The 111,954-nt window shown below is 65.5% G+C and carries 106 protein-coding genes (2 of these 106 running past the window's edge); 69 read left to right on the top strand and 37 right to left on the bottom strand.

Annotated features, from left to right (window positions below; genetic code table 11):
* Positions 1-1,098: the 3' portion of an acetate--CoA ligase gene (gene acs / locus EWH21_RS17550; RefSeq protein WP_047592968.1), read on the top strand. 864 nt of this gene lie to the left of the window's left edge; 1,098 of the gene's 1,962 nt are visible here — the last part of the coding sequence; its start codon lies off the left edge, out of view; it ends in the stop codon at positions 1,096-1,098.
* 61 nt (positions 1,099-1,159) lie between these two features.
* On the opposite strand, the gene EWH21_RS17545 is transcribed toward acs, so the two are convergent.
* The gene (locus tag EWH21_RS17545; RefSeq protein ID WP_152489252.1) at positions 1,160-1,777 is read right to left on the bottom strand and encodes a LysE family translocator; all 618 of its coding nucleotides are present in this window, start codon (positions 1,775-1,777) and stop codon (positions 1,160-1,162) included.
* Between the two features lie 66 nt (positions 1,778-1,843).
* On the opposite strand from EWH21_RS17545, the gene EWH21_RS17540 reads away from it, so the two are divergent.
* Complete coding sequence (locus tag EWH21_RS17540; protein ID WP_277698941.1) at positions 1,844-2,758, top strand: LysR family transcriptional regulator; 915 nt, start codon at positions 1,844-1,846, stop codon at positions 2,756-2,758.
* A gap of 46 nt (positions 2,759-2,804) precedes the next feature.
* Here the strand turns inward: EWH21_RS17540 and EWH21_RS17535 are convergent, their stop codons facing one another.
* A complete protein-coding gene (locus EWH21_RS17535) occupies positions 2,805-3,482 on the bottom strand; it encodes a DUF4197 domain-containing protein (protein WP_037057390.1) in 678 nt (225 codons plus the stop codon).
* Positions 3,483-3,599: 117 nt separating this feature from the next.
* On the opposite strand from EWH21_RS17535, the gene EWH21_RS17530 reads away from it, so the two are divergent.
* Positions 3,600-4,001, top strand: a complete 402-nt coding sequence (locus EWH21_RS17530) for a hypothetical protein (protein ID WP_277698940.1) — start codon at positions 3,600-3,602, stop codon at positions 3,999-4,001.
* Between the two features lie 6 nt (positions 4,002-4,007).
* Here the strand turns inward: EWH21_RS17530 and EWH21_RS17525 are convergent, their stop codons facing one another.
* The 5 genes from EWH21_RS17525 to EWH21_RS17505 form a co-directional block, all read right to left on the bottom strand.
* Positions 4,008-4,715: an SDR family NAD(P)-dependent oxidoreductase gene (locus tag EWH21_RS17525; protein ID WP_277698939.1), complete on the bottom strand. Its 708-nt coding sequence runs from the start codon at positions 4,713-4,715 to the stop codon at positions 4,008-4,010.
* Positions 4,712-5,245, bottom strand: a complete 534-nt coding sequence (locus EWH21_RS17520) for a DUF3833 domain-containing protein (protein ID WP_277698938.1) — start codon at positions 5,243-5,245, stop codon at positions 4,712-4,714. The genes EWH21_RS17525 and EWH21_RS17520 overlap by 4 nt, the downstream gene beginning before the upstream one ends.
* An 8-nt stretch (positions 5,246-5,253) precedes the next feature.
* Complete coding sequence (locus EWH21_RS17515; RefSeq protein WP_134677438.1) at positions 5,254-5,799, bottom strand: chalcone isomerase family protein; 546 nt, start codon at positions 5,797-5,799, stop codon at positions 5,254-5,256.
* Positions 5,800-6,119: 320 nt separating this feature from the next.
* Positions 6,120-6,812, bottom strand: coding sequence for an SDR family oxidoreductase (locus EWH21_RS17510; RefSeq protein ID WP_277698937.1), 693 nt, complete (start codon positions 6,810-6,812; stop codon positions 6,120-6,122).
* Positions 6,809-7,672 (bottom strand): MBL fold metallo-hydrolase, encoded by an 864-nt coding sequence (locus tag EWH21_RS17505; RefSeq protein ID WP_037057380.1) that lies wholly within the window; start codon positions 7,670-7,672, stop codon positions 6,809-6,811. The genes EWH21_RS17510 and EWH21_RS17505 overlap by 4 nt, the downstream gene beginning before the upstream one ends.
* 98 nt (positions 7,673-7,770) lie before the next feature.
* Between EWH21_RS17505 and EWH21_RS17500 the strand changes: the two genes are divergently transcribed.
* From EWH21_RS17500 to EWH21_RS17490, 3 genes are all read left to right on the top strand, one after another.
* Positions 7,771-8,670 (top strand): LysR family transcriptional regulator, encoded by a 900-nt coding sequence (locus tag EWH21_RS17500; protein ID WP_175254147.1) that lies wholly within the window; start codon positions 7,771-7,773, stop codon positions 8,668-8,670.
* 68 nt (positions 8,671-8,738) lie between these two features.
* On the top strand, positions 8,739-10,100 hold the full coding sequence (locus EWH21_RS17495) for an EAL domain-containing protein (protein WP_277698936.1): 1,362 nt from the start codon (positions 8,739-8,741) through the stop codon (positions 10,098-10,100).
* A 229-nt stretch (positions 10,101-10,329) separates the two neighbouring features.
* Entirely contained in the window at positions 10,330-10,998 is a 669-nt protein-coding gene (locus tag EWH21_RS17490) for a TIGR04211 family SH3 domain-containing protein (RefSeq protein WP_277698935.1), read from the top strand.
* A gap of 4 nt (positions 10,999-11,002) precedes the next feature.
* Here the strand turns inward: EWH21_RS17490 and EWH21_RS17485 are convergent, their stop codons facing one another.
* The 3 genes from EWH21_RS17485 to ubiM all read right to left on the bottom strand — a co-directional run bounded on the left by EWH21_RS17485 (position 11,003) and on the right by ubiM (position 13,989).
* On the bottom strand, positions 11,003-11,236 hold the full coding sequence (locus EWH21_RS17485) for a cytochrome Cbb oxidase CcoQ (protein WP_037057372.1): 234 nt from the start codon (positions 11,234-11,236) through the stop codon (positions 11,003-11,005).
* Positions 11,226-12,659 carry a cytochrome-c oxidase, cbb3-type subunit I gene (gene ccoN, locus EWH21_RS17480; protein ID WP_134677442.1) on the bottom strand — a complete coding sequence of 478 codons (1,434 nt, stop codon included), beginning with the start codon at positions 12,657-12,659 and terminating at the stop codon, positions 11,226-11,228. Before ccoN ends, EWH21_RS17485 begins: the two co-directional genes overlap by 11 nt.
* 157 nt (positions 12,660-12,816) lie before the next feature.
* Positions 12,817-13,989, bottom strand: coding sequence for a 5-demethoxyubiquinol-8 5-hydroxylase UbiM (ubiM, locus tag EWH21_RS17475; RefSeq protein WP_277698934.1), 1,173 nt, complete (start codon positions 13,987-13,989; stop codon positions 12,817-12,819).
* A gap of 353 nt (positions 13,990-14,342) precedes the next feature.
* Here ubiM and EWH21_RS17470 point away from each other — a divergent pair, with 353 nt between their 5' ends.
* The 9 genes from EWH21_RS17470 to EWH21_RS17430 all read left to right on the top strand — a co-directional run bounded on the left by EWH21_RS17470 (position 14,343) and on the right by EWH21_RS17430 (position 24,874).
* On the top strand, positions 14,343-15,305 hold the full coding sequence (locus tag EWH21_RS17470) for a glucokinase (protein WP_152489244.1): 963 nt from the start codon (positions 14,343-14,345) through the stop codon (positions 15,303-15,305).
* Positions 15,306-15,346: 41 nt separating this feature from the next.
* Positions 15,347-16,081, top strand: coding sequence for a response regulator transcription factor (locus EWH21_RS17465; RefSeq protein WP_037053646.1), 735 nt, complete (start codon positions 15,347-15,349; stop codon positions 16,079-16,081).
* Positions 16,071-17,528: an ATP-binding protein gene (locus tag EWH21_RS17460; protein WP_047589021.1), complete on the top strand. Its 1,458-nt coding sequence runs from the start codon at positions 16,071-16,073 to the stop codon at positions 17,526-17,528. Before EWH21_RS17465 ends, EWH21_RS17460 begins: the two co-directional genes overlap by 11 nt.
* Before the next feature lie 255 nt (positions 17,529-17,783).
* The gene (locus EWH21_RS17455) at positions 17,784-19,028 is read left to right on the top strand and encodes an AGE family epimerase/isomerase (protein WP_277698933.1); all 1,245 of its coding nucleotides are present in this window, start codon (positions 17,784-17,786) and stop codon (positions 19,026-19,028) included.
* Positions 19,029-19,132: 104 nt separating this feature from the next.
* Positions 19,133-20,401, top strand: coding sequence for an ABC transporter substrate-binding protein (locus tag EWH21_RS17450; protein WP_277698932.1), 1,269 nt, complete (start codon positions 19,133-19,135; stop codon positions 20,399-20,401).
* 116 nt (positions 20,402-20,517) lie between these two features.
* Positions 20,518-21,426 (top strand): sugar ABC transporter permease, encoded by a 909-nt coding sequence (locus tag EWH21_RS17445; RefSeq protein ID WP_277698931.1) that lies wholly within the window; start codon positions 20,518-20,520, stop codon positions 21,424-21,426.
* Positions 21,419-22,309: a carbohydrate ABC transporter permease gene (locus tag EWH21_RS17440; protein ID WP_277698930.1), complete on the top strand. Its 891-nt coding sequence runs from the start codon at positions 21,419-21,421 to the stop codon at positions 22,307-22,309. The genes EWH21_RS17445 and EWH21_RS17440 overlap by 8 nt, the downstream gene beginning before the upstream one ends.
* 24 nt (positions 22,310-22,333) lie before the next feature.
* Positions 22,334-23,500 carry an ABC transporter ATP-binding protein gene (locus EWH21_RS17435; protein ID WP_134677448.1) on the top strand — a complete coding sequence of 389 codons (1,167 nt, stop codon included), beginning with the start codon at positions 22,334-22,336 and terminating at the stop codon, positions 23,498-23,500.
* A gap of 135 nt (positions 23,501-23,635) precedes the next feature.
* Positions 23,636-24,874: a carbohydrate porin gene (locus tag EWH21_RS17430; protein ID WP_150605866.1), complete on the top strand. Its 1,239-nt coding sequence runs from the start codon at positions 23,636-23,638 to the stop codon at positions 24,872-24,874.
* A 413-nt stretch (positions 24,875-25,287) separates the two neighbouring features.
* Here EWH21_RS17430 and mapR read toward each other — a convergent pair whose 3' ends face one another.
* Both mapR and ccoG read right to left on the bottom strand, forming a co-directional pair.
* On the bottom strand, positions 25,288-26,700 hold the full coding sequence (gene mapR, locus EWH21_RS17425; RefSeq protein ID WP_037053662.1) for a GntR family transcriptional regulator MpaR: 1,413 nt from the start codon (positions 26,698-26,700) through the stop codon (positions 25,288-25,290).
* A 213-nt stretch (positions 26,701-26,913) separates the two neighbouring features.
* Positions 26,914-28,317 carry a cytochrome c oxidase accessory protein CcoG gene (ccoG, locus tag EWH21_RS17420; RefSeq protein ID WP_150605864.1) on the bottom strand — a complete coding sequence of 468 codons (1,404 nt, stop codon included), beginning with the start codon at positions 28,315-28,317 and terminating at the stop codon, positions 26,914-26,916.
* Positions 28,318-28,658: 341 nt separating this feature from the next.
* On the opposite strand from ccoG, the gene EWH21_RS17415 reads away from it, so the two are divergent.
* Genes EWH21_RS17415 through EWH21_RS17400 form a run of 4 tightly spaced genes read left to right on the top strand, consistent with a single transcriptional unit; the run spans position 28,659 to position 31,880 of the window.
* Positions 28,659-30,326: a nitrite/sulfite reductase gene (locus EWH21_RS17415; protein WP_277698929.1), complete on the top strand. Its 1,668-nt coding sequence runs from the start codon at positions 28,659-28,661 to the stop codon at positions 30,324-30,326.
* Positions 30,323-30,850 (top strand): DUF934 domain-containing protein, encoded by a 528-nt coding sequence (locus tag EWH21_RS17410; protein WP_152489238.1) that lies wholly within the window; start codon positions 30,323-30,325, stop codon positions 30,848-30,850. The genes EWH21_RS17415 and EWH21_RS17410 overlap by 4 nt, the downstream gene beginning before the upstream one ends.
* The gene (locus EWH21_RS17405) at positions 30,847-31,200 is read left to right on the top strand and encodes a CidA/LrgA family protein (RefSeq protein ID WP_277698928.1); all 354 of its coding nucleotides are present in this window, start codon (positions 30,847-30,849) and stop codon (positions 31,198-31,200) included. The genes EWH21_RS17410 and EWH21_RS17405 overlap by 4 nt, the downstream gene beginning before the upstream one ends.
* Positions 31,197-31,880 (top strand): LrgB family protein, encoded by a 684-nt coding sequence (locus tag EWH21_RS17400; protein ID WP_037053672.1) that lies wholly within the window; start codon positions 31,197-31,199, stop codon positions 31,878-31,880. The genes EWH21_RS17405 and EWH21_RS17400 overlap by 4 nt, the downstream gene beginning before the upstream one ends.
* A 201-nt stretch (positions 31,881-32,081) precedes the next feature.
* On the opposite strand, the gene EWH21_RS17395 is transcribed toward EWH21_RS17400, so the two are convergent.
* The 3 genes from EWH21_RS17395 to EWH21_RS17385 all read right to left on the bottom strand — a co-directional run bounded on the left by EWH21_RS17395 (position 32,082) and on the right by EWH21_RS17385 (position 36,598).
* The gene (locus EWH21_RS17395; RefSeq protein ID WP_037053673.1) at positions 32,082-32,807 is read right to left on the bottom strand and encodes a serine protease; all 726 of its coding nucleotides are present in this window, start codon (positions 32,805-32,807) and stop codon (positions 32,082-32,084) included.
* A gap of 135 nt (positions 32,808-32,942) precedes the next feature.
* Positions 32,943-35,426 (bottom strand): glycerol-3-phosphate 1-O-acyltransferase PlsB, encoded by a 2,484-nt coding sequence (gene plsB / locus EWH21_RS17390; RefSeq protein WP_277698927.1) that lies wholly within the window; start codon positions 35,424-35,426, stop codon positions 32,943-32,945.
* A 329-nt stretch (positions 35,427-35,755) separates the two neighbouring features.
* Positions 35,756-36,598, bottom strand: coding sequence for an EamA family transporter (locus EWH21_RS17385; protein WP_037053675.1), 843 nt, complete (start codon positions 36,596-36,598; stop codon positions 35,756-35,758).
* Positions 36,599-36,861: 263 nt separating this feature from the next.
* On the opposite strand from EWH21_RS17385, the gene EWH21_RS17380 reads away from it, so the two are divergent.
* Positions 36,862-38,766: a diguanylate cyclase gene (locus EWH21_RS17380; RefSeq protein ID WP_277698926.1), complete on the top strand. Its 1,905-nt coding sequence runs from the start codon at positions 36,862-36,864 to the stop codon at positions 38,764-38,766.
* A gap of 33 nt (positions 38,767-38,799) precedes the next feature.
* Here the strand turns inward: EWH21_RS17380 and EWH21_RS17375 are convergent, their stop codons facing one another.
* From EWH21_RS17375 to EWH21_RS17355, 5 genes are all read right to left on the bottom strand, one after another.
* Positions 38,800-39,432 (bottom strand): LysE family translocator, encoded by a 633-nt coding sequence (locus tag EWH21_RS17375; RefSeq protein ID WP_037053676.1) that lies wholly within the window; start codon positions 39,430-39,432, stop codon positions 38,800-38,802.
* An 89-nt stretch (positions 39,433-39,521) separates the two neighbouring features.
* The gene (locus EWH21_RS17370; protein WP_175254549.1) at positions 39,522-39,875 is read right to left on the bottom strand and encodes a hypothetical protein; all 354 of its coding nucleotides are present in this window, start codon (positions 39,873-39,875) and stop codon (positions 39,522-39,524) included.
* Between the two features lie 37 nt (positions 39,876-39,912).
* Entirely contained in the window at positions 39,913-40,263 is a 351-nt protein-coding gene (locus EWH21_RS17365; RefSeq protein WP_277698925.1) for a VOC family protein, read from the bottom strand.
* Positions 40,264-40,345: 82 nt separating this feature from the next.
* Positions 40,346-40,600: a 30S ribosomal protein S21 gene (rpsU, locus tag EWH21_RS17360; RefSeq protein ID WP_277698924.1), complete on the bottom strand. Its 255-nt coding sequence runs from the start codon at positions 40,598-40,600 to the stop codon at positions 40,346-40,348.
* Positions 40,601-40,712: 112 nt separating this feature from the next.
* Positions 40,713-40,988: a hypothetical protein gene (locus EWH21_RS17355; protein ID WP_277698923.1), complete on the bottom strand. Its 276-nt coding sequence runs from the start codon at positions 40,986-40,988 to the stop codon at positions 40,713-40,715.
* 345 nt (positions 40,989-41,333) lie between these two features.
* Between EWH21_RS17355 and EWH21_RS17350 the strand changes: the two genes are divergently transcribed.
* The 5 genes from EWH21_RS17350 (at position 41,334) to EWH21_RS17330 (ending at position 46,967) form a co-directional block, all read left to right on the top strand.
* On the top strand, positions 41,334-42,257 hold the full coding sequence (locus EWH21_RS17350) for an ABC transporter ATP-binding protein (RefSeq protein ID WP_047590538.1): 924 nt from the start codon (positions 41,334-41,336) through the stop codon (positions 42,255-42,257).
* Entirely contained in the window at positions 42,254-42,985 is a 732-nt protein-coding gene (locus EWH21_RS17345) for an ABC transporter permease subunit (protein ID WP_037053684.1), read from the top strand. The genes EWH21_RS17350 and EWH21_RS17345 overlap by 4 nt, the downstream gene beginning before the upstream one ends.
* A 9-nt stretch (positions 42,986-42,994) precedes the next feature.
* Complete coding sequence (locus tag EWH21_RS17340) at positions 42,995-44,827, top strand: Gldg family protein (RefSeq protein WP_277698922.1); 1,833 nt, start codon at positions 42,995-42,997, stop codon at positions 44,825-44,827.
* 706 nt (positions 44,828-45,533) lie between these two features.
* Positions 45,534-46,523, top strand: coding sequence for a DUF4340 domain-containing protein (locus EWH21_RS17335; protein WP_277698921.1), 990 nt, complete (start codon positions 45,534-45,536; stop codon positions 46,521-46,523).
* A gap of 234 nt (positions 46,524-46,757) precedes the next feature.
* Positions 46,758-46,967 (top strand): cold-shock protein, encoded by a 210-nt coding sequence (locus tag EWH21_RS17330; protein ID WP_024308925.1) that lies wholly within the window; start codon positions 46,758-46,760, stop codon positions 46,965-46,967.
* Between the two features lie 238 nt (positions 46,968-47,205).
* On the opposite strand, the gene EWH21_RS17325 is transcribed toward EWH21_RS17330, so the two are convergent.
* From EWH21_RS17325 to dapE, 3 genes are read right to left on the bottom strand one after another with little or no spacing between them, the layout of a single operon-like run.
* The gene (locus tag EWH21_RS17325; protein ID WP_047592131.1) at positions 47,206-47,577 is read right to left on the bottom strand and encodes a hypothetical protein; all 372 of its coding nucleotides are present in this window, start codon (positions 47,575-47,577) and stop codon (positions 47,206-47,208) included.
* Positions 47,578-47,582: 5 nt separating this feature from the next.
* On the bottom strand, positions 47,583-48,407 hold the full coding sequence (locus EWH21_RS17320; protein ID WP_037053699.1) for a putative RNA methyltransferase: 825 nt from the start codon (positions 48,405-48,407) through the stop codon (positions 47,583-47,585).
* A complete protein-coding gene (gene dapE, locus EWH21_RS17315; RefSeq protein ID WP_277698920.1) occupies positions 48,401-49,546 on the bottom strand; it encodes a succinyl-diaminopimelate desuccinylase in 1,146 nt (381 codons plus the stop codon). Before dapE ends, EWH21_RS17320 begins: the two co-directional genes overlap by 7 nt.
* 195 nt (positions 49,547-49,741) lie before the next feature.
* On the opposite strand from dapE, the gene tcdA reads away from it, so the two are divergent.
* The 3 genes from tcdA (at position 49,742) to EWH21_RS17300 (ending at position 51,997) form a co-directional block, all read left to right on the top strand.
* A complete protein-coding gene (gene tcdA, locus EWH21_RS17310) occupies positions 49,742-50,551 on the top strand; it encodes a tRNA cyclic N6-threonylcarbamoyladenosine(37) synthase TcdA (protein WP_152489226.1) in 810 nt (269 codons plus the stop codon).
* A gap of 150 nt (positions 50,552-50,701) precedes the next feature.
* The gene (locus EWH21_RS17305) at positions 50,702-51,496 is read left to right on the top strand and encodes a transporter substrate-binding domain-containing protein (protein WP_277698919.1); all 795 of its coding nucleotides are present in this window, start codon (positions 50,702-50,704) and stop codon (positions 51,494-51,496) included.
* A gap of 33 nt (positions 51,497-51,529) precedes the next feature.
* On the top strand, positions 51,530-51,997 hold the full coding sequence (locus tag EWH21_RS17300; protein ID WP_152489224.1) for a DUF1456 family protein: 468 nt from the start codon (positions 51,530-51,532) through the stop codon (positions 51,995-51,997).
* 62 nt (positions 51,998-52,059) lie between these two features.
* On the opposite strand, the gene EWH21_RS17295 is transcribed toward EWH21_RS17300, so the two are convergent.
* The 4 genes from EWH21_RS17295 to EWH21_RS17280 all read right to left on the bottom strand — a co-directional run bounded on the left by EWH21_RS17295 (position 52,060) and on the right by EWH21_RS17280 (position 55,353).
* Complete coding sequence (locus EWH21_RS17295; protein WP_277698918.1) at positions 52,060-52,464, bottom strand: SufE family protein; 405 nt, start codon at positions 52,462-52,464, stop codon at positions 52,060-52,062.
* 97 nt (positions 52,465-52,561) lie between these two features.
* Positions 52,562-53,767: a cysteine desulfurase gene (locus EWH21_RS17290; protein ID WP_277698917.1), complete on the bottom strand. Its 1,206-nt coding sequence runs from the start codon at positions 53,765-53,767 to the stop codon at positions 52,562-52,564.
* 168 nt (positions 53,768-53,935) lie between these two features.
* The gene (gene dapD / locus EWH21_RS17285; protein ID WP_037053718.1) at positions 53,936-54,970 is read right to left on the bottom strand and encodes a 2,3,4,5-tetrahydropyridine-2,6-dicarboxylate N-succinyltransferase; all 1,035 of its coding nucleotides are present in this window, start codon (positions 54,968-54,970) and stop codon (positions 53,936-53,938) included.
* 35 nt (positions 54,971-55,005) lie between these two features.
* A complete protein-coding gene (locus EWH21_RS17280; protein ID WP_152489221.1) occupies positions 55,006-55,353 on the bottom strand; it encodes an ArsC family reductase in 348 nt (115 codons plus the stop codon).
* A gap of 152 nt (positions 55,354-55,505) precedes the next feature.
* Here EWH21_RS17280 and EWH21_RS17275 point away from each other — a divergent pair, with 152 nt between their 5' ends.
* Positions 55,506-57,140, top strand: a complete 1,635-nt coding sequence (locus EWH21_RS17275; RefSeq protein WP_037053723.1) for a Na+/H+ antiporter — start codon at positions 55,506-55,508, stop codon at positions 57,138-57,140.
* 123 nt (positions 57,141-57,263) lie between these two features.
* On the opposite strand, the gene dapC is transcribed toward EWH21_RS17275, so the two are convergent.
* Positions 57,264-58,460: a succinyldiaminopimelate transaminase gene (dapC, locus tag EWH21_RS17270; RefSeq protein ID WP_134677464.1), complete on the bottom strand. Its 1,197-nt coding sequence runs from the start codon at positions 58,458-58,460 to the stop codon at positions 57,264-57,266.
* A 204-nt stretch (positions 58,461-58,664) separates the two neighbouring features.
* On the opposite strand from dapC, the gene EWH21_RS17265 reads away from it, so the two are divergent.
* The gene (locus EWH21_RS17265) at positions 58,665-60,557 is read left to right on the top strand and encodes a methyl-accepting chemotaxis protein (protein ID WP_277698916.1); all 1,893 of its coding nucleotides are present in this window, start codon (positions 58,665-58,667) and stop codon (positions 60,555-60,557) included.
* A gap of 45 nt (positions 60,558-60,602) precedes the next feature.
* On the opposite strand, the gene EWH21_RS17260 is transcribed toward EWH21_RS17265, so the two are convergent.
* Positions 60,603-63,299 carry a [protein-PII] uridylyltransferase gene (locus tag EWH21_RS17260; protein ID WP_037053731.1) on the bottom strand — a complete coding sequence of 899 codons (2,697 nt, stop codon included), beginning with the start codon at positions 63,297-63,299 and terminating at the stop codon, positions 60,603-60,605.
* A gap of 70 nt (positions 63,300-63,369) precedes the next feature.
* Positions 63,370-64,152: a type I methionyl aminopeptidase gene (gene map / locus EWH21_RS17255; protein WP_037053733.1), complete on the bottom strand. Its 783-nt coding sequence runs from the start codon at positions 64,150-64,152 to the stop codon at positions 63,370-63,372.
* A gap of 250 nt (positions 64,153-64,402) precedes the next feature.
* On the opposite strand from map, the gene rpsB reads away from it, so the two are divergent.
* From rpsB to ispD, 24 genes are all read left to right on the top strand, one after another.
* Positions 64,403-65,143: a 30S ribosomal protein S2 gene (rpsB, locus tag EWH21_RS17250; RefSeq protein ID WP_024308911.1), complete on the top strand. Its 741-nt coding sequence runs from the start codon at positions 64,403-64,405 to the stop codon at positions 65,141-65,143.
* Between the two features lie 129 nt (positions 65,144-65,272).
* A complete protein-coding gene (gene tsf, locus EWH21_RS17245; RefSeq protein WP_037053740.1) occupies positions 65,273-66,136 on the top strand; it encodes a translation elongation factor Ts in 864 nt (287 codons plus the stop codon).
* A 182-nt stretch (positions 66,137-66,318) separates the two neighbouring features.
* Complete coding sequence (pyrH, locus tag EWH21_RS17240; RefSeq protein ID WP_037053743.1) at positions 66,319-67,062, top strand: UMP kinase; 744 nt, start codon at positions 66,319-66,321, stop codon at positions 67,060-67,062.
* A complete protein-coding gene (gene frr / locus EWH21_RS17235) occupies positions 67,059-67,616 on the top strand; it encodes a ribosome recycling factor (RefSeq protein ID WP_037053747.1) in 558 nt (185 codons plus the stop codon). Before pyrH ends, frr begins: the two co-directional genes overlap by 4 nt.
* A gap of 17 nt (positions 67,617-67,633) precedes the next feature.
* Positions 67,634-68,377 carry a polyprenyl diphosphate synthase gene (gene uppS / locus EWH21_RS17230; protein WP_277698915.1) on the top strand — a complete coding sequence of 248 codons (744 nt, stop codon included), beginning with the start codon at positions 67,634-67,636 and terminating at the stop codon, positions 68,375-68,377.
* Positions 68,377-69,192 (top strand): phosphatidate cytidylyltransferase, encoded by an 816-nt coding sequence (locus tag EWH21_RS17225; RefSeq protein ID WP_277698914.1) that lies wholly within the window; start codon positions 68,377-68,379, stop codon positions 69,190-69,192. Before uppS ends, EWH21_RS17225 begins: the two co-directional genes overlap by 1 nt.
* Positions 69,189-70,373 (top strand): 1-deoxy-D-xylulose-5-phosphate reductoisomerase, encoded by a 1,185-nt coding sequence (ispC, locus tag EWH21_RS17220; RefSeq protein ID WP_277698913.1) that lies wholly within the window; start codon positions 69,189-69,191, stop codon positions 70,371-70,373. The genes EWH21_RS17225 and ispC overlap by 4 nt, the downstream gene beginning before the upstream one ends.
* A gap of 63 nt (positions 70,374-70,436) precedes the next feature.
* Positions 70,437-71,789, top strand: coding sequence for a sigma E protease regulator RseP (rseP, locus tag EWH21_RS17215; protein WP_277698912.1), 1,353 nt, complete (start codon positions 70,437-70,439; stop codon positions 71,787-71,789).
* 87 nt (positions 71,790-71,876) lie between these two features.
* Positions 71,877-74,237, top strand: a complete 2,361-nt coding sequence (gene bamA / locus EWH21_RS17210) for an outer membrane protein assembly factor BamA (protein ID WP_277698911.1) — start codon at positions 71,877-71,879, stop codon at positions 74,235-74,237.
* A gap of 43 nt (positions 74,238-74,280) precedes the next feature.
* The gene (locus tag EWH21_RS17205; RefSeq protein ID WP_037053771.1) at positions 74,281-74,784 is read left to right on the top strand and encodes an OmpH family outer membrane protein; all 504 of its coding nucleotides are present in this window, start codon (positions 74,281-74,283) and stop codon (positions 74,782-74,784) included.
* Complete coding sequence (lpxD, locus tag EWH21_RS17200) at positions 74,781-75,842, top strand: UDP-3-O-(3-hydroxymyristoyl)glucosamine N-acyltransferase (RefSeq protein WP_150605826.1); 1,062 nt, start codon at positions 74,781-74,783, stop codon at positions 75,840-75,842. The genes EWH21_RS17205 and lpxD overlap by 4 nt, the downstream gene beginning before the upstream one ends.
* 49 nt (positions 75,843-75,891) lie before the next feature.
* Complete coding sequence (fabZ, locus tag EWH21_RS17195) at positions 75,892-76,332, top strand: 3-hydroxyacyl-ACP dehydratase FabZ (RefSeq protein ID WP_017363778.1); 441 nt, start codon at positions 75,892-75,894, stop codon at positions 76,330-76,332.
* Complete coding sequence (gene lpxA, locus EWH21_RS17190) at positions 76,329-77,105, top strand: acyl-ACP--UDP-N-acetylglucosamine O-acyltransferase (protein WP_277698910.1); 777 nt, start codon at positions 76,329-76,331, stop codon at positions 77,103-77,105. Before fabZ ends, lpxA begins: the two co-directional genes overlap by 4 nt.
* A 5-nt stretch (positions 77,106-77,110) precedes the next feature.
* Entirely contained in the window at positions 77,111-78,244 is a 1,134-nt protein-coding gene (gene lpxB / locus EWH21_RS17185) for a lipid-A-disaccharide synthase (RefSeq protein WP_037053782.1), read from the top strand.
* Entirely contained in the window at positions 78,244-78,843 is a 600-nt protein-coding gene (gene rnhB, locus EWH21_RS17180) for a ribonuclease HII (RefSeq protein WP_134677473.1), read from the top strand. Before lpxB ends, rnhB begins: the two co-directional genes overlap by 1 nt.
* 120 nt (positions 78,844-78,963) lie before the next feature.
* Positions 78,964-82,494, top strand: a complete 3,531-nt coding sequence (dnaE, locus tag EWH21_RS17175; RefSeq protein ID WP_179554633.1) for a DNA polymerase III subunit alpha — start codon at positions 78,964-78,966, stop codon at positions 82,492-82,494.
* A gap of 137 nt (positions 82,495-82,631) precedes the next feature.
* Entirely contained in the window at positions 82,632-83,582 is a 951-nt protein-coding gene (locus EWH21_RS17170) for an acetyl-CoA carboxylase carboxyltransferase subunit alpha (protein ID WP_175253769.1), read from the top strand.
* A 58-nt stretch (positions 83,583-83,640) separates the two neighbouring features.
* The gene (tilS, locus tag EWH21_RS17165; RefSeq protein WP_277698909.1) at positions 83,641-84,963 is read left to right on the top strand and encodes a tRNA lysidine(34) synthetase TilS; all 1,323 of its coding nucleotides are present in this window, start codon (positions 83,641-83,643) and stop codon (positions 84,961-84,963) included.
* Between the two features lie 155 nt (positions 84,964-85,118).
* On the top strand, positions 85,119-86,750 hold the full coding sequence (locus EWH21_RS17160; RefSeq protein ID WP_037053793.1) for a CTP synthase: 1,632 nt from the start codon (positions 85,119-85,121) through the stop codon (positions 86,748-86,750).
* Positions 86,751-86,753: 3 nt separating this feature from the next.
* Entirely contained in the window at positions 86,754-87,599 is an 846-nt protein-coding gene (gene kdsA / locus EWH21_RS17155) for a 3-deoxy-8-phosphooctulonate synthase (protein WP_179554630.1), read from the top strand.
* Between the two features lie 146 nt (positions 87,600-87,745).
* Positions 87,746-89,035 carry a phosphopyruvate hydratase gene (eno, locus tag EWH21_RS17150; RefSeq protein ID WP_134677476.1) on the top strand — a complete coding sequence of 430 codons (1,290 nt, stop codon included), beginning with the start codon at positions 87,746-87,748 and terminating at the stop codon, positions 89,033-89,035.
* Between the two features lie 89 nt (positions 89,036-89,124).
* The gene (locus EWH21_RS17145; RefSeq protein ID WP_134677477.1) at positions 89,125-89,325 is read left to right on the top strand and encodes a hypothetical protein; all 201 of its coding nucleotides are present in this window, start codon (positions 89,125-89,127) and stop codon (positions 89,323-89,325) included.
* A gap of 47 nt (positions 89,326-89,372) precedes the next feature.
* Positions 89,373-89,651 (top strand): septum formation initiator family protein, encoded by a 279-nt coding sequence (locus EWH21_RS17140; protein ID WP_037053844.1) that lies wholly within the window; start codon positions 89,373-89,375, stop codon positions 89,649-89,651.
* The gene (gene ispD, locus EWH21_RS17135) at positions 89,648-90,346 is read left to right on the top strand and encodes a 2-C-methyl-D-erythritol 4-phosphate cytidylyltransferase (RefSeq protein WP_152489208.1); all 699 of its coding nucleotides are present in this window, start codon (positions 89,648-89,650) and stop codon (positions 90,344-90,346) included. The genes EWH21_RS17140 and ispD overlap by 4 nt, the downstream gene beginning before the upstream one ends.
* A gap of 3 nt (positions 90,347-90,349) precedes the next feature.
* Here ispD and EWH21_RS17130 read toward each other — a convergent pair whose 3' ends face one another.
* Positions 90,350-90,673 carry an HPF/RaiA family ribosome-associated protein gene (locus EWH21_RS17130; RefSeq protein WP_037053803.1) on the bottom strand — a complete coding sequence of 108 codons (324 nt, stop codon included), beginning with the start codon at positions 90,671-90,673 and terminating at the stop codon, positions 90,350-90,352.
* A gap of 120 nt (positions 90,674-90,793) precedes the next feature.
* Positions 90,794-91,690, bottom strand: a complete 897-nt coding sequence (locus EWH21_RS17125; protein ID WP_037053805.1) for a LysR substrate-binding domain-containing protein — start codon at positions 91,688-91,690, stop codon at positions 90,794-90,796.
* A 173-nt stretch (positions 91,691-91,863) separates the two neighbouring features.
* On the opposite strand from EWH21_RS17125, the gene EWH21_RS17120 reads away from it, so the two are divergent.
* From EWH21_RS17120 to rpoS, 9 genes are all read left to right on the top strand, one after another.
* A complete protein-coding gene (locus tag EWH21_RS17120) occupies positions 91,864-92,976 on the top strand; it encodes an S-(hydroxymethyl)glutathione dehydrogenase/class III alcohol dehydrogenase (RefSeq protein ID WP_037053808.1) in 1,113 nt (370 codons plus the stop codon).
* 71 nt (positions 92,977-93,047) lie between these two features.
* Entirely contained in the window at positions 93,048-93,890 is an 843-nt protein-coding gene (gene fghA, locus EWH21_RS17115) for an S-formylglutathione hydrolase (RefSeq protein WP_277698908.1), read from the top strand.
* Between the two features lie 76 nt (positions 93,891-93,966).
* A complete protein-coding gene (gene ispF / locus EWH21_RS17110; protein ID WP_037053815.1) occupies positions 93,967-94,440 on the top strand; it encodes a 2-C-methyl-D-erythritol 2,4-cyclodiphosphate synthase in 474 nt (157 codons plus the stop codon).
* The gene (truD, locus tag EWH21_RS17105) at positions 94,437-95,495 is read left to right on the top strand and encodes a tRNA pseudouridine(13) synthase TruD (protein ID WP_277698907.1); all 1,059 of its coding nucleotides are present in this window, start codon (positions 94,437-94,439) and stop codon (positions 95,493-95,495) included. The genes ispF and truD overlap by 4 nt, the downstream gene beginning before the upstream one ends.
* Positions 95,483-96,232, top strand: coding sequence for a 5'/3'-nucleotidase SurE (gene surE, locus EWH21_RS17100; protein WP_037053820.1), 750 nt, complete (start codon positions 95,483-95,485; stop codon positions 96,230-96,232). The genes truD and surE overlap by 13 nt, the downstream gene beginning before the upstream one ends.
* A gap of 38 nt (positions 96,233-96,270) precedes the next feature.
* The gene (locus tag EWH21_RS17095) at positions 96,271-96,906 is read left to right on the top strand and encodes a protein-L-isoaspartate(D-aspartate) O-methyltransferase (RefSeq protein ID WP_167494371.1); all 636 of its coding nucleotides are present in this window, start codon (positions 96,271-96,273) and stop codon (positions 96,904-96,906) included.
* A 25-nt stretch (positions 96,907-96,931) separates the two neighbouring features.
* A complete protein-coding gene (locus EWH21_RS17090; RefSeq protein WP_037053825.1) occupies positions 96,932-97,870 on the top strand; it encodes a DUF368 domain-containing protein in 939 nt (312 codons plus the stop codon).
* An 85-nt stretch (positions 97,871-97,955) separates the two neighbouring features.
* Positions 97,956-98,786: a peptidoglycan DD-metalloendopeptidase family protein gene (locus EWH21_RS17085; RefSeq protein ID WP_277700630.1), complete on the top strand. Its 831-nt coding sequence runs from the start codon at positions 97,956-97,958 to the stop codon at positions 98,784-98,786.
* A gap of 101 nt (positions 98,787-98,887) precedes the next feature.
* Complete coding sequence (rpoS, locus tag EWH21_RS17080) at positions 98,888-99,895, top strand: RNA polymerase sigma factor RpoS (RefSeq protein ID WP_037053828.1); 1,008 nt, start codon at positions 98,888-98,890, stop codon at positions 99,893-99,895.
* A 516-nt stretch (positions 99,896-100,411) separates the two neighbouring features.
* Here the strand turns inward: rpoS and fdxA are convergent.
* From fdxA to EWH21_RS17065, 3 genes are all read right to left on the bottom strand, one after another.
* Entirely contained in the window at positions 100,412-100,735 is a 324-nt protein-coding gene (gene fdxA, locus EWH21_RS17075) for a ferredoxin FdxA (protein WP_037053831.1), read from the bottom strand.
* 139 nt (positions 100,736-100,874) lie between these two features.
* Positions 100,875-103,442, bottom strand: coding sequence for a DNA mismatch repair protein MutS (gene mutS, locus EWH21_RS17070; protein ID WP_277698906.1), 2,568 nt, complete (start codon positions 103,440-103,442; stop codon positions 100,875-100,877).
* Positions 103,443-103,533: 91 nt separating this feature from the next.
* On the bottom strand, positions 103,534-104,838 hold the full coding sequence (locus EWH21_RS17065) for a PAS domain-containing methyl-accepting chemotaxis protein (RefSeq protein ID WP_277698905.1): 1,305 nt from the start codon (positions 104,836-104,838) through the stop codon (positions 103,534-103,536).
* 110 nt (positions 104,839-104,948) lie between these two features.
* Between EWH21_RS17065 and EWH21_RS17060 the strand changes: the two genes are divergently transcribed.
* The 3 genes from EWH21_RS17060 to recX all read left to right on the top strand — a co-directional run bounded on the left by EWH21_RS17060 (position 104,949) and on the right by recX (position 107,055).
* The gene (locus EWH21_RS17060) at positions 104,949-105,449 is read left to right on the top strand and encodes a CinA family protein (RefSeq protein ID WP_134677536.1); all 501 of its coding nucleotides are present in this window, start codon (positions 104,949-104,951) and stop codon (positions 105,447-105,449) included.
* Positions 105,450-105,534: 85 nt separating this feature from the next.
* Complete coding sequence (recA, locus tag EWH21_RS17055) at positions 105,535-106,578, top strand: recombinase RecA (protein ID WP_037053238.1); 1,044 nt, start codon at positions 105,535-105,537, stop codon at positions 106,576-106,578.
* Between the two features lie 15 nt (positions 106,579-106,593).
* A complete protein-coding gene (gene recX / locus EWH21_RS17050) occupies positions 106,594-107,055 on the top strand; it encodes a recombination regulator RecX (RefSeq protein ID WP_152489200.1) in 462 nt (153 codons plus the stop codon).
* A gap of 10 nt (positions 107,056-107,065) precedes the next feature.
* Here recX and EWH21_RS17045 read toward each other — a convergent pair whose 3' ends face one another.
* Complete coding sequence (locus tag EWH21_RS17045; RefSeq protein WP_277698904.1) at positions 107,066-107,944, bottom strand: DUF6685 family protein; 879 nt, start codon at positions 107,942-107,944, stop codon at positions 107,066-107,068.
* 144 nt (positions 107,945-108,088) lie between these two features.
* Between EWH21_RS17045 and EWH21_RS17040 the strand changes: the two genes are divergently transcribed.
* Together EWH21_RS17040 and EWH21_RS17035 are read left to right on the top strand one after the other, a co-directional pair.
* Positions 108,089-108,310: a DUF2835 domain-containing protein gene (locus EWH21_RS17040; RefSeq protein ID WP_080756997.1), complete on the top strand. Its 222-nt coding sequence runs from the start codon at positions 108,089-108,091 to the stop codon at positions 108,308-108,310.
* A gap of 87 nt (positions 108,311-108,397) precedes the next feature.
* Positions 108,398-109,420, top strand: coding sequence for a quinone-dependent dihydroorotate dehydrogenase (locus EWH21_RS17035; protein ID WP_037053235.1), 1,023 nt, complete (start codon positions 108,398-108,400; stop codon positions 109,418-109,420).
* 80 nt (positions 109,421-109,500) lie between these two features.
* Here EWH21_RS17035 and rmf read toward each other — a convergent pair whose 3' ends face one another.
* Positions 109,501-109,716, bottom strand: a complete 216-nt coding sequence (gene rmf / locus EWH21_RS17030; RefSeq protein ID WP_080756998.1) for a ribosome modulation factor — start codon at positions 109,714-109,716, stop codon at positions 109,501-109,503.
* A gap of 416 nt (positions 109,717-110,132) precedes the next feature.
* Between rmf and rlmKL the strand changes: the two genes are divergently transcribed.
* Positions 110,133-111,954, top strand: the 5' portion of a protein-coding gene (gene rlmKL, locus EWH21_RS17025) for a bifunctional 23S rRNA (guanine(2069)-N(7))-methyltransferase RlmK/23S rRNA (guanine(2445)-N(2))-methyltransferase RlmL (RefSeq protein ID WP_277698903.1). The gene runs 356 nt beyond the window's last position; only the first 1,822 of its 2,178 coding nucleotides appear in the window; its start codon is at positions 110,133-110,135; its stop codon lies off the right edge, out of view.

The raw sequence follows: 111,954 nt of genomic DNA, 5'->3' as shown, positions 1-111,954 counted from the left end.
CACGAACGCGTGTTCGACTACCGTCCGGGCGAGGTCTTCTGGTGCACCGCCGACATCGGCTGGGTCACCGGCCACAGCTACCTGGTCTACGGACCGCTGGCCAATGGCGCCACCACCGTGATGTTCGAGGGCATCCCGAACTACCCGGACGTGACCCGTGTCGCCAAGATCGTCGACAAGCACAAGGTCAACATCCTCTACACCGCGCCGACCGCCATCCGCGCCATGATGGCCGAGGGCAAGGCTGCCGTGGAAGGCGCCGACGGTTCCAGCCTGCGCCTGCTCGGTTCGGTCGGTGAGCCGATCAACCCGGAAGCCTGGCAGTGGTACTACGAGAACGTCGGCCAGAGCCGTTGCCCGATCGTCGACACCTGGTGGCAGACCGAAACCGGCGCCTGCCTGATGACGCCGCTGCCGGGCGCTCACGCCATGAAGCCAGGTTCCGCCGCGCGTCCGTTCTTCGGCGTGCAGCCGGCGCTGGTGGACAACCTGGGCAACATCATCGACGGGCCGGCCGAAGGCAACCTGGTGATCATCGACTCCTGGCCGGGCCAGGCGCGTACCCTGTTCGGTGACCACGACCGCTTCGTCGACACCTACTTCAAGACCTTCAAGGGCATGTACTTCACCGGCGACGGCGCCCGTCGCGACGAGGATGGCTACTGGTGGATCACCGGGCGTGTCGACGACGTGCTCAACGTCTCCGGCCACCGCATGGGCACCGCCGAGATCGAGAGCGCCATGGTCGCCCACAACAAGGTGGCCGAGGCTGCGGTGGTCGGCGTACCGCACGACATCAAGGGCCAGGGCATCTACGTCTACGTGACCCTGAACGCGGGCGAGGAACCGTCCGAGCAGCTGCGTCAGGAACTGAAGAACTGGGTGCGCAAGGAAATCGGCCCGATCGCCACGCCGGATGTCATCCAGTGGGCGCCAGGTCTGCCGAAGACCCGCTCGGGCAAGATCATGCGCCGTATCCTGCGCAAGATCGCTACCGCCGAATACGCTGCACTCGGCGACATCTCCACGCTGGCCGATCCTGGCGTGGTGCAGCACCTCATCGATACGCATCGCCAGATGCAAGCCGCCTGCGCCTGACCGGCAACGGCAAACGAAAGCCCCGCCCGGCCACAAGCCCGGCGGGGCTTTTTCATGGCGCTCAGCGTGGTTGCGAGGTCGTGGCCAGCCACAGGGCAAAGCCGACCAGCAAGGTGCCGAACAGTTGCTCGATACGCTGCCGCATGGCCAGCAGGCGCAGTCGCACGGCCTGCGCCGACAGGCCCAGGGCGACCAGGGCGAACCAGGCGACATGGGCGATGGCGATGAATGCGCCATAACCCAGCTGGCTGGCCAGCGAGGTCTGCGGGCTGACCACGCCCATGAACAGGCTGACGATGAACAGCGATGTCTTGGGGTTCAGTGCATTGCCGAGGAAGCCCATGCGCAGGGCGGCGAAGGCGTCGACGGCCAGCGCCGGGCTGTTCGTCTGCTGTTCCTCGGGGCGGCTACGCAGCATGCGCAGCCCCAGGTAGAGCAGGTAGCCGGCGCCTGCGAACTTGCACAGGGTGAACAGCCAGGCGGACTGCTGCAGCAGCAGGCCGAGGCCGAGCAGGGTGTAGGCCACGTGCACGAGCACGCCCAGGCCGATGCCGACAGCGGTGAACAGGCCGGCGCGCCGGGACAGCATCAGCGATTGCCGGCAGACCAGCGCGAAGTCCGGGCCGGGGCTGATGCAGGCGAGTAGGGTGATGGTGATTACAACTATCCATTCGCTCATGAGGTATGGTGTCTCTCGGTTAGTTAACGCCTATATTTTCCTCGTTTGCTGCATGGGTCTGTAACGATGATTTCTGATGCATATCGTGAGTTTGAGTCGTCATCTTCTGGCACCCGCCTGCCCTCGCTGACGGCCCTGCGCTGCTTTGCGGCAGCGGCGCGCGAGGAGCACTTCGCCCGTGCGGCCGAGGCGCTGCACGTGACCCCCGGTGCGATCAGCCGCGCCGTGCGCCTGCTCGAGGCCGAGCTGGAGGTGACGCTGTTCGAGCGGCGCCGGCAGCGTGTGTTTCTCACCGACGAGGGGCGGCAGCTGGCCCGGGCCGTGGAGGAGGGGCTGGCGGTGATGGCGCAGGCGGTCGCTGAACTGCGCGCCAGGGCCCGGCGCGGACGCCAACTGGTGATCTCCTGCGAGCCGACCCTGCTGATGCGCTGGCTGATCCCGCGCTGGAGCGAGTTCCAGGCGCGCCATCCACAGCTGCCCATGCATCTGGTGGCGGGCGGCGGTGGTTTTTCCTTCGAGCAGGGGATCGACCTGGCCATTCGCCGCGACGATTTTCCCTGCCCGGCGCACTACCACCGCGAACCGCTGTTCGAGGAGCAGGTGGCGGCGGTGTGCCGCGCGGACAGGGTTGAGCAATGGTTCACCGCCGAGGGCCAGTTGCGCCCGTCGGCGCCGCTGCTGCATACGCGCACCCGGCCCACGGCCTGGAGCGCCTGGGCGCAGGCTGCCGGACAGTCCGTCAAGGCGCAGGGCGGGCAGGTGTTCGAGCACTTCTACTTCAGCCTGCAGGCGGCGGTCGCCGGGCTGGGGGTCGCCATCGGCCCCTGGCACCTGGTGCAGGATGACATTCGCAGTGGCGTTCTGGCGGCGCCGTCGGGGTTCTTCGGCGATGGCTCGCGCTACTGCCTGTACCTGCCGGCGGCTCCGGCAGAGGATTCACTGGCGAGCGAGCTGCTCGCCTGGCTGCGCGCGGTGGGCTGAGGGCCTGCGACGTCCCGTTGCGGGGTGTCGCAGGCGCTGGCTAGGCTCAGAGTGCGCCGAAGACCTTCTTCGCCAGGCTGGTAGCGGCGGCGGCCGGGTTTTCGCGGATGCTGGCTTCCTGCTTGGCGATCATCTCGAACAGGCCATCGAGCGCCTGCTCGGTGACGTAGCCTTCCACCGTGCTGCTCTTGGCGTCGACCACGCCGAAGCTGGCGGCCTGGCCGGCAAAGGCGTTGTACTGCTGGGCCAGGCCGACCTGGTCGGTGGCCTGCTTGACGATGGGCAGGAACTTGGCGCGAATCTGCTCGCGGCTGCTCTTGTTCAGGTACTGTGTGGCCGAGTCCTGCGGGCCGCTGAGGATCGCCTTGGCGTCGGCCACGGTCATTTTCTTCACGGCATCGACCAGCAGCGCCTGGGCTTGCGGTACGGCGGCCTCGGCGGCCTTGTTCATGCTGCTTTCCAGCTGTTCGACCTGGGCACCCATGCCCATCATCTTCATGGTCTTGGCGGCTTTGCCGAGCTTGCCCGGCAGTTCGATACGCACGTCGGGATTGTTGCTGAAGCCACCGGGCGTGCCCAGTTGCTTGACCGCCACCTGGGCGCCCTGGATCAGGGCGTCCTTCAGGCCGCCGCTGGCGTCCTGCTGGCTCAGGTCGGAGAGGGACAGGGCGAAGACGTTGGCCGAGAGCAGCAGGCCAGCGGCGAACGTGGTGAAGCGCAACATGGTGTTCATCCTTGCATCGAGGGGGAATGCTGTGAGCTTAACGAAGTCTGCCACGCTGGCAAGCCGGCCGATGGGCGTGGATGGGCAGCGCGCCTGGCTATGGCTATGATCAGGGGCATGAATTCACCCCTGCCTCTGCGTAACCCCTGTCCGCCGGGTGCCTGTGACTGTCAGCGCGATGAGCTGCTGGCGTTGCCGGGCGCCGATACGCGTGTGCTGCTGCTGACCCGGCAGGAGGAGCAGCGCCTGCTCGAGCGCCTGGAGAGCCTGCAGAGTCTGGAGGACCTGCAGCGCATGCAGCAGCGCATGTACGAACAGCTGGGCATTAGCCTGCAGATCGAGCCCAGTCATGGCGAGGTGCGCAGCATGCGTGGCATCCACATGCACTTCGAGGCGCATCCGGGGCTGTGCCGCAAGACCCGGCAGAGCATCCCCGCCGCGATTCGCCGGGCCATGGAGAAGACGCCGGAAATCGCCTGGCGCCTGCTCGACTCCTTCGATCTGTTCGGTGGCTCGTAGCTCGCCCTACCAGGGCAGCGGCTGGCCGTCGTAGGCATGGAAGCTGCCGCTGTGCTCCGCTCCCAGGCTGTCGATCACCTGCAGCAGCTCCCTGGCGGCCTGCTCGGCCGGGCGAGCCGCCAGCGCGCCACGGAAGGGCTGCGACAGAGGGGAGATCACCGTGCCGGGATGCAGGCTGAGCAGGCGTGCCCTGGGTTTGCTGCGCGCCAGTTCGATGGCCGCGGTCCTGATCAGCATGTTCAGCGCCGCCTTGGACGAACGGTAGGCATACCAGCCGCCCAGGCGGTTGTCGCCGATGCTGCCGACCTTGGCCGAGAGCATGGCCATGGCGCCCTGCGCGTCGAGCAGCGGCAGAAAGTGCCGCAGCACCAGCGCGGGCCCCAAGGCGTTGACCTGGAACACCGTCTGCAACGCCTCGGCCTCGATGGCTGCCAGGCTCTTTTCCGGGGCGATGCCGGCACGATGCAGGAGCCCGGCTGCATGCACGATCAGCTGATAGGGCCCTTCATCGGCCAGCGCAGCGGCGGCCTCGGCGATGCTGGACGGGGCTTCCAGGTCCAGCGCCGGTGAGCTGCCACGGCTCAGCTCGCGCACGCTGGCGCAGTGGGCGTCGGCGCGCAGCAGCTGGCAGAAGGCCTGGCCGAGGGTGCCGCTGGCGCCTATGACCAGCGCCTTGTAGCGCGTCCCCAGGCTGCCGAGCAGTGGTGTATTCATGGTGTGGCCGCAGCGCGGCGGAAGAACAGCGTGACCTGGCCCAGCTCGATGCCGAACTTGCTCATGCTGGAACGGTTGATCAGGGTGTCGTCGTCCATCAGGTACATCCAGTCGTCGAAGTAGACGACGTAGGTGCTGCCATCCACCGGCAGGTTGAGGTGATAACGCCAGCGCAGGGCGTTGCCGGCGACTTCGCCGACGGCCTGGCCGACCACGTCGTCGGCGCTGCCGAGCCAGCGCCCGGCGCCGTCCGGGGTGAGGGTCCAGACCCGGCGCTGGCGCGTGCCGTCGCTGTACAGGAAGCGCTCGTCGAGAATCAGCCTGTCGCCGTCGCGGCGACTGTCGATGTCGACGTGAAAGCGTTTGATCACTTCGCCGGAACGATCCTGGAACATGCCCCAGGCCTGTACCGGACCGCTGAAGAAGGTGGGCAGGTCCAGTGCGGGACGTTGGTCGGCGTAGCGCTCGACGGGAACCTGGCCGCAGCTGACCAGCAGCAGGCAGGCGAGCAGGATGGCAGGCGTTCTCATGGCACTCCTCATCGGTTGAGGCCGAGCAGCGCGGCACGCAGTTTCGGGCTGCGGGTCTGCGGGTCGAGCCAGATGGCGAAGAAGGCGCGGGCGAACTCGTCATCCTCGATGACGTGCTGCAACTGGCCATTGACGTAGAAGCGACAGCCCCGGCCGGGGAGGAACACGCCGGTGATGCGCGTGCCGTCCTCGACGTCGACGAAGGCCTGCTGCATCTGCCGGACCCAGTCTGCCTGCTGCTCGCGATCGAGCGGCTCGCCGTTGAGGCGACGGATTTCGTCGAGGCTGGTGTCCACCAGGGTGTCGCGGCTGATGCGGCGCCGGTAGGTCAGCTCCAGGGCGAAGGGCTGCGAGAAGTCCACCTGCGCCACCGGGCTCCACAGCTTGGCGTTGTATACCGAGAAACCGAACCAGCTGAAGTCGCCGCTGCCGATCAGGGTCGCCTGTGGCACTTGGGCACGCCAGCTGCCCTGGGCGCAGGCCGGCGCGGTGACGCAGGCCAGCAGGAGCAGAGCCAGGAGGGCTGCTGGCAGCGGTCGAAGCGAGGTCGCCATGGGCGCTTCCTCCGGGGCTGGCGGTAGCCGCGTCCAGCCGTGCAGCGAGTGGCCCGGCGGCAACGGGCGATGAATAAAAAAATCCGGCAACCAGGAAAGGGGGGAGAAGAGGGTTGCCGGATTGCGCAGCGTGTCGAGTTCGAGCGTTCACGGGCGCCCGGTACGGCGTCCATGAGATATGTCGCTATCCAATATATGTACAAAATCTAATTTTGTAAAAGAATTGTATAGCTGTGTGCGGGGGCAGTGAGGTTATGGGGGGAGCGTCGAAGACCCTGTGCCTCGTTCGGGCGAGGCACGGGCAGGCGTGTGGCGGGGCGTCACCAGGGCAGTGACTGGCCCTGATGATCGAGGAAGGCGCACTGGCGACGCCCGAGTTGATCGAGGATCACCTGGTGCAGGTCACTGGCGCTCTGCTCCACGCTCAGTGGGGCGGCGTCACCGCCCATGTCGGTGCGCACCCAGCCGGGGTGCAGCGCCAGCAGGCTCCAGGGCAGGCGTGGCAGTTGCGCCTGCCAGCTGCGCAGCAGGCTGTTCAGCGCGGCCTTGCTGGCGCCGTACAGCGGCATGTCGGCGGCACGTGCCAGCGTCAGGCTGGCCATCTGCGAGCTCATGAAGGCGATCACGCCACCGTCGGCCACCTGCTCGGCCAGGCACTGGGCCAGGCGGATCGGGGCCACCGCGTTGGCCAGAAACAGCTGGCCGACATCGTCGAACAGGGCCTGGCGCGGGTCCTGGTGGCCCGGGCCATAGACCCCCGCATTGAACAGCGCGCAGTCGAGGCGCCGGCCATGCAGGGCGGCTTCGATGGTGCTGGCCGCGTCGAGGCGAGCGAGGTCGCAGGCGATCACCTGCAGCGCCTGTGGGTGGCGGGTGCGCAGGGCATCCAGCGGGCTGGCCGGGCGCAGTTCGCGCACCACCGCCAGCACCTCCCAGCCCGCCTCGACGAACGCGCGGACCAGGCCGAGGCCCAGTCCGCGCGAGGCGCCACAGATCAGGATGCGGCCACTCATGGCCACTGCATTTCGCCCTTGAGCACCTTGGCGCTCAGCTCCAGGCTGCTGTCATCCTGCAGCTGGGGATAACGCGCCTGCATGGCGGCGATCAGCGCCTGGCTGTCCTTGGCCTTGGGCAGTTGCTGCTCCAGCGTCAGCAGGTATTCGCGGGTGAAACGCAGGTCGTCGAGGCCCATCGCCGGCTTGCCGAGGTAGTGCCCGGGCACCAGGGTGGTCGGCTGCAGCGCTTCGAGTTCGTCCAGGGATTTCAGCCAGCGCTGGCGGGCTTCGGCGCTCTGCGCATCGGCCACCCAGAGGTGGATGTTGGCGCTGGTCAGCACGCCGCCGACCACGGCCTTGATGGCGGGAATCCACAGGCTGGTGTGCTGCGGGTCGTGACCGACCACTTCGATGCGCTGCCCTTCGAGTTCCAGCGCATTGCCTTGCAGGGGCTCCGGCACCTGGGTGCGGGCCGGGGCGCTGTCCTTCAGGATCGGGCCCCAGTAGGCCAGTTTGGGCGCGCGGGTCTTCTCGATGTAGGCGACGGTGGCCGGGGTGGCCAGTACCTTGGCGTCGGGGTAGGCGCGGGTCAGGGTATCGAGGCCGAAGTAGAAATCGGGATCGCCATGGCTGATGAAGATGGTGGTCAGGCGCTTGCCGCTGGCGCGGATGCGTTCGACCAGGGCCTGGGCCTCGGTGTTGGAGAACTGCGCGTCCACCAGGATGGCGTCCTTCTCACCGCTGATCAGGGTCGAGCTGACCGGGAACACGGCATTCTCGCGCGGGTTGTAGATGTCCAGGGTCAGTGGCTGGGCGAGGGCGCCAGCCGCCACGGCGAGCAGGCCGAGGCCGGCGAAGAAACGGGAGGTGAGGGACATGGTGGTCTCCAGGCAGGTGAGGGGCGCATCTTATGCGCTACCTGGCGAGCGAAAAGCCCCGTAAGCTGGTCATGTTTGTTGCATGAATCGAGCGAATTATGGATCGACTGACAGCGGCACGGGTTTTCGTCGAGGTACTGGAGCGCGGTAGCCAGACGGCTGCGGCCGAGGCGCTGGACATGTCGCGGGCCATGGTCTCGCGCTACCTGGCCGAGCTGGAAGGCTGGGCCGGGGTGCGCCTGTTGCACCGCAGCACGCGCAAGCTGAGCCTGACGGCGGCCGGCGAGCAGATGTTGCCGCAGTGCCGCGAGATGCTGGCGCTGGCCGAGCGCATGCAGGCCCTGGGGCAGGGCGTGGACGCCGTGCCGCGCGGCACGCTGCGCATCACCAGCAGCCAGTCCTTCGCCCAGGCCTGGCTGGTGCATGCGTTGCACGACTTCACCAGCCGCTACCCGCAGGTCAACATCGACCTGCTGATCGGCAGCGAGGCCGTCAACCTGGTCGAGGCGCGCATCGACCTGGCGCTGCGCATCACCAACCAGCTCGACCCCAACCTGATCGCCCGGCACCTGGCGGTATGTCGTTCGGTAGTGTGTGCCGCCCCGGCGTACCTGGCGCGGCAGGGCACGCCGCAGCATCCGCAGGACCTGACCCGGCACAACTGCCTGGCCTATGCCTACTTCGGCCGCAGCCTGTGGGAGTTCGCGCACCAGGGCGAGGCGACTGCGGTGTCGGTCTCCGGCAGCCTCAGCGCCAACGAGTCGATGGTGCTGCTGGAAGCGACGCTGGCCGGCGCTGGCGTCAGCCTGCAGCCGCTGTATTCGGTGGAGGCGCTGCTGCGCGAGGGCCGGCTGGTGCAGCTGCTGCCCGACTATCGCTCGCCGGAACTGGGCATCCATGCGCTCTACGGCAGTCGCCGGCAGATGCTGCCGGCCATGCGTCTGCTGCTGGATTTTCTCGCCGAGCGCCTGGCCAGCAAGGAGCACTGGCGCTACTGAAGCGGAGCCGAAACTTGCATTCGGCCCAGCAGCTTCAAGAATGAGAGTGATCGCTCAAGGACTTTCCCATGCCATCACTCTCGATCTTCGGCAAACGTGTCCGCCAGCTCTGGCATGGCGCGGACCTGGCGCTGGTCGGTCAGCGCCGCGAGCGGCGCATGCGCATGCTGGCCAGCCTGGTCATGGTCGGGATGGGTGTGCTCTGGGGGCTGTTCTTTCTCTCGCACGGCTACACGGCCATCGCCCTGATGGACCTGGCGATCATTCTCAGTGGCGTGGCGGTCTTCCTCCTGACCCTGCGCAACCGGGCGCTCAGCGCCAACCTCGTGCTGTTCGGCGCACTGCTGGTGGTCGTGGTCGCCTCGACCCTGCTGCTCGACCCGCCCACGCTCGCCGCGCCGCGTGCCACTCACCTGTACCTGCTGCCGATGGCCGTGGCGGCGCTGATGGCGTTTCGCGACGAGCCCATGGGCTTGCGCTACGGCATCTCCCTGTTCTGCCTGCTGCTGTTCGTCGCGCTGGCCGCCTCCACCTGGCGGCCGACCGACCTGCATGCGCTGCCGGACGGGGTGCGCGTGGTCGGCTCCTGGGTGCAGGCGCTGGTGGCCATGCTGATGTTCTTCTTCCTGCTGCACATCCTGCAGACCGACACCGCCGAGCGCTCCGAGCTGGACCGGGACTTGCGCGCGGCCGTGCGCGAGCGCCAGTTCGTCCTGCACTACCAGCCGCAACTGAACGGCGCCAACCGGGTGATCGGCGCCGAGGTGCTGATTCGCTGGCTGCATCCGCAGCGCGGCCTGCTGGCGCCGGGGGAGTTCATCGACCACGCCGAGCACACCGGGCTGATCATCCCCATCGGCCACTGGGTGCTGGAACAGACCGCCGAGCAGCTGCACCAGTGGCAGGACGAGCCGCTGTACCGCGACATCGACCTGGCGGTGAACATCAGCCAGAAGCAGTTCTCGCAGAACAGCTTCGTCGCCGAGATCGCCGGGCTGATCGAGCGGCATCGGATCGACGCGCAGCGCCTGGAGCTGGAGCTGACCGAGACGCTGATCGTGCACGACATGGAGGACCTCACGCGCAAGATGACGGCGCTGGTGGAGCGTGGCGTGCGCTTCTCTCTGGATGACTTCGGCACCGGCTTCTCCTCCCTCAGCCACCTCAAGCGCTTGCCGCTGAGCAAGCTGAAGATCGACCGCTCGTTCATCTGCGACGTGCTCAGCGATGCCAACAGCGAAGCCATCGTGCGCAGCGTCATCGCCCTCGGCCAGAGCATGGGCATGACGGTGATCGCCGAAGGCGTGGAAACCGAGGCGCAGCGCCACTTTCTGGCGAGCAACGGCTGCAACCAGTTCCAGGGATATCTGCTCGGGCGGCCGATGCCGCTGGCGGATTTTCGCGCCTTCGTCCAGCGCCACAACGGCTGAAGCGCTGCTGCGTCCATCGTTCATCGTCAGCGGCGAGTGAACTCGAAGCCGTCCGCCAATGTCTGTCTGCTGTCGGCCCGAACGGGGAGGGGTAGATGGCTAATTGCCGCTAGTGTGGCGTCTTCGTCGCAGATTCTGCTCGTATCGTGTTGCAGCGCGTTTGCCGTGCTCGCCGTCATCGCCCATCCCGCTCGCCGGGTCCGTCTGACTGCCACGTGAAGATCCTCCCATGCTTTTATCCCGTCATTTCTCCTGTCGCATCGCTCCGCTCCACCCCCGTGCCCTGGGCGCCTGCCTGCTGCTCGGGGGGCTGCTCGGCAGTACCCTGCTGCACGCCGAAGAGACCGCCGGCAATCAGCGCTGGGTCAGCGACAGCCTCAACACCTATGTGCGCAGTGGCCCCACCGACGGCTACCGCATCGTCGGCACGCTGACGTCCGGGGAGAAGGTGGAGCTGCTGCGTACCCAGGGCGACTACAGCCAGGTGCGCGGCGCCAGCGGCAATGCGGTGTGGATTCCCAGTCGTGACCTGCAGTCGGTGCCCGGCCAGGCCGAGCGCCTGCCGCAGCTGGAGCAGAAGGTCGCCGACCTGAGCGCCGAGCTCAAGGGCATCGACGATGCCTGGAAGGCGCGCGTGCAGGGCATGCAGGAGACCCTCGACTCGCGCAAGAAGCTCATCGAGGAACTGCAGGCCGCACGCAGCGCGCTGGATGCCGAACTGACCACCACACGCTCGCAACTGCGCGATGCCCAGGCGCAACTGGGCAACGAACAGCAGCAGGCGTTGATGCGCTACATGGCCTACGGCGGCAGCATCGCCGGTGCCGGGCTGCTGCTCGGCCTGATCCTGCCGACCATGCTGCGCGTGCGCCGCAAGCGCAACGATCAGTGGGTCTGAGGCGCTACAGCAGGCGCTCCCCGAGGTGCTCGCAACGTCCGTCGCAGGCCCCCGGGCAGGCGCAGCCGCTGGTGCTGCGCCCGGTGTCGCGTTCCACCCGGCGCGCCACTTCGGGGTCGTCGACGAAGGGCAGCATGGTCGCTTCGTCGAGCTCGCGCTGCGTCGCCCGGCCGAGGCTGATCTGCACGCCGAGGTAGAACAGCAGCAGCGCGAGTATCCCCCAGGCCTCAGCGGGCATGAGCGACCTCCGGCGCAGGCTGCGTGGCCCGTTCGCCGGCGCGCAGGGTCAGCCAGGTGTTGAAGGCCATCAGCAGCATGCCGCTGAGGAAGCACAGGCCGCCGACCAGGCGCACCACGAAGCCGGGGTGGCTGGCCTCCAGCGCTTCGACGAAGGAGTAGGTGAGGGTGCCGTCCTCGTTGACCGCGCGCCACATCAGGCCCTGGGTGATTCCGTTGACCCACATCGAGGCGATGTACAGCACGGTGCCGATGGTGGCCAGCCAGAAGTGCGCGTTGATCAGGCCGATGCTGTACATGCGCTCGCGGTCGAACACCTTCGGGATCAGGTGGTAGAGCGAGCCGAAGGTGATCATCGCCACCCAGCCGAGGGCCCCGGCGTGGACGTGGCCAATGGTCCAGTCGGTGTAGTGGGACAGGGCGTTGACGGTCTTGATGGCCATCATCGGACCTTCGAAGGTGCTCATGCCGTAGAAGGCCAGGGACACCACCAGGAAGCGCAGGATCGGGTCGGTGCGCAGCAGGTGCCAGGCGCCGGACAGCGTCATCATGCCGTTGACCATGCCGCCCCAGCTCGGCGCCAGGAGGATGATCGACATCACCATGCCCAGGCTCTGCGCCCAGTCCGGCAGGGCGGTGTAGTGCAGGTGGTGCGGGCCGGCCCAGATGTACAGGGTGATCAGCGCCCAGAAGTGGACGATGGACAGGCGGTACGAGTACACCGGCCGGTTCACCTGCTTGGGCACGAAGTAATACATCATGCCGAGGAAGCCGGTGGTGAGGAAGAAGCCCACGGCGTTGTGCCCGTACCACCACTGCACCATGGCGTCGGTGGCGCCGGAATACACCGAATAGGACTTGAACCAGCTCACCGGGATCGACAGGTGGTTGACCACGTGGAGGATGGCGATGACCAGGATGAAGGCACCGAAGAACCAGTTGCCGACATAGATGTGAGGCGTCCTGCGGCGGGTCAGGGTGGTGAAGAACACGATGCCGTAGGCGACCCAGACCACGGCCATCCACAGCGCGCCGGTGAACTCGATCTCGGCGTATTCCTTGGTGGTGGTCAGGCCCATGGGCAGCGTCACCAGCATGATCAGGATGGTCAGCTGCCAGCCCCAGAAGGTGAAGGCGGCGAGGCCGTCGGAGAACAGGCGCGTCTGGCAGGTGCGTTGCAGCGCGTAGTAGCTGGCGGCGAACTGTGCGCTACCGGCGAAGCCGAAGATCACCAGGCTGGTGTGCAGGGGGCGCAGGCGGCCGAAGCTGAGCCAGGGGGTGTCGAAGTTGAGTTCCGGCCACACCAGTTGGGCGGCGATGAGCACGCCGGTGCACATGCCCACGACACCCCAGACGATGGTCATCAGGGTGAACTGGCGGACGACCTTGTAGTTGTAGGCCGGGTGGGAAGCAGCAGATTGCATCGCGGTAACCTTCCATACAGTAATGCGCGCGCAGCCGCGCGAATGGCGAAACTGTAGGGAGGCCGGGGAAAACAAAACAGACTCAGAAAGTGCTGTCTGATGCGTATCAGATGAGCCGGTCGAGGGCGCGCCGGGTGCGCCGCGCCCGCGGGGCGGCTCAGGCGCGGGCCGTGAGATGGCGGGCGATGCCCTTCTTCAGTGGCAGCAGGCCCTGGGCCATGCGCAGGCCGGCCCCACGCAGCAGGCGGGCGGGCAGATGGTCGTTGGTGTACAGCTCCACCAGCAGGTTGGTGGCCTGGTACAGCGGCCAGGTGGCCAGGCGCAACTGGCGCTCGTAACGGCTCAGTGTGGCTGGTGCAGCGATGTCCTGGTGCCTGGCGTGGGCCGCCAGCAGGGGCTCGCTCAGCAGCTGCACGCCGATCAGGCCGAAGTTGAAGCCATGCGCGGTGACCGGGTGCATGCCCACCGCGGCATCGCCGAGCAGCGCGCAGCGCTTGCCGACCATGCGCCGTGCGTAGGCCCCCACCAGCGGGTAGGCGTGGCGGCTGCCGAGCAGCTGCATGGCGCCCAGGCGGCGGTCGAAGCGCTGCTCCATCTCGCGGGCGAAGGTGGAGTCGTCGAGCGCCAGCAGGCGTTCGATCTCGCGTGGCGGCAAGGTCAGCACCGTCGACGATTGCCGCCCGTTGAGTGGCAGCAGGGCGAGGGTCTGGCCGTAGCCGAACCACTCCCAGGCCACCTGCTGGTGCTCCAGCTCGTGCTGCATGCGGCACACCAGCATGCTCTTGCCGAAGTCCTTGAGCTGCGCACCGATGCCGAGCTGGCGCCGGGTGTCCGAGAAGCGGCTGTCGGCGGCGACCAGCAGGCGCGGCTGCAGCACCTGGCCGTCCTGCAGGACCAGCTTGATCTCGTGTTCGCCCGACTGGATGGCGCGCACCTGGGTGTCGCACAGCAGGTGCACGTCGCTGCATGCACGGACGGCCTCATAGGCGGCGCGGCGAATGGCCTGGTTGGCCACCAGGTGGCCGAGCCGCTCGGCGCCGGCCTGTTCGGCGCGGATCTTCAGAGCGAACAGCGAAGGGCCGTTGAATACCTGGGCATCGCGCAGCACGGCGACATCCTCGGCGGGCAGCCGCGACCAAATCCCCAGACGGTCGAGCAGTGCCTGCGAGCCATGGGTGAGGGCGATCTCGCGGCCGTCGAAAGCGGGGTCGGCCAGGGCTTGCTCGGCCTGACGCTCCAGCAGCATGATCGACAGACCGTGCCCGGACAGGGCCCTGGCCAGGCACAGGCCGGCTGGGCCGGCGCCGACGATGACGATATCGGGTGACATGTTGCTTCTCCGTGCGGATTACCGGAAGGGCGGCGGATCGCGCCCGCCGTGCGCCCATGGACAGTGCGAGTCTAGGGGGCGGCCATGCCGCGGATATTGTCCGGGGTCATGCCGAGGCGTGAATGCGGCGGCGCCCCGTCCGTTGCCGCAGGGGCTCGGGACGTGCGTCACGTGTTCTGTGAAATATTGTTGTTATCACTACTTTAATCCGATTGAAGGGCATGATTTTCCGGTTTACTGTGTCGTGCGTTGTCTGAACTACAAAAATAATTCCGGTTTGGAGTCGAAAGCATGCCCCCTCATGCCCCTGAGGTAGCCCTTCTGTGCAGCGCCCTGTTGCGGGAGTTGCGCCCGTGAAGCTGGCGCTGGTCGGTGATATCGGCGGCACCAACGCACGCTTCGCCCTGTGGCGTGACGAGCAACTGCAGGCGGTGCAGGTCCTGGCCACCGCCGATTTTCCCGGGCCCGAACAGGCCATTGCCGCTTACCTGCATGCCCAGGGCCTGCCCCTGGGCGCCGTGGATGCCGTATGCCTGGCCTGTGCCGGGCCGGTCAGCGGTGATCTGTTCCGCTTCACCAACAATCACTGGCGCATCGAGCGAGCCGCCTTCTGCGCGGCGCTGCAGATCGAGCACCTGCTGATGATCAACGATTTCTCCGCCATGGCCCTGGGCATGACCCGCCTGCGTGACGGCGAGCGCCTGCAGGTCTGCCCTGGCGAAGCCCAGGCCGGACGTCCGGCGCTGGTGATCGGCGCTGGCACCGGGCTTGGCGTCGGCACCCTGCTGGGGCTGGAGGACGGTCGCTGGCTGGTGTTGCCGGGGGAGGGCGGCCATGTCGACCTGCCCGTCGGCAGCCCGCGCGAGGCCGAGCTGTGGCAGGTCCTGCACCAGCAGCTGGGCCACGTGCGCGCCGAGGATGTACTCAGCGGCAACGGCCTGCTGGCGCTGTACCGGGCGATCTGCACGCTGGACGGGCAGCCGCAGGTGCATTCGACGCCTGCCGCGATCAGCGCCGCCGGCCTGGCGGGCGAGCCGCTCGCCGGCCAGGTGCTGGAGCAGTTCAGCCGCTGGCTGGGACGGGTTGCCGGCAACAACGTGCTGACCCTTGGCGCGCGTGGCGGCGTGTACATCGTCGGCGGCGTCGTGCCGCGTTTCGCCGAGCGTTTTCTCGCCAGTGGATTTGCCAAGAGTTTCAGCGACAAGGGCTGCATGAGCCATTACCTTGACGGCATTCCGGTGTGGCTGGTGACGGCCGAGTACCCGGGGCTGACCGGTGCCGGCGTGGCCTTGCAGCAGGCGTACGGCGCCGACTAGTGCGGCGCATGGCGGCATGAATACAACAAGGAGGGTGGACCATGAGCCAGCCCGGCAAGTCGATACTGCTGGTCGATGACGACCAGGAAATTCGCGAACTGCTCGAAACCTACCTGAGCCGTGTCGGCTTCGCGGTGCGCGCCGTGCCCGACGGCAGCGCATTCCGCCAGAGCCTGTGCGCGCAGCCGGCCGACCTGGTCATCTTCGACGTGATGCTGCCCGACGAGGACGGCTTCAGCCTGTGTCGCTGGGTGCGTGGCCACCAGCGCTTCGCCCAGGTGCCGATCATCATGCTGACCGCCAGCTCCGACGAGGCCGACCGCGTGATCGGCCTCGAACTGGGGGCGGACGATTACCTCGGCAAGCCGTTCAGCCCGCGCGAGCTGCTGGCGCGGATCAAGGCGCTGTTGCGCCGCGCGCAGTTCACCCAGGAGCGCAGCGGCGAGGTGCTGGCATTCGAGGACTGGCGCCTGGACATGGTCAGTCACCGGCTGTTCCACCGCGACGGCGAGGAGGTGATTCTCTCCGGTGCCGATTTCGCCCTGCTCAAGCTGTTCCTCGATCACCCGCAGCAGATTCTCGACCGCGACACCATCGGCAATGCCACCCGTGGCCGTGAGGTGATGCCGCTGGAGCGCATCGTCGACATGGCCGTCAGCCGCCTGCGTCAGCGCCTGCGCGATACCGACAAGCCGCCACGGCTGATCCGCACCGTGCGCGGCAGCGGCTATCAGCTGGCGGCGATGGTCAGCGTGCAGGCCGGCGATGGGCGCTGAGCCACGGCGCTGGTTGCCGCTGCCACGCTCGCTGCTGGGGCGCATGCTGCTGCTCACGCTGCTGGCGATACTCGCGGCGCAGACCTTGTCCAGCGTCATCTGGCTGTCGCAGTTGCGCGCCACCCAGCTCGAAGGGCTGGTCACCACGGCCCGCAGCCTGGGCCACTCGATGTCCGCCAGCGTGCGCTACTTCCGCTCGTTGCCGGTCGCCTACCGGCCACTGGTTCTCGACCAGCTGCGCAGCATGGGCGGCACGCGCTTCGTGGTCAGCCTCAACGACCGCCCCTTGCAGATGAAGCTGCTGCCGAACACGCCACGCACGCAGGCGGTGACCGAGGCGGTGACCGCGGTGCTGCACAAGTCCCTGGGTAGCAGCGCAGACATCTCGGTGACCTTCGTCAGCCCGGAGGACCTGCGCATCTTCAACGGCGGCCTCAAGCTCGACGAACTGCCGCGCTCCTGGGCGCACTACGCCCTGACCCTGGAGCCGGTCAATCCGCCGGTGCTGGTGACCCAGATCCAGCTGGCTCCGGGCGAGTGGCTGTACATCGCTTCGCTGCTGCCCGAGCCCTACACCAGCCTGGAAGAACCCATCCTGCCCGCGCAGCAGCTGTGGTTCATCCTGCTGACCAGCGTCTTCCTGCTGCTGTTCATCGGCTTGCTGGTGCACCTGCAGAGTCGCCCGCTCAAGCGTCTGGCCCGCACCGCGCGGCACATGTCGCTGGGCGCGGAGGTGGAGCCGGTGGCCGAAGGCGGTGGGCGCGAGGTGGTGGAAGTGGCCCGTGCGTTCAATGCCATGCGCGAGCGCATCAGCCGTTACCTGACCGAACGCAGCCAGCTGTTCAGCGCCATTTCCCATGACCTGCGCACGCCGATCACGCGCCTGCGCCTGCGTGTCGAGCTGCTCGACGACGAGAGCCTGCAGACCAAGTTCGGCCGCGACCTGGACGACCTGGAGCTGCTGGTCAAAGGCGCGCTGCAATGCGTGAAGGACACCGACATTCACGAGAACATCGAGCCGGTGGATCTCAACCACCTGCTGCACTGCCTGGTGGAGCCCTACCTGGCGCCGGCGGGCAACGGCAGCGTGACCCTCGATGGCCAGGCCAGCAGCGCCTATCCGGGCAAGCCTCTGGCGCTGCGGCGCTGCATCGGCAACCTGATCGACAATGCCCGCAAGTACGGCAGCAATGCCCACCTGCACATCGAGGACGACGGCGTGGCCTTCGTCCTGCATGTCGATGACGAAGGGCCGGGGGTGCCCGAGCAGCGTCTGGAGCAGGTGTTCGAACCGCACTTCCGTCTGGCCGGCCAGCAGCAGGGCTATGGCCTGGGCCTGGGTATCGCCCGCAACATCGCCCATAGCCATGGCGGCGAAGTGAGCCTGCGCAACCTGCGGGAGGGCGGCCTGCGCGTCACCCTGCGCCTGCCGCGCACGCCGGACTGAATGTCACCGCTTGGTGACAAAGGCAGGCCCGTTCGTTACCTGGCGCTGATGGGGCGCTCGTTAGAATCCGCTGCGGGGATGAGTGGCTGCTGGGCGTTTCGCAGCGCGCCTTTCGGAGGGATGGGTGAAGCGGCATCCGGCTCTTCATCCAGCCGGGGCCGCGCGGGCCGAATGCGCCGTCGTCTGTCCTGTCTCGTCGCCGTTGCCGCGCCGCTGTGCGGCGCTCGGCCCCCCCATCTGCAGGGAACCAGAACAATGAGCGGAGCCGCATTGAATCCAGACAGCTGGCTGAGTCAGCCCGCCCACCTCACCTGGCTGGCCGACGAAGGCCTGCGCCTGTTGCCGTTCGCGCGGCGGGCGCAGGTCGAGCAGGGCTTCGCCGCGCTCGATGCCGAGGGGCGCATCGCCGAGGGGGCGGTGGCCGAACTGATCCACACCACGCGCATGACCCACTGTTTCGCCCTGGCTCACATCCAGGGCCTGCCCGGTTACGCCGCGCTGGTCGACCATGGCCTCGCCGCGTTGCGCGGCGCGCTGTGGGACGAAACGCATGGCGGCTGGTTCAGCGATGCGACGCGCAGCGGCGGCAAGTCCGCGTACCTGCATGCCTTCGTCGCGCTGGCGGCCAGCTCCGCCAGGGTCGCGGGGCGTCCCGCCGCGCAGGCGCTGCTCGATGACGCCATCGGGATCATCGAACGGCACTTCTGGAGCGAAGAGGAGGGCGCACTGCGCGAAAGCTTCAGTGCTGACTGGCGTGACGAGGAGGCCTACCGCGGGGCGAACAGCAACATGCACGCCACCGAGGCCTTTCTCGCCCTGGCCGATGTCAGCGGCGATACGCGCTGGTTGCAGCGTGCGCTGCGCATCGCCGAACGCCTGATCCATCGGCACGCTGCCGCGCGCGGGCACGTGGTGCTCGAGCATTTCGATGCGCAGTGGCAGGCGCTGCCGGAGTACAACGCCGAGCGCCGCGCCGACCCGTTTCGCCCCTACGGCAGTACGCCTGGCCACGCCTTCGAGTGGGCGCGCCTGCTGCTGCATCTGCAGGCCGCGCTGACACAGGCCGGGTGCGCTGCACCGGACTGGCTGCTGGCCGACGCCCGGGGCCTGTTCGCCCGCGCCTGCGCGCAGGCCTGGCAGGCCGACGGCGCGCCGGGGCTGGTCTATAGCCTCGACTGGAGGCAGCAGCCGGTGGTTCGCGCACGCCTGCACTGGGTGCACGCCGAGGCCGTCGCGGCAGCGGCGGCGCTGTTGCAGCGCACCGGCGAGGCGCTCTACGAACAGTGGTATCGGAAGTTCTGGGCCTTCATCGACGTGCATTTCATCGACCTGCGCGGTGGCAGCTGGCATCACGAACTCGACAGCGACAACCGGCCGGCTGCCAGCATCTGGCCGGGCAAACCCGATCTCTACCACGCCTACCAGGCGCTGCTGCTGCCGCGTCTGGCGCTGGCTCCGAGCCTGGCCACGGCGCTCGCCGCCGATGTAACGAGGCAGTGACATTCATGCATCCTTTCGTTACCCGAGCCGCCGGCGACCCTGAGTACACTCCCTGACAACGCAAGCACCACGACTTGCCCGATAACAACAAGAAAGGTATTCCGATGAACGCTATTACTCGCATCGCCACTGCCGTCTCTCTCGCGTCCCTGTTCCCTTTCGCCGCCCTGGCCGCCGACTCCAAAGGTACGGTGGAAGTGGTGCACTGGTGGACGTCCGGTGGCGAGGCCGCCGCGGTGAAGGTCCTGCGTGACCTGGTCGAGAAGGATGGTTTCACCTGGAAGGACGGCGCAGTGGCCGGGGGCGCCGGCTCCGCCGCCATGACCGTGCTGAAGACCCGCGTGGTCTCCGGCAACCCGCCGGGTGCGGCGCAGATCAAGGGGCCCGACCTGCAGGAGTGGGGCGCGCTGGACCTGCTCGCGCCGCTGGACGAGGTGGCCAAGGCCAACGACTGGGATGGCCTGCTGTCGAAGACCGTTGCCAACACCATGCAGTACGACGGCCACTACGTCGCGGTGCCGGTGAACATCCACCGGGTCAACTGGCTGTGGATCAACCCGCAGGTGTTCGCCAAGGCCGGCATCGACAAGGCGCCGACCACCCTCGACGAACTCTACGCCGCCGGTGACAAGCTCAAGGCCGCCGGTTTCGTCGCCCTGGCCCACGGTGGCCAGCCCTGGCAGGACAGCACCGTGTTCGAAGGCCTGGTGCTGAGCATCATGGGCGCCGACGGTTTCCACAAGGCGTTCGTCGAGAACGACGAGGCGACCCTGACCAGCCCGCAGATGACCGAGGTGTTCACCGCGCTGAAGAAACTCGCCACCTACATGGACGAGAACCGCGCCGGACGTGACTGGAACCTGGCCACCGCCGAGGTGATCGACGGCAAGGCCGGCATGCAGATCATGGGCGACTGGGCCAAGAGCGAGTGGACCGCCGCCGGCAAGGTGGCGGGCAAGGACTACCAGTGCGTGCCGATGCCCGGCACGGCCGGCAGCTACACCTACAACATCGACTCCATGGCCATGTTCCGGCTCAAGGACGCAGGCGACATCGCCGCCCAGCACGCCCTGGCGCGCATCGCCCTGGAGCCCGAGTTCCAGTACGTGTTCAACCAGAACAAGGGCTCGATCCCGGTGCGTGCCGACCTGGACATGAGCCAGTTCGACAGCTGCGCCCAGGCCTCGATGAAGGATTTCCTCGACGCGGACAAGCACGGCAAGCTGGAGCCGAGCATGGCCCACAGCATGGCCACCAACCTCGCCGTGCAGGGCGCCATCTTCGATGTGGTGACCAACTTCATGAGCGAGAAGGACGCCGACCCGAGCAAGGCCGGCGCGCAGATCTACGCGGCGATCAAGGCCGCCCAGTAGCACCAGCGGGCCGGCACGCCCGGCCCCTCTCCTGAACCCTGCCTCGCACGACCGGGCCCTGGCCTGGTCGGGGCAGCGTTCGGCCCGAATTTCACTGCGCTGACTGGTACTGCCCGATGAGTCTCACCCCGGTAATGACCAAGGCCTCGCCTCTCGACATGCTGCAACGCTGGCTGCCCAAGCTGGTGCTGGCGCCCAGCATGCTGGTGGTGCTGGTCGGTTTCTACGGCTACATCCTCTGGACCCTGGTGTTGTCGTTCAGCAACTCCAGCTTCATGCCCAGCTACAAATGGGTCGGGCTGCAGCAGTACATGCGCCTGATGGACAACGACCGCTGGTGGGTGGCGAGCCAGAACCTGCTGGTGTTCGGTAGCCTGTTCATCGGCATCAGCCTGCTGATCGGCGTGTTCCTCGCGGTGCTGCTGGACCAGCGCATCCGCCGCGAAGGCTTCATCCGCACCATTTACCTGTATCCCATGGCGCTGTCGATGATCGTCACCGGCACCGCCTGGAAGTGGCTGCTCAACCCCGGCCTGGGCCTGGACAAGATGCTGCGTGACTGGGGCTGGGAAGGCTTTCGCCTGGACTGGCTGGTGGACCAGGACCGGGTCATCTACTGCCTGGTGATCGCCGCCGTATGGCAGGCCTCGGGCTTCGTCATGGCGCTGTTCCTGGCCGGCCTGCGCAGCGTCGATCAGTCGATCATCCGCGCTGCCCAGGTGGACGGCGCGGGATTGCCGACCATCTACCTGCGCATCGTCCTGCCGAGCCTGCGCCCGGTGTTCTTCAGCGCGGTGATGATCCTCGCGCACATCGCCATCAAGAGTTTCGATCTGGTGGCGGCGATGACCGCGGGTGGGCCGGGCTACTCCTCCGATCTGCCGGCGATGTTCATGTACTCCTTCACCTTCAGCCGCGGCCAGATGGGCATCGGTTCGGCCAGCGCGATGCTGATGCTGGCCGCGATCCTCTCGCTGCTGGTGCCCTATCTCTATTCCGAACTGCGGGGCAAACGCCATGACTGATGCGAGCGTCGCGCCGCGACCCACCGCCAATGACCACCTGGGGGCGAAGCGCCGGACACGGGCGCTCAGCCCCAGCCGTCTGGCCATCCACGCCACCCTGCTGTTCGCCGCCGCGCTTTACCTGGTGCCGCTGGTGGTGATGCTGCTGACCAGCCTCAAGACGCCCGAGGACATCCGCAGCGGCAACCTGCTGTCCTGGCCCGAGACCCTGACGTTCATCGGCTGGGTCAAGGCCTGGGGCGTGGTCGACGGTTACTTCTGGAATTCGGTGAAGATCGCCGTGCCGGGCGTGCTGATCTCCACCGCGATCGGTGCGCTGAACGGCTACGTGCTGTCGATGTGGCGCTTCCGTGGCTCGCAGCTGTTCTTCGGCCTGCTGCTGTTCGGTTGCTTCCTGCCGTTCCAGACCGTGCTGCTGCCGGCCTCGTTCACTCTCGGCAAGCTGGGCCTGGCCAATACCACCGCGGGCCTGGTGCTGGTCCACGTGGTCTACGGCATCGCCTTCACCACGCTGTTCTTCCGCAACTACTACGTCACCGTGCCCGAGGCCCTGGTGCGTGCGGCGCGGCTCGATGGCGCCGGCTTCTTCACCATCTTCGGGCGCATCCTGCTGCCCATGTCGGTGCCGATCATCATGGTCTGCATGATCTGGCAGTTCACCCAGATCTGGAACGACTTCCTCTTCGGCGTGGTGTTCGCCAGCGGTGACGCGCAGCCGATCACCGTGGCCCTCAACAACCTGGTCAACACCAGTACGGGCGCCAAGGAATACAACGTCGACATGGCCGCGGCGATGATCGCCGGGCTGCCGACGCTGCTGGTTTACATCGTGGCCGGAAAGTATTTCCTGCGCGGCCTGACGGCCGGCGCGGTGAAGGGCTGACGCCTCGGCGATTGGAGAAATGAAATGGCTACCCTCGAACTGCGCAACGTCAACAAGTCCTACGGCAGCGGTCTGCCGGACACCCTGAGGAACATCGAGCTGTCGATCGACTCCGGTGAGTTCCTGATCCTGGTCGGCCCATCCGGCTGCGGCAAATCCACCCTGATGAACTGCATCGCCGGGCTGGAGGACATCAGCGGCGGCGCGATCGAGGTCGATGGCGCCGATATCAGCGGCATGAGCCCGAAGGATCGCGACATCGCCATGGTGTTCCAGTCCTACGCGCTGTACCCGACCATGAGCGTGCGCGACAACATCGCCTTCGGCCTGAAGATGCGCAAGCTGGCGCCGGCCGCCATCGACGAGGAAGTGGCCCGGGTGGCCCGGCTGCTGCAGATCGAACATCTGCTGCAACGCAAGCCCGGCCAGCTTTCCGGCGGCCAGCAGCAGCGCGTGGCCATGGGCCGGGCGCTGGCGCGGCGGCCGAAGATCTACCTGTTCGACGAGCCGCTGTCGAACCTCGACGCCAAGCTGCGCGTGGAGATGCGCACCGAAATCAAGCTGATGCACCAGCGCCTGAAGACCACCACGGTGTACGTCACCCATGACCAGATCGAGGCCATGACCCTGGGTGACAAGGTGGCGGTGATGAAGGACGGCATCATCCAGCAGTTCGGCACGCCGCAGCAGATCTACAACGACCCGGCCAACCTGTTCGTCGCCAGCTTCATCGGCTCGCCGCCGATGAACTTCATCCCCGTGCGCCTGCAACGCCGTGATGGCCAGTGCTGGGCCGCACTCGACTCGGCGCTCGGAGTCGCCGGCCAGGCGCGCTGCGAACTGCCGCTGGGGGATCTGGCACCGGGCCTGGAGAACCGCGACCTGATCCTCGGCATTCGCCCCGAGCAGATCCAGCTGGCTGCTGACGGCGCCGCCGAGGCACCGAGCATCTGCGCCGAGGTGGAGGTGACCGAGCCCACCGGGCCGGACACCCTGGTGTTCGTCAACCTCAACCAGACCAAGGTCTGCTGCCGCCTCGCGCCGGACCAGGTGCCGCAGGTCGGCGCGAGCCTGGCGCTGCGCTTCGAGCCGAGCCGGGTGCTGCTGTTCGACGCGCAGAGCGGCGAGCGCCTGCTGGCAAAGAAGCGCCAGGCCGGTGACGGCAAGGTCGCGCACTTGAAGAGAGGTTGATCGTCCAGCCCGGACGCAATCCGGGGCTGCCCAGCCGCCCGGGAGTGCATCCGGGCCACGCTGCAGCAGGGCAACGAAACCGCCGCTGCGGCGGTAATCCGCAGCATCGCTCAATAACAACAATCAGGAGCAACGATGAAGACCACACAGCAACGCCTCACCTGTTCACTCGGCGTCCCCTGCGTGCTGGCGCTGGCCATGACCACGCCGCAGGTGCAGGCCGTCGAATTCAGCGGTTACGTGCGCAGCGGCATCGGTGGCGCGGATACCGGCGGCACCCAGCAATGTTTCCAGCTGCCGGGGGCGCAATCGAAGTACCGCCTGGGCAACGAGTGCGAGCAGTACGCCGAGCTGGACCTGCGCCAGGACCTGCTGCGACTCGATGATGGTTCGGTGATCAGCGTCGAGGGCATGGCGCAGCTCTACAACCAGTACGGGCACACGCCCAAGTTCACCGGTGACTACGGCTTCGCGCGGATGAACCAGATGTACGCGGAATGGAGCAACATGCCGGCCCTCAATGGCGGTTCGCTGTGGGCCGGGCGACGTTTCTACAAGCGTAACGACATCCACATCTCCGACTTCTACTACTGGAACCAGAGCGCCACCGGCTTCGGTATCGACGAGATGGTCATCGGTGATCTCAAGTACAGCTACGTGTTCTCGCGCAAGGACAACTACGATCAGGAGCCCTACATCAACCGCCACGACTTCAACGTCGGTGGCTTCAAGGTCAATCCGGGTGGCGAGCTGGAAGTCGGCGTCAGCTACATCGACAAGCCGGACAGCACCGACGGCCACAGCGGCTGGGCGGTGACCGCGCAGCACAAGCAGCAGGACGTCCTCGGCGGCGTCAACACCTTCGCCCTGCAGTACGGACGCGGGCCGGGCACCGGCCTGGGATACACCGGCGACCCGACCCTGGACAGCAGCAGTAGCAGCTGGCGGCTGGTGGAGTTCTTCGACTTCCAGGTGACCCCGCGTCTCGGTGGCCAGGTGCAGCTGGTGTATCAGAAGGACAAGCGCCCGGATGGCGCGGACCAGAACTGGCTGTCCGTCGGTGGCCGTACCAGCTATGCCTTCACCGAGCAGTTCAAGCTGGTGGGCGAGCTGGGCCGCGATCAGGTCGAGGCTCCCGGTGGTACGCGCAAACTGACCAAGTTCACCATCGCGCCGACCTGGTCGCCGGCCGGCCCGGGCTTCTGGCAGCGCCCGGAAATTCGCCTGTACTACACCTACGCCAGCTGGAACAAGGCGGCGCAACGAGCCGCCAACCTGCTGGCCGACGGCTCGGCACTGTCCGAGAACGGCGCCTTCGGCAGCGCCCGCAACGGCTCCAACTTCGGGGTGCAGGTGGAGTACTGGTGGAAGTAGGGCCCGCCCCTGGTTGCCTGGGTGGTGGATGACGCGCTTTACCGATCCACCGTGGTTGCCTGCTTGGTGGATGAAAAGAGCGTCATCCACCCTACGGGTACGGATGGGTGGATGGCGAGGTGTAGGGTGGATCGCGCTTCACCGATCCACCGTGGTTGCCTGCTTGGTGGATGAAAAGAGCGTCATCCACCCTACGGGGTACGGATGGGTGGATGGTGAGGCGTAGGGTGGATCGCGCTTTATCGATCCACCGTGGTTGCCTGCTCGGTGGATGAAAAGAGCGTCATCCACCCTACGGGGTACGGATGGGTGGATGGCGAGGCGTAGGGTGGATCGCGCTTCATCGATCCACCGTGGTTGCCTGCTCGGTGGATGAAAAAGGCGTCATCCACCCTACGGGCACGTGCGTGGCGTCAGAGCAGCCCCGCCACCAGGCGTCCGAGCACTTCCATGGCCTGCTCGCTGCGTGCGTTCCAGGCATGGCCGTAGTTGAGTCGTGCGCAGTGGCGGAAGCCCTGGCTGGCGGAGAAGATCGGTCCCGGCGCCAGGCTGATGCCCTGGGCCAGGGCCAGGCGCAGCAGCTGCAGTGAGTCCAGCCGTTCGGGAAACTCGAACCAGAGGAAGTAGCCACCGGCCGGGCGGGTGACTCGTGTGCTGGCGGGAAAGTGCCGGGCGGCCGAGGCGAGCATCGCGCTCTGCTGCATCTCCAGGGCATGGCGCAGCTTGCGCAGGTGGCGGTCGTAGCCGCCGTGCTGCAGGTAGTCGGCCAGCGCCGCCTGGGCTGGCACCGAGGGCGAGATGGTGGTCATCAGCTTGAGCCGGGCGATCTGTTCGGCATAGCGTCCGCCGGCGACCCAGCCGATGCGGTAACCCGGCGCCAGGCTCTTGGAGAAGGAGCTGCAGTGCATCACCAGGCCTTCGCGGTCGAAGCTCTTCACCGGCTTGGGCGGGTGGCTGCCGAAATACAGCTCGGCGTACACATCGTCCTCGATCAGCGGCACCTGATGCTTGACCAGCAGTTCGTACAGCGCCTGCTTCTTGGCTTCGCTCATGCTGGCGCCGAGCGGGTTCTGCAGGCTGCTCATGAACCAGCAGGCCTTGATCGGCAACTGCTCCAGGCTCTGTTCGAGAGCGCTCAGGTCGATGCCCTCGCGCGGGTGCACGGGAATCTCCACGGCCTTGAGCTGCAGCCGTTCCAGCACCTGCAGGCAGGCGTAGAAGGTCGGCGATTCGATGGCCACCAGATCGCCGGGCTGGGTCACGCACTGCAGGCAGAGGTTGAGCGCCTCCATGGCGCCGTTGCCGATCACCAGTTCCTCCATCGGCAGCATCACGCCGCTGACCATGTAGCGCAGGGCGATCTGCCGGCGCAGGTCGGCGTTGCCGGCGGTCATGTCGGCGATGATCTCGTGCGGCGAGAGCATGCGCAGGGCATGCGCCATGCTCTTGGCCAGGCGCGGCAGGGGGAACAGGTCGGGGCTGGGGAAGGCCGAGCCGAAGGGCACGGTGTGCGGGTCCTTCAGCGAGGCCAGCACGGAGAACACCAGCTCGCTGACGTCCACGTCGGTGGTGTGGGCCGCGTGGCTGGTCAGCTCGGGTTCGTGCAGGGGGCGCTTGGCGTGTTCGCGAACGAAGTAGCCGGAGCGCGCCCGCGCCTGGATCAGGCCGCGATCCTCCAGCAGGTAGTAGGCCTGGAACACAGTCGAGGGGCTGACCCCGTAGGTCCGGCTGGCGTGGCGCACCGAGGGTACCTTCTCGCCGGGGCCGAGCACGCCGGTGCGGATCAGTTCGGCGATCTCGTCGGCGAATTTTTCGTAGCGCTTCATCCTGTCCTGGTTCACCGCAGCAAAGGGTATGGGCGAACACTTTACGGGGTGAGCGGCAGACATGGCAGTGCCTCGTGAATCGATGAAGAGGAGTCGCGGATGTGGGCGTGCTGTCGCCACCCGGCGATGGAGCAAGGTGAGGCGTGCCTGCACCCTCTCCCCGTGGGGAGAGAGGGGCGCTCCGGTTGAGCAGACAGCACGCCGTACCAGGCCTCAACGCAGTGGCGCGAGGAAGGTGCTCTGGGTGCTGACGCGACTGTCCGGGTTGGCCTGGTCGCGGACCTCGAACTCCAGGGTGCGTGTGCTGGCAGCGTTTTCGGAGGAGGTAAGTGCCACGTTCAGCGGCAGGTCACGAATTTCCCCCGGCGCCAGGTTCAGCGTGCGCGGGCCGTGCAGTTCGAAGTCGCCGGGTTCGACCAGGGCGATGGCATAGCTGCGCGGTTGCTGGGTCTTGTTGATGATCTTCAGGCTGTAGATGTTCTCGATCTGGCCCAGGGCGTTCTCGCGGAACAGCCCCCGGTCGCGGGTCACGTCCAGGGAGATCAGCGGCCGCTCGTTCAGCGCCCAGACGAAGGCGCCGATCATCACCGCCAGCATCGCCGCGTAGCCGACCAGGCGCGGGCGCAGCCAGTGGGTCTTGCCACCGGCCAGTTCGTGTTCGGAGCTGTAGCGCACCAGGCCACGGGCATAGCCGAGCTTGTCCATCACGCTGTCGCAGGCGTCGATGCAGGCGCCGCAGCCGATGCATTCCAGCTGCAGGCCATCGCGGATGTCGATGCCGGTGGGGCAGACCTGCACGCACATCGTGCAGTCGATGCAATCGCCCAGGCCTTCGGCCTTGTAGTCGGCGTCCTTGCGGCGCGGGCCGCGGTTCTCGCCACGGGCGGCGTCGTAGGAGATGACCAGCGTATCGCTGTCGAACATCACGCTCTGGAAGCGCGAGTAGGGGCACATGTCGCGGCACACCTTCTCGCGCAGCCAGCCGGCGTTGATGTAGGTGGCGGCGGTGAAGAACAGCACCCAGAACGCGGTGGTGGCGCCGACCTGCAGCGTCGCCAGCTCCAGGGTCAGCGTGCGGATCGGCGTGAAGTAGCCGATGAAGGCCAGCGCGGTGACCAGGCTCACCGCCAGCCACAGGGCATGCTTGGCGCCACGGCGTGCCAGCTTCTGCAGCGACCAGGGCGCGGCGTCGAGCTTGATGCGCTGGCCGCGATCGCCCTCGGTGATCTGTTCCACGCGCATGAAGATCCAGGTCCACACGCTCTGCGGGCAGGCGTAGCCGCACCAGACGCGGCCGGCCAGCACGGTGATGAAGAACAGGCCGAAGGCGGCGATGATCAGGATGGCCGAGAGGAGGATGAAGTCCTGCGGCCAGAAGGTCGCGCCGAAGATGTGGAACTGGCGGTTGTCCAGGTCCCAGAGCACGGCCTGGCGGCCATTCCAGTTGATCCAGGCGGTACCGAAGAACAGCAGGAACAGCAGCCCGGCACCGAGCAGGCGCAGGTTGCGGTAGCGCCCGCTGAAACTGCGGGTGTGAATCGGGCCGCCGGCCTGGGCCGGGGTCAGGCGGATGGGTTTGGCGGTGTCGAGGTTCCGCGCGGGAATCAGGTCGGTCATGTGCGTTGCCCTCATCAGGCGTTTATCAGGCTGGCGCCATGATCCGAGCGGGGCTGTTCGCAAAACAGGCTCAGGTTTTCGTTAAAAAAGCAGATCAGATGCACCCGGTCGGCGCCCCGGAAACGCCTTCGGCTGGCTGCAGGTCGCGTCGATCAAGGCGTCCAGCGTTGCGGTCAGGCGCCCAGTGGCGCGCCCCCTGCGACATCGCGCCGCGCTGATCAGAGCCGGTTGCCGGTCGTTCCCCGGTCCGTCTGATCCGGTTTTTTTAGGCTTTTCTGGCGCTGTTTTCGGTGCACGGCCGGCAGGCATAGTCGACACCCCGTGATCAGGAGGCAGCCGGCATGTACCAATACGACGACTACGACCGCGCGCTGGTGCGCGAGCGCGTCGCCCAGTTCCGCGACCAGATTCAGCGGCGCCTGAGTGGCGAACTGAGCGAGGAGGAGTTCCTGCCGCTGCGCCTGCAGAATGGCCTGTACCTGCAGAAGCATGCCTACATGCTGCGCGTGGCGATTCCCTACGGCACCCTGTCGGCACGGCAGATGCGCGCCCTGGCGCATATCGCCCGCGAATACGACCGGGGCTACGGGCACTTCACCACGCGGCAGAACATCCAGTTCAACTGGATCGAGCTGGAGCGCGTGGCGGACATCCTCGACTGGCTGGCCGAGCACGACATGCACGCCATCCAGACCTCCGGCAACTGCGTGCGCAATATCACCACCGAGGCCTTCGCCGGGGTCGCTGCCGACGAGTACCTCGACCCGCGCCCGCTGGCCGAAATCCTGCGCCAGTGGTCGACGGTCAACCCGGAATTCCTGTTCCTGCCGCGCAAGTTCAAGATCGCCCTGTGCGCTGCCGAGGAGGATCGCGCGGCGGTGCAGGTGCATGACATCGGCCTGCAGCTCTACCGCGACGAGGCAGACGAGCTGCGCCTGCGCGTACTGGTCGGCGGTGGCCTGGGGCGTACGCCGATCATCGCCCAGGTGCTGCGCGAGGGCCTGGTCTGGCGCGATCTGCTGTCCTACGTCGAGGCCATCCTGCGCGTGTACAACCGCCATGGCCGGCGCGACAACAAGTACAAGGCGCGCATCAAGATCCTGGTCAAGGCGCTGGGCATCGAGGCGTTCGCCGCCGAGGTGGAGCGCGAATGGCAGATGATCAAGGATGGCCCGGCGCAGCTCACCGACGACGAGTACCAGCGCGTTGCGGCCTCCTTCCGCAAGCCGGCCTACGTGCCGCTGGATGCCATCGATCTCGACTTCGGCACCCACCTGGCACACGACGAGGCCTTCGCCCGCTGGGTCTCGCGCAATGTCATGGCGCATCAGGTTCCCGGCTACGTCAGCGTGCTGCTGTCGACCAAGCCTGGCATCAGCGCACCGCCCGGCGATGTCAGCGCCGAGCAGATGGAGGCGCTGGCCGACTGGAGCGAACGCTACGGTTTCGGCGAGATCCGCGTCGCCCATGAGCAGAACCTGGTGCTGCCCGACGTGCGCAAGGCCGACCTCCACGCGCTGTGGACGCAGGCCCAGGCAGCCGGCCTGGGGACCGCCAACGCCGGCCTGCTCACCGACATCATCGCCTGTCCGGGGGGCGACTTCTGCGCGCTGGCCAACGCCAAGTCGATTCCCGTTGCGCAGGCCATCCAGCAGCGCTTCTACGACCTCGACTACCTGCATGATCTGGGTGAGATCAGCCTGAACATCTCCGGCTGCATGAACGCCTGCGGTCACCACCATATCGGCAACATCGGCATTCTCGGCGTCGACAAGAACGGCAGCGAGTGGTACCAGCTCACCCTCGGCGGCAGCCAGGGCCGGCAGGCGGCGCTGGGCAAGGTGATAGGCCCGTCCTTCGCCGCCGAACAGGTGCCCGAGGTGATCGAGCGCATCGTGCGCACCTACGTGGACTACCGCGAGGTCAACGAAGGCTTTCTCGACACCTTCCAGCGCATCGGCCTGGAGCCCTTCAAGGAGCGCGTGTACAGCCGGGAGGTGGCGGCATGAACAACCTGATCCGTCTGGTCGAGGGCCAGGCCCGTATCGTCGATGACGATCCCTGGCAGCTGCACGACGGCGACGACGCCCCGTCGGCGCCGCTGATCCTGCCGCTGGCGGCCTGGCGCGCACGGCAGCCTGCGGCGGTGCTGGAGGGCAGGGCGATGAGCGCCGATGGCCTGTTGCTGCAGGTGGATGACGAGCCGGAAGCGCTGCAGCCGTTGCTCGCCAGCCTGACGCTGATCGCCATCGACTTTCCCAGCTTCCGCGATGGCCGTGGCTACAGCCAGGCCTACCTGTTGCGCACGCGCCTGGGCTGGCGTGGGGAGCTGCGGGCCGTGGGCGACGTGCTGCGCGATCAGTTGGCGCACATGCGCCAGTGTGGCTTCGATGCCTTCGCCGTGCGTGCCGACAAGTCGCTGGCCGATGCACTCAAGGGCCTCGACGGGCTCAGTGTGTTGTATGGTCGCTCGGTCATTGAACCGCGCCCGCTGTTCCGTCGCGGGCGCCATAAGGAGGAATCGAGATCATGATGGTGCGTGGCCTGTTCTGGCTGGTCCTGCTGCAACTGTTTGGCGTGGCCCTCAACCACTGGCTGTTGCCGATGCTGCCGGCGTCCATCATCGGCCTGCTGCTGCTCTCGGTCTGGTTGATGTGGCGCGGCGCCGTGCCCGAGCCCCTGCAACAGGCCGCCGGCGGCCTGCTGCCCTACCTGCCGCTGCTGCTCGCGGTACCGGCCTCGGGGATCATGACCAGCACTGACCTGCTGCTCGGCGAGCTGCCGGTGATCGCCACCGCGCTGCTGCTGTCGCTGCTGGTCACGGTGCCATTCTGCGGCTGGTTGCTGCAGACGCTGATTCGCCGCCAGGAGCGCAAGGGATGACGCTGCTGACTCACCACCCGCTGTTTGCCATCGCCCTGACGCTCGCCGCTTTCCTGATCGCTGCCTGGCTGTATCGCCGCAGTGGCTGGCTGGTGTTGCAGCCGGTACTGGTCTCGGTGACGCTGATCGTCACCACCCTGCTGCTCTGCGGGGTGGACTACGCGACCTACCGCGCCGGTGCGGAGCCGGTGGCCTGGCTGCTCGGTCCGGCCACCGTGGCGCTGGCGGTCCCCCTGCAACACAACATCAAGCGTATTCGCCAGCTGTTCTGGCCGATCATGATCACCCTGTTCGCCGGGGGCGTGCTCTCGGTCAGCCTGACCCTGGCCATCGGCTGGGCCCTGGGCGCCGACTGGAGCGTGGTGATGAGCCTGGCGCCGAAGTCGGTGACCATGCCGATCGCCATGCCGGTGGCCGAGCAGATCGGCGGGGTCGCGTCGCTGGCCGCGGTCATGGTGATGCTCACCGGGGTGATCGGCACGGCGCTGGGGCCGTTGCTGTTGCGCTGGGCCGGTGTCGATCATCCGGCGGCGCGCGGCCTGAGCTATGGCATCAACGCCCACGCCATCGGCACCGCCCATGCGTTGCAGGAGGGCGAGGAGTGCGGCGCGTTCGCCGCCCTGGGCATGAGCCTGCTGGGTATCGGCACCGCGTTGCTCCTGCCGCTGCTGCTGGCCTGAGGCCGCCGCGCTGCGGCGAAGCGCTCGCGGCTGAAGCCGCTCCTACGGCTCTGTACGAAAAGTCGTCGAGCGAAGGTCAGGCCAGGCCGATGGCGGCCCCACGAAATCGCTCGAGGAAGCGCAGTTTACGTGCTGTAAATGAGCATTCTGAGAGCGATTTCAACGCAGCATCACCGAGCCCAGGCACTTTTCGTACAAAGCCTACGGGGCGGGTGATTCGGTCAGCGTCAACAGGATATCGGCATACCAGGTGCAGTTGAGGCCCAGGGCTTCGTCCTGGTCCTCGTCGCGGTTGCCGAGCAGGCGCGTGGAGTGGATGCCGAGCAGGCGCCAGGGCAGTTCGCTGTCCAGCTCGGCGCGCTTGACCACCGGTGCGCCGCTGATGCCGCGATGGGTGCGGCCATCGGTGAGGAAGTAGCCGAGCCCCTGAAAGCGCAGGCCGAACGAGGAAGCCAGGCCGGCATGCCGGGCGACCGGCATGCGGTGCAGGCTGTCCTGGAAGCCGAGCGGGAAGCCCACCACCAGCAGCGTCGAGCCGATTTCGACATCTTCGTCAGGCTGCAGCAGGTGTTGCGGGGTGAAGGCGTGATAGGCGCCGTCATGGGGAAGGGCTGCCTGATCCAGTTCGATCACCGCCACATCGATCTCGCCGGCGCTGTCCATGCCTTGCCGCCACAGATGCTGCTCGCCGTCATACAACGGGATGGAGAAACTGACGGTGCTGGCCAGGTTGCTGGCGTCGGTATGCAGTTCGATCTGCAGGCTGTCGGGTTGATGGCCACTGGGTTCGTCGAGCACGACGTGGCGGCTGGTGACGAGAAACAGCCGCTGCTCGCGGCGGAAGAAGAAACCACTGGCGTTGGTCAGTATCTGCCCAGCCGCCAGGGTGGTGATGCGTGCAGCACTCAACATCAGGGAGTCGATCATGGCCGGGCCTCCTGCCGGTGTGTGGCTTGACGACTGACTGCCAGACGCCTGACAGGTTCGCTTTGGTTCACGCCTGGCGTATCGAGCCATGCGGGTGGATGGGGAAAACGACATCCACCCGGTGCGGCAGCGGCGTCAGACGCTGGCCGGCTCGTCCTCGTTGCGGTCCAGCGCCACCTGGCGGATCGACAGGCGAATCTCGGCCGGCAGCACGCGCTTGGCGGCGCCTTCGGCCAGTTCGCTGAGCAGCGGGTGGTGGCTGAGCTTGCCGGCTTCGTCCTGGCGCAGCACGCCCTGATCCAGCAGGCTCTGGATGAAGTGGCGGAACAGGCTCTTGTCGAAGAACTCCGGCGCATTCAGGCCGTGCAGGATCGACAGGCGCTGGGCCATCACCGTGCACAGGTCCTCCAGTTCCTCGGCGCTGATCGCGTTCTGCCCGGCATTGAGCAGCAGGGCGATGGCCATGTAGAAGCGTTGCAGGGTCTGCGCCACCGAGCGCGACAGCAGCGTCAGCAGGACGAACTGGCGGGAGCTGGGTGCCGGACGCACGTAGACGTCGCCCTCGACCTTGAGCAGGCCCTGCTCGACGAACGCGGCCAGCCATTGGTCGACCACGCCTTCCAGCTCGCTCTGCTCCCAGCGGATGAACAGTTCGGACTGCAGGTAGGGGTAGAGTGCGCCGGTGAAGCGCAGGATCTGCTCGCGGCTGATGCGTGCGCTGCTCTGGAAGAAGCTCGCCAGCAGTGCCGGCAGGGCGAAGATGTGCAGCACATTGTTGCGGTAGTAGGTCATCAGGACGGCGTTCTGCTCGTCCAGGTAGAGAATCTTGCCCAGGGCATCCTTCTGCTCGGCCAGCAGGTCCATGCCCTTGGCGTGCTCGATCAGCGCCGCGCCGTCGCCTTCCGGCAGGGTGGTGTGGGGCGAGTAGGGCACGGCACGTAGCAGCGCCAGGTACAGGTCGAGCACGCGCGCCAGGGCGCGGTCGTCCAGCGCCAGCTTGCTGGTGGAGAGCAGTGCCAGGGCGACGAGGTTGACCGGGTTGATCGCCGCCGCCTCGTTGAGGTGGCGCGCCACGTGTTCGCCCAGGCGGTTGGTGGTTTCGTTGAGCCAGCTCGGCCGGTATTGCGGGCCCAGCTCCTGCTGGCGCCAGCCGGGTTGCTGCTGGTCGAGGAATTCGCCGAGCTTGATCGGCTCGCCGAAGTTGACCGACACCTGGCCGAAACGCTGCTTGAGCGCGCCGAGCACCTTGAACAGGTCGAAGATCGATTCCTTCTTCTTGCTCGCGCCGCGCAGCTCGCCCAGGTAGGTGCGGCCTTCGAGCACGCGCTCGTAGCCGATGTACACCGGCACGAAGACGATGGGCAGGCGATGCGAACGGAGGAAGCTGCGCAGGGTGATGGCCAGCATGCCGGTCTTCGGTCGCAGCATGCGTCCGGTACGCGAACGGCCGCCCTCGACGAAGTACTCCACCGGGAAGCCCTTGCTGAACAGGGTGTGCAGGTACTCGTTGAACACTGCGGTGTACAGCGGGTTGCCCTTGAAGGTGCGGCGCATGAAGAAGGCGCCGCCACGGCGCAGCAGGCCACCGATCACCGGCATGTTGAGGTTGATGCCGGCTGCGATGTGCGGCGGCGTCAGGCCGTTGCGGAACAGCAGGTAGGAGAGCAGCAGGTAGTCGATGTGGCTGCGGTGGCAGGGCACGTAGATCACCTCGTGGCCCTGGGCGATGTCACGCACGCCCTCGATGTTGTGCACCTTGATGCCGTCGTAGATCTTGTTCCAGAACCAGGACAGCACCAGCTCGAGGAAGCGGATCACCGTATAGGTGTAGTCCGAGGCGATCTCGTTGCCGTAGCGCAGCGCCTGGGCTTCGGCCTTTTCCAGGCTGATCTTCTCGCGCTCGGCCTCGTCGACGATGGCCTGGCGCACCAGCGGGTCGTGGACCAGGCCCTTGACCAGGTTGCGCCGGTGCGACACGTCCGGGCCGATCACGGCGGCCTTCTGGTTGCGGAAGTGCACGCGCAGGATGCGGTGCACCATGCGCAGGGTGCGCTCCTGGCCCTTGTCCTGCTCGACCAGTTCGCGCAGGTGGATCGGCGTGGAGAACTGCACGCGGGTCTTGCGCCCGAGGATCAGGATGCTGACCAGGCGGCGCAGGCGGCCGGTAACGGCCCAGCTGTCGGCAAACAGCAGTTTCCAGGCGCTGGTCTCGCGATCCGGCGACTGCCCCCAGAACACGCTGACCGGGACGATCTGCGCGTCATCCACGGCATGCCGGCCGAGGGCGCTGACGACGCGATCCAGGGTGGGCGAAATCCCGCGTTTGTCCTGGCGGCCGAACCAGTCCGGTTCCGGCGTCAGGTAGAAGAACGCCGCCGGCTCGACATGTTCCCCGACGGCCACCGGCAGCACCGGGCGCGGCAGGCCGGCCTTGGTGCACTCGCGGTCGACCACGGCCAGGTCGCTCACCGAGGGCTGCTGCAGCACGTAGAACACCGGCTTGCTGCGATCGAGCTTGAGGGTGAAGGCGGACTGGTTGATGGTTTCCGAGCGTACCCAGAGGTACAGCAGGCGGCGCAGCGCGCTGAAGGCCATGCGGCGGAAGGGAGAACGGGTCATACGGACTCTTGAGCAGATAAACGAGCGGATGCTCGGGAAGGGCGCTAGTGTGCCGCAAGCCTGCCTGGCGGGCAAAAAACTTCCGGGACCAGCCGCTGGCGCCGCAGCCTGACGGGGTTGCCACGGTCGACAGGGCTGGCACCACGTGGGTGTCCGTGCAGTCAGCCTGGCCAGCATGCCGCCGGCACATGACGGAAAAACGGTCGACGTTTCGGCCCCCGTTGTTCAACAGAACCACAAAGGCGGCTTCGGGTTCCTGAGCGGAATGCCGGGTCAGCCTCTGCAGCGTGCCGCGCGAGGGGTATCGGCCATGTCGGTCCTCGAATCGGCTACGCCAGCTTCATCAGCACCACGCCGAGCGCGATCACCCCGCACGCCAGCAGCCGGATCGGTCGCATGGGTTCCTTGAGCAACAGCACCCCGAGCAGCACGGCAAACACCACGCTGGTTTCGCGCAGCGCCGACACCAGGGCCACCGGTGCCTGGGTCATGGCCCAGATGACGATGGTGTAGGCCGCCATCGACATCGCCCCGCCGGCCAGCCCGCCGCGCCAGTGCGGGCCCAGCTGGAGAAAGGCGCGCGGCCCGCGGCTGACGGCGAGCACCGCCGCCATCACCGCGCCGTTGACGCTGAACAGCCACAGCGAATAACTCAGCGCATCGCCGTTTGCGCGGGCGCCCATGGCATCGCTGAGGGTGTAGCCGGCGATGAACAGGGCCGTCATCAGGGCGCAGAACAGCATCGCCCGCTGCGGGGCCTGGTGGTGGCCGCCGCGCAGCGCCATCAACCAGATGCCGATCACCAGCACCAGCAGGCCCAGCAGCTGCTGGGTGCCGAGCCCGTCATGCAACAGCAGCAGCGAGAGCAGGGCGACCATCAGCGGCGAGCTGCCACGCGCGATGGGGTAGACCTGGCCCAGGTCGCCGTACTGGTAGGCGCGGGCCAGGAAGAAGTTGTAGCCGATGTGCAGCACGGCCGACAGCGCGATCCAGGGCCAGGCTGCGGCCTGCGGTACGGCGACCAGCGGCAGTGCGCAGAGCGCCACCAGGCCGGCGCCGACCTGGATCAGGGTGGCGGTCAGGAAGCGGTCGAGACCGATCTTGAGCAGGGCGTTCCAGCCGGCATGCAGGGCAGCGGCGGCGATGACGGCGAGAAAGACCGTGGTGTCCAAGACGGGCCTCGAGGGTAGCGATTGTCGAAGAAAATCAGCAGGATCGGCGCCGATGTCGCTCGGCTTGCCATGATGGGTCAAGCAGGGGGGGCAGTCTGCCGCATGCCGCATTATCGGGCAAAATCCGTTGCAGACTGATGGCAGCACAGTGGCGCGGCAGTGCCTATGATTCAACGCAAGGCGCTGGATCAAGCCCCGTGACGCTGAACGATAGCGGGTTTCAGGGGCGTGCTCCTCGCCCAACGACTAGCAGGATACAGCCCGTGGATGCCCTGGAGAACAAGGCGATGACCCCGCCCAGACAGCCGAGTGACGCACCTGAACGCGTCGCCAGAGGCCCTCGAACCGCAACGCCCCTGAACCTGCTGGTCGTACTGGCGAGCGTTTTCATTCTGGTTGTCTGGCTGATCACCCTGCAGCGCATCGCCTTCGAGCGTGAGCAGGCACTGGCGGCGGAAATGAAGGCCAATGCCAGTCTGGCCATCGCCTTCGAGCAGCAGGTGTCCCGCGCGCTGAAGGCGGCCGAGCAGGTGGCGGCGTTCGTGCGCGAGCAGTACCGCCTGCAGGGCAGGGCGATCGACCTGCGGCGCTGGGTCGAGGAGGGAGTGATCCGCGAGGAGATGTTCACCATCATCAGCGTGGTGGACGAGCATGGCGACATCGTCAGCAGCAGCCGGAGCACCGGCCCGGTCAACTACGCCGATCGCGAATTCTTCACTGCGCAACGCGATGCGCGCATCGACCACCTGTTCATCAGCCAGCCGGTCTTCGGGCGTGTGTCCAAGCGCTGGCTGATCCCCATGTCGCTGCGTATCGAGCACGCGGACGGCCGTTTCGCCGGGGTGGTGGTGATGGCCATCAGTCCGCAGGACGTCACGCAGTTTTTTCAACAGGTCGACCTGGGCGCGCAGGGGCTGCTCGAACTCGGCGGTCTGGATGGCGTGGTGCGCGCGCGCAAGATCGGCGCACGCAGCGAGTTCGGCCTGAGCGGCGAGGCGCTGGCCTGGTTTCAGCGGCAGAAACAGCGCCGCACCGATGACTTCTACGACAGCGGCCAGGGGCTCGATGGCGTCGCCCGTATCGTCAGCTACCGCAGCATGGCCGACTATCCGCTGATGGTCACCGTGGCCACGGCCTACGACGAGGAAATGGCCACGACCCTGCAGCGCCGCACCACCTATCTGCTGGCGGCCGTCGGTGTCTCCCTGGTGGTGATGCTGTTCGTCGGCGTGCTGGCGCTGATGCTGGTCCGCCAGCGCGCGGCGACCGATGCCCTGCAAGGCAGCGAAGCGCTGTTTCGCGCGACCTTCCACCAGGCGGCCATGGGCATTGCCCATATCAGCCCCGAAGGCCGGATCCTGCGTGTCAACGAGACCTTCTCGCGCATGCTCGGACGCCCGCCCGAGCGCTTGCAGGGCGGCAACATCTTCGACCTGAGCGACCCCGAGGTGGCCAGCGCCGCCCGGACTTTCCTGCGCGAGCAGCTGGCCAGCGACGGCGGCGCGCTTTCCCCGGAGATCGAGAAGACCTACCGGCGCGAGGATGGCTCGCTGCTCTGGGTGTGCGAGGCCGTGAGCGTCGTGCGCAAGCGCCAGGGCCACCCGGCGTTCCTGGTGCTGGTCGCGCAGGACGTCACCGAGCGCAAGCGCCTGGAGGCACGTCTGTCCCACGAGGCGCAGCACGATGCGCTGACCGGCCTGGCCAACCGGGTCCGCTTCCGCCAGCGGCTCGACCAGGCGCTCGACGCGGTGCGCGATCAGGAGCAGCTGTGCGCCGTGCTGTATATCGACCTGGACGGCTTCAAGGCGATCAACGACCGCCACGGCCATACGGCAGGCGACTGCCTGTTGCAGATGGCCGCCAGGCGCCTGGAAGGCTGTGTGCGCAGCAGCGATATGGTCGCGCGCTTCGGCGGTGACGAATTCGGCATCCTGCTCGCCAGCCTGCACAGCCGCCAGGATTGCGCGGCGGTGGCGCTCAAGGTGCTGGATGTCCTGGCGCAGCCGTTCGACCTGGACGGCCATCCGGCACGCATATCGGCGAGCGTGGGTGCCGCCCTGTATCCGCTGCAGGCCGACAATGGCGCGGACCTGCTGAAACAGGCGGACCAGGCCATGTACGTGGCCAAGCACGCCGGCAAGAACCGCTTTCACTGCGCGCCGGAGTAGGGCGCTACTGTCCGGACGTCGAGGGCCTCTGTTCTAACGCCGCAGCGCAAGGAGCGCTGCGCCGAAGGCAATGAACACGCTGCCGAATACCCGGTTCACCCAGGTCACGAACGAGGGGCGCTGCAACGCCTGCCTGGCCCGTGCCGCCAGCGAGGCATAGGCGACCAGGGTGATGAACGACAGCAGCATGAATATCCCGGTGAGGATGAAGAACTGCGGCAGCAAGGGCTCACGGGTGTCGACGAACTGTGGAAACAGCGCGGTGAAGAACAGGATCGGCTTGGGGTTGAACGCGGCGATGAACAGCGCTTCGCGATAGAGTCGAAAGGGCCTGTAGGCGCGGCGCTCGGCAGCTTGGCTGGCCTCCACCTGGAGCAGCGAGGCACGCCCCAGCAGATGGCGCAGGCCGATGTAGAACAGGTACATGGCGCCCAGCACCTTGACGACACTGAACAGCAGGGCCGATGACTTGAGCAGCAGCCCCAGGCCCAGCATCGCCGCGGCGGACAGGCAGAACAGGCCCATGATGTTGCCCAGCGACGACCACACCACCGCCCGCACGCCGAAGCTCAGCCCATTGCGTAACGCCAGCAGGATCGCCGGTCCGGGGCTGACGACTGCGATGCCGGCCACGGCGGAAAAGGCAACGGCTGTTTCGAGATTCATGGGGTGCCTGCTGATTGGCTGGAACGTGGCTGTCTACGCGGCCGCCCGGCGAATCCGCAGAGGCTCCGCCAGGGCCGCGAGCAGCCACATTAGAGGGCCGGATCAGGAAATGGAAGCAGGTCCTGGGAGACGCTTGGCTGAGCCTGCCATGCGTCGTCGATCTTGTAGAAGTCCGCTTGTGATTCCGAGCTGCCTGCACCGACTTTCAGGGCGAAGGTGCAGGCGATCTGCCCAGGGTGCTGCGCCTCGAGTGCAGGCACGCAGGTGCCGAGCGTCACGGTCATCTCCGCACGCATCTGCTCGAGCCCGGTCAGCGCCGCGATCACGTCCGCGGCTTCCTCGGCATTGGGTCTGAGCAGCCCGTCAGGCGGGTTCGAGTCGTCAGCATGGGCCAGGGGCGTCGCCAGGCCGAGCAGTACCGCAGTGGCTAGGGGTATGAACATGTTCAGGGTCTCGATCTTCGACGCGCGCAGAGGCGCTTCAGACATGCTGGAGGATGTTGATCAGGTTGCCGAGCGGGTCCCTGACGTAGAAACGGCGAACGCCCCAGGGCTCATGCGACGGCCCGTACTCGATGGGAATCCGCTGTTCCGCGACACGCCGCAACGCCTCGTCGAGATCATCCACCTCGATGGACAGGTCGGGCACTGGCGTGTCCGAGCCGCCCTCGCTGGCGAAGCTGACCTGCACCGCCATCCTCTCGGAACCGGCATAGGTGCGAATCCAGCCATGGTCCATGACCAGTTCGAGGCCCAGGATCAGCCGATAGAACTCATCCACCTCCGCTGGTTGCGCTGCGTGAAGATTGGCAATGATCCGTTTGACGTTCATGTGGCTTCCTTGGGGGTAAGCGAGCGTGCGCTATCGAGGTTAGGCCAAGTCACCGGGTTGAGCGAGTGCGCCTGCACCGACGTCAGCGGCCGACGCCACTGCCAGCATGTCTGCAGAACTGCTCCTTCAGCCCGATTTTCAGCCACAGGCCGCCGCCGGAGGCGATGGCCAGTTTGTCCATCTGCTTGCGCTTGCGGCGTAGCGCCGAAGGCTTCTCGAAGTAGCCGAACCGCCGTTTGTACCAGCGGCGGCCCAGTTCGGCGCTTACCTTGCGGTTCAATCTTGCGAGTGCAACTTCCAGTGAGTCAGCGGATGTCACGTCGACGGTTACGGGCATGTCTGGCGTTTTACGGACTGACGCCTGTCCATTCAGTAGCGCTGATGCGCTGGAAGGGAGTTGCCTTGCCGGGTTCCGGCGCGGCGGGTGACTCCGGTCGTGCTCGGGGGCGCTAGCTGAACAGGCCGGAGAGGACGCTGATCATCCCCTCGATGAGGGCCAGAAGTCCATCGATGATCGCCTCGACCGTCCCGATCACCACCTCCAGGATGCCGCCGTCGCCCCAGGTGAGCGGGACAGCCGCTGCGGCGATGGAAACCAGCATGGCGGCTACGGCAACGGCGTGCACGCCCATCGTCAGCAGATAGATCAGCGCGCCGATCAGGCAGGTGGCGCACAGGGCATTGAAGGCTCGCAGCCCTTTCGAACGAGGCGTCTGATTATTCATCCGTGAATGCTTTCCGAGGTTGGTCTGGGCGCTGAGCCTAGCAGGTTCTCTGCGCAGGGGATGGGGCGGGCGTCTCCTCTGCCCGGCAATCACGGTGCTGGGCCGCTCGCAGGCAGGCTTCGGAACGGCTGCAACGACCGTCACGAGCACTCGCCCGAGCCGTATCGGGCGAGCAGGCTGAACCTCGCCTGACGCATTTTGCCGAGGTATGCGGGGCCGCTGAACTTTCCCGGATGAGGGTTGTCATGCCTTCGTCCGGGCGTGCGCTTTTGCCCGGCGTTCTTGCGGCCTGCGTTCTCGCGGTGGTTACGCGGGACTCGGGCGTTTTCGCGACGGTGAGAGGCCATGATCGAAATAAGAAACCTGACCAGGCGTTTTGCGCAGTACACGGCAGTCGATGACCTGTCGTTCAGTGTCCAGCCAGGGGAAGTGCTGGGCTTTCTCGGCCCCAACGGGGCTGGCAAATCCACCACGATGAAGATGCTCACAGGGTTTCTCGCGCCGACCTCCGGCACGGCGAGCATTCTCGGCTGCGATATCCAGACGCAGACGCTCAAGGCCCAGCGGCAGATCGGCTACCTCCCCGAAGGCGCGCCGTGCTACGGCGATATGAGCGTGCGCGGTTTCCTCTCCTTCATCGCCGAGGTGCGCGGTTTTCGTGGTGCCGAGAAGGCGCTGCGGGTCGAGCATGCCGTGGCCCAGGTGGAGTTGCAGGCGGTGCTGGAGCAGAGCATCGAAACGCTGTCCAAGGGCTTCAAGCGCCGCGTCGGCCTGGCCCAGGCGATCCTGCACGATCCGCGCGTGCTGATTCTCGATGAGCCCACCGACGGCCTCGATCCGAACCAGAAGCATCAGGTGCGCCAGCTCATCCAGGGCCTGGCCCGCGACAAGATCGTGATCATTTCCACCCACATCCTCGAAGAAGTCACGGCGCTCTGCACCCGCGCCGTGGTCATCGCCCAGGGCCGCCTGCTGGCCGATGGCACGCCGCTGGAACTGGAGAGCCGTTCGCGCTACCACCAGGCGGTGACGCTGGTAGCCGATGAGGCCCTGGACCCGGCCGCGCTGGCGGCGCTGCCCGGTGTCGCCGGGGTCGAGGAGAACCCGCGCGAGCACAGCCTGAGCGTGCTGGCGCAGCCGGGCGAGGTGATCTTCCCGCAGGTCAACGCACTGATCGCCCAGCGCGGCTGGAGGGTCAGGGAGCTCAACGTGGAACGCGGTCGGCTCGATGAAGTATTCCGCAGCCTGACCCGAGGAGAGCAGCCATGACCCAGTTGCCCGTGATCTTCAAGCGCGAGCTGGCGAGCTACTTCGCCACGCCGCTGGCCTATGTGTTCATCGTGATCTTCCTGGTGCTGTCCGGGGTGTTCACCTTCTACCTGGGCGGTTTCTTCGAGAGCGGCCAGGCCAACCTCTCGGCCTTCTTCAACTTCCACCCCTGGCTGTACCTGTTCCTGGTGCCGGCGATCGCCATGCGCCTGTGGGCGGAGGAGCGCAAGTCCGGCTCCATCGAGCTGCTGATGACCCTGCCGATCACCCGCTTCGAGGCGGTCACCGGCAAGTTCCTGGCGGCCTGGGTGTTCGCCGGCATCGCGCTGCTGCTGACCTTCCCGATGATCATCACCGTCAACTACCTGGGCGAGCCGGACAACGGCGCGATCATCACCGGCTACCTCGGCAGCTGGCTGCTGGCCGGGGCCTACCTGGCCATCGGCTCGTGCATGTCGGCGCTGAGCAAGAACCAGGTGATCGCCTTCATCCTCGCGGTCAGCGCCTGCTTCCTGTTCATCGTCAGCGGCTTTCCGATGGTGCTCGATGCCTTCGCCTGGGCGCCGCAGTGGTGGGTGGACGCCGTCGCCTCGCTGAGTTTCCTGGTGCGCTTCGATGCCATCAGCAAGGGTGTGATCGACCTGCGCGATCTGCTGTATTTCCTCTCGCTGATCGCTGCCTGGTTGACCGCCACCGCGGTGGTCATCGATCTGAAGAAAGCCGACTGAGGAGCGCCCATGAAAAAGCTGATCTATTCCGGCGCCGGGCTGCTGCTGATCGCGGTGGCGTTCGTTGCCTTCAATCTGCTGGCCGGTATCGGCCTGGGCGGTGCGCGCCTGGACCTCACCGAGCAGAAGCTCTACACCATCTCCGACGGCACCCGGCAGATCCTCGGTGAGCTGGACGAGCCGATCAACCTGTACTTCTTCTACTCGGACAAGGTGGCCAAGGACCTGCCGGCGCTGCGTACCTACGCACAGCGCGTGGAGGAGATGCTCAAGGCCTACCAGGCGCAGGCGAACGGCAAGATCCGCCTGCACATCATCGACCCTCAGCCCTTCTCCGAGGACGAGGACAAGGCGGCCGAGTACGGCCTGCAGGGGATTCCGCTGCAGCAGGGTGGCGACTCGGTCTACTTCGGCCTGGCGGGCACCAATTCGCTGGATGACACCCAGGTCATTCCGTTCTTCGCCCTGGATCAGGAGGAGCACCTGGAGTACGAGCTGAGCCGCCTGGTGCAGACCCTGGCGAAACCCGAACTGCCGGTGGTCGGGGTGCTGTCCGGGCTGCCGATGACCGGTGGCTTCGACATGATGGCGCGCCAGCCGACGCCGCCATGGATGGTGCTGGAGCAGGTGCGCCAGTTGTTCAAGATCGAGAACCTCAAGGCCGATGTCGACCAGATTCCCGACCAGGTCTCGGTGCTCTGGCTGGTGCATCCGAAGAACCTGCCGCAACAGACGCTCTATGCCATCGACCAGTTCGTGCTGCGCGGCGGCAAGCTGATGGTGTTCGTCGACCCCTACGCGGAGGCCGACAGCGGCGAGATGCCCGGTGAAGTGGCGGTGGACAAGGCGTCGAGCCTTGAGCCGCTGTTCAAGGCCTGGGGCCTGCGCATGGTCCCGGACAAGGTGCTGGGCGATGGTGCCTATGCCATGTCGGTGAACATGGGCCAGGGCCAGCGCCCGGTGCGTCATGCCGCCTGGCTGAGCCTGCCGCGCAAGGCGCTGGACCAGACCGATATCGCCACGGCCGGGCTGGAGAGCATCACCGTCGCTACGGCCGGCATCCTCGAACCGCTGGAGGGGGCGAAGAGCCACTTCACGCCGCTGATGCAGAGCTCCGAGTACGCCATGCCCTTCGATGCCCAGCGTTTCGCCATGCTCAGCAACCCGGAGGAGCTGATCCGTGAGCTGGAGCCGACCGGTGAGCGCTACACCATTGCCGCGCGGGTCGATGGCCCGGCGCAGAGCGCCTTCCCCGACGGTATCGAGGGGCGCAAGGATGGCCTCAAGCAGGCCGACAACATCAACGTCATCGCGGTGGCCGATACCGACATCCTCAGCGATCGCCTGTGGGTGCAGGTGCAGGAATTCTTCGGCCAGCGCATGCCGCAACCCTGGGCTGACAACGGCAGCTTCGTCATCAACGCGCTGGACAACCTGAGCGGTTCCGAGGCGCTGATCAGCGTGCGTTCGCGTGGTCGTTTCAGCCGTCCGTTCGTGGTGGTGGAGGAGCTGCAGCGGGCGGCCGAGCAGCGCTTGCGTGACAAGGAGCAGGCACTGCAGGCGCGCCTGACCGAGACCGAGCAGCAACTGGCCGCGCTGCAACGCAGCGATGATCCGAACAAGGCGCTGGAGCTGACCCCGGAACAGCAGACCGCGCTGCAGCGCTTCATCCAGCAGAAGCTGGAGCTGCGCAAGGAGCTGCGTGACGTGCGCTATCAGCTCAACGCCGATATCGAGGCGCTGGGACGCACCCTGAAGGTGCTCAACATCGGCCTGGTGCCGGCGCTGCTGACCTTGCTGGTCCTGGCCCTGTGGCTGTGGCGCCGGCGTCGTCAGGCCTGACGGCCAGCGCGACCCTAGGCGCTGCAACGCGTGGGCGTAGGGTTTCGTATCCCGGCTGCAGTCCGGGGTGGTGCGTAGGGTGGATCACGCTTCACCGATCCACCGCTGTGGTGGATGCAGGAAGCGGCATCCACCCTACGCCGAGGGTTTCGTATCCCGGCTGCGATCCGGGGCGGTGCGTAGGGTGGATCACGCTTTACCGATCCACCGCTGTGGTGGATGCAAGAAGCGGCATCCACCCTACGCCGGGGGTTTCGTATCCCGGCTGCGATCCGGGGTGATGCGTAGGGTGGATCACGCTTTACCGATCCACCGCTGTGGTGGATGCAAGAAGCGGCATCCACCCTACGTCGAGGGTTTCGTATCCCGGCTGCGATCCGGGGCGGTGCGTAGGGTGGATCACGCTTTACCGATCCACCGCTGTGGTGGATGCAAGAAGCGGCATCCACCCTACGTCGAGGGTTTCGTATCCCGGCTGCGATCCGGGGTGATGCGTAGGGTGGATCACGCTTCACCGATCCACCGCTGTGGTGGATGCAGGAAGCGGCATCCACCACACACCGAGGGTTTCGTGGCCCAGCTGCGATCCGGGGGTAGCAGCGCCGCCAGCAAACGACAGGTTTCCGCAAGGGCGCGGCGGGCGCACCGCCTCTGAGGCATCGGTGCGCTCCACGCGGCTCCATCTCATTCAAGGGGGAAGGGTTTCATGGGCAAGAAAGGTCTGAGCGCATTGCTCGTCATCGCGCTGCTCTGCGCGCTGGGCTATCTGGCGCTGCGGCATGACCAGCAGCAGGCCGCCGCGCCGGTCGAACAGGCACCATGGCTGGCCGCGCAGCAGGACTACCTGGGCAGCCTGCAGGCGCTGGACATCGAGGCGCCGGGCCAGCCTCCGGTGCGTATCGAGCGTCACGGCGAGAACTGGGTGGTGCCGGCGAAGGCCGACTACCCGGCGGCAAGGCAGGTACTGGCCGACCTGCTGCGGGCGCTGCGCGAGGCGCGGAAGGTGGAGGCCAAGACCGCCAATGCGCAGTGGCACGCGCGCCTGGGCCTGGCCGAGCAAGGCGCGGAGGGTGAGCAGGCAGTGCGCCTGAAGCTGCAGTTCGACGGCCACCCCGACCTCGGTCTGCGCCTGGGCAAGGCAGCCCAGCAAGGCGCCGGGCAACTGGTGCGCCTGGCTGGAGAGGACCAGGTCTGGTTGATCGATCGCCAGCTGAACGTACCGCCGCGCGAGCTGGACTGGCTGGATCGGCGCATCAGTGACATTCCCTACACCGATATCCAGCGCATCGAGCTGCGCCATGCCGACGGCGAGGTGCTCACCCTGAACCGGGCCGATGCCAAGCAGTACAACTTTGCCGTCGAGCAACTGGCCGGAACGCAGAAGCTCGCTTTCGAGGGCGCGGCCAACAGCGTGGCGACGCTGTTCTCCAGCCTGCAGTTCGCTGATGCCGCGCCGCTCGACCAGGTGGGCTTCAAACAGCCGCCGGTGCTGCGTTTCAGCCTCAGTGGTTTCGGTGGGCAGAAGCTTGCCGGCGCCCTGTACCGGCAGGGAGAACAGTACTGGCTGACGCTGGGGGCGCGTGAAGGTTTCAAGGTGGAGGAAGTCAGCGCGCGCCCTGACTGGGCCTATCGCCTCGACGTCGAACAGGCGCAGCGGTTGATGAAGAAGTTGCGCGATCTGCTGGCCAAAAGCTGACAAAAACGCTCTGAACAGCGCATTTTTCCAGGTGGCGGGGTGGCTCCAAAAAAGTACTTTTCAGTCACAATTCATGCTTTATACTCGGCCTTCGGCTGCAGCAAGAACGCTACTCGCTTGACCTGCTCCATGCTCGAATTGCCGGGGTTGGCGAACGCTGAGAAGAACGTTTTTACCGAGCCGTCAAAGCGCCTTCGGGACAATAAAAACATAGCGAGTTTGGAGAAGTTGGTAATGGCAGATCGTGAGACCGGAACCGTCAAATGGTTCAATGATTCCAAGGGTTACGGGTTCATTCAGCGCGAAAGCGGCCCGGACGTGTTCGTTCACTACCGCGCCATCCGTGGCGAAGGTCACCGCACCCTGGTCGAAGGCCAGAAGGTCGAGTTCGGTGTGACCCAGGGCCAGAAAGGCCTGCAAGCGGAAGACGTCTCTGCGGTCTGAGCCCCAGACTCCAATGCAAAGGCCCGTCATCGACGGGCCTTTTCGTTTCTGGGGTAGGCCGGATTTCCGTTAGCCTGAGCTCGATCCGGGGAATGCGTCGCTCTGGTCCCGGATTGCATCCGGGCTACGGGGGCGATGCAGGAGCCCGTGATGTGGGGCGCCTGAGCCTATCCCGCACTTCGGGCACCTTCTCTCATGAATGGGCGAGGGTCATCAGCAGGCCGCTGGGCGGCCGCGTTCATTCGGTGCGCCAGACGATCTCGGTCTCGCCATCGGCATCGACCTTGATCCAGCGGTCGGCCTCTTCATCGCTTTCATCTTCGACCCAGGTGCCGGGTGCGCAGCGAACCTGCACGCCAAGGGCGGCGTAGGCGGCGCGGGCGCAGGCGAGGTCGTCGGCCCAGGGCGTAGCGTCGCTTTCCAGGTACAGGCTGTGCCATTTGCCCACCGCCTTGGGCAGCCAGGTCACCGGTACCTCGCCGGCCTTGCACTTGAAGGTCTGGCCTTTCTGCTGCCAGTCGCTGCAAGGCCCCAGGGCTGCACCCAGCCACTGGGCCACGGCGTCGCGCTCGGCGTCTTTCAGGTAGATCTCGATATCGGGTTGGCGCATGGCTTCTAGTCCTGAGAGCTGATGCTCGGGGTTTTGACGATCCAATCGTAGCGGATGGAGACGGTCACTTCGAAGGGCGTGGCGATCACCGCCTCGCGGCGTTCGGCACTGGCGCGCCAACCGTGCGGGGTCATGGCCAGCAGATCGGCGCGGGCCTGGGCCTCCGCAAGGTGCAGGGGGAACTGCAGGGTCTCGCTGTGCGCCAGGTGCATGCCCGCCGGGATCAGCGCCAGGTGTTTCTCGTCGTCGTAGTCGCGCACTTCGTCATACAGCTTCTGCCGCAGCTCCATCAGGTGGCCACGGGTCGGGCCCATGCGCAGCAGGCCGCCGCCGGGGGCGAGCAGGCGTTCAGCCTCGCTCCAGTCGAGCGGGCTGAACACGCTGGCCAGCAGGTTGCAGCTGGCGTCGGCCAGCGGCACGCGGGCCATGCTCGCCACCAGCCAGCTCAGCTGCGGGGCACGCTTGCAGGCGCGCTTGACCGCCTCGCGGGAGATGTCCAGGGCGTAGCCGTCGGCATCCGGCAGGGCGTGGCCGATCTGCTGCGTGTAGTAGCCCTCGCCGCAGCCGATATCCAGCCAGCGAGCCGGTGCACGTTCGGCGGCGAGCTGGGCCAGGCGTGCGGCCAGCGGCGCGTAGTGGCCGCCGTCGAGAAAGCGCCGGCGTGCCTCGACCATGGCCTGGTTGTCGCCCGGATCGCGGCTGTTCTTGTGCTGCACCGGCAACAGGTTGAAGTAGCCCTGGCGGGCGCGGTCGAAGCTGTGCCGGTTGGCGCAGGCCAGGCCGCTGGCGCTGGGTTCGAGCGCGGTCTGGCAGAGGGGGCAGATCAGCATGCGAGGAGCTTGACCATGGTCTGGTAGTAGACCTCGGTGAGCAGGTCCAGATCACTGGCCAGTACGCGTTCGTTGATCTGGTGAATGGTGGCGTTGACCGGGCCGAGCTCGACCACCTGGGTGCCGAGGGTGGCGATGAAGCGCCCGTCCGAGGTACCGCCGCTGGTCGACGGGGTGGTCTCGCGACCGGTCACGCTGCGGATACTGGCGGCCACGGCGTCGAGCAGGTCCCCGGGCTGGGTTAGGAACGGCAGGCCGGACAGCGCCCACTCCAAGTGGTAGTCCAGGCCATGCTTGTCGAGGATGGCGCTGACGCGTTGCTGCAGGTCTTCGACGCTGGATTCGGTGGAGAAGCGGAAGTTGAACACCGCCTTCAGCTCCCCCGGAATGACGTTGGTGGCACCGGTGCCGGCGTTGAGGTTGGAGACCTGGAAGCTGGTCGGCGGGAAGTAGTCGTTGCCGTGGTCCCAGTGCTCGGCAGCCAGCTCGGCCAGGGCCGGGGCGGCCAGGTGAATCGGGTTCTTCGCCAGGTGCGGGTAGGCCACGTGGCCCTGCTTGCCGTACACGGTGAGGGTGCAGCCGAGCGAGCCGCGACGGCCATTCTTGACCACGTCGCCGAGCAGGGTGGTGCTCGAGGGTTCACCGACGATGCACCAGTCCAGACGCTCGCCGCGCTCGCGCAGGCGCTCGACCACGGCCTTGGTGCCGTGCTGCGCCGGACCTTCCTCGTCGCTGGTGATGAGGAAGCTGATGGCGCCCTTGTGTTGCGGATGGTCGGCGACGAAACGCTCGACGGCGATGACCATGCTGGCCAGGCTGCCCTTCATGTCGGCGGCGCCACGGCCGCAGAGCATGCCGTCCTCATCCACGCGCACGTCGAACGGCTGGTACTGCCAGGCGTCCAGCGGGCCGGTGGGCACCACGTCGGTATGCCCGGCGAAGCACAGCACGGGGCCGTCGCCACCACGCCGGGCCCAGAAGTTCTCCACCTCTTCGATGCGCATGCGCTCCACCTCGAAGCCGCAGGCGGCGAGGCGACGCATCATCAGTTCCTGGCAGCCTTCGTCGACCGGGGTGACGGACGGACGGCGGATCAGGTCGAAGGCGAGTTCCAGAGTCGGGGTGAGGGGGGCGGTCATTGCGGCTCCGATGCGGCGGCTGGCGTGAAGGCTGGCCATCTTAAAGCAAAAGTCGTTACCAATCAGGTCATCCGGCGCCTGGGCGGATGCATTCACGCGCCGGCGGCATAGCGCCGACCGACGGCTGACCTGCCTTTCGGGGTTGGGTGGGCAAGGTGCTATCTCTATAATGCGCGCCGTCCAGCAGGGGGATAGATGAATACAGACGATCAGCGCTTTGGCGGAATAGCCCGGCTTTATGGCCTGGAGGGTTACCAGCGCCTGGCTGCGGCGCATGTGGCCGTGGTCGGCATCGGTGGCGTCGGCTCCTGGGCTGCGGAAGCCCTGGCGCGCTCCGGCGTGGGCGAGATTTCCCTGTTCGACCTGGATGATGTGTGCATCACCAACACCAATCGTCAGGTGCACGCCCTCGAGGGCGCGGTGGGCAAGGCCAAGGTCGACGAGATGGCCGCGCGCATCCGTGCCATCAACCCGGCGTGCGTGGTGCACGCGGTGGCCGACTTCGTCACCCGCGAGACCATGGCCGAGTACATCACCGAACAGCTCGATGGCGTGATCGACTGCATCGACAGCGTGCCGGCCAAGGCCGCGCTGATCGCCTGGTGCAAGCGGCGCAAGATCCAGATCGTCACCACCGGCGGTGCGGGTGGCCAGGTCGACCCGACGCAGATCCAGGTCACCGACCTGAACAAGACCTTCAACGACCCGCTGGCGGCCAAGGTGCGCAGCATGCTGCGCCGTGACTACGGCTTCTCTCGCACGCCGGGGCGCACCTACAGCGTGCCGTGCGTGTTCTCCACCGAGCAGCTGCGCTATCCCAAGCCGGACGGCAGCGTCTGCCAGGCCAAGGGCTTCGTCGGTGAGGGGGTGAGGCTGGACTGCGCGGGCGGTTTCGGTGCGGTGATGATGGTCACCGCCAGTTTCGGCATGGCCGCCGCCGCCAGGCTGGTGGACAAGCTGGTCGCCGGCGCCCGGCGCCCGGCAGAGCGCAAGGCTGCTGGTTGAGGGCGTTGCGCGTTGCGCATTTGACTATGCTGGATAAACGGAAAAGGTGCAGCAAACGAACACAGGGAAGCATCGAACGTCATTCGTAGTAGAGGTGATTTTGTGTCTTACCGGTTTGAGCGCGTCTTTCGCACAGGGCGCAGGGCACGGATGCTCGCCTCCCTGACGCTGCCTGTCTGGCTCCTGCTGCTGGCCCCGGTGCAGGCCGAGCCGCAGACCCTGCGCATCGGCACCGGTGACTGGGCGCCCTATGTCGATCAGCAGCGCGCCGATGGCGGGGCCCTGGCGCGGCTGGTCAGTGCGGTGTTCGCCGAGGCCGGCTATCGGGTCGAATACATCTTTCATCCCTGGGACCGCAATGTGCTGATGCTGCAGCAGGGTCAGCTGAGCGCGATCATGCCCTACAGCTGCAGCCCCAGCCGTCTCAATTACGGTGTTTGCAGCGATCCGCTGGTGCGCGGCGAGGTGGTCCTGTTCCATCGCGCCGACCAGGCGTTCGACTGGCAGAAGGTCGACGACCTGTTCAACTACCGCATCGGCACGACCCTGGGTTACTCCTACGGGCCGGAGTTCGACGAGGCGCTGGCCGGCGGTCGCCTGATGGTGCAGCAGAGCGGCAAGGAAGACACCAGCTTCCGCCTGCTGGAGCTGGGGCGCATCGACCTGCACCCGCAGGATCGTGCGGTAGGCTATGCCATGTTGCGCCAGCTGTTCCCCAAGGACGCCAGTCATATCACGCACCATCCGCGCTACCTGAACAAGGAGCCGCTGCGCCTGCTGTTTCGCAAGGATGACGCCGAAGCGGCGGAGCTGTTGCGCCTGTTCAACGCCGGGCTGCAAGCGTTTGCCAAGCGCGGTGACCTGGAGCGTCTGCAGCAGGCCCTGAACTCGGGCAATGCCGACAGCTGGCAGCCCAGTACCTCACATCACGTTGCGCAGGACTGAGCGACGCTCGTCCTGCGCCAGCCAAGGATTTTCATGCTCAACAACGATGTGCTGCGCAGCTTGCGCTACCTGCTGAACGTCAACGACAGCAAGCTGGAGGCCTTGTGCCGGCTGGCCGATTACCCGGTTGAGCCCGGCCTGATCTCGGCCTGCCTGCTGCGCGAGGACGAAGCCGGATATCGCGCCTGCAGCGACGTGCTGCTCGCCCATGTCCTCGAAGGGCTGGTGTTCCACAAGCGGGGCCGGGACGACAGTCGTCCGCGCCTGCCGGTGGAGAAGCGCCTGAGCAACAACATCGTGCTGAAGAAACTGCGCGTCGCCTTCGAGCTGCGCGACGACGACATCCAGGCCATCCTGCAGGCCGCCGACCTGCCGATGACCAAGGCCGAGCTCGGGGCGCTGTTTCGTGCACCGGGGCACCGGCACTACCGTGAGTGTGGCGACCAGATCCTGCGTAACTTCCTGCGTGGGCTGACCCAGCGCGAGCGCGCTCAGGCCTGAGCCGGGGCTGGCCTGGCAGGGGGCAAGCAGTTCGTAGCCCGGAGCAATCCGGGGCAACAGGCTCAGCCCGTCAGTTCGGCCATGCGCCGCAACACGGCATGCAGGCCGTTGCTGCGCGAGGGCGACAGCTGGCGCTGCAGGCCCAGCTGGTTGAACCAGTCGTTCAGATCGAGCTGCGCCAACTCGTTGCTGCTCAAGCCTTCGACGCGCGCCAGCAGCACCGCGAGCAAGCCGCGCAGCAGACGTGCATCGCTGGTCGCGCGGAAGCGCCAGCGGCCTTCATGCTGCTCGGCGACCAGCCAGACCAGGCTCTCGCAGCCGTGCACGCGGTTTGCCTCGCTGCGCTCGGCGTCGCTCAGCGGCGCCAGACGCTCGCCCCATTGCATCAGTAGGCGGGCACGCTGCTCCCAGCCGTGGCAGGTGGTAAAGGCGTCGAAAGCTTCCTGAGCAGCGCCGGGCAGGTTCATTCCCGATCTCCTCCTGAACCCGTAGGAGCGGCTTCAGCCGCGATCGCGGTTGCAACGGCGTGCCGCCCAGCCGCTCCTGCGGAAAACCGGGGCACGCTCATCGCAACAGCTCCAGGGCGTTGTCCAGTGCGGCGAAGAAGCGCTGCAGGTCGTCGCCGTCGCTGTACAGGCCGAGCGATACGCGGATCGCGCCGCCGAGGCCGAGCTGTTTCATCAGCGGCATGGCGCAGTGATGGCCGGCGCGCACGGCGATGCCCTGTTCGCTGAGCAGGTGAGCCAGGTCGGCGTTGTGCACGCCGTCGATGCAGAAGCTGGCCAGCGCCGTCTGCGGCGCGCCGAGCAGGCGCATGCCGGAGCGTGCCTGCAGGCCGCTCAGCAGGGCGCTGTGCAGGGCGCTCTCGTGGGCCGCCACGGCGTTCGTATCCAGGGCGCCGAGCCAGCGCAGCACGGCGCCGAAGGCGATCACCGCGCTGACCGCCGGGGTGCCGGCTTCGAAACCCAGCGGCGCCGGACGGAAGCTGGCCTGCTGGTAGTCGGCGTCCTGCACCATCTCGCCGCCGAACTGCCAGTGCTGCAGCCGGGCCAGGGCCTCGCCGCGGCCGTAGAGCAGGCCGACGCCATCCGGGCCGTACAGCTTGTGCGCCGAGCAGACGTAGAAGTCGCAGCCCAGCGCCTGCACGTCGGGGCGCTGATGCACCGCGCCCTGGGCGCCGTCGACCACGCTCAGCGCGCCCTGGGCGCGGGCCATGGCCAGCAGCTGTGGCAGCGGTTGCCAGCGGCCGAGCACGTTGGACAGCTGGGTCACGGCCAGCAGGCGGGTGCGCGGGCCGATGCGCGCGGCGGCCTGTTCCAGGTCGACGCTGCCACTGGCGTCCAGCGGCAGCACGACCAGCTCCAGGTTGCGACGCCGGGCCAGTTGTTGCCAGGGCAGCAGATTGGCGTGGTGTTCGGCGGCGCTGATGACGATCTGCCCGTCGCCCGGCAACTGCGACTCGAGGCCATAGGCGAGCAGGTTGAGTGATTCGGTGGTGCCGCGGGTGAAGATGATCTGTTCCGCGCTGGCGGCGTTGAGCCACTGCGCGGCGTCCTGGCGGCTGGCCTCGAAGGCGCGGGTGGCGCGTTCGCCGGGCAGGTGCTGGGCACGGTGCACGTTGGCTGCGCCTGTGGCGTAGTAGCCGAGCAGGGCGTCGAGCAGTACCTGCGGCTTCTGCGCGGTAGCGGCGCTGTCGAGGTAGGTCTGGCCTTCGGCTTCGAGGGCGAGAATGCCGGGGAAGTCGGCGCGCCAGGGGGAGATCAGTGACATGGATGCTTCCAGAGATCATCTGGCAGTTAAAAGTTGGGTTTAACGTGTTGCGAGCGACGGCCAGACAAGGCGCGATAAGGCTCGGACGCGGAGTTTACTGGTGTAAATGAGCGTTCGAGCCTTATTGCAACGCAGTATGGGCTAGCGCAGCAGCGTTAAACCAACTTTTCAGTTGTGAGCGTGCAGGGCTTCGTTCAGCTCGATGGCCGACTTGTGGGTCTTGCACTCCACGGCGCCGGTCAGCGAGTTGCGGCGGAACAGCAGGTCGGCCTGGCCGGCCAGCTCACGCGCCTTGACCACCTTGACCAGGGCATTGCCCTCGTCGAGCAGGTTCACCTTGGTCCCTGCGGTGATGTACAGGCCGGCTTCCACGGTGTTGCGGTCACCCAGTGGGATGCCGATACCGGCGTTGGCACCGATCAGGCAGCCCTCGCCGACGCTGATGATGATGTTGCCGCCGCCGGACAGGGTGCCCATGGTCGAGCAGCCGCCGCCCAGGTCCGAACCCTTGCCGACGAATACGCCCGCGGAGACGCGGCCTTCGATCATGCCCGGGCCTTCGGTGCCTGCGTTGAAGTTGACGAAGCCTTCGTGCATCACGGTGGTGCCTTCGCCGATGTAGGCGCCCAAGCGCACGCGGGCGCTGTCGGCGATACGCACGCCGGCCGGTACCACGTAGTCGGTCATTTTCGGGAACTTGTCCACGGAGAACACTTCCAGCAGCTCGCCCTTCAGGCGTGCTTCCAGCTGACGCTCGGCCAGCTCGCCGAGGTCGACAGCGCCCTGGCTGGTCCAGGCCACGTTGGGCAGCAGCGGGAAGATGCCGGCCAGGCTCAGGCCGTGCGGCTTGACCAGGCGGTGCGACAGCAGGTGCAGCTTGAGGTAGGCCTCTGGCGTGCTACTCGGTGCGCCGTCTTCGGCGAGGAAGGTGGCGACCAGCGGGTTGTGGCTTTCGGCCAGGCGGGTCAGCAGCGCGGCCTGGGCGCTGTCCACGCCTTTCAGGGCCTCGGCCAGGTCGGCCGCCTGGGCGGTGGTGAAGGCGATGGCCTGGTTGCCGCCCTGGTAGCCGAGCTTCTCGGCGGCCTTGGCGACCAGCTCGGCAGCCGGGTTGAGCAGGGGCTGCGCGTAGAAGACTTCCAGCCAGTTGCCCTGGCGATTCTGGGTGCCGACGCCAAAGGCGATGCTGAAGAGGGTGGTGCTCATGATATGGGTTCCTTGCAACGAAATCGGGTGAGGTATCAGGCCAACGCGGCTTGGTAGTTATCCGGTTTGAAGCCGACCAGGGTCTTGTCGCCCAGGTCGAGCACCGGGCGCTTGATCATCGAGGGCTGGGCCAGCATCAGGTCGATGGCCCTGGCCTGGTCGAGGTCGCTTTTCTGGATGTCGTCCAGCTTGCGGAAGGTGGTGCCGGCGCGGTTGAGGATGGTTTGCCAGCCATGCTCGTTGCACCATTTCTCCAGGCTCGCACGGTCGATTCCGGCGCTCTTGTAGTCATGAAAGGCATAGTCGACCTGGTGCTCTTCGAGCCAGGTTCTGGCCTTTTTCATCGTGTCACAGGCCTTGATGCCATACAGGACGTAACTCATTGATCTTCCTCTGATGAGTGGCGTGCCGGAAGCTCCGGGAAATACGGCGGGCCATTATGCCACGTCATGTCGCGGCTGGGCGGTGGCTGTCGCTGCGAAGTGTTACGGCGCTAGAATCGCAGCCTCCCGCCCGTTCCCGCCGGTTTCGCGCCATGCAATTGCTCTACACCATCCTGACCATGCTGCTGGTGGTCAGTGGCACCCGTATTACCGCCCAGTTCATCCCCTTGCCGCTGCCGTTGCTGCAGATCCTGATCGGTGCGCTGCTGGCCATTCCGGTCCTGGGCATGCACGTGCGCCTCGATCCCGAGCTGTTCCTGCTGCTGTTCATCCCGCCCTTGCTGTTCGTCGACGGCTGGCGCATGCCCAAGGGGCAGTTCCGGGAGCTGCGCACCCCGATCCTGCTGCTGGCGTTCGCCCTGGTGTTCTTCACCATCCTGGGGGCCGGGCAGGTCATCCACTGGCTGTTGCCGCAGGTGCCGCTGGCGGCCTGTTTCGCCCTGGCCGCAGTGCTCTCGCCGACCGATGCGGTGGCCGTCTCGGCGATCACCCATGGGCGTTTGCCCAACACCCTGAACAACCTGTTGCAGGGCGAGGCGCTGATGAACGACGCCTCCGGCCTGGTGGCGTTCAAGTTCGCCGTGGCGGCGACGCTCACCGGGGTGTTCTCGATCACCGATGCCGGCCTGCAGTTTCTCCTGGTGGCGTTTGGCGGGCTGGCCATCGGCGTGGCGCTCAGCTACCTGCTGGGGCGGCTGCGCGCCTGGATGATCGGCCGGGGCTGGGAAGACCCCGCCCCGCATGTGCTGCTCCTGCTGCTGTTGCCATTCGCCGCTTACGTGGCCGCCGAGCACCTGGGGCTCTCCGGGATTCTCTCCGCCGTCGCGGCGGGGATGATGCAGAGCCGTCTCGATCTGCTGCCCAGGCAGACCTCGACGCGGATGCTCAACCGCAGCGTCTGGGCACTCCTGGAGTTCACCTTCAACGGCCTGATCTTCCTGCTGCTCGGCTTGCAGCTGCCGGACATCCTCGGCGCCGCGCTGGGCGGGCACGCGACGCCCTGGCGTTTCGCACTGCAGGCCCTGGCCATGGTGGTGGTGATCTACGCCGTGCTGATGCTGCTGCGCTTCGTCTGGGTCTACAGCTACTGGCGCATGTCCGGGGCACTGCGCCGGCTGCGCGGCGAGCCCACGCGGTTCGCCGGGCAATCACGCATCGCCCTCAGCGCGGTGCTGACGCTCGGTGGTGTGCGTGGGGCGGTGACCCTGGCCGGCGTGATGTCGTTGCCGTTGCTGCTCAACAGCGGCGAGGCCTTCCCCGAGCGTGACCTGCTGATCCTGATCGCTGCCGGGGTGATCCTGTTGTCATTGCTGGTCGCCAGCGTCGCCTTGCCACGCATCCTGCCGCGCCTGCCGCAGGACAACGCCGCCGTGCATGAGCGTGAGCTCAATCGCCATCGCGCGCTGATGCTGGAGTCGGCCATTCGCTACCTGGAGTCCGAGGACGAGCGCGCCGCCGATGCCGAGGGCGCAATCGCCTCGGTCGAGGTGAAGGCGCGCCTGATGAGTGAGTACCGCGATCTGCTCGAGCGTGCCCGTGGTGGCGAGGAGGCGCGTGAGCATCAGCGCGAGGTCGATCGCCTGGAGTACCGCCTGCGCCTGCAGGCGCTGCGTACCCAGCGCCTGGAGCTGTATCGCATGCGCAAGGACAACGAGCTGGATGACGACATGCTAGCCGAGATCCTGCGCGACCTGGATATCGCCGAGGCGCGCCTGCACAAGAGCTGAGTCACGGATAGGCGTAGCCCGGATTGCATCCGGGCTACGGAGTCAGAGGCTCGCGGCTAAAGCCCCTCCTACAAACTAAGCAGCTGTGGGAGGGGCTTCAGCCGCGACTGCTTTTGAAGTTGTTCAGGCGCCGCGAATGAAGCGGGCGATACGCTCGGCGGCTTCGATGCACTCGGCCAGCGGCGCGACCAGGGCCATGCGCACGCGGCCGGCGCCGGGATTGACGCCGTTGACTTCGCGCGACAGGTAGGAACCCGGCACCACGGTGACGTGTTCGCTGGCGAACAGGTCGCGGGTGAAGGTGGCGTCGTCACCCGGCGTGCGTGCCCACAGGTAGAAGCCACCGTCCGGGCGCTGCACGTCCATCACCGGGGCGAGGATCTCCAGCACGGCGGCGAACTTCTCGCGGTACATGTCGCGGTTGGTGCGCACGTGGGCCTCGTCGTTCCAGGCGGCAACGCTGGCCAGCTGGGTCTGTACCGGCATGGCGCAGCCATGGTAGGTGCGGTACAGCAGGAAGTGCTTGAGGATGCTGGCGTCGCCGGCCACGAAGCCGGAGCGCAGGCCGGGTAGGTTGGAGCGCTTGGACAGGCTGTGGAACACCACGCAGCGCGCGAAATCGCTGCGGCCCAGCTCGGCACAGGCGCTGAGCAGGCCGGGCGGTGGCGCGGCCTCGTCGAAGTACAGCTCGCTGTAGCATTCGTCGGCGGCAATCACGAAGTCATGCTGGTCGGCCAGGGCGATCAGCTTCTTCAGGGTCTCGACCGGGATCAGTGCACCGGTGGGGTTGCCCGGTGAGCAGAGGAAGAGGATCTGGCAGCGTTGCCAGACCTCGGTCGGCACCGCATCGAAGTCCGGGTTGAAGCCGTGGGCCTCCAGGCAGGGCAGGTAGTGCGGCTCTGCGCCGGCGAGAAACGCCGCGCCTTCGTAGATCTGGTAGAAGGGGTTGGGGCTGACCACCAGGCCCTTGGCGTTGCGGTCGACCACGGCCTGGGTGAAGGCGAACAGGGCCTCGCGGGTGCCATTGACCGGCAGCACGTGGCGCGCGGCATCCAGCCAGCCGGCCGGCACGGCGAAGCGCCGTTCGCACCAGTTGGCGATGCTCTGGCGCAGCTCCGGCAGGCCCAGGGTGGTCGGATAGACGGCGAGCTTGTCGAGGTTGGCGGTCAGCGCCTGGGCGACGAAGTCGGGCGAGCGGTGCTTGGGCTCACCGATGGACAGCGCGATGGGCGAGCGGTCGCTGGCAGGCTGCACGTCGGCGAGCAGGGCGCGGAGCTTCTCGAACGGGTAGGGCTGCAGCTGGGCGAGGGCGTGGTTCATGATGATCCGACGGGTCCTTTGTGAGGCGGTGACAAAGCTGGCGACACTAGCACGGCAGGCCTTGCGGGGAAATTCCCTTCGTCCGTCCGATTTTCGTCCGTTTAGGTCGCGTCTGCGACGCACGCAGCGCTCAAGGCCCGGCTTCGCGCGCCGATAGCGTCGGCCTAACCCGTTCTCTCCCCCTTTTCATGGCGAACTCTGCCCATGCGCACCCTGAAATTCAGTCACAAGATCATGCTGGCTGCTTCCCTTGTGGTCATTGCGGTCTTCGCATCGTTCGCGCTGTACAACGATTACCTGCAGCGCACGGCGATCCGCGAAAGCCTGTCCAACTACCTCAATGATGTCGGCCTGGTCTCAACCGGCAACATCCAGCACTGGCTGGATGGACGCATGCAGTTGCTGGACAACCTCGCCGAGTCGGTGCAGGACGACAGCTCACCGGCGTCCCTGCGCAGGAGCCTGCAGCATCGCAGCATCGCTTCCGCCTTCCTCTATGCCTATTTTGGCCAGGCTGATGGCACCTACACCCAGTTCCCCGCCAGCGAGCTACCCGCCGGTTACGATCCTCGCCAGCGGCCCTGGTACAAGAGCGCGCAGGGCAACGGTGGCCCGGGGCTGACCGCGCCCTATCTGGCGGCCGACCCGCGTGACGGCCTGCTGATCACCATCACGCGTCCGGTCAGCGCGGGTGGCAACCTGCTGGGGGTGGTCGGTGGCGACCTGAAACTGCAGACGGTCGATGACATTCTCAACTCCTTCGACCTGGGCGGGATGGGCTATGCCTTCCTGGTCGACGAAAAGGGCACGGTGCTGGTGCACCCTGACAAGAGCCTGGTGCTCAAGACCCTGGCGGAGCTTTTCCCGGGCGGGGCGCCTCGCCTGGAGTCCACCCTGCAGGGCGCTTCGGCGGTCGATGGCAGCGCCCGCCTGGTCACCTTCCTGCCGGTGCAGGGGCTGGCCGGCGTGCGCTGGTACGTCGGTCTGTCGGTCGACGAAGGCAAGGCCTTCGCTGCGCTCAGCGAGTTCCGCGTCTCCGCGCTGATGGTGACGATCATCGGTGTGGTGGCCATTCTGCTGCTGCTGGGCGCGCTGATCCGCATCCTGCTGCGCCCGCTGCACGTGATGAGCCATGCCATGGGCGGCATCGCCGAGGGCGAGGGGGACCTGACGCAGCGCCTCACGATCGCCTCCGGCGACGAGTTCGGTGAGCTGGCTGGCGCCTTCAATCGCTTCGTCGAGCGCATCCACGAGTCGATCCGCGAGGTGGCTTCGGCAACTCGTGAGGTGCATGCCCGGGTGAGCACGGTGGTGCAGGCGTCCAACGCGTCCATGGATAACTCCAGCGAGCAGGCATCGCGTACCGACAGCGTCGCGGCGGCGATCAACGAGCTGGGCGCCGCAGCCCAGGAGATCGCGCGCAATGCCGCCGACGCCTCCGTGCAGGCCAGCGATGCGCGCCGCGATGCCGAGGAGGGCCAGGGCATGGTCGACCGCACGCTGGGCTCGATGAGCGAACTGTCGGAGAAGATTCAGGCCTCCGGTCGGCACATCGAGGTGCTCAGCGAGAAGAGCAGCGACATCGGCCAGATCCTCGACGTGATCAAGGGCATCTCCGAGCAGACCAACCTGCTGGCGCTCAACGCCGCCATCGAGGCGGCGCGTGCCGGCGAGGCCGGGCGAGGTTTCGCCGTGGTGGCCGATGAGGTGCGCAACCTGGCGCAGCGCACGCAGAGTTCGGCCCTGGAAATCCAGCAGATGATCGAGCAACTGCAAGCCGGCGCGCGTGATGCGGTGGCGACCATGGGCGAGAGTCGCCGCTTCAGTGATGACAGTGTGCGCATCGGTGGTCAGGCGGGGGAGAAGCTGGATGGCGTGACTCGCCGCATCGGCGAAATCGACGGCATGAACCAGTCGGTGGCCACTGCCACCGAGGAACAGACCTCGGTGATCGAGAGCCTGAACATGGACATTACCGAGATCAACATGCTCAACCAGGACGGCGTGCGCAACCTGCAGGCCAGCCTGAGCGCCTGTACCGAGCTGGATCAGCAGGTCGGCCGGCTCAAGCAGCTGGTGGACAGCTTCAGAATCTGATCCTGGCTCATGATGTGGCGTCCGGCGCCACATCATGAGCCGGGGTCAGAAGGTGATCTGCGCCGGGGTAGGGCTGCTGGGCTCGGACAGACGGCGGACGATGGTCTCCTGCAGGCGTGCGCAGAGCTCCGGGTCGGACAGCGGCTGGTTGTTGGCGTCGGTGACGAAGAACACGTCCTCGACGCGCTCGCCGAGGGTGGCGATCTTGGCGTTCTGCAGCGACAGGTCGTATTCGAGGAAGATGCGCCCGATGCGTGCCAGCAGGCCCGGGCGATCCGGGGCGGTCAGCTCGAGGATGGTCACCGGGCGCTGCGCGTCGTTGTGGATGGTCACCTGCGGCGCGAAGGCGAAGTGCTTGAGCTGGCGCGGTACCCGGCGCTGGATGATGGTCGGGTAGTCGTCGGGGTTCTTCAGGGCTTCGATCAGGCCCTCGCGGATCTGCTGGATGCGCGCCGGGTTGTTGCCGATCGAGCCGCCATCGGCATCCAGCACCACATAGGTGTCGAGGGTGAACTGGCTGGTGGAGGTGATGATCCGCGCATCGTGAATGTTCAGGTTGAGCTGGCTCATCGCGGCCACGGTCACGGCGAAGAAGTCGTGCTGGTCCGGCGCGTAGATGAAGATCTGCGTGCCACCTTCGAACTCGCGCTGGGTGGTTTCCTTCATCAGCACCAGCGGCCCGCCATCATCGGGGTGCTGGAGGATGGCGTCGGTGTGCCAGGCCACGTCGCTGGCGGTATGCCGCAGGAAGTAGTCATCCCCCAGCTGGCTCCACAGCTGCTCGGCGTCGTCCGGGTCGATGCCGCCGCGCACCAGCAGGTCCAGGGCCGCGCTCTGCGTCTGGCGAATCTGCTCTTCGCGGTCCAGCGGGTTCTCCAGGCCGCGGCGCAGGGCGCGCTTGGTCTCGGTGTAGAGCTGGCGCAGCAGGCTGGCGCGCCAGGAATTCCACAGGCTGGGGTTGGTGGCGTTGATGTCGGCCACGGTCAGCACGTAGAGGTATTCCAGGTGGGTCTGGTCGCCGACGAACTGGGCGAAGTCGTGGATCACCTGCGGGTCGGAAAGGTCCTTGCGCTGGGCGGTGGTGGACATCACCAGGTGGTGCTGCACCAGCCAGACGATCAGGGCACTGTCCCAGGCGGGCAGGTGGTGGCGACGGGCGAAGGCTTCGGCATCCACCGCGCCCAGCTCCGAGTGGTCGCCGCCACGGCCCTTGCCGATGTCGTGGTAGAGGCCGGCGAGGTAGATCAGCTCCGGCTTGGGCAGGCGCTCGATGAGCTTGCTGGCCAGCGGGAATTTCTCCGCCAGCTCCGGCCAGCGGAACTTGCGCAGGTGCTTGATCAGGTTGAGGGTGTGCGCGTCGACTGTATAGATGTGGAACAGGTCATGCTGCATCTGCCCGACGATATGGCCGAATTCCGGCAGGTAGCGGCCGAGAATGCCGTAGCGGTTCATGCGCCGCAGGTTGCGGTGGATGCCCTCGCGGCACTTGAACAGCTCGATGAACAGGCTGGTGTTGCGGATGTCCTTGCGGAAGTCGTCGTCGATCAGGTGCCTGCTGTCGCGCAGCAGGCGAATGCTGTCGGCGCGCACGCCCTTGATCTCGGGATGCTGGGCCATCAGCACGAAGATCTCGATGATGGCGAAGGGCGTACGCTTGAAGACGTTGGGGTGGGTGACCTCGATATAGCGGTCACGCACCTGAAAGCGACTGTTCAGCGGCGTGGCCTGGCTGGTCTCGCCGGCACGCAGGATGACTTCCTCGAAGTGCTGGTTGATCAGGTCCGACAGCTCGGAAATGGCCATCACCACCCGGTAGTACTTCTGCATGAAGTGTTCGATGCTGCGCTTGCCGTCGCCGTCCTTGTAGCCGAACAGCGCGGCGATGCGGGCCTGGTAGTCGAACAGCAGGCGGTCTTCGGCGCGGCCCGCGAACATGTGCAGGGCGTAGCGCACCTTCCAGAGGAATTCCTGGCTGGAGGAGAGCAGGGCGTATTCGCTTTCCAGCAGGAAACCCTGGCCGACCAGCGCCTGCAGGTTGAGTGTGCCGAACTGGCGGCGGGCGACCCAGAGCACCGTCTGGATATCGCGCAGGCCGCCGGGCGAACCCTTGACGTTGGGCTCCAGGTTGTATTCGGTGTCGTTGTACTTGCCGTGACGCGCCTTGCGCTCTTCACGCTTGGCCAGATAGAAGTGCTTGCTCGGCCACATCTCGTCCGTGCTGGTGACCTGCTGCATGCGCTGGCGCAGGTGCTCGGGGCCGGCGATGGTGCGGCTTTCCATCAGGTTGGTGATCACCGTCAGGTCGGCGCGCGCCTCCTCGGCGCATTCATCGACCGAGCGCACGCTCTGGCCGACTTCCAGGCCGATGTCCCAGAGCAGGGTGAGGAAGCCTTCGATCGACTCGCGAAAGATCTCGTGATCGCTGCTGTCGAGCAGGATCAGCAGGTCGATGTCCGAGTAGGGGTGCAGCTCGCCGCGGCCGTAGCCGCCCACGGCGAGCAGGGCGATGTCGGCTTCGTCGCTCCAGGCGAAGCGTTTCCAGGCTTCCTGGAGGATCTGGTCGACGAACCAGGCACGGTCTTCGACCAGGCGGCGGATGTCGCGGCCGGCATGGAAGCGCGCATCCAGTACTTCATGCGCGCGGCGGATGGCTTTCTTGAATGCGGCGATGGGGCTGGACTTGAGCGCCAGCTCGGCCTGGAACTGACCACGGTCAAACAGTTCGGGGTCCATCTGCGGCATGCAGTGCCTTCCTTAAATACGATTGGTGGGGTGCGCCCCGCGCGCCATTGCGCTCGGGGCGTACTCGGGCTCAGGCCGAGGTGCGGGCGATGGTGTCGTCAGCGCGCAGGGTGAAGATCTCGTAGCCGTCGGCGGTGACCAGTATGGTGTGTTCCCACTGCGCGGACAGCTTGCGGTCCTTGGTGATGGCGGTCCAGCCGTCGCCGAGTAGGCGGGTTTCCGGGCGGCCCTGGTTGATCATCGGCTCGATGGTGAAGGTCATGCCTTCCTTGAGTTCCATGCCGGTGCCGGCCTTGCCGTAGTGCAGCACCTGCGGCTCTTCGTGGAACACGGCGCCGATGCCATGGCCGCAGTATTCGCGAACCACGGAAAAACCGTTCTTCTCGGCATGCTTCTGGATCACTTCGCCGATATCGCCCAGGCGGGTGCCCGGCTTGACCAGTTCGATGCCTTTATACATGCACTCCTGGGTGATCTTGGCCAGGCGCTCGGCCCACTCGGGAACCTTGCCGACCATGAACATCTTGCTGGTATCGCCGTGGTAGCCATCCTTGATCACGGTGACGTCGATGTTCAGCACGTCGCCGTCCTTCAGCGGCTTGTCGTTGGGGATGCCGTGGCAAACCACGTGGTTGATCGAGGTGCAGATCGACTTGGGGAAGCCCTTGTAGTTGAGCGGGGCGGGGATGGCCTTCTGCACGTTGACGATATAGTCGTGGCACAGGCGATCCAGTTCGTCGGTGGTGACGCCGGGCTTGACGTGCTCGCCGATCATCTCCAGCACTTCGGCGGCCAGGCGGCCGGCCACGCGCATTTTCTCGATTTCTTCGGCGGATTTGATGGTGACGGTCATGGCAGGCTCTCGGAAGGCATACAGATAAAGGCGGCTATATTAACAGCTACGGGCCGCAAGCCCCAAAAGGCAGCTTGCTGCTCCAAGCTTGTAGCTTGCGGCTGCTTTGTGTGGTATAAAACGCGCCGCTTTACGGGCACTGAGTCCGAAAGCTCAAACCCACACACGTATCGACACGGTTTCCTGGGTGCCCGCAAGGGTTGGGAACTGGGATGCGTGGAGGCCTAACCCGACTTATCAAGGAACTATCATGTCCCAAGTCAACATGCGCGATATGCTGAAGGCCGGTGTGCACTTCGGCCACCAGACCCGTTACTGGAACCCGAAAATGGGCAAGTACATTTTCGGCGCGCGTAACAAGATTCACATCATCAACCTCGAAAAAACCCTGCCGATGTTCAACGACGCGCTGTCGTTCGTTGAAAAGCTGGCTGCTGGCAAGAACAAGATTCTGTTCGTTGGCACCAAGCGTTCCGCTGGCAAGATCGTTCGCGAAGAAGCTGCTCGTTGCGGCTCGCCGTTCGTCGATCACCGCTGGCTGGGCGGCATGCTGACCAACTACAAGACCATCCGTGCTTCGATCAAGCGCCTGCGTGAGCTGGAAACCCAGTCCCAGGACGGCACCTTCGCCAAGCTGACCAAGAAAGAAGCCCTGATGCGTTCCCGTGATCTGGAAAAACTGGATCGCAGCCTGGGTGGTATCAAGGACATGGGCGGTCTGCCGGACGCTCTGTTCGTGATCGACGTCGATCACGAGCGCATCGCCATCACCGAAGCCAACAAGCTGGGCATTCCGGTCATCGGCGTTGTCGATACCAACAGCAGCCCGGAAGGCGTTGACTACATCATCCCGGGTAACGACGACGCCATTCGCGCCATCCAGCTGTACATGGGTGCCATGGCCGACGCCGTGATCCGTGGTCGCAGCAACGCTGGCGGCGCAACCGAAGAGTTCGTCGAAGAAGCGGCTGCCGAGAGCGCCGAAGGCTAAGCGGTAACGCAAAGCATCTAGCGTTATGCGCTGTGCAAGAAGGGGGCTAGGCCCCCTTTTTGCCACTCAAAGATTTGATCGCCTGCCTGGCAGGTGAATGGTTGAAGACCTACCGAGAGGATTTTCAAGATGGCAGAAATTACTGCAGCCCTGGTTAAAGAACTGCGCGAGCGTACCGGCCAAGGCATGATGGAGTGCAAGAAGGCGCTGGTTGCCGCTGGTGGCGATATCGAGAAGGCCATTGACGACATGCGCGCTTCCGGTGCCATCAAGGCTGCCAAGAAGGCTGGCAACATCGCCGCCGAAGGTTCCATCGCCGTTCGCGTCGAAGGCGGCCGTGGCCTGATCATCGAAGTCAACTCGCAGACCGACTTCCTGGCTCTGCAGGACGACTTCAAGGCCTTCGTCAAGGACAGCCTGGACGAAGCCTTCGCACAGAACCTGACTGAAGCCGCTCCGCTGATCGCTTCCCGCGAATCCGCTCGTGAAGCGCTGGTCGCCAAGTGCGGCGAGAACGTCAACATCCGTCGTCTGACCGCTGTCTCCGGTGACACCGTTGGTGCCTACCTGCACGGCCACCGCATCGGTGTTCTGGTTGTCCTGAAAGGCGGCAACGACGAACTGGCCAAGCACGTTGCCATGCACGTTGCTGCTTCCAACCCGGCCGTCGTTTCGCCGGACCAGGTTTCCGAAGAGCTGGTTGCCAAGGAAAAGGAAATCTTCCTGCAGCTGAACGCCGAGAAAATCGCCGGCAAGCCGGAGAACATCGTCGAGAACATGGTCAAAGGCCGTATCGCCAAGTTCCTGGCCGAAGCCAGCCTGGTCGAGCAAGCCTTCATCATGGACCCGGAAGTCAAGGTCGGTGACCTGGTGAAGAAAGCCGGTGCTGAAGTCGTTTCCTTCGTACGTTACGAAGTGGGCGAAGGCATCGAGAAGGCCGAGACCGACTTCGCTGCCGAAGTTGCCGCCCAGGTTGCTGCCAGCAAGCAGTAATCAGCGGTTTCGGTGAGTGCCCCAAAGAGGCTGCCCGCTTGCGCGTGCGGCCTCTTTGCCGACTAGGGGGCAGCAAAGTAGTAGGGTTGCCGTGAAAGGTGACCATCGACGCCCTGGGGGTGTCGGACAATTGCAGCCCCGTGCTGCATACAGCATTCAAATCGCCGCAGGAGAGACTTGCAATGGCTCAGCAGACGACTGGTCGCCAACCTCGTTACAAACGCATTCTGCTCAAACTTAGCGGCGAAGCCCTGATGGGCTCGGAAGACTTCGGCATCGATCCCAAGGTGCTCGATCGCATGGCGCTGGAAGTCGGCCAGCTGGTCGGCATCGGCGTGCAGGTCGGCCTGGTGATCGGTGGCGGCAACCTGTTCCGCGGCGCCGCACTGTCCGCAGCCGGCATGGACCGGGTCACCGGTGACCACATGGGCATGCTGGCCACGGTGATGAACGCGCTGGCCATGCGCGACGCGCTGGAGCGCTCGAACATCCCGGCCATCGTCATGTCGGCCATTTCCATGGTCGGCGTCACCGACCACTACGACCGCCGCAAGGCCATGCGCCACCTCAAGACCGGTGAAGTGGTGATCTTCGCTGCCGGTACCGGCAACCCGTTCTTCACCACCGACTCCGCCGCCTGCCTGCGCGCCATCGAGATCGATGCCGACGTGGTGCTGAAGGCGACCAAGGTGGATGGCGTGTACACTGCCGACCCGTTCAAGGACCCGCATGCCGAGAAATTCGAGCGTCTGACCTATGACGAAGTGCTCGATCGCAAGCTGGGCGTCATGGACCTGACGGCCATCTGCCTGTGCCGCGATCACGCCATGCCGCTGCGTGTCTTCAACATGAACAAACCAGGTGCCCTGCTCAATGTGGTGGTGGGCGGCGCCGAAGGAACCCTGATCGAGGAGGAAGCACAATGATCAACGACATCAAGAAAGACGCCCAGGAGCGTATGAGCAAGTCCCTGGATGCGCTGGGTCGCAACCTGGCTTCCATTCGTACCGGCCGTGCCCACCCGAGCATTCTCGATAGCGTCAAGGTGCCGGCCTGGGGTAGCGACATGCCGCTGAACCAGGTGGCCGCGATCACCGTCGAGGACGCCCGTACCCTGAAGATCGTCGCGCACGACAAGAACCTTGGCGCCGCCATCGAGAAGGCCATCCTGACCTCCGACCTCGGCCTGAACCCGAGCAGTGCCGGTACCACCATTCGCGTGCCGATGCCGGCCCTGACCGAAGAGACCCGCAAGGGTTACACCAAGCAGGCGCGTGGTGTGGCGGAAGATGCCAAGGTTGCCGTGCGCAACGTGCGTCGCGATGCCCTGGCCGAGCTGAAGAAGCTGTCCAAGGCCAAGGAAATCAGCGAAGACGAAGAGCGTCGCGCCGCTGACGAGCTGCAGAAGATCACCGACAAGTTCGTCGCTGACATCGACAAGGCCCTGGAGGTCAAGGAAGCGGACCTGATGGCCGTTTGACGGCTGAGCGCCCTGACATGGACAAGAACAAGCAGGCGGTGCCGCGGCATGTCGCCATCATCATGGACGGCAACAACCGCTGGGCGAAGAAACGCCTGTTGCCGGGAGTGGCAGGGCACAAGGCCGGAGTCGACGCGGTTCGCGCGGTGATCGAGGTCTGTGCCGAGTCGGGTGTCGAGGTGCTCACCCTGTTCGCCTTCTCCAGTGAGAACTGGCAGCGCCCGGCCGAAGAGGTCGGCGCGCTGATGGAGCTGTTCCTCGGTGCGCTGCGCCGCGAGGCCCGGCGTCTGCAGGACAACGACATCAGCCTGCGCATCATCGGTGATCGCTCGCGCTTTCATCCCGAGTTGCAGGCGGCGATGCGCGAGGCCGAACTGCAGACGGCGGGCAGTCGTCGTTTCATCCTGCAGATCGCTGCCAACTATGGCGGCCAGTGGGACATCGCCCAGGCTGCCCAGCGCCTGGCGCGAGAGGTGCAAGCCGGCCACCTGCAGCCCGAGGACATCACCCCCGAGCTGCTGCAGGGCTGCCTGGCCACCGGCGATCTGCCGTTGCCCGATCTGTGTATCCGCACCGGTGGCGAGCATCGCATCAGCAATTTCCTCCTCTGGCAGCTGGCCTACAGCGAGCTGTACTTCTCCGACCTGTACTGGCCGGATTTCAAGCACGAGGCCATGCGCAAGGCGCTGGCCGATTTCGCCAACCGCCAGCGTCGCTTCGGCAAGACCAGCGAGCAGGTAGAGGCTGAGGCGCGTTCCTGATGCTCAAACAACGAATCATCACGGCACTGGTGCTGTTGCCCATTGCCCTGGGCGGATTCTTCCTGCTCGACGGCGCTGCCTTCGCATTGTTCATCGGCGTGGTCGTCTCCCTGGGCGCCTGGGAGTGGGCGCGTCTGGCTGGTCTTGAGGCGCAGGCGCAGCGGGTGGGCTATGCCGTCGTGGTCGCGGCGTTGCTTGGCGTGCTGTACCTGACGCCGGTCGTGGCCCCCTGGCTGCTGGTGGTGGCCGTGCTCTGGTGGCTGGCCGCGACCTTCCTGGTGCTGACGTACCCCTACAGCAGTCGCTTCTGGGGTGACGTACCCCGGCGCCTGCTGATCGGCCTGCTGATCCTGCTGCCGGCCTGGCAGGGGCTGGTGCTGCTCAAGCAGTGGCCGCAGGCCAACGGGCTGATCATCGCGGTGATGGTGCTGGTGTGGGGGGCGGATATCGGTGCCTATTTCTCCGGCAAGGCCTTCGGCAAGCGCAAGCTGGCACCCAAGGTCAGCCCGGGCAAGAGTTGGGAAGGGGTGTATGGCGGTCTGGCCGCCAGCCTGCTGATCACCCTGCTGGTCGGGCTTCAGCAGGGCTGGTCATTCAAGGGGCTGGTGCTGGCCCTGGTCGGCGCCGCCTTGGTGGTGTTCATTTCGGTGATCGGCGACCTGACCGAGAGCATGTTCAAGCGCCAGTCCGGGATCAAGGACAGCAGTAACCTGCTGCCTGGGCATGGTGGCGTGCTCGATCGCATCGACAGCCTCACGGCGGCCATTCCATTGTTCGCCGCGCTGCTCTGGCTGGCAGGGTGGGGCGCGCTGTGAGTGCAGTGCAGCGCATCACGGTGCTCGGCGCCACCGGGTCGATCGGGCTGAGCACGCTGGACGTGATCGCGCGTCACCCCGAGCGCTACAGGGTCTTTGCCCTCAGCGGCTTCTCGCGCCTGGCGGAGTTGCGGGTACTGTGCCTCAAGCATCGTCCGCGCTACGCCGTGGTGCCCGATGCCCAGGCTGCGCGTACCCTGCAGGGCAGCCTGCAGGCCGACGGGCTGGATACCCAGGTGCTGTGTGGCGAGGAGGGGCTGTGCGCCGTCGCCGCGGATGCCGAGGTCGACTGCGTGATGGCGGCGATCGTCGGGGCGGCGGGCCTGCGTCCGACGCTGGCGGCCGTGCAGGCCGGCAAGAAGGTGTTGCTGGCCAACAAGGAGGCGCTGGTGATGTCCGGCGCCCTGTTCATGCAGGCGGTCAGGAGCAGCGGTGCCGTGCTGCTGCCGATCGACAGCGAACACAATGCGATTTTCCAGTGCCTGCCCGGTGACTATGCCCGGGGCCTGCAGCAGGTGGGGGTTCGCCGCGTCCTGCTGACCGCATCTGGCGGGCCGTTCCGTGAAACGCCGCTGGCGGCGCTGGAACACGTGACCCCCGAGCAGGCCTGCGCTCACCCGAACTGGTCCATGGGGCGCAAGATCTCCGTCGACTCGGCGAGCATGATGAACAAGGGCCTGGAGCTGATCGAGGCGTGCTGGCTGTTCGATGCGCGCCCCGAGCAGATCGAGGTGGTGATCCATCGGCAGAGCGTGATTCATTCGCTGGTCGATTACGTCGATGGCTCGGTGCTGGCCCAGCTGGGCAATCCGGACATGCGCACGCCGATCGCGCATGCGCTGGCCTGGCCGGAGCGCATCGACTCGGGCGTGTCGCCGCTGGACCTGTTCACGGTCGGTCGCCTCGATTTCGAGCGCCCCGACGAGCAGCGTTTCCCTTGCCTGCGCCTTGCCCGCGAGGCCGTGCAGGCCGGCGGCAGTGCGCCGGCGATGCTCAATGCCGCCAATGAGGTGGCCGTCGAGGCCTTCCTGCAGGGGCGCATACGTTTCATCGATATCGCGCGTATGATTGAGTCCGTGTTGAACGCGCAACCGGTGCAGACTGTCGAAGCGCTCGACGCGGTATTCGAGGCCGACGCGCAAGCGCGCGCGCTGGCTGGAGAATGGCTTGCCGGTCATTGAGCGAGCCTGTGTTGACCCGACGTGCGCCAGGCCATGAACGGCGCGTAGGGCTGGAGAAGTGAAATGAGTGGGCTGTACATGCTGGTTGGCACCCTGGTCGCGCTGGGTGTGCTGGTGACCTTCCATGAGTTCGGGCATTTCTGGGTGGCCCGTCGCTGTGGGGTCAAGGTGCTGCGTTTCTCCGTCGGCTTCGGCACGCCGCTGCTGCGCTGGCATGACCGTCAGGGCACCGAATTCGTGGTGGCCGCCATTCCCCTGGGCGGCTACGTGAAGATGCTCGACGAGCGCGAGGGCAGCGTGCCGGACGAGCAGCTCGACCAGGCATTCAACCGCAAGAGCGTGGGTCAGCGCATCGCCATCGTGGCGGCCGGGCCGGTGGCCAACTTCCTGCTGGCACTGCTGTTCTTCTGGTTCGTCGCCATGCTCGGCAGTCAGCAGGTGCGCCCGGTCATTGGCGCGGTGCAGCCCGACAGCCTGGCGGAAACGGCCGGCCTGCAGGCCGGACAGGAAATCGTCGCGGTCAATGGCGAGGCCACCACGGGCTGGGCGGCAGTCAACCTGCAGCTGGTTCGACGCCTGGGGGAGAGCGGTACCCTGAATCTGCGCGTGCTCGAACCCGGTTCCACCGTGGAGACTGCCAAGCAAGTGCCGCTGGACAACTGGCTGCGCGGTGTCGATGAGCCGGACCCGATCGGCTCGCTCGGCATTCGCCCCTGGCGCCCGGTGCTCGAGCCGGTTCTGGCCGAGATCGATTCCAAAGGGCCGGCCTATGCTGCCGGCCTGAAGCCGGGCGACCGCCTGCTGGCGCTCGACGGCGAGCCGCTGGCCGACTGGCAGGACCTGGTCGATCGCGTGCGCAAGCTTCCCGGCGCCGACGTGACCCTGCGCTACGAGCGCGCCGGTCAGGCGCAGGACGTGCGCCTGGCCCTGGCGGCGCGGGGCGAGGGTGAGGCGCGCAGCGGCTACTTGGGGGCTGGCGTGCAGGGTGTCGAATGGCCGCCGGAAATGCTGCGCGAGGTGCGCTACGGGCCGCTCGAAGGCGTTGCCGAAGGTGTCCGCCAGACCTGGGCGATGAGCCTGCTGACCCTTGATTCGCTGAAGAAAATGCTCTTCGGAGAGCTCTCGGTAAAAAACTTGAGCGGGCCGATAACCATTGCTAAAGTGGCGGGCGCTTCGGCTGAGTCAGGGCTGGGGGATTTCCTGAAATTCCTTGCATATCTGAGTATTAGCCTGGGGGTTCTCAATCTTTTGCCCATTCCCGTACTGGATGGTGGGCATCTGCTGTTCTATCTGGTCGAGTGGGTGCGTGGTCGCCCCTTGTCCGAGCGGGTTCAGGGTTGGGGGATGCAGATCGGCATCAGTCTGGTCATCGGGGTCATGTTGTTGGCGTTGGTCAACGATCTCAGCCGTCTGTAAGCATTGCTGGATTGCGTTCTTGAGATTTACAAGAAGTGTCGCCTCGAGCGGCAGCTTTTATCGTCAGTTGGAATAAGAAAGGACTTCATGAAACGTCTGCTGCTACCTGCGGTACTGTCCGCATTGATGATCGCCGAAGTTCACGCCGAGTCCTTCACCATCTCCGATATACGCGTCAACGGTCTGCAGCGGGTCTCCGCCGGCAGCGTGTTCGGCGCGCTGCCGTTGAACGTGGGCGAGCAGGTCGACGACCGCCAGTTGGTCGACGCCACCCGTTCCCTGTTCCGTACCGGCTTCTTCCAGGACATCCAGCTCGGTCGCGATGGCGATGTGCTGGTCGTCACCGTGGTCGAGCGTCCTTCCATCTCCGGCATCGAGATCGAGGGCAACAAGGCCATCACCACCGAAGACCTGCTCAAGGGCCTGAACCAGTCCGGCCTGGCGGAAGGCGAGATCTTCCAGCGCGCGACCCTCGAAGGCGTGCGTAACGAACTGCAGCGTCAGTACGTGGCCCAGGGCCGCTACTCGGCCGAGATCGAGGCCGAAGTGATTCCGCAGCCGCGTAACCGCGTGGCGCTGAAGATCACCATCAACGAAGGTACCGTTGCGGCGATCTCCCACATCAACGTGGTCGGCAACACCGTCTTCTCCGACGAAGACCTGAGCGACCTGTTCGAGCTGAAGACCACCAACTGGCTGTCGTTCTTCAAGAACGACGACAAGTACGCCCGCGAGAAACTCTCCGGTGACCTCGAGCGCCTGCGCTCGTACTACCTGGACCGCGGCTACATCAACATGGACATCAGCTCCACCCAGGTATCCATCACCCCGGACAAGAAGCACGTCTACATCACCGTCAACGTCGAAGAGGGCGAGAAGTACAGCGTCCGCGACGTGAAGCTGTCCGGTGACCTCAAGGTGCCGGAAGAGGACGTGCGTGCGCTGCTGCTGGTCAAGGAAGGTCAGGTCTTCTCGCGCAAGATCATGACCACCACCAGCGAGCTGATCACCCGCCGCCTGGGCAACGAGGGCTACACCTTCGCCAACGTCAACGGCGTGCCGGAAGCGCATGACGAAGACAACAGCGTCTCGATCACCTTCTTCGTCGATCCGGGCAAGCGCGCCTACGTCAACCGCATCAACTTCCGTGGCAACACCAAGTCCGAGGACGAAGTGCTGCGCCGCGAGATGCGCCAGATGGAAGGTGGCTGGGCCTCGACCTACCTGATCGATCAATCCAAGGTGCGCCTGGAGCGCCTCGGCTTCTTCAAGGAAGTCAACGTCGAAACGCCGCAGGTACCGGGCACCGACGACCAGATCGACGTCAACTACAGCGTCGAGGAACAGCCTTCCGGCTCGATCACCGCCAGCGTCGGTTTCGCCCAGAACGCCGGTCTGATCCTGGGTGGCTCGATCAGCCAGAACAACTTCCTGGGTACCGGTAACAAGGTCAGCATCGGCCTGACCCGCAGCGAATACCAGACCCGCTACAGCTTCGGCTTCGTTGACCCCTACTGGACCGTCGACGGCGTCAGCCTGGGTTACAACGCCTTCTACCGCACCACCGACTACGATGAGCTCGATGTCGACGTGTCCAGCTACTCGGTGGACAGCCTGGGTGCAGGCGTCAACATCGGCTACCCGATCAGCGAGACGTCGCGCCTGACCTACGGCCTGACCATGCAGCAGGACAGCATCGACACCGGTCGTTACACCGTCGACGAGATCTTCGACTTCATCGACGCCGAGGGCGACAACTACCTGAACTTCAAGGGCTCCATCGGCTGGTCCGAGTCGACCCTCAACCGTGGCGTGCTGGCCAACCGTGGTCATTCGCAGAGCCTGGTGCTGGAAACCACCCTGCCGGGCAGCGACCTGTCGTTCTACAAGCTCGACTATCGCGGCCAGGTGTTCACGCCGCTCAGTGACAACTACACGCTGCGCTTCCATACCCAGCTGGGTTATGGCGACAGCTATGGCAGCACGGCGGAACTGCCGTTCTACGAGCACTACTACGCCGGTGGCTTCAACTCGGTACGTGGTTTCGAGGATAGCAGCCTGGGCCCGCGCAGCACGCCGAGTACCGGTACCAAGCCCGGCACGCTGGCCGATCCGGACCAGGATCCGCTGCCGTTCGGTGGTAACGTGCTGGTGCAAGGTGGCGTGGAGATGCTGTTCCCGCTGCCGTTCGTCAAGGACCAGCGTTCGCTGCGTACCTCGCTGTTCTGGGACGTGGGTAACGTGTTCGACACCAATTGCTCGTCGAGCCAGAAGAAGATCAGCGACAGCTGCGATATCGACTTCAGCAACCTGGCCAGCTCCGTGGGTGTCGGCGTGACCTGGATCACCGCGCTCGGTCCGCTGAGCTTCAGCCTGGCCATGCCGATCAAGAAGCCGGATGATGCCGATACTCAGGTGTTCCAGTTCTCCCTGGGTCAAACCTTCTAATCTGTTTCACCGAAAGCCAACAGTTTTGTTGCAGGAGTGCATTGTGCGTAAGTTGACTCAACTGGTTCTGTTCACCGCCGCCCTGATCGCCACTCCGGCGTTCGCTGAAATGAAGGTGGCCGTACTGAACTATCAGATGGCGCTGCTCGAGTCGGATGCGGCCAAGCGTTACGCCGTCGATGCCGAGAAGAAGTTCGGCCCGCAGTTGAACAAGCTCAAGACCCTGGAAAGCGACGCCAAGCGCATCCAGGACCGCATGGTCAAGGAAGGCGAGAAGATGCAGCAGGCCGAGCGCGAGCGTCTCGAGCTCGAGTTCAAGCAGAAGGCCCGTGATTTCCAGTTCCAGTCCAAGGAACTGAACGAAGCCAAGGCCATTGCCGATCGCGAGATGCTGGCCAAGCTCAAACCGAACCTGGACAAGGCGGTCGAAGAAGTCATCAAGAAAGGCAACTTCGACCTGGTTCTCGAGCGCGGTGCGGTGATCGATGTCAAACCTCAGTACGACATCACTCGCCAGGTCATCGAGCGCATGAATCAGATGCGTTGAGCATGGCCGTGACAGTTACCCTCGGCCAGTTGGCCGAGCGCCTGGGCGCCACCCTGCGTGGCGCCGAAGGCAAGGTCATCTCGGGCCTGGCCACCTTGCAGGAGGCCGGGCCCGAACAGTTGAGCTTCCTGGCCAACGCCCAGTACCGCAAGTTCCTGGCCGAGAGCCAGGCCGGCGCGGTGCTGCTGACGGCTGCCGATGCGGAAGGCTACGCGGGTGACGCGCTGATCGTCGCCAACCCCTATCTCGCCTACGCCCAGCTGTCCCATCTGTTCGATCGCAAGCCCGTGGCAGCGGCCGGCGTGCATGCCACTGCCCAGGTTGCAGCGGATGCGCAGGTCGATCCGAGTGCCAGTATCGGGGCCTTTGCCGTGATCGAAAGTGGCGCGCGTATCGGCGCGGACGTCAGCATCGGCGCGCATTGCGTGGTCGGTGCGCGCAGCGTGATCGGTGACGGTGGCTGGCTGGCACCGCGCGTGACGCTGTACCACGACGTGCGGATCGGCAAGCGCGTGGTGATTCAGTCCGGGGCGGTGATCGGTGGCGAAGGCTTCGGTTTCGCCAACGAGAAGGGCGTGTGGCAGAAGATCGCGCAGATCGGTGGGGTGACCATCGGCGATGACGTCGAGATCGGCGCCAACACCACCGTGGACCGTGGCGCGCTGTCCGATACCCTGATCGGCAACGGCGTGAAGCTGGATAACCAGATCATGATCGCGCACAACGTGCAGATCGGCGACAACACCGCGATGGCGGGCTGTTGCGGGATTTCCGGCAGCACCAAGATCGGTCGCAACTGCATGATCGCGGGTGGTGTCGGCATGGTGGGTCATATCGAGGTGTGCGACAACGTGTTCGTCACCGGTATGACCATGGTGACGCGTTCGATCACCGAAGCGGGTGCCTATTCTTCCGGAACCGCCATGCAACCGGCAGGCGAGTGGAAGAAGAGTGCGGCACGCATTCGTCAGTTGGACGAGATGGCCAAGCGTCTGCGAGAGCTGGAAAAGCAGCTGGCCGCCGTGACCCAGACGGCGAATGTCTCATCTGATGCCTGAGCATGGCGTGCTGCCGTGCTCTTTTCTTTTCTTACAGGCTTAACCGGACATGATGGACATCAACGAAATTCGTGAATATTTGCCGCACCGCTATCCTTTCCTGCTGGTGGATCGTGTGGTGGACCTGGACGTCGAAGGCAAGACTGTTCGCGCCTACAAGAATGTCAGCATCAATGAGCCGTTCTTCAATGGCCACTTCCCCGAGCATCCGATCATGCCGGGCGTGCTGATCATCGAGGCCATGGCCCAGGCTGCCGGGATTCTCGGCTTCAAGATGATGGGCGTGAAACCGGCCGATGGCACCCTGTACTACTTCGTCGGCTCCGACAAGCTGCGTTTCCGCTCTCCCGTCACGCCGGGCGATCAGCTGGTACTGGAAGCCAAGTACCTGAGCGACCGTCGCAGCATCTGGAAATTCGAGTGCCGCGCCACTGTCGATGGCAAGGAAGTCTGCTCCGCTGAAATCATCTGTGCGGAACGCAAGCTATGAGTTCGATTGACCCTCGCGCGATCATCGACCCCAGTGCCAGGTTGGCCGACGACGTCGTCGTCGGCCCCTGGAGCATTGTCGGGCCCGATGTGGAAATCGGCGAGGGGAGCGTGATCGGTCCGCACGTGGTGCTCAAGGGACCGACCGTGATTGGCAAGCACAACCGCATCTACCAGTTTTCCTCGGTTGGCGAAGATACCCCCGATCTGAAGTACAAGGGCGAGCCCACGCGCCTGGTGATCGGTGATCACAACGTGATTCGCGAAGGCGTCACCATTCACCGTGGCACCGTGCAGGACCGCAGCGAAACCACCATCGGTGACCATAACCTGATCATGGCCTATGCCCATATCGGTCATGACAGCGTCATCGGCAATCATTGCATCCTGGTCAACAACACCGCGCTGGCGGGGCATGTATGGGTCGACGACTGGGCGATTCTGTCCGGTTACACCCTGGTGCATCAGTTCTGTCGCATTGGCGCGCACAGCTTTTCCGGCATGGGTACCGCCATCGGCAAGGACGTGCCGGCGTTCGTCACCGTATTCGGCAACCCGGCCGAAGCGCGCAGCATGAATTTCGAAGGCATGCGCCGTCGTGGCTTCTCCGCCGAAGCCATCTCCGCGCTGCGCAAGGGTTACAAGCTGGTCTACCGCCAGGGCCTGACCGTCGAGCAGGCGCTCGCCGAGTTGACCGAGTCCGCGGCCCAGTTCCCGGAAGTCGCGATATTCCGCGACTCCATTCAGGCGTCCACACGCGGCATCACTCGCTGAATCCCATGACTAGACCTCTTCGCGTCGCACTGGTCGCCGGTGAGGCGTCCGGCGATATTCTCGGAGCGGGCCTGATGCAGGCCATCAAGTTGCGCCACCCGGACGTCGAGTTCATCGGCGTGGGCGGTGCACGCATGGAAGCCGAGGGCCTGACATCCTATTTCCCGATGGAACGCCTGGCCGTGATGGGGCTGGTCGAGGTGCTCGGTCGCCTGTTCGAGCTGCTGGGGCGTCGACGCCAGCTGGCACGCGACCTCATCGCGGCGCAGCCTGATGTGTTCATCGGCATCGATGCACCGGATTTCAACCTGGGCCTGGAGCTCAAGCTGCGCCGCGCCGGGATCAGGACCGTGCACTACGTCAGCCCGTCGGTGTGGGCCTGGCGGCAGAAGCGCGTGTTGAAGATCCGTGAAGCCTGCGATCTGATGCTGACCCTGTTTCCGTTCGAGGCGCAGTTCTACGATGCGCATCAGGTGCCGGTGCGCTTCGTCGGTCACCCCCTGGCCGATGCCATACCGCAGCACGCCGACCGCGCAGCGGCACGCGACGCGCTGGATCTGCCGCATGACGAGGCCGTCGTCGCGCTGATGCCAGGCAGTCGGGGCGGCGAAGTGGCGCGTCTTGGCGAACTCTTTCTCGACGCGGCGATTCGTCTGCGTGCGCTGCGCCCTGGCATCCGTTTTCTGCTGCCATGCGCCACCCCGGAGCGCCGTGAGCAGCTCGAGCAGATGCTGGCCGGGCGCGACCTGCCGCTGACCCTGCTCGATGGTCGCTCGCACGAGGTGCTGGCCGCCTGCGACGCGGTGCTGATCGCTTCCGGCACGGCGACCCTGGAGGCCCTGCTGTACAAGCGGCCGATGGTGGTGGCCTATCGTGTGGCGCCGATGACCTATCGCATTCTCAAGCGCCTGGTGAAAAGCCCCTATATCTCGCTGCCCAACCTGCTGGCCGAGCGTCTGCTGGTGCCCGAGCTGATCCAGGATGCGGCGACCGCCGAGGCGTTGGCGCAGACCGTGGCGCCATTGATCGATGGCGGTCAGGTGCAGACCGAGGGGTTCGATGTGATCCACCGTGCACTGCGGCGCGATGCTTCGGTGTCGGCAGCCGATGCGGTGCTCAAGCTTGCAGGGCGCGGCTGATGCAGCTGGGCCTGGACTTTACCCTGGTCGAGGAACTGGTCGCCGGCGTCGATGAAGTCGGCCGTGGCCCGCTCTGCGGCGCGGTGGTGACGGCGGCGGTGATTCTCGATCCGGCCCGTCCGATCCTGGGCCTGAACGATTCGAAGAAGCTCACCGAGGCCCGCCGCGAGGCACTGTTCGACGAGATCCGCGAGAAGGCCCTGGCCTGGTGCATCGCCCGTGCCGAGGTGGAAGAGATCGACCGCCTGAATATCCTGCATGCCACCATGCTGGCCATGCAGCGTGCCGTGGAAGGCTTGGCGGTGACGCCGAAGCTGGCGCTGATCGATGGCAATCGCTGCCCGAAACTGGCCGTGCCCAGCGCCCCGGTGGTCAAGGGGGACAGTCGGGTGCCGGCGATCGCCGCTGCCTCGATCCTGGCCAAGGTCAGCCGTGATCGCGAGATGCTCGAGATGGATCGTCTCTACCCCGGCTATGGCATCGCCGGGCACAAGGGCTATCCCACGCCGGTGCATCTCGAGGCGCTCAAGCGCCTGGGGCCGACGCCCATCCACCGGCGCTCCTTCGCTCCGGTCCGCGCCTTGCTGGAGTCCGTGTAGGCGCAGCAGCGTAGCCCGGATGCAATCCGGGGCATGGGCGACGAGCTTGCAGCTTGCAGCTTGCAGCGCACTCTTGCTGCTACAATCCGCGCTTTGTCGTTTTCACCTGCAAGGCCGCCCATGACCCAAGCTTTCGTCCATCTGCGTCTGCACACCGAATATTCCCTGGTCGATGGCCTGGTGCGGGTCAAACCGCTGATCAAGGCCGTTGCCGGGGGCGGTATGCCGGCAGTGGCAGTCACCGACATGAGCAACATGTGCTCGCTGGTGAAGTTCTACAAGACCGCCATGGGCGCTGGGGTCAAGCCGATCTGCGGTGCCGACATCTGGATGGCCAGCGCCGAGGAAGATGGCCCGCTGACCCGTCTGACCCTGCTGGCGATGAACGCCAAGGGCTATCGCAATCTAACCGAGCTGATCTCGCGGGGCTGGTCCGAAGGGCAGAGCAACGATCTGGTGATCATCCAGCGCGACTGGGTCAAGGCCGCTGCCGATGGGCTCATCGCCCTGTCTGGCGCGCGCGAGGGCGAGGTCGGCATGGCCTTGCTGGCTGGTGACGAGGCCCAGGCCGAGGCGCGCCTGCGCGAGTGGATGCAGGTGTTCCCGGAGCGCTTCTACCTGGAAGTGCAGCGCACCAGCCGTGTCGGTGACGAAGAGTACCTGCACGCGGCGGTGGCGCTGGCCGATCGCGTCGAGGCGCCGCTGGTGGCCACCAACGACGTGCGTTTCATCAAGCAGGACGACTTCGAGGCCCACGAAACCCGCGTCTGCATCGGCGAAGGCCGCACCCTGGACGATCCGCGCCGGCCACGGCACTACTCCGACCAGCAGTACCTGAAGAGTCCCGCTGAAATGTGGGAACTGTTCTCCGACTTGCCCGAGGCGCTGGAAAACACCGTCGAGATCGCCAAGCGCTGCAACATCGAGGTACAGCTCGGCAAGTACTTCCTGCCGGACTTCCCCACGCCGGGCGGCATGGGCATCGACGACTACCTGCGGCATGCGTCCTTCGAGGGCCTGGAAGAGCGCCTCGAGGTGCTGCTGCCCAAGGACACGCCGGACTACGAGGCGAAGAAGCAGGTCTACATCGACCGCCTCAACTTTGAGCTCGACATCATCATCCAGATGGGTTTCCCCGGTTACTTCCTCATCGTGATGGACTTCATCCAGTGGGCGAAGAACAACGGCGTGCCGGTCGGTCCGGGCCGTGGTTCGGGTGCGGGCTCCCTGGTGGCATACGTGCTGAAGATCACCGACCTCGACCCGCTGGCCTATGACCTGCTGTTCGAACGTTTCCTCAACCCCGAGCGGATCTCCATGCCCGACTTCGACGTCGACTTCTGCATGGATGGCCGTGACCGGGTGATCGACTACGTGGCCGAGAAGTACGGGCGCAACGCGGTGAGCCAGATCATCACCTTCGGTTCCATGGCGGCCAAGGCGGTGGTGCGCGACGTCGCGCGCGCTCAGGGCAAGTCCTACGGCCTGGCCGATCGTCTGTCGAAGATGATCCCCTTCGAAGTGGGCATGACCCTGGAGAAGGCCTACGAGATGGAGGAGCCGCTGCGCGACTTCCTCAAGAACGACGAGGAAGCCCAGGAAATCTGGGACATGTCGCTCAAGCTCGAGGGTGTGGTGCGTGGTACCGGCAAGCACGCCGGGGGGGTGGTCATCGCGCCGACCAAGCTCACCGACTTCTCGCCGATCGCCTGTGACGAGGAGGGCGGCGGCCTGGTGACCCAGTTCGACAAGGACGACGTCGAGCAGGCCGGCCTGGTCAAGTTCGACTTCCTCGGCCTGCGTACCCTGACCATCATCAAGTGGGCGATGGAAACCATCCATCGCGTGCAGAAGCGCGACGGTGCCTCCGACGAGGAACTGGTCAACATCGACTTCATCCCGCTGGACGACAAGAAAACCTACGACATGCTGCAGAAGGCGGAGACCACTGCGGTCTTCCAGCTCGAATCGCGCGGCATGAAGGAGCTGATCAAGAAGCTCAAGCCCGACTGCCTGGAAGACATGATCGCACTGGTGGCGCTGTTCCGCCCGGGGCCGCTGCAGTCCGGCATGGTGGACGACTTCATCAACCGCAAGCACGGCCGTGCCGAGCTGTCCTATCCGCACCCCGACTACCAGTACGCAGGCCTGGAGCCGGTGCTCAAGCCGACCTACGGCATCATCCTGTACCAGGAACAGGTGATGCAGATCGCCCAGGTCATGGGTGGCTATACCCTGGGTCAGGCGGACATGCTGCGCCGCGCCATGGGCAAGAAGAAGCCCGAGGAGATGGCCAAGCAGCGCGGCGGCTTCATCGAAGGTTGTGCCAACAACAACATCGACGCGGAACTGGCCGGTAACATCTTCGACCTGGTGGAAAAGTTCGCCGGTTACGGCTTCAACAAATCGCACTCCGCAGCCTATGGCCTGGTCTCCTACCAGACCGCCTGGCTCAAGGCGCACTATCCGGCGCCGTTCATGGCGGCGGTGCTCTCGGCGGATATGCACAACACCGACAAGGTGGTGATCCTGGTGGAAGAGTGCCGCAACATGAAGTTGCGCATCGACCCGCCGGATGTGAACGTCTCCGAGTTCAAGTTCACCGTCAACGACGACGGTCGCATCGTCTATGGCCTGGGTGCGGTGAAGGGCGTCGGCGAGGGGCCGGTGGAGGCCATCGTCGAATGCCGCAGCGAAGGCGGGCCGTTCAAGGACCTGTTCGACTTCTGCAATCGCGTCGACCTCAAACGCATCAACAAGCGCACCCTGGAGGCGCTGATCCGCAGTGGCGCCCTGGATCGTCTCGGCCCTTACTACCAGGACGAGCTCAAGGCCTACCAGGCCAGCGTCGACAAGAACCGTGCCGTGCTGCTGGCCTCCATGGAGGAGGCGGTGCAGTCAGCCGAGCAGACCGCACGCAGCGCCGAGAGTGGTCACATGGACCTGTTCGGCGGCCTGTTCGGCGAGCCCGAAGCGGACATGTACGCCAACCACCGCAAGGCGCGCGAGCTACCGATCAAGGAGCGTCTCAAGGGTGAGAAGGACACCCTGGGCATCTACCTGTCCGGTCACCCCATCGATGAGTACGAGGGCGAGATTCGCCGCTTCGCCCGTCAGCGCATCGTCGAGCTGAAGCCGGCCCGTGATACCCAGACCATCGCCGGGATGATCGTCAACCTGCGGGTGATGAAGAACAAGAAGGGCGACAAGATGGGCTTCATCACCCTCGACGACCGCTCCGGGCGCATCGAGGCCTCGCTGTTCGCCGATGCCTTCGCCAGCAACCAGGCGCTGCTGCAGAACGATGCACTGGTGGTGGTCGAGGGCGAGGTCAGCAACGACGATTTCTCCGGTGGCCTGCGCCTGCGCGCCAAGCGCGTGATGAGCCTGGAGGAGGCGCGCACCGGCCTGGCCGACAGCCTGCGCCTGAAGGTCGCCAGTGCCGCGTTGAAGGGCGATCGCCTGCGCTGGCTGGCGGAACTGTGCAGCAAGCACAAGGGCGCCTGCCCGGTCACGCTGGACTACAGTGGTGAAGAGGCACGCGCCTTGCTTCAGTTCGGCGACGCCTGGCGAATCGACCCGGCTGACACTTTGATTCAGGCATTGCGTGACCAGTTCGGGCGCGACAACGTCTTTTTGCACTACCGCTGATTGCGAGAGGGGAAATTCCCCCTGGCATCGGCAAAGGCACCTGCGGGTGTCGACCCGCTGCGTCCTATCCCTTAAGGTAGGGCGCCTAATGGATACAGCTCCCCGGCCACTTGGCCGTCGACGCAAGACGGATGACTATGAACCCGAATTTCCTCGACTTCGAACAGCCGATCGCCGACCTGCAAGCCAAGATCGAAGAGCTCCGCCTGGTCGGTAATGACAACTCGCTGAACATCGGCGACGAGATCGCCCGCCTGCAGGACAAGAGCAGCGCCCTGACCGAAAGCATCTTCGGCAACCTGAGCAGCTGGCAGATTGCCCAGCTCGCCCGTCATCCGCGCCGCCCCTACACCCTGGACTACATCCAGCACATCTTCACCGAGTTCGACGAGCTGCACGGTGATCGTCACTTCTCCGACGATGCCGCCATCGTCGGTGGTGTGGCGCGTCTGGCTGACCAGCCGGTGATGATCATCGGCCACCAGAAAGGCCGTGAAGTGCGCGAGAAGGTACGCCGCAACTTCGGCATGCCGCGCCCGGAAGGCTACCGCAAGGCCTGCCGCCTGATGGAAATGGCCGAGCGCTTCAAGATGCCGATCCTGACCTTCATCGACACCCCCGGCGCCTACCCAGGCATCGATGCCGAGGAGCGTGGGCAGAGCGAGGCAATCGCCTGGAACCTGCGCGTCATGGCGCGCCTGAAGACCCCGATCATCGCCACCGTGATCGGTGAGGGTGGCTCCGGCGGCGCACTGGCCATCGGCGTCTGCGACCAGCTGAACATGCTGCAGTACTCCACCTACTCGGTGATCTCGCCGGAAGGTTGCGCCTCCATTCTCTGGCGCACGGCCGAGAAGGCGCCGGACGCTGCCGAAGCCATGGGCATCACCGCCGAGCGCCTGAAGGACCTGGGCATCGTCGACCAGGTCATCGCCGAGCCGCTGGGTGGCGCGCATCGTGATCCTGCCGCCGCCTCCGAGTCGATCCGCCAGGAACTGACCAAGCAACTGGCCAGCTTGCAGGAGCACGACACCGAGGCGCTGCTCAAGCGTCGTTATGACCGCCTGATGAGCTACGGCATCGCCTGATCCATCCTGTGCAAATCACAACGGGCCTTCGGGCCCGTTGTTGTTTTAAGCTGCGTCGATGACTGCTCTCGATAATCGCCTGCGCCAGGCCCTGGCGCCCTGGCGCACCGCCTCGGCCTGGTGCGTTGCCTTCTCTGGCGGCCTGGATTCCAGCGTGCTGCTGCATCTGCTCGCCGAGCTGGCCCGGCGGGAGGCCGTGCCAGCGCTCTCGGCCATTCATGTGCAGCACGGCCTGCAACCGGTCGCTGCGGCCTGGCCTGAGCATTGTCGGCAGTTCTGCGCAGCGCTGGGCATCCCTTTGCAGGTGGTTGCCGTGCAGGTGGCGGCGCGGGCCAGTGTCGAGCAGGCGGCGCGGCAGGCGCGCTACGCGGCCTTTGCCGAGCACCTGCAGCCGGATGCGGTGCTGTTCAGCGCCCAGCACCGTGATGACCAGGCGGAGACGCTGCTGTTTCGCCTGCTGCGCGGCGCCGGTGTGCGAGGCCTGGCGGCCATGCCAGGGCAGCGCCCGTTGGGGCGGGGGACGCTGCTGCGGCCGCTGCTCGATTGCTCGCGGGCCGAGCTGCAGGGCTACGCCGAGGCGCACGGGCTGAGCTGGATCGAAGACCCGAGCAACGCCGACACACGCTTCAGCCGCAACTTCCTGCGCCAGCGGGTGATGCCGTTGCTGGCCGAGCGCTGGCCCCGGGCTAGTGTCGCTCTCGCGCGCAGCGCGGCGCACCTGAGCGAGGCCGAGCAGCTGTTGGGCGAGCTGGCCCGCATAGATCTGCAGGCTGCACGCGGCGAACCGCTCTTTCCCTGGCTGGCGCTGCCATCGCTCGAGCTGTCGCTGGTAACGCAACTGAGCGATGCGCGGCAGCGCAATCTGCTGCGTCATTGGCTGGCGCCGTTGAGTCGCATGCCCGACAGCGATCACTGGGCCGGTTGGCGGGACCTGCGCGACGCGGCCGGGGATGCGTCGCCCGTCTGGAAGCTGGCGGATGGCGAGCTGCACCGCGCCGATGGCCGTCTGTACTGGCTCAGCGCTGACTGGCTGGCGCCGCCTGTGCTGCCCGATCCTGCCGTTGTGCGCGTGCAGGGCGCATCCGAACTGCCTGGCAACGGTGAGGTGCAGATAAGAGGTGAGCTGCCTGCGGGGCGCTGGCACCTGCGCTACCGCCTGGGCGGCGAATCGCTGCACCTGCCGGAGCGTGGCAGGCGCGACCTCAAGCGCCTGCTCAACGAGTGGCGTGTGCCGGCGTTCGTGCGTCCGCGACTGCCATTGTTGTTCGATGGCGACGAGCTGATGGCCGTGGCGAATCTGGCGCAATCAGCGTCGTTACAGGCGTGCGGCGTGCGTCTTCACTGGTCGCCGCCGATCGGCGCGCAAGGTTTGAGCTGGTAAGGCGTTTCGGGTAGACTACGCTCCCGTCTTAATACAGCTTTTGCCGACTCCCCCAGGGAGCTTGGCGGGCTTGCCATTGTTTGTTGCGAGTAATGGCGCTCCTTCGCTTTCCCCGGCGGCACTGACCGCTTAAACGCAGACTTCTAGGGTTTTTCATGACGCGCTACATCTTCGTCACGGGTGGTGTTGTTTCTTCATTGGGGAAAGGCATTGCCTCGGCTTCACTGGCGGCCATCCTGGAGGCGCGGGGCCTGAAGGTCACCATGCTCAAGCTGGACCCCTATATCAACGTCGATCCGGGCACCATGAGCCCGTTCCAGCACGGTGAGGTGTTCGTCACGCAGGACGGCGCCGAGACCGACCTCGACCTGGGCCACTACGAGCGGTTCATCCGCACCACCATGACCCAGAACAACAACTTCACCACCGGCCGCGTGTACGAAGACGTACTGCGCAAGGAGCGCCGTGGTGACTACCTGGGTGCGACCATCCAGGTCATCCCGCACATCACCGACGAGATCAAGCGTCGCATCATCAAGGGCGCCGGCGATGCCGACGTGGCCCTGGTGGAGATCGGTGGCACCGTGGGTGACATCGAGTCGCAGCCGTTCCTCGAGGCGATCCGTCAGCTGCGCGTCGAAGTCGGCGCCAAGCGCGCGATGCTCATGCACCTGACCCTGGTGCCGTACATCGCCACCGCCGGCGAGACCAAGACCAAGCCGACCCAGCATTCGGTCAAGGAACTGCGTTCCATCGGCCTGCAGCCGGACGTGCTGGTATGCCGCTCCGATCACCCGATCGATGTGTCCTCGCGGCGCAAGATCGCCCTGTTCACCAACGTCGAAGAGCGTGCGGTGATCAGCCTGGAAGACGTCGATACCATCTACAAGATTCCGGGCGTGCTGCATGCGCAGGGCCTGGATGACTTCGTCGTCGAGCGTTTCGGTCTGGAGTGCGGCAGTGCCGACCTCTCCGAGTGGGACCGTGTGGTCGATGCCAAGCTCAACCCGGAAAAAGAAGTCACCATCGCCATGGTCGGCAAGTACATGGAACTGCTGGACGCGTACAAATCGCTGATCGAAGCGATGAGCCACGCCGGCATCCAGAACCGGACCAAGGTCAACCTGCGCTACATCGATTCCGAAGACATCGAGAACCAGGGCACCGCGCTGCTCGAAGGCGTGGACGCCATCCTGGTGCCCGGCGGCTTCGGTCTGCGTGGCGTGGAAGGCAAGATCAAGACCGTGCAGTACGCCCGCGAGAACAAGATTCCCTACCTGGGTATCTGCCTCGGCATGCAGGTGGCGGTCATCGAGTACGCCCGCAACGTAGTGGGCTGGAGCGACGCCAACTCCACCGAGTTCGACATGGCCAGCCAGCATCCGGTGGTGGGTCTGATCACCGAATGGCAGGACGCCGCAGGCAGCGTCGAGCAGCGCAGCGAAAGCTCCGACCTGGGCGGCACCATGCGCCTTGGCGCGCAGGACTGCCAGCTGCAGGCCGGTTCGCTGGTGCATGACTGCTACGGCAAGGACGTGATCGTCGAACGTCATCGCCATCGCTACGAGGTGAACAACAACCTGCTGCCGCAACTGACCGACGCCGGCCTGAAGGTCACTGGCCGTTCCGGTGACGGCGCGCTGGTCGAAGTGGTCGAGGCGCCGGATCATCCGTGGTTCGTCGCGTGCCAGTTCCACCCGGAATTCACCTCCACGCCGCGTGACGGCCACCCGCTGTTCAGCGGTTTCGTCAACGCCGCGCTGGCACAGAAAGGGAAGAAGGTCTAAGGCATGGCTCAGAAGATCATCAAGGTCCGCGATATCGAGATCGCCAACGACAAGCCGTTCGTGCTGTTCGGGGGTATCAACGTACTCGAATCGCGCGACCTGGCCATGCAGGCGTGCGAGGAGTATGTGCGGGTCACCGAGAAGCTCGGTATCCCCTACGTGTTCAAGGCCAGTTTCGACAAGGCCAACCGCTCCTCCGTCACCTCCTTCCGTGGCCCCGGCCTGGAAGAGGGCATGAAGATCTTCGAGGAAGTGAAGAAGACCTTCGGCGTGCCGGTGATCACCGACGTTCACGAGCCGCATCAGGCGGCTGCCGTGGCCGAAGTGTGCGACATCATCCAGCTGCCGGCCTTCCTCTCCCGGCAGACCGACCTGGTGGTGGCCATGGCCAAGACCGGTGCGGTGATCAATATCAAGAAGGCGCAGTTCCTCGCGCCGCAGGAGATGAAGCACATCCTGCACAAGTGCGAGGAAGCCGGTAACGATCAGCTGATCCTCTGCGAGCGTGGTTCGAGCTTCGGTTACAACAACCTGGTGGTGGACATGCTCGGCTTCGGCATCATGAAGCAGTTCGAGTACCCGGTGTTCTTCGACGTGACCCATGCCCTGCAGATGCCGGGCGGTCGTGCCGATTCCGCCGGCGGCCGCCGTGCCCAGGTCACCGACCTGGCCAAGGCCGGTATCAGCCAGGGCCTGGCCGGTCTGTTCCTCGAGGCGCATCCGGAGCCGGAAAACGCCAAGTGCGACGGTCCCTGTGCGCTGCGCCTGAGCAAGCTGGAGCCCTTCCTCGCTCAGCTCAAGCAGCTGGATGACCTAGTGAAGAGTTTTCCGCCGATCGAGACTGCCTGAACCGGTCGCAATCCGGTAAAGTGCCGCCCCAGAAAATCCCCCTGACCCGTGAGTCAGAGTGTGCCGCCGACCTGCCTGCGGGCAGCGGCGGTCTCGCGCAGCCCGCTGCTGCCGTCTTACCGTCAACTATTGGAGTGTTAACAAGAATGGCAAAGATCGTCGACATCAAGGGTCGTGAGGTTCTCGACTCCCGTGGCAATCCCACCGTGGAAGCCGACGTCATCCTCGAAGGCGGCATCGTCGGCAGCGCTTGCGCACCCTCCGGCGCCTCCACCGGCTCGCGCGAAGCGCTGGAGCTGCGTGACGGTGACAAGAGCCGCTACCTGGGCAAGGGCGTACTGAAGGCCGTGGCCAACATCAACGGCCCGATCCGCGACCTGCTGCTGGGCAAGGACGCGACCGATCAGCAGGCGCTGGACCGTGCGATGATCGAACTCGACGGCACCGAGAACAAGGCTTCGCTGGGCGCCAACGCCATCCTCGCCGTGTCCCTGGCTGCCGCCAAGGCCGCTGCCCAGGCCAAGGGCGTGCCGCTGTACGCGCACATCGCCGACCTCAACGGTACGCCGGGCGTCTACTCCATGCCGGTGCCGATGATGAACATCATCAATGGCGGCGAGCACGCCGACAACAACGTCGACATCCAGGAATTCATGGTCCAGCCGGTCGGCGCCAAGAACTTCGCCGATGCCCTGCGCATGGGCGCCGAGATCTTCCATCACCTCAAGGCCGTGCTCAAGGCCCGTGGCCTGAACACTGCCGTGGGCGACGAGGGTGGCTTCGCGCCGAACCTGGCGTCCAACGAAGACGCGCTGGCCGCCATCGCCGAAGCCGTGGCCAACGCCGGCTACAAGCTGGGTGACGACGTGACCCTGGCCCTGGACTGCGCCTCCAGCGAATTCTTCAAGGACGGCAAGTACGACCTGGAAGGCGAAGGCAAGGTGTTCGACGCCGCGGGCTTCGCCGACTACCTGGCCGGTCTGACCCAGCGCTACCCGATCATCTCCATCGAAGACGGCATGGACGAGTCCGACTGGGCCGGCTGGAAAGTGCTGACCGACAAGATCGGCGCCAAGGTGCAGCTGGTCGGTGACGACCTGTTCGTCACCAATACCAAGATTCTCAAGCGTGGTATCGACGAGAAGATCGGTAACTCGATCCTGATCAAGTTCAACCAGATCGGCTCGCTGACCGAGACCCTGGAAGCCATTCAGATGGCCAAGGCCGCCGGCTTCACCGCCGTGATCTCGCACCGCAGCGGCGAAACCGAAGACAGCACCATCGCCGACCTGGCCGTGGGCACTGCCGCAGGCCAGATCAAGACCGGTTCGCTGTGCCGCTCCGATCGCGTGTCCAAGTACAACCAGCTGCTGCGCATCGAAGAGCAGCTGGGTGGCAAGGCCGCGTACAACGGCCGCGCCGAGTTCCGCGGCTGACAACGGCCTGTTGCGCGTCGCTCCTGCAGCGTCAGGAACAGGTTCGGCAAGCCGCCTCAGCGCGGCCCGAAGGGGGAGTGGAGTGACTCATGCTCATTGGCTTCAGTAAACTCCGCTTCCGCACCTGTTTTTCCTGGCAGGACGCTGACTCGCAAGATCGTTTGGCTTTGGAAAAGGGCGACGCAAGTCGCCCTTTTTCGTGGGCGCCTCGTCGCCATCAGGGAACCATTGCACGGATGCAGGACCTTAAAACCCATGTCACTCATCAGTCCGCTTCTTTTCAAGCATGAACGCAGCCCCTACCATGCCGATGACTCATTTCGCGAGCCGCCGCTCCATGCGTAGTCCGTACTGGCTGTTCATCGTGCTGATCCTGTTGCTGGCCGGTCTGCAGTATCGCCTGTGGGTCGGCGAGGGCAGTCTTGCCCAGGTCAGTCGTCTGCAGCAGCAGATTGCCGAGCAGCGCGGCGAGAACGAGCGCCTGCTGGAGCGCAACCGTATCCTCGAGGCCGAGGTGATGGAGCTCAAGCGCGGCATGGAGACCGTCGAAGAGCGTGCACGCCAGGAGCTGGGCATGCTCAAAGAGGGCGAGACCCTCTACCTGCTGACCGAATGAGCGCGAGATTCTGGCTGGTGATTCCAGCCGCCGGTATCGGCGCGCGCATGGCCGCAGATCGTCCCAAGCAGTACCTGCAGGTGGCCGGTCGCAGCATTCTCGAGCATACGCTGCAGCGCTTTCTCGATCATCCCGCTCTGCGTGGGGTGGTGGTGAGCCTGGCGGCCGACGATCCGTACTGGCCCGCGCTGGCCGTCGCCAGCGATCCGCGCATCCGCCGGGCTGCCGGTGGGCGTGAGCGCGCCGATTCGGTGCTGGCCGGCCTCGAAACCCTGAAGAACGAAGGCGCGGCCGACGACGACTGGGTGCTGGTGCATGACGCTGCCCGTCCCAATCTGGCTCTGGAAGACCTGCAACGCCTGCTGGACAGCCTGGCCGACGACCCGGTCGGTGGTCTGCTGGCGGTGCCCGCCCGCGATACCCTCAAGCGTGCCGGCGCCGACGGAAGGGTGCAGGAAACCGTCGATCGCAGCGTGATCTGGCAAGCCTATACGCCACAGATGTTTCGCCTCGGCGCCTTGCGCCAGGCACTGGCGCAGGCCTTGCGGGCGCAGGTGGCGATCACCGATGAGGCGTCGGCCATGGAGTGGGCCGGACTGGCGCCGCGTCTGGTCGAGGGGCGGGCGGACAACCTCAAGGTGACCCGCCCGGAAGACCTGCAGTATCTGCAGGTCCTGTGGTCGGAGCCGCGCTGAGTCTCAGTGAGCCCAGCGCTTGGCATCCTTGCCGAGGTTGCGTTCCAGTGCATGGGTCAGCTTGTTCACCGCACCGTCGATGGCCTGCTGCAACTCGGCGGCATCGTGGGAAACCGTCAGCGGGTCACGGCCCTTCATCCGCGCTTCCACCTTGCAGCGCTTGTCCTGTGGGCCGTTCTTGAGCGCATTTTCGTCGGAGAGGTGGAGTTCGATCCGGGTGAGATGGTCTTCGTAGCGTTGCAGCTTGGCCTGCACGCGACTGCGAATATCGTCCTTCAGGGCCATCGAGGAGGCAACGTGCTTACCGCTGTTGACCAGAACCTGCATAACCATGTCCTCATGCTGATGAGTGGCGAAGCCCCGTCGGCGAGGCTCCTGGTTACGACGCTGTTGCCGCGTCCGAGTTTCCCGCCGGCTTGTGACATTCCATGACCGTTCAGCGTGGCGTCAGCTCGGCACACGGTATTCGGCGCGCTGGCTGAGGCCGGAGCGCAGGGTATCGATCAGCTGGCGGACCTTGGGGGAGAGGTGACGCTGCTGCGGATAGAGGGCCCACACCGCGGTGTTCGGCGGACGGTGCTGCTCCAGCAGCGACACCAGGCGCCCGCTGCGCAGGTGCTCGAGTACGTAGTAGTCCGGCAGCTGGCAGAGGCCGAAACCGCGTAGCGCGGCGTCGAGTACCGACTGACCGCTGTTGCAGCGCCAGTTGCCCTGCACGCGAACCTGGGTTTCCCGGCCGTTTTCCGCAAAGCCCCAGTGGTCGCTGCTGCCGATCAGGCAGTTGTGCCGCGCCAGTTCCGACAGCGAATGCGGGCGCCCATAGCGCTGCAGGTACTCCGGCGCCGCGCACAGGTACATCTCGCGAGGTGCCAGGCGCGCGGCCATCAGGCGCGAGTCCTGCAGCCGTCCCAGACGGATGGCCAGGTCCAGGCCCTCGTGAAGCAGGTCGAGCTGGCGGTTGCTCAGCTCGATTTCCACGCGCAGCTGGGGGTGGCGGGCCATGAAGTCGTTCACCAGTGGCACGATGAAGCGCTCGCCATAGGCGACGGCGCAGGTCAGGCGCAGCAGGCCCTTGGGTTCCGCCCCCAGATCGCCAACCGCGCGCAGGGCCTCCTCGCGAGCATCCTGCAGGCGCTGGCAATGCTGCAGGAACAGCTGGCCGGCCTCGGTCAGCGCCACACGCCGGGTGCTGCGGTAGAACAGGCGGCTTTGCAGGCGATCTTCCAGGCGCGCCACCTGGCGACTGACCTGGGAGGTGGACAGGCCCAGGCGCTCGGCGGCGGCGCTGAACTGGCCGCATTCGGCAACGGCGACGAACTCGTCGAGTCCTTCCCAGCGATTCATGTGTTCTCCATCGGGCTGCGCGTGCCGGCTGGCGGGTGATCCGCGAGCAGCTGTCAGCAGCAGGCGGCATATTATCCCTGTGTAGCAATAATGTTTTGATATTTCTCTGATTATCTCTTTATTGGCTTGATCTAGACTGCTCGCCACGTTCACTCACGCTCAGGAGAGCTTCCATGATCAAGTCCCGCGCTGCCGTCGCATTCGGCCCCAACGAGCCGCTGAAGATCGTCGAGATCGATGTCGAGCCGCCGAAGGCCGGTGAAGTGCTGGTGCGCATCGTCGCCACCGGCGTCTGCCACACCGATGCCTACACCCTGTCTGGCCAGGATTCCGAGGGGGTCTTCCCCTGCGTGCTGGGGCACGAGGGTGGCGGCATCGTCGAGGCGGTCGGCGAGGGCGTGACCTCGGTCAAGGTCGGTGACCATGTGATCCCGCTGTACACCGCCGAATGCGGCGAGTGCAAATTCTGCAAGTCGCAGAAGACCAACCTGTGCAGCTCGGTGCGTGCCACCCAGGGCAAGGGCCTGATGCCGGACGGCACCACCCGCTTCAGCTACAACGGCGAGCCGATCTATCACTACATGGGCTGCTCGACCTTCTCCGAGTACACCGTGCTGCCGGAAGTCTCGGTTGCCGTGATCCCCAAGGAAGCGCCGCTGGACAAGGTCTGCCTGCTGGGTTGCGGCGTGACCACCGGCATCGGTGCCGTACTCAACACCGCCAAGGTGGAAGAGGGCGCTACCGTGGCCATCTTCGGTCTCGGCGGCATCGGCCTGGCGGCGATCATCGGCGCCAAGATGGCCAAGGCCTCGCGCATCATCGGTATCGACATCAACCCGGCCAAGGAAGCGGTCGCCCGCGAGCTGGGCCTGACCGACTTCGTCAACCCGAAGGAGCACAGCAAGCCGATCCAGGACGTCATCGTCGAAATGACCGACGGCGGCGTCGACTACAGCTTCGAGTGCATCGGCAACGTGCAACTGATGCGTGCCGCGCTGGAGTGCTGCCACAAGGGCTGGGGCGAGTCGACCATCATCGGCGTGGCACCGGCCGGTGCCGAGATCAGCACCCGTCCGTTCCAGCTGGTCACCGGTCGTGTCTGGCGCGGCAGCGCCTTCGGTGGCGTCAAGGGCCGCAGCGAGCTGCCGGGCTATGTGGAGAAGTCGCAGAAGGGTGAAATCCCGCTGGATACTTTCATCACCCACAACATGGGTCTGGACGAGATCAACGAGGCGTTCGAGCTGATGCACGAAGGCAAGAGCATCCGTACCGTCATCCATTTCTGATAGCGGCAAGCGACGAGCTACAAGCGACCAGTGGCCTGTCGCTTGTGGCCTGACGCTGTCCGGAGGGGCTTATGGAAAACATTTCCTGCCAGAAGAGTTTCGGTGGCTGGCACAAGCGCTATCGCCACCGTTCCACCACCCTGGGTTGCGACATGGTGTTCGCCGTCTACCTGCCGCCGCAGGCCGAGCAGGGCGGCAGGCTGCCGGTGCTGTACTGGCTGAGCGGGCTAACCTGCACCGACGAGAACTTCATGCAGAAGGCCGGGGCGCAGCGCCTGGCCGCCGAGCTGGGGCTGGTGATCGTGGCGCCGGATACCAGTCCGCGTGGCGACGATGTGCCGGGTGACCCGGACAACGCCTGGGACTTCGGCAAGGGCGCGGGCTTCTACGTCAACGCTACCCAGGAGCCCTGGGCGCGCAACTACCGCATGCACGACTACGTGGTGCAGGAGTTGCCCGCGCTGATCGAGGCCAACTTCCCGGTGTCCGACCGCCGTGGCATCGCCGGCCACTCCATGGGCGGGCATGGTGCGCTGGTCTGCGCGCTGCGCAACCCGGGGCGCTACCGCTCGCTGTCGGCGTTCTCGCCGATCAGCAATCCGATGCACTGCCCCTGGGGCGAGAAGGCACTGTCGCGCTACCTCGGCGAAGACCGTTCGCGCTGGAAGGAGTGGGATGCCTGTGCGCTGCTGGCCGAGGCCGGCGAGCGTCTGCCGATTCTGGTGGATCAGGGCGATCGTGACGATTTCCTCGAGAACCAGCTCAAGCCCGAGGCGCTGGAGGCGGCTGCCAGGGCGGTCGGCCATCCGCTGACCCTGCGTTTGCAGCCTGGCTATGACCACAGCTACTACTTCATCGCCAGCTTCATCGAGGATCACCTGCGCCACCATGTGCAGGCACTGGCTCAGGCCTGAGTCGAGCGGATTTCATCCGAGCGAGCCGGCAAACCGGTTAGAATTGCGCCCTGACTTTTTCAGGGCGTTGTTCTTTATGCGTATCGGTCATGGCTATGACGTACACCGCTTCGGCGATGGCGATTTCATCACCCTCGGTGGCGTGCGGATTCCCCACAGGTTCGGTCTCGTCGCTCATTCCGACGGTGATGTGCTGCTGCACGCACTGAGCGACGCCCTGCTCGGCGCGGTGGCGCTGGGTGATATCGGCAAGCACTTTCCCGATACCGATCCGACCTTCAAGGGCGCCGATAGCCGGGCGCTGCTGCGTCACGTGATGGGCCTGGTGCGAGCCAAGGGCTTCGCGGTGGGCAATGTCGACGCCACCATCGTCGCCCAGGCGCCGAAGATGGCGCCGCACATCGAGGCCATGCGCGCGTGCATCGCTGCGGATCTCGGCGTGCAGCTGGACCAGGTCAACGTCAAGGCCACCACCACCGAGAAGCTGGGCTTCACCGGGCGTGAGGAAGGGATCGCGGTGCATGCCGTGGCCTTGCTGGTCAAGGCATGAACGAGCGGCAATTGCTGGGCCCGCGCGCCCATGGCGAGGCCTGCGGGCGCGCCGTGCTCAAGGCCACGGCCGAGGACTTCCAGGTCGATGAAGTGCTGGACATTCCGCTCACCGGCCAGGGTGAACACCTCTGGCTGTGGGTGGAGAAGCGCGGCCTGAACACCGAGGATGCCGCCCGTCGCATCGCCCGCGCTGCGGGGCTGCCCCTCAAGGCGGTCAGCTATGCCGGCCTCAAGGATCGCCAGGCACTCACCCGTCAATGGTTCAGCCTGCACCTGCCAGGCAAGGTCGACCCCGATCTGGCGGCCGCCGAAAGCCCGACGCTGAGCATCCTCAAGCGCGAGCGGCACAATCGTAAGCTGCAGCGCGGTGCCCACTCGGCCAACGGCTTCATCCTGCGCCTGACCGCGCTGCAGGCCGACCGCGAGGCGCTGGAGCAGCGCTTGCGGCAGATCGCCGAGCAGGGCGTGCCCAACTATTACGGGCTGCAGCGTTTCGGCTTCGACGGTGGCAACCTGCTGGAGGCGCGGCGCCATGCCGAGCGCGAGGAACTGCCGGTGCAGCGCAACCTGCGTTCGCGGCTGCTGTCTTCGGCACGCAGCTACCTGTTCAACCGCGTGCTGGCCGAGCGGGTCGCCGCAGGGAGCTGGAACCAGGCGTGCGTCGGCGATCTGCTGGCCTTCACCACCAGCCGCAGCTTCTTCATGGCCGGGGAGGCCGAGTGCCAGGATCCGCGCCTGGCGATCCTCGATCTGCACCCCACCGGGCCGCTCTGGGGCGAAGGGCTGCCCCCGACCGCGCAGGCGGTGAACGAGCTGGAACAGGCGGTCGGCAGTGAGGAGCCGGCTCTGCTCGCCTGGTTGAGCAAGGCGGGCATGGCTCACGAACGACGCATTCTGCGCCTCCCCATTCAGAGCCTTACGTGGCATTATCCGGAACCCGATATTCTGCAACTTGCATTCGTCCTGCCGGCCGGGAGTTTCGCCACCGTCGTGGTGCGCGAGCTCGTCGACCTCATGCCGACAGGGCAGACGGATACTCCATGCGAATTCTGATTTCCAACGACGACGGGGTGAACGCACCCGGTATCGCCGCGTTGCACCAGGCGCTGGCCGATTACGCCGAGTGCGTGGTGGTTGCGCCGGCCGAAGACAAGAGTGGTGCCAGCAGTGCGCTGACACTCGACCGTCCGCTGCATCCGGTGGCGCTGCCCAACGGCTTCATCAGCCTCAATGGCACCCCGACCGACTGCGTGCACCTGGGCATCAACGGCCTGCTCGAGCAGACGCCGGAGATGGTCGTCTCCGGTATCAACCTGGGGGCGAACCTGGGTGATGACGTGCTCTATTCCGGCACCGTCGCCGCTGCGCTGGAAGGGCGTTTCCTGGACAAGACGGCGTTTGCCTTCTCGCTGCTGTCGCGCCTGCCCGACAACCTGCCGACGGCCGCCTATTTCGCCCGTAAGCTGGTCGAGGCGCACGCGCAGCTCGACTTGCCGCCGCGTACCGTGCTCAACGTCAACGTGCCGAACCTGCCGCTCGAGCATATCCGCGGCGTGCAGCTGACCCGTCTGGGCCACCGTGCCCGCGCGCCGGCGCCGGTCAAGGCGGTCAATCCGCGTGGCAAGGAAGGCTACTGGATCGCGGCCGCGGGCGATGTCGAGGATGGCAGCCCGGGCACCGACTTCCACGCCGTGATGCAAGGCTACGTTTCGGTCACGCCGCTGCGGCTCGACCGGACGTTCAATGAAGCCCTCGAAAGTATGGACGGCTGGCTGGAGGGAATCTTCTGATGCGTGGACAGGACGACATGCAGCGCAGCGGGATCGGCATGACCTCGCAGCGCACCCGTGAGCGGCTGATTCAGCGCCTCTACGAGGAAGGATTGTCCAACGCGCGGGTGCTGGAAGTGATCCGCCGTACACCGCGCCATCTGTTCGTGGATGAGGCACTGGCGCACCGCGCCTACGAGGACACCGCACTGCCCATCGGTCACAACCAGACCATTTCCCAGCCCTACATGGTCGGCCGCATGACCGAATTGCTGCTGGCCGCCGGGCCGCTGGACAAGGTGCTGGAGATCGGCACCGGTTCCGGCTACCAGACCGCCGTGCTGGCGCAGCTGGTCGAGCGGGTGTTCTCCGTGGAGCGCATTCAGGGGCTGCAGGAGCGCGCCAAGGAGCGCCTCGTCGAACTCAGCCTGCGCAACGTGGTCTTTCGCTGGGGCGATGGCTGGGAGGGCTGGAATGCGCTGGGCCCGTACAACGGCATCATCGTCACCGCCGCCGCTGCGCAGGTACCGCAGGCGCTGCTCGACCAGCTGGCACCGGGTGGTCGCCTGGTCATACCGGTCGGCAGCGGCGACGTGCAGCAACTGCTGCTGATCGTGCGCGAGGAGGAGGGCTTTTCCCGACACGTTCTCGATGCCGTGCGTTTCGTGCCGTTACTCAACGGGCCACTGGCCTGACCGCTTTATCGTTCTGGAAGGATCCATGAAGAAACATTTCCTGCTCTACGCCAAGGGCATGGCCATGGGCGCTGCCGATGTGGTGCCTGGCGTCTCCGGCGGTACCATCGCCTTCATCAGCGGCATCTACGACGAGCTGCTGCGCTCCATCGCCAGCGTTCCCGATGCGCTTCTGCTGTTGCTGCGCGGCCGTATCAAGGACGCCTGGCAGAAAGCCAATGCGACCTTTCTGCTGGTGCTGTTCAGCGGCATTCTGACCAGCATCCTCACCCTCGCACGGCTGATCACCTACCTGCTCAAGCATCACCCGATACCGGTCTGGTCGTTCTTCTTCGGTCTGATCCTCGTGTCCACCTACCTGGTGGGGCGCGAGATCGGGCGCTGGAACTGGACGCGGGTGCTGAGTTTCCTGCTCGGCCTGGGGTTCGCCTACTGGATCACCGTGGCCGCCCCGATGCACTGGGGGAGCGACCTGCCGACCCTGTTCCTGGCGGGGGCGATCGCCATCTGCGCGATGATCCTGCCGGGAATCTCCGGCAGCTTCATCCTGCTGCTGCTGGGGCTCTACTCGGTGGTGCTGGGGGCGGTGAAGGACCTCAACCTACTGGTGCTGGGCGTGTTCGCCGCCGGCTGCCTGCTCGGGTTGCTCAGCTTCGCCCGGCTGCTCAGCTGGCTGCTGGCGCGCTGGCGTGATCTGAGCCTGGCCTTTCTCAGTGGCCTGATGCTCGGTTCGCTGAACAAGGTCTGGCCCTGGAAGGAGACGCTCACCTGGCGTATCGACAGCAAGGGCGAGCAGGTGCCGCTGTTGCAGCACAACCTGCTGCCCGGGCATTTTGCCGAGATCAGCGGCCAGGATGCACAGCTGCTGATTGCCGTGCTGCTGGCAATTGGCGGGATCGTGCTGGTGCTGGGCCTGGAGTGGCTGGCACAGCGTCAACCCGCCGATGCTGGTCGCGCCGAATAAATACGGCACAATACGCCGTACTCGGAATCATTCAGGGGGCCATCGGGTGAGTCGCACCGTCGTTCACGTTCTGCTTCGCGCCACCATGGCGCTGCGCCTGCCACTGGTCACGCTCGCCGTTGCCGCGCTGGCCGGTTGCGTCAGTTCGCCCCCCGGTGGCGTGCAGGTGGTGGAGCGCGGGCAGAACCAGGGGCGGGCGCCGGTGATTCAGCGTCAGCCCGTGCGCAGTGGTCACTACGTGGTGCAGCGCGGCGACACCCTGTACTCGATCGCCTTCCGCTTCGGTTGGGACTGGAAGGCCCTGGCTGCCCACAATGGCCTGCGTGATCCCTATCTGATCCGTGTCGGCCAGATCATTCGCTTCGACAATCGCGCCCTGGCCAGCCAGCCGGTGGCGTCGACCCCCGTTCGCAGCAGCACGCCGACAACCAGCAGGCCGGCTCAGCCTGCTACTCCCGTCACCGCGCCGCCCGCGACCAAACCGGCCAAGCCGCCTGTCGCCAGCACGCCTGCCACGACACCTGTAACGCCCGTGAGTCGCTCGGCCAGTGGCTGGGCCTGGCCAACGCAGGGCTCGGTGATCAGCCGTTTTTCCTCAAACGGTAGTTTGAATAAAGGCATTGATATCGCCGGGGAATTAGGACAGCCTGTTTTAGCTGCGTCTGATGGGTCGGTGGTGTACGCCGGGAGTGGTTTGCGGGGCTACGGCGAATTGATCATCATCAAGCACAGCGACACCTACGTAAGTGCCTACGGTCACAACCGCAGGCTGTTGGTACGGGAGGGGCAGCAGGTCAAAGCCGGGCAAAGCATTGCCGAGATGGGATCAACAGGGGCCGACCGGGTGAAACTGCACTTCGAGATTCGCCGCCAAGGTAAACCTGTCGATCCACTGCAATACCTGCCACGTCGTTGATCCGCCGCTGACTCGTTCCATCTCGTGGGAGGGACGGGCTCAGGTATGGCCAGGACGGTTCCGCCAGAGTCTGTTGTCGAACTCAGCTAGGGACAACAACAATGGCTCTCACAAAAAAAGAAGCGCCGGAGTTTGACGTCGACGATGAGCTGCTCCTCATGGAGCCGGGTATCGTCTTGGGCGAGGTTCAGGGCGATGAGGTGGAAGCACCGGTCGCGCGTACCAAGACCAAGAACGCCGCTCCCTCCAAGCAGCACAAGTACATCGATTACACCCGGGCGCTCGACGCCACTCAGCTTTACCTCAACGAAATCGGTTTCTCTCCCTTGCTCACACCCGAAGAGGAAGTGCACTTCGCGCGTCTGGCGCAGAAGGGCGATCCTGCCGGGCGCAAGCGCATGATCGAGAGCAACCTGCGCCTGGTCGTCAAGATCGCTCGGCGTTACGTCAATCGCGGCCTCTCTCTGCTCGATCTGATCGAAGAGGGGAACCTGGGGTTGATTCGCGCTGTGGAGAAATTCGATCCGGAGCGTGGTTTCCGCTTTTCAACCTATGCGACCTGGTGGATCCGCCAGACCATCGAACGGGCCATCATGAACCAGACGCGAACCATCCGTTTGCCGATTCATGTGGTCAAGGAGCTCAACGTATACCTGCGTGCGGCTCGTGAACTGACCCAGAAGCTCGACCATGAGCCTTCAGCGGAAGAAATTGCCAACCTGCTGGAAAAACCGGTGGGTGAGGTCAAGCGCATGCTGGGCCTCAACGAGCGGGTGTCCTCGGTGGACGTCTCGCTCGGTCCGGACTCGGACAAGACGTTGCTCGACACCCTGACCGACGATCGTCCGACCGACCCGTGTGAGCTGCTGCAGGACGATGACCTGTCGCAGAGCATCGACCAGTGGCTCTCGGACCTGACCGACAAGCAGCGTGAAGTCGTGGTGCGCCGCTTCGGCTTGCGTGGCCATGAGAGCTGTACGCTGGAAGAGGTGGGACAGGAGATCGGTCTGACCCGCGAGCGGGTCAGGCAGATCCAGGTGGAGGCGCTCAAGCGTCTGCGCGAGATTCTCGAAAAGAATGGCCTTTCGAGCGACGCACTGTTCCAGTAGCGTTCGCCTCGATCACCAACCCGGCTTCGGCCGGGTTTTTTCTGCGTCCCCGTGTAAGTCATCACTTACAGACGCTGTCAGCGTTTGGGGCGGCTGCCTCTTGTTTTTGTCTTTTTATTTTTTAACTCATTGTTTTTGAACGTATTTTTATTTTCAGGAACTGGATGAGGGCGGTTTTTGCCGGCTTGCAGGGAAGTCTGTAGCGGCTAATATCACAACCGTGCTTAGGGATAAGCACAGGTCATCAGGACGATGATCAGGAACATCGCAAGAAGCGATTCATCAGGATGATGGGCTTGGAAATAAAGGGACTAGGGAATAAAAGTGGGCGGCGCAAGCCGCCCCTTTTTTTGCCCGCCATTCCTGCCCGCAATCCGCAAGGGCACCCGCCACGTCAGGCGTGGCGCCGGCAACTGGCCTCCGCGATGTGCACCGCGGTGCGCCGACTGTTCCGAGTGAGGCTATCCCATAATGCGAAAGACCCGCACTTGGCGGGTCTTTGCGTTCTGCAGCGGCTTAGCGCTCCAGGTGCTGCAGCTTGTCCTTCACGCCATCCCACTCTTCGGCGTCGGCCAGGGCGTCCTTCTTCTCGGTGATGTTCGGCCAGACTTCAGCCAGGTCGGCGTTCAGCTCGATGAACTCCTGCTGGTCTTCCGGCACCTCGTCTTCCGAGAAGATGGCCTGGGCGGGGCACTCCGGCTCGCACAGGGCGCAGTCGATGCACTCGTCAGGATGGATGACCAGAAAGTTCGGGCCCTCGTAGAAGCAGTCCACCGGGCAGACTTCCACGCAGTCGGTGTATTTGCACTTGATGCAGTTGTCGGTGACGACGAAGGTCATGTCTGATTCTCTCCTCGGGCGGCGGCCTGGGCCCTTTCTGTGAAGGGCTCTCAGGCGCTCTGTCAGGGGCCGCGGCTCAGGCTGTAAACCGGGCGGTCGTAAAATTGCGCGCGATTCTAGCAGTTTGTTGTATTGAGCGTTAGATCTGCGTCTTCCATGTATATAACAGTTCCAACGCTTTGCGCGGAGTCAGATCATCCGGATTGATCGTATGCAATTGCTCCAGCAGCGGGTGCGGCGTGCTGGCGAACAGGTCGCTCTGCATCGGTGCTTGCGGCTGTCCGGGCTCTTGCCGAGGTCGATCGTGCGGCAGGCTGGTGGCTTCCAGACGCGCCAGGTGCTCACGGGCGCGGCTGATCACGGTGCCGGGCACGCCCGCCAGCTGTGCCACGGCCAGGCCGTAGCTCTGGCTCGCAGGCCCCGCCTGGACGTGGTGGAGGAAGACGATGCGCTCGTTGTGCTCGGTGGCCGAGAGGTGCACGTTGGCCACCACCGGCTCGCTTTCCGGAAGCACGGTCAGCTCGAAGTAATGGGTGGCGAACAGGGTGAAGGCGCGCAGGCGGGCCAGGTGTTCGGCCGCCGACCAAGCCAGCGACAGGCCGTCGAAGGTGCTGGTGCCACGGCCAACCTCGTCCATCAGCACCAGGCTGCGTTCGCTGGCGTTGTGCAGGATATTGGCGGTTTCGCTCATCTCCACCATGAAGGTCGAGCGTCCACCGGCGAGGTCGTCACTGGAGCCGATGCGGGTGAAGATACGGTCGACCAGTGACAGTTCGCAGGCGGCGGCAGGGACGAAGCTGCCGATGTGCGCCAGCAGCACGATCAGCGCGGTCTGGCGCATGTAGGTGGATTTACCGCCCATGTTCGGACCGGTGATGATCAGCATGCGGCGGTTGTCGTCGAGGTCGAGGTCGTTGGCCACGAACGGTGTGGTCAGCACCTGCTCGACCACCGGGTGGCGGCCCTGATCAATGCGCATGCAGGGTTCTTCGACGAAGCGCGGGCGGTTCAGGTCGAGATTCAGCGCGCGTTCGCCCAGGTTGCTCAGCACATCCAGTTCGGCCAGCGCCGCGGCACTGTCCTGCAACGGCGCCAGGTGGCCGATCAGGCGCTCCAGCAGTTCGTCATAGAGCATCTTCTCGCGGGCCAGGGCACGGCTCTTGGCCGACAGGGCCTTGTCCTCGAACTCCTTCAGCTCCGGGGTGATGAAGCGCTCGGCGCCCTTGAGCGTCTGCCGGCGAATGTAATCGGCGGGGGCCGACTCCGCCTGCTTGGTCGGCAGTTCGATGAAGTAGCCGTGCACGCGGTTGTAGCCGACCTTGAGGTTGGCCAGGCCGGTGCGGGCCTTTTCGCGCGCTTCCAGGTCCATGAGGAACTGGCCGGCGTTCTCGCTCATTGCCTGCAGTTCGTCCAGTTCGGCGTCGTAGCCGGTCTTCAGCACGCCGCCGTCACGGATGACCGCCGGCGGGTTGTCGATGATGGCGCGGGCCAGCAGGTCGGCCAGCTCGGGGTAGGTGGCGATGCTGCTTGCCAGTTGCTGCAGGTGCGGCGTGTCCAGCGGAGTCATCGCCTGCTGCAGCTCGGGCAGTGCGGCGAGAGCGTCACGCAGGCGGGCGAGGTCGCGTGGACGGGCGTTGCGCAGGCCGATACGGGCCAGGATCCGCTCCAGGTCGCCGATCTCCTTGAGCTGCGGTTGCAGCGTCTCGAAACGGTAGCCGTCGAGCAGGCAGGCGATGGCGTTCTGACGCGCTTCGAGTACGGCACGATCACGCAGCGGACGGTTCAGCCAGCGCCCGAGCAGGCGGCTGGCCATGGCGGTCTGGCAGCGATCCATCACCGATTGCAGGGTGTTGTCGCGCCCACCGGAGAGGTTGATGTCCAGCTCCAGATTGCGGCGGCTGGCGCCGTCGAGGATCACCGTGTCGTCCAGGCGTTCGTGACGCAGGCTGCGCAGGTGGGGCAGTGCGGTGCGCTGGGTTTCCTTGGCGTAGCCCAGCAGGCAGCCGGCGGCGCCGATGGCCAGGGTCAGGTTTTCGCAGCCGAAGCCTTTCAGGTCCTGGGTGCCGAACTGCTGGCACAGGCTCTTGAAGGCACTGTCGCGGTCGAAGTCCCAGGGCGCGCGACGTCGAGAGCCCTTGCGCTTTTCGGCTGGGAGGCCCTGTGGCCAGTCGTCGGGGATCAGCAACTCGGCGGGGTTCAGACGCTCCAGTTCGGCCAGCAGGTTTTCCCAGCCCCTGATTTCCTGAACGCTGAAGCGGCCGCTGGTGATGTCCAGCACGGCCAGGCCGAACAGGCGCTCGTCACCCAGCACGGCAGCCAGCAGGTTGTCGCGGTGTTCGTCGAGCAGGGCCTCGTCGCTGATGGTGCCGGGAGTGATGATGCGCACCACCTGGCGCTCGACCGGGCCCTTGCTGGTGGCCGGATCGCCGACCTGCTCGCAGATCACCACCGACTCGCCAAGCTTGACCAGCTTGGCCAGGTAGCCTTCGACCGAGTGGAAGGGGATGCCGCACATGGGAATCGACTGACCGGCCGACTGGCCGCGCGCGGTCAGGGTGATGTCCAGCAGCTTGGCGGCCTTCTTCGCATCCTCGTAGAAGATCTCGTAGAAGTCGCCCATGCGATAGAACATCAGCTGATCCGGGTGCTGGTTCTTCAGCTTCCAATATTGCTGCATCATCGGGGTGTGAGCGGAGAGATCGGTCATGCCGGGCCTTAGGTGCGGTGGGTGTGACGAAGCCGGGAATTTTCCCATACTTCGCCCACCGCGTGGACCCCGAATCGGCAGCGATTCGCGTTCAGTCGGTGAACGTCACCGAGAACTGGGCGACGGCTTCGACCACCCGCTGCGACTCGCTGCGTATCTCGCGAATCACCTCGCCGGCCTGGTTGGCGAGGTCGACGCCGGTGCGTGCGTGTTCGCGCGTCGTGGCCATGCTGGCCACGGCGTTACGCGTGAGGCTCTGGTTCTCCTGGACGACACCGTTGATCTCCTGGGTGGCCTGGCTGGTGCGCGAGGCCAGCTGGCGGACTTCATCGGCGACCACGGCGAATCCGCGCCCCTGTTCACCGGCGCGTGCGGCTTCTATCGCGGCATTGAGTGCCAGCAGGTTGGTCTGGTCGGCGATGCCGCGGATGACCTGGACGATGCTGGTGATCTGTTCCGACTGCTTGTTCAGGCCTTCGATCTGCTCCGCGACGTTGGCCAGTTCGCTGGCGATGTCGTTGACCACCGCGACGGTCTGCGCCACGGTGCGGGTGCCGTGATCGGCGGAGACGTCGGTCTCCTTGGCGATGTCGTGGGCCAGTTGCGCGGCGGCGGCTTCGGAGTCGCGGCGCTCGACCTGGGTGGTGATGTCGCTGGCGAACTTGACGACGCCGTACACGCGTCCGTTGGCGTCGTACAGCGGGTTGTAGGTCGCGCGCAGCCAGACCTGGCGGCCGTGCTTGGTGACGCGGCGAAAGCGGTCGGACATGAACTCGCCCTTGTTGAGGCGTGCCCAAAACTCACGGTAGTCGTCGCTGTGGCTGTCTTCTGCCAGGCAGAACATCCGGTGATGCTGGCCGATCACCTCGTCGCGGGTATAACCCATCAGGTCGAGGAAGTTCTGGTTGGCGCTGACCACCTCGCCATCCAGGTTGAATTCGATTACCGCCATGGAGCGGTCGATGGCCTTGATGTAGCTTTCGTGCATGTGCTCGGCGGCGACCTGACGGGTGATGTCGGTGGCGATCTTCATGACCTTGGTCACCGTGCCCTGGGCGTCACGGATCGGCATGTAGGTGGCTTCGAGCCAGACTTCCCGGCGATCCCGCGTCAGCCTGGGAAAACGGTCGCTGAAGTGTTCGCCCTGGCGCAGGCGCTGCCAGAATTGCTGATAGGCCAGGCTCTCGCTCAGGCTGCGCGAACAGAACAGTCGGTGGTGCTGGCCGAGGATCTCCTCCAGGCTGTAGCCCACCACCTCGAGAAAGGCGCGATTGGCATCGAGGATGATGCCATCCGGGGTGAACTCGATCATCGCCATCGATTGTCGTATGGCCTGCAGCTCGGCCGTTCCGGCGCTGGGCGCGTCCTTCTGCTCTTTATTGCGTGACAGCCACATCTCGCGTCTCCTTTCGTTCCGTCACCGGAGATAACACTAGACGACATTTGCGCGTTCCACTGGCGGTTCAAGCTGTGTAGGGTTGTCCGTTCGATGAACGAGGGACGGACATGGACAGAATCGATCGACTGGCCGCGCAACTGGGTGACGGGTTGAAAAGGGTGGGCGCCCAGGTGAGCACCGCAGAGTCCTGCACCGGCGGTGGGATCGCCGAGGCCATTACCCGTATTCCCGGCAGTTCGGCCTGGTTCGAGGCGGGCTATGTCACCTACTCCAATGCGCAGAAAACCAGGCAGCTGGACGTGTGCAGCGAGTTGTTCGCTAGTGTCGGTGCGGTCAGCCAGGAAGTCGTCGAGGCGATGGTGCGAGGGGCTCAGGCGCACAGCGGCGCGCGTTACGCGGTCGCGGTCAGCGGAGTGGCCGGTCCCGACGGCGGCTCGGCGGAGAAGCCGGTGGGCACTGTCTGGTTGGCCTGGGGCGATGGCGAGCGGCTTTTCAGCGTGCGCAAACAGTTCGCCGGAGGCCGTGATCAGGTGCGCCGACAAACGGTCGAGGCCGCACTGACGGGGCTTCTCGCCCTGTTGGCGGAGGAAAATCCTTCCCTGGGGTAGGCGGACGACTTGCCCTGTGGAATAATACTGGCTACTTATACAGTTGTTGGTGGCCTGCCGGCCCTCTTGAACATGCGAGGATAGAATGGACGAGAACAAGAAGCGTGCCTTGGCGGCTGCCCTGGGCCAGATCGAGAAGCAGTTTGGCAAGGGCGCGGTCATGCGCATGGGCGATCACGAGCGCCAGGCGATTCCGGCCATTTCCACCGGCTCGCTGGGGCTGGACATCGCGCTGGGCATCGGCGGCCTACCCAAGGGCCGCATCGTCGAGATCTACGGTCCGGAATCCTCCGGTAAGACCACGCTCACGCTGTCGGTGATCGCCGAAGCGCAGAAGCTCGGTGCCACCTGTGCCTTCGTCGATGCCGAGCATGCGCTGGACCCGGATTACGCCGGCAAGCTGGGTGTCAACGTCGACGACCTGCTGGTCTCCCAGCCCGACACCGGCGAGCAGGCCCTGGAAATCACCGACATGCTGGTGCGCTCCAACGCCATCGACGTGATCATCGTCGACTCCGTTGCGGCCCTGGTGCCGAAGGCGGAAATCGAGGGTGAGATGGGTGACATGCACGTCGGCCTGCAGGCTCGTCTGATGAGCCAGGCGCTGCGCAAGATCACCGGTAACATCAAGAACGCCAACTGCCTGGTCATCTTCATCAACCAGATCCGCATGAAGATCGGTGTCATGTTCGGCAGCCCGGAAACCACTACCGGTGGTAACGCGCTGAAGTTCTACTCCTCGGTTCGCCTGGACATCCGTCGTACGGGTGCGGTGAAAGAGGGTGAAGAGGTGGTCGGTAGCGAAACGCGGGTGAAGATCGTCAAGAACAAGGTCGCTCCGCCTTTCCGTCAGGCCGAGTTCCAGATCCTCTATGGCAAGGGCATCTACCGTAACGGCGAGATCATCGACCTCGGCGTGCAGCAGGGCCTGGTCGAAAAGTCGGGTGCCTGGTACAGCTACCAGGGCAACAAGATCGGCCAGGGCAAGGCCAACGCCGCCAAGTACCTGGAAGACAATCAGGCCGTGGCACGCGAGATCGAAGGTCAGATTCGTCAGAAGCTGCTGGTCAGCAGCACGCCGGCGAAGGCGACTGCCGATGACCTGGCTGACGCAGAAGTCGACTTCTAAGCCCGCCGCGCACGCATGACCGCGATACTGGACAACCCGCTCGCCGTTCGGCGGGCGGCCATGGACCTGCTTGCCCGGCGTGAGCACGGGCGTGTCGAGCTGACGCGCAAGCTGCGCAAGCGCGGTGCACCGCAGGAGCTGATAGAGGCGGCCTTGCAGCGCTTGTCCGAGGAAGGCCTGCTGTCCGAGGCGCGCTATCTGGAAAGCTTCGTTGCCTATCGTGCGCGTGCCGGCTATGGGCCACAGCGCATTCGCGAAGAACTGGGGCAGCGGGGGCTGGAGCGCAGCGACATCGATCAGGCGCTGCGCGAAAGCGCTATCGACTGGTTCGAGTCGTTGCGTGAGACCTGGCAGCGCAAGTTTGCCGGTCAGTTGCCCATGGACGCTCGTGAGCGTGCCAAGCAGGGGCGGTTTCTCGCCTATCGAGGTTATTCGCTGGACATGATCGGACGCCTGTTGCGCGGCAGCGACGAATAGACGCCAGCGATCACTCGGCGACGCTTGCCAGCTCGCGTAGATAATCCAGCACGTTTGGCGCGCCGGCCAGGCGCAGTCCTTCGCCCAGGGCGGTGGCGTCCTGGTGCTCCTTGGGGAGCAGGAGGAACTCCGGCTTGCCGGCTTTCTTCAGCAGCGACAGGCGCGCGTAGGGTATGCCGTTGTCCAGCAGCAAGCCCATGAAGCCAGGATCGCTCCAGGCCTCTTCAGGCATGGCCAGTACGTGGTAGCGGTGCTGTAGGTTGTCCAGCCCCGTCTCGCTCAGGCGATAACGCACCATGTTGGCGGGCAGCAGCACTTCCAGGCCGCGTCTGCGCGCATAGGCAATCGCACTGGCGAAGGCTTCCCCTCGTGTTTCCCCGGCCCAGAATGTGCGGGTGCGCCAGTTGGCTTGCAGCAACTCGACCGGGTCGCCGGCCATGAAGCGTGGCAAGGGCTGGCTCATGGCCTTGAGGAAGTCCTTGTAGCTGATGATGCGGACCTGCCGGCAATGCTCGCTCGCCGCATAGTCTTCGAAACTGCCGTAGCCGGGGGCGGGAGTCGTACAGGCGAAACCGTCGATCAGGCGCAGGTCGAAGGATTGCAGTTGTTGCGTCTGCGCCTCCACGACCTGGGTCAGTGCGGAATGCGCCTGGGCCTTGTCCTCCTGTACCGGGCCGGACAGGGCGCCGCGAGGGAGGTGGAGCAGCTGTTGCAGTTGCGGGCCCTCATGCCAGCAGATGCTGTCGGCCGGCGCTGGAAGCACCTTGAATGGCAGACGCAGCACGCTGGCCCTGGCGAAGATCTGCCGCGAGGCACGACCCAGCAACCCCAGGCGTTGTGCCAGGGCCGTCAGGCGGCCACCAAGGGTGGAGGATTCGGGCAGGCTCATGGCCGACAGGTCGCTCCTGAAGCGTCTACTGCAGTGTGGCAGACACAGGCGGCTATTGCCCATACAGCGTGGTGCGGCACGTGAGCGCCTGTGGCTGCGTAGGTCTGTGGCAAAATAGCCGCATTCATTTGCGAGGGTGCCTCCATGCCCAGCTTGGTGCTGGATATTGCGTTATCGGCCGAACGAGTGCAGGCCATCTATCGGGGCCAGGCCAACCGGATTATGGCGCAAAGCCGCGACGGACGCCGAGTTAGTTTGCCAGCGCATCATTTGCGGCCGTATTTGACCCATGCGGGCATCCATGGTTCCTTCGTTCTGGAATTCAATGATGCCGGCGAGCTGCTGAGCTTACGCCCTCTGGGCTGATCTGGCGCACGTGCCTCGCACCCGTCATGCGTGCACGGCTATAATCGCCGGTCCGCCCACCCTCTATCTGTCGAGCTGAGCCTGCCCATGTACACCCTGGCCCGCGAGCTGCTGTTCAAACTTTCCCCGGAAACCTCCCACGAGCTGTCCATCGACCTGATCGGGGCGGGGGGGCGTCTGGGGCTCAATGGTTTGCTGACCAAGGCGCCGGCCAGCTTGCCGGTCAACGTGATGGGCCTGCAGTTCGCCAACCCGGTGGGGCTGGCGGCGGGGCTGGACAAGAATGGCGACGCCATCGACGGCTTTGCCCAGCTTGGCTTCGGTTTCGTCGAGATCGGCACCGTGACGCCACGGCCGCAGCCGGGCAACCCCAAACCGCGCCTGTTCCGCCTGCCGGAAGCCGAGGCAGTGATCAACCGCATGGGTTTCAACAACCAGGGCGTCGACCATCTGCTCGAACGGGTCAAGGCTGCGAAATTCAAGGGTGTACTGGGCATCAACATCGGCAAGAACTTCGATACCCCGGTGGAGCGTGCGGTGGATGACTACCTGGCATGCCTGGACAAGGTGTACGCCCACGCCAGCTACGTCACGGTCAATGTCAGCTCGCCCAACACGCCCGGGCTGCGCAGCCTGCAGTTCGGCGACTCGCTCAAGGAGCTGCTGGAAGCCTTGCGTCGCCGTCAGGAGGACCTGGCTCAGGAGCATGGCAAGCGCGTGCCGCTGGCGATCAAGATCGCCCCGGACATGAGCGATGAAGAAACCGCGCTGGTGGCGTCGGCGCTATTGGGCGCGGACATGGACGCGGTGATCGCGACCAACACCACGCTCAGCCGCGAAGGTGTCGAGGGGCTGGCCCATGGCGACGAAGCCGGCGGCCTGTCCGGTGCGCCGGTGCGCGACAAGAGCACGCATATCGTCAAGGTGCTGGCTGGCGAGCTGTCCGGTCGACTGCCGATCATCGCCGTTGGCGGCATCACCGAAGGTCGGCATGCGGCGGAGAAGATCGCTGCCGGAGCCAGCCTGGTACAGATCTATTCGGGGTTCATCTACAAGGGGCCGGCGTTGATCCGTGAAGCGGTGGATGCGATCGCGGCACTGCGTAAATAAATAGGGCTCCCGAAGGAGCCCCTGGGCTTGCGCCCGCCGCCCGGATGGGGTCGGCATGGTGAAGTCGGGTGTGATCCTGATCAGCCGACAGCGTGAAGTTCGTTGAGTCGATGAATACCGGCCGCGCCGGTCAGCCCATCCCAGTTGTCACCACGGCCCTCACGCCAGCCATTGAGCCAGGCTTGACGTACCGATGGCAGGGTAAAGGGGCAAAGTTCGCGGGATTTACCATTGATGCCGTACTGATAGCCGCGCAAGAAAGCTCGTTCTAACGGATCACGCTTAAGTCTTCTCATAGGGTGTTGCCCTCACTGTTGACTGTTATGTCCCGTTGGCCTTGTAGCAAGGCCGGGCAGAAAATGTCTGCCTGCGAAGGTCCGCTGCCGGCGTGGCGGACCTTCTGTGCACTCGCCGTTGCAACGAGCGCCTTAGGTAGTGTTCTAACGAATGCACCGAGGCCTGTGAATGATCGATTTGTCATAAGGGCGTAACCTAAATGAGGGTGGCGCCATAAGGGGGCTGGGAATACATCCAGGCCCATTCGGCCAGACGCCGTGGGGCCTGGCTGAGCGCAGGCATGCCTGCAAAGTGCTAGTGCGAATGAGAGCGCTTGCTTATTCCGACGAAGGGTCGCCGTGTGACGTTTTGTCACTTATTTTTGAGTCGAGGTGCGCCGCCGCATCTCCCGGATTGCCATAGGCAGTAGGACACCATGTCTGATCGTTACGAAATCGTGCTGACTTGCCCCAAGGGGCTCGAAGGTCTGTTACTGGAAGAGGCCAGGGCGCTGGGGCTGGAGGAAGCGCGCGAGCAGACGGCGGCAGTCCGTGGCCATGCCGAGATCGAGGTCGCCTATCGCCTGTGCCTGTGGTCGCGCCTGGCCAACCGTGTGCTGCTGGTGCTGTCGCGCTTCACCATGAACAGCGCGGAGCAGCTGTATGACGGGGTCAAGGCGGTCGACTGGCGCGATCACCTGGAGCCGGCCGGTAGCCTGGCGGTGGAGTTCAGCGGCCAGGGTTCGGGCATCGACAACACCCATTTCGGCGCGCTCAAGGTCAAGGATGCGATCGTCGACCGGCTGCGGACCGCCGCTGGCGAGCGTCCGAGCATCGACAAGGTCAATCCCGACTTGCGCGTTCACCTGCGCCTGGACCGGGGAGAGGCGGTGCTGTCCCTGGACCTGTCCGGGCACAGCCTGCACCAGCGCGGATATCGCCTGCAGCAGGGCGCGGCGCCGCTCAAGGAAAACCTCGCGGCTGCGGTGCTGATCCGTGCCGGTTGGCCGCGTATCGCCGCCGAGGGCGGCGCCCTGGCCGACCCCATGTGCGGTGTCGGTACGTTCCTGGTGGAGGCCGCGCTGATGGCGGCGGACGTCGCCCCGAACCTCAAGCGCGAACGCTGGGGCTTCTCCAACTGGCTCGGGCACGTGCCGGCGCTGTGGAAGAAGCTGCATGCCGAGGCCGAGCAGCGTGCGGCGGCTGGCCTGGCCAAGCCACCGTTGTGGATTCGTGGCTACGAGGCCGATCCCCGCCTGATCCAGCCGGGGCGCAACAACGTGGAGCGTGCCGGGTTATCCGACTGGGTGAAGATTTATCAGGGCGAGCTGGCTCACTTTGAACCGCGTCCGGACCAGAACCAGAAAGGCCTGGTGATCAGCAACCCGCCCTATGGCGAGCGCCTGGGGGATGAAGCCAGCCTGCTGTACCTCTACCAGAACCTCGGCGAGCGCCTGCGCCAGGCCTGCCTGGGCTGGGAGGCCGCGGTGTTCACCGGGGCGCCTGAGTTGGGCAAGCGCATGGGCCTGCGCAGCCACAAGCAATATGCCTTCTGGAATGGCGCGCTGGCCTGCAAACTGCTGCTGATCAAGGTGCAGACCGAACAGTTCGTGACCGGCGAGCGCCGGGCGAAGAACGTCGACGAGCCCGAGCAGGAAGCGCCGCAACAGGCGCGCCTGTCGGAGGGCGGGCAGATGTTCGCCAACCGTCTGCAGAAGAACCTCAAGCAACTGGGCAAGTGGGCGCGCCGCGAGGGGGTCGAGTGCTATCGACTCTACGATGCGGACATGCCGGAGTATGCGCTGGCGGTCGATCTGTACCGCGACTGGGTGCATGTGCAGGAGTACGCGGCACCGCGCTCGATCGATCCGGAGAAGGCGCAGGCGCGCCTGCTCGATGCGCTGGCGGCGATTCCCCAGGCGCTGGGCGTGGCGCAGAACCGTGTGGCGATCAAGCGCCGTGAGCGTCAGGCCGGTACCAAGCAGTATCAGCGTCAGGCGGCCCAGGGCCAGTTCATGGAAGTGAACGAGGGCGGGGTCAAGCTGCTGGTCAACCTCACCGACTATCTGGATACCGGGCTGTTCCTCGATCACCGGCCGCTGCGCATGCGCATCCAGCGCGAGGCGGCCGGCAAGCGCTTCCTGAATCTGTTCTGCTACACCGCCACGGCTACGGTCCATGCGGCCAAGGGCGGGGCGCGCAGCACCACCAGCGTCGACCTGTCGAAAACCTACCTGGACTGGGCGCGGCGCAATCTGT

Origin of the sequence: Pseudomonas sp. REST10 (genome assembly GCF_029542605.1) — a bacterium.
GTDB classification, from domain to species: domain Bacteria; phylum Pseudomonadota; class Gammaproteobacteria; order Pseudomonadales; family Pseudomonadaceae; genus Aquipseudomonas; species Aquipseudomonas khazarica.
The sequence above is the reverse complement of the archived record's forward strand: the minus strand, read 5'-3'. Positions and strand labels throughout refer to the sequence as shown.

Bases quoted from the DNA above. Each gene is read 5' to 3' on its own strand.
- EWH21_RS17545 (WP_152489252.1), bottom strand. From the start codon at position 1,777: ATGAGCGAATGGATAGTTGTAATCACCATCACCCTACTCGCCTGCATC.
- EWH21_RS17540 (WP_277698941.1), top strand. From the start codon at position 1,844: ATGATTTCTGATGCATATCGTGAGTTTGAGTCGTCATCTTCTGGCACC.
- EWH21_RS17535 (WP_037057390.1), bottom strand. From the start codon at position 3,482: ATGTTGCGCTTCACCACGTTCGCCGCTGGCCTGCTGCTCTCGGCCAAC.
- EWH21_RS17530 (WP_277698940.1), top strand. From the start codon at position 3,600: ATGAATTCACCCCTGCCTCTGCGTAACCCCTGTCCGCCGGGTGCCTGT.
- EWH21_RS17525 (WP_277698939.1), bottom strand. From the start codon at position 4,715: ATGAATACACCACTGCTCGGCAGCCTGGGGACGCGCTACAAGGCGCTG.
- EWH21_RS17520 (WP_277698938.1), bottom strand. From the start codon at position 5,245: ATGAGAACGCCTGCCATCCTGCTCGCCTGCCTGCTGCTGGTCAGCTGC.
- EWH21_RS17515 (WP_134677438.1), bottom strand. From the start codon at position 5,799: ATGGCGACCTCGCTTCGACCGCTGCCAGCAGCCCTCCTGGCTCTGCTC.
- EWH21_RS17510 (WP_277698937.1), bottom strand. From the start codon at position 6,812: ATGAGTGGCCGCATCCTGATCTGTGGCGCCTCGCGCGGACTGGGCCTC.
- EWH21_RS17505 (WP_037057380.1), bottom strand. From the start codon at position 7,672: ATGTCCCTCACCTCCCGTTTCTTCGCCGGCCTCGGCCTGCTCGCCGTG.
- EWH21_RS17500 (WP_175254147.1), top strand. From the start codon at position 7,771: ATGGATCGACTGACAGCGGCACGGGTTTTCGTCGAGGTACTGGAGCGC.
- EWH21_RS17495 (WP_277698936.1), top strand. From the start codon at position 8,739: ATGCCATCACTCTCGATCTTCGGCAAACGTGTCCGCCAGCTCTGGCAT.
- EWH21_RS17490 (WP_277698935.1), top strand. From the start codon at position 10,330: ATGCTTTTATCCCGTCATTTCTCCTGTCGCATCGCTCCGCTCCACCCC.
- EWH21_RS17485 (WP_037057372.1), bottom strand. From the start codon at position 11,236: ATGCCCGCTGAGGCCTGGGGGATACTCGCGCTGCTGCTGTTCTACCTC.
- ccoN (WP_134677442.1), bottom strand. From the start codon at position 12,659: ATGCAATCTGCTGCTTCCCACCCGGCCTACAACTACAAGGTCGTCCGC.
- ubiM (WP_277698934.1), bottom strand. From the start codon at position 13,989: ATGTCACCCGATATCGTCATCGTCGGCGCCGGCCCAGCCGGCCTGTGC.
- EWH21_RS17465 (WP_037053646.1), top strand. From the start codon at position 15,347: ATGAGCCAGCCCGGCAAGTCGATACTGCTGGTCGATGACGACCAGGAA.
- EWH21_RS17460 (WP_047589021.1), top strand. From the start codon at position 16,071: ATGGGCGCTGAGCCACGGCGCTGGTTGCCGCTGCCACGCTCGCTGCTG.
- EWH21_RS17455 (WP_277698933.1), top strand. From the start codon at position 17,784: ATGAGCGGAGCCGCATTGAATCCAGACAGCTGGCTGAGTCAGCCCGCC.
- EWH21_RS17450 (WP_277698932.1), top strand. From the start codon at position 19,133: ATGAACGCTATTACTCGCATCGCCACTGCCGTCTCTCTCGCGTCCCTG.
- EWH21_RS17445 (WP_277698931.1), top strand. From the start codon at position 20,518: ATGAGTCTCACCCCGGTAATGACCAAGGCCTCGCCTCTCGACATGCTG.
- EWH21_RS17440 (WP_277698930.1), top strand. From the start codon at position 21,419: ATGACTGATGCGAGCGTCGCGCCGCGACCCACCGCCAATGACCACCTG.
- EWH21_RS17435 (WP_134677448.1), top strand. From the start codon at position 22,334: ATGGCTACCCTCGAACTGCGCAACGTCAACAAGTCCTACGGCAGCGGT.
- EWH21_RS17430 (WP_150605866.1), top strand. From the start codon at position 23,636: ATGAAGACCACACAGCAACGCCTCACCTGTTCACTCGGCGTCCCCTGC.
- mapR (WP_037053662.1), bottom strand. From the start codon at position 26,700: ATGAAGCGCTACGAAAAATTCGCCGACGAGATCGCCGAACTGATCCGC.
- ccoG (WP_150605864.1), bottom strand. From the start codon at position 28,317: ATGACCGACCTGATTCCCGCGCGGAACCTCGACACCGCCAAACCCATC.
- EWH21_RS17415 (WP_277698929.1), top strand. From the start codon at position 28,659: ATGTACCAATACGACGACTACGACCGCGCGCTGGTGCGCGAGCGCGTC.
- EWH21_RS17410 (WP_152489238.1), top strand. From the start codon at position 30,323: ATGAACAACCTGATCCGTCTGGTCGAGGGCCAGGCCCGTATCGTCGAT.
- EWH21_RS17405 (WP_277698928.1), top strand. From the start codon at position 30,847: ATGATGGTGCGTGGCCTGTTCTGGCTGGTCCTGCTGCAACTGTTTGGC.
- EWH21_RS17400 (WP_037053672.1), top strand. From the start codon at position 31,197: ATGACGCTGCTGACTCACCACCCGCTGTTTGCCATCGCCCTGACGCTC.
- EWH21_RS17395 (WP_037053673.1), bottom strand. From the start codon at position 32,807: ATGATCGACTCCCTGATGTTGAGTGCTGCACGCATCACCACCCTGGCG.
- plsB (WP_277698927.1), bottom strand. From the start codon at position 35,426: ATGACCCGTTCTCCCTTCCGCCGCATGGCCTTCAGCGCGCTGCGCCGC.
- EWH21_RS17375 (WP_037053676.1), bottom strand. From the start codon at position 39,432: ATGAATCTCGAAACAGCCGTTGCCTTTTCCGCCGTGGCCGGCATCGCA.
- EWH21_RS17370 (WP_175254549.1), bottom strand. From the start codon at position 39,875: ATGTTCATACCCCTAGCCACTGCGGTACTGCTCGGCCTGGCGACGCCC.
- EWH21_RS17365 (WP_277698925.1), bottom strand. From the start codon at position 40,263: ATGAACGTCAAACGGATCATTGCCAATCTTCACGCAGCGCAACCAGCG.
- rpsU (WP_277698924.1), bottom strand. From the start codon at position 40,600: ATGCCCGTAACCGTCGACGTGACATCCGCTGACTCACTGGAAGTTGCA.
- EWH21_RS17355 (WP_277698923.1), bottom strand. From the start codon at position 40,988: ATGAATAATCAGACGCCTCGTTCGAAAGGGCTGCGAGCCTTCAATGCC.
- EWH21_RS17350 (WP_047590538.1), top strand. From the start codon at position 41,334: ATGATCGAAATAAGAAACCTGACCAGGCGTTTTGCGCAGTACACGGCA.
- EWH21_RS17345 (WP_037053684.1), top strand. From the start codon at position 42,254: ATGACCCAGTTGCCCGTGATCTTCAAGCGCGAGCTGGCGAGCTACTTC.
- EWH21_RS17340 (WP_277698922.1), top strand. From the start codon at position 42,995: ATGAAAAAGCTGATCTATTCCGGCGCCGGGCTGCTGCTGATCGCGGTG.
- EWH21_RS17335 (WP_277698921.1), top strand. From the start codon at position 45,534: ATGGGCAAGAAAGGTCTGAGCGCATTGCTCGTCATCGCGCTGCTCTGC.
- EWH21_RS17330 (WP_024308925.1), top strand. From the start codon at position 46,758: ATGGCAGATCGTGAGACCGGAACCGTCAAATGGTTCAATGATTCCAAG.
- EWH21_RS17325 (WP_047592131.1), bottom strand. From the start codon at position 47,577: ATGCGCCAACCCGATATCGAGATCTACCTGAAAGACGCCGAGCGCGAC.
- EWH21_RS17320 (WP_037053699.1), bottom strand. From the start codon at position 48,407: ATGCTGATCTGCCCCCTCTGCCAGACCGCGCTCGAACCCAGCGCCAGC.
- dapE (WP_277698920.1), bottom strand. From the start codon at position 49,546: ATGACCGCCCCCCTCACCCCGACTCTGGAACTCGCCTTCGACCTGATC.
- tcdA (WP_152489226.1), top strand. From the start codon at position 49,742: ATGAATACAGACGATCAGCGCTTTGGCGGAATAGCCCGGCTTTATGGC.
- EWH21_RS17305 (WP_277698919.1), top strand. From the start codon at position 50,702: ATGCTCGCCTCCCTGACGCTGCCTGTCTGGCTCCTGCTGCTGGCCCCG.
- EWH21_RS17300 (WP_152489224.1), top strand. From the start codon at position 51,530: ATGCTCAACAACGATGTGCTGCGCAGCTTGCGCTACCTGCTGAACGTC.
- EWH21_RS17295 (WP_277698918.1), bottom strand. From the start codon at position 52,464: ATGAACCTGCCCGGCGCTGCTCAGGAAGCTTTCGACGCCTTTACCACC.
- EWH21_RS17290 (WP_277698917.1), bottom strand. From the start codon at position 53,767: ATGTCACTGATCTCCCCCTGGCGCGCCGACTTCCCCGGCATTCTCGCC.
- dapD (WP_037053718.1), bottom strand. From the start codon at position 54,970: ATGAGCACCACCCTCTTCAGCATCGCCTTTGGCGTCGGCACCCAGAAT.
- EWH21_RS17280 (WP_152489221.1), bottom strand. From the start codon at position 55,353: ATGAGTTACGTCCTGTATGGCATCAAGGCCTGTGACACGATGAAAAAG.
- EWH21_RS17275 (WP_037053723.1), top strand. From the start codon at position 55,506: ATGCAATTGCTCTACACCATCCTGACCATGCTGCTGGTGGTCAGTGGC.
- dapC (WP_134677464.1), bottom strand. From the start codon at position 58,460: ATGAACCACGCCCTCGCCCAGCTGCAGCCCTACCCGTTCGAGAAGCTC.
- EWH21_RS17265 (WP_277698916.1), top strand. From the start codon at position 58,665: ATGCGCACCCTGAAATTCAGTCACAAGATCATGCTGGCTGCTTCCCTT.
- EWH21_RS17260 (WP_037053731.1), bottom strand. From the start codon at position 63,299: ATGCCGCAGATGGACCCCGAACTGTTTGACCGTGGTCAGTTCCAGGCC.
- map (WP_037053733.1), bottom strand. From the start codon at position 64,152: ATGACCGTCACCATCAAATCCGCCGAAGAAATCGAGAAAATGCGCGTG.
- rpsB (WP_024308911.1), top strand. From the start codon at position 64,403: ATGTCCCAAGTCAACATGCGCGATATGCTGAAGGCCGGTGTGCACTTC.
- tsf (WP_037053740.1), top strand. From the start codon at position 65,273: ATGGCAGAAATTACTGCAGCCCTGGTTAAAGAACTGCGCGAGCGTACC.
- pyrH (WP_037053743.1), top strand. From the start codon at position 66,319: ATGGCTCAGCAGACGACTGGTCGCCAACCTCGTTACAAACGCATTCTG.
- frr (WP_037053747.1), top strand. From the start codon at position 67,059: ATGATCAACGACATCAAGAAAGACGCCCAGGAGCGTATGAGCAAGTCC.
- uppS (WP_277698915.1), top strand. From the start codon at position 67,634: ATGGACAAGAACAAGCAGGCGGTGCCGCGGCATGTCGCCATCATCATG.
- EWH21_RS17225 (WP_277698914.1), top strand. From the start codon at position 68,377: ATGCTCAAACAACGAATCATCACGGCACTGGTGCTGTTGCCCATTGCC.
- rseP (WP_277698912.1), top strand. From the start codon at position 70,437: ATGAGTGGGCTGTACATGCTGGTTGGCACCCTGGTCGCGCTGGGTGTG.
- bamA (WP_277698911.1), top strand. From the start codon at position 71,877: ATGAAACGTCTGCTGCTACCTGCGGTACTGTCCGCATTGATGATCGCC.
- fabZ (WP_017363778.1), top strand. From the start codon at position 75,892: ATGATGGACATCAACGAAATTCGTGAATATTTGCCGCACCGCTATCCT.
- lpxA (WP_277698910.1), top strand. From the start codon at position 76,329: ATGAGTTCGATTGACCCTCGCGCGATCATCGACCCCAGTGCCAGGTTG.
- lpxB (WP_037053782.1), top strand. From the start codon at position 77,111: ATGACTAGACCTCTTCGCGTCGCACTGGTCGCCGGTGAGGCGTCCGGC.
- rnhB (WP_134677473.1), top strand. From the start codon at position 78,244: ATGCAGCTGGGCCTGGACTTTACCCTGGTCGAGGAACTGGTCGCCGGC.
- dnaE (WP_179554633.1), top strand. From the start codon at position 78,964: ATGACCCAAGCTTTCGTCCATCTGCGTCTGCACACCGAATATTCCCTG.
- EWH21_RS17170 (WP_175253769.1), top strand. From the start codon at position 82,632: ATGAACCCGAATTTCCTCGACTTCGAACAGCCGATCGCCGACCTGCAA.
- tilS (WP_277698909.1), top strand. From the start codon at position 83,641: ATGACTGCTCTCGATAATCGCCTGCGCCAGGCCCTGGCGCCCTGGCGC.
- EWH21_RS17160 (WP_037053793.1), top strand. From the start codon at position 85,119: ATGACGCGCTACATCTTCGTCACGGGTGGTGTTGTTTCTTCATTGGGG.
- kdsA (WP_179554630.1), top strand. From the start codon at position 86,754: ATGGCTCAGAAGATCATCAAGGTCCGCGATATCGAGATCGCCAACGAC.
- eno (WP_134677476.1), top strand. From the start codon at position 87,746: ATGGCAAAGATCGTCGACATCAAGGGTCGTGAGGTTCTCGACTCCCGT.
- EWH21_RS17145 (WP_134677477.1), top strand. From the start codon at position 89,125: ATGCTCATTGGCTTCAGTAAACTCCGCTTCCGCACCTGTTTTTCCTGG.
- EWH21_RS17140 (WP_037053844.1), top strand. From the start codon at position 89,373: ATGCGTAGTCCGTACTGGCTGTTCATCGTGCTGATCCTGTTGCTGGCC.
- ispD (WP_152489208.1), top strand. From the start codon at position 89,648: ATGAGCGCGAGATTCTGGCTGGTGATTCCAGCCGCCGGTATCGGCGCG.
- EWH21_RS17130 (WP_037053803.1), bottom strand. From the start codon at position 90,673: ATGCAGGTTCTGGTCAACAGCGGTAAGCACGTTGCCTCCTCGATGGCC.
- EWH21_RS17125 (WP_037053805.1), bottom strand. From the start codon at position 91,690: ATGAATCGCTGGGAAGGACTCGACGAGTTCGTCGCCGTTGCCGAATGC.
- EWH21_RS17120 (WP_037053808.1), top strand. From the start codon at position 91,864: ATGATCAAGTCCCGCGCTGCCGTCGCATTCGGCCCCAACGAGCCGCTG.
- fghA (WP_277698908.1), top strand. From the start codon at position 93,048: ATGGAAAACATTTCCTGCCAGAAGAGTTTCGGTGGCTGGCACAAGCGC.
- ispF (WP_037053815.1), top strand. From the start codon at position 93,967: ATGCGTATCGGTCATGGCTATGACGTACACCGCTTCGGCGATGGCGAT.
- truD (WP_277698907.1), top strand. From the start codon at position 94,437: ATGAACGAGCGGCAATTGCTGGGCCCGCGCGCCCATGGCGAGGCCTGC.
- surE (WP_037053820.1), top strand. From the start codon at position 95,483: ATGCGAATTCTGATTTCCAACGACGACGGGGTGAACGCACCCGGTATC.
- EWH21_RS17095 (WP_167494371.1), top strand. From the start codon at position 96,271: ATGACCTCGCAGCGCACCCGTGAGCGGCTGATTCAGCGCCTCTACGAG.
- EWH21_RS17090 (WP_037053825.1), top strand. From the start codon at position 96,932: ATGAAGAAACATTTCCTGCTCTACGCCAAGGGCATGGCCATGGGCGCT.
- EWH21_RS17085 (WP_277700630.1), top strand. From the start codon at position 97,956: ATGGCGCTGCGCCTGCCACTGGTCACGCTCGCCGTTGCCGCGCTGGCC.
- rpoS (WP_037053828.1), top strand. From the start codon at position 98,888: ATGGCTCTCACAAAAAAAGAAGCGCCGGAGTTTGACGTCGACGATGAG.
- fdxA (WP_037053831.1), bottom strand. From the start codon at position 100,735: ATGACCTTCGTCGTCACCGACAACTGCATCAAGTGCAAATACACCGAC.
- mutS (WP_277698906.1), bottom strand. From the start codon at position 103,442: ATGACCGATCTCTCCGCTCACACCCCGATGATGCAGCAATATTGGAAG.
- EWH21_RS17065 (WP_277698905.1), bottom strand. From the start codon at position 104,838: ATGTGGCTGTCACGCAATAAAGAGCAGAAGGACGCGCCCAGCGCCGGA.
- EWH21_RS17060 (WP_134677536.1), top strand. From the start codon at position 104,949: ATGGACAGAATCGATCGACTGGCCGCGCAACTGGGTGACGGGTTGAAA.
- recA (WP_037053238.1), top strand. From the start codon at position 105,535: ATGGACGAGAACAAGAAGCGTGCCTTGGCGGCTGCCCTGGGCCAGATC.
- recX (WP_152489200.1), top strand. From the start codon at position 106,594: ATGACCGCGATACTGGACAACCCGCTCGCCGTTCGGCGGGCGGCCATG.
- EWH21_RS17045 (WP_277698904.1), bottom strand. From the start codon at position 107,944: ATGAGCCTGCCCGAATCCTCCACCCTTGGTGGCCGCCTGACGGCCCTG.
- EWH21_RS17040 (WP_080756997.1), top strand. From the start codon at position 108,089: ATGCCCAGCTTGGTGCTGGATATTGCGTTATCGGCCGAACGAGTGCAG.
- EWH21_RS17035 (WP_037053235.1), top strand. From the start codon at position 108,398: ATGTACACCCTGGCCCGCGAGCTGCTGTTCAAACTTTCCCCGGAAACC.
- rmf (WP_080756998.1), bottom strand. From the start codon at position 109,716: ATGAGAAGACTTAAGCGTGATCCGTTAGAACGAGCTTTCTTGCGCGGC.